We start from the raw sequence: 97702 nt of genomic DNA on the forward strand, positions 1-97702 counted from the left end.
AGGGGCGTGACGGGTGATTTTCAGACTGCCAACGACGCCCAGCGCCCCACCCACAGGGTCGGCAGTCTGAAAATCACCCAGCCCCCGGAGCACCCACCCCCGGAGCCGCCCCCGGCCCCCCACCCTCCCGAGAGCCCCCCTCCCGAAGACCACCCTCCCGAGAGCCCTCCCCCACAGAAGACCCCCGCAAGGCCCGCTCCAAATCCCGCAGAGCCTGCCCCACCAACCGCGTCCCCGCCCTCACCACATCCCGCTGCACCCCCGCCGGCGCCCCCGCCAGCCCCTCCTCCAACCACACCTGGGCGTCCCGCACCGCCCCGAACTCCACCGTCCGCCCCGTCAGCATCGCCCCCGCCGCGAGCGCCGTCGCCAGCCGCAGCTCCTCCGCGTACGCCCCCGCCCCCGGCACCGGCTCCGCGTCCCCCGCCGGCAGGTGGGCCTCCAGCAGCACCGCCGCCCGCCCGAGGGCCCCGACCGCCGCCCGGGCCCGGTCGATCTGGCGCCGGCTCACCCCGGCCAGCCCGGATTCGTGCCGCCCGGGTTCGGCGTCGGCCCGCTGCATCGCCTGGAACAGTTCGGAGCGCGCCTCCCGGGAGTCCAGCAGCGCGCTGCGCACCACCCGTCCGCGCGGCGCTGCCGGCTCCTCGTAGCAGGCGATCACCGCCGCCGCGTACCGTCCGGCGGCCGCCAGCCATTCGGCGAGCCGTTCGCCGAGCCGGGCGGTCTGCCAGGTCGGGAAGAGCGCGTACGTGACGAGTGCGATCGATCCGCCGAGCAGGGTGAGCCCGACCCGTTCGAAGGCCGTCACCAGCGGGTTGCCCTCCTGCAGTCCGAGCAGGAACACCACGTACGTGGAGATCCCGACCGTGGTGAGCGCGTACCCGGTGCGGAACGCCAGGTACGACCCGCCGATGCAGATCACCGCCAGCGCGGCCAGCACCCATTGCCCGGGGTGGGCGAGTTGCACCACGAGCGTCGAGACGGCGACTCCGACCACTGTTCCGGCCAGCCGGGCGACGCCCCGGCTGTAGGTCTGGGCGAAGTCCGGCCGCATCACCATCGCGGCGGTCATCGGCGCCCAGTACCCGTGGTGGAATCCGGCGAGCCGGGCCAGCAGGTAGGCGACGGTGACCACGCCGGCGAGCCGGACGGCGTGCTGGAAGATCGCCGAGCGCGGGTGCAGCTGCCGCCGCACGGCCCGTGCGGCGACCGGCAGCATCCGGGCGATGGTGGGCTTGCGCAGCGCCCCGCCGGCCCCGACGACGGGGGTGGTGATGGTGTCCTCGTCGTTGCGGTCCAGGGTGTCCGCGGCCTTCCGCAGCAGCCCGCCGAGCCGCCGGGCGGAGCGCCGGGCCGCGCCCTGGAGCCGCGGCCCGTCGTCGGAGCCGACCAGGGTGAGCGAGGGCGCGGAGCGGGGGAGCCGGACGGGGTCGCCGGTGCGGATCGCCCGGGCGAGGGCGTCCATGACCTCGGCGGCGGCGGCCAGCACTTCCCGGGCCCGGTCCCGGCCCGGTCCTTCTTCGGGGGCGCCGACCTTGGGGTCGGCGAGTGCGGCGAGGGTGGGCCGGATGCGCTCGGCGATGCCGCGCAGTCCGCGCAGCTCGGGCGGCCGGTGGCGGTCCTGCCAGGGGGTGAGGGCGGCGGCGTGGCGGGCCGTCATGAACGGCTCGGGGTCGACGTGCGCGGTCGGGTCCTGTCGCAACCGGCGGGCGTAGTCGGCGAGTTCGGCGTAGGTATCCGCGAGGGCCTCCCGTTGGGCGGTCCAGCTGCCGATCGGCCAGACGGTGATGACGGTGGCCTGGGCGACTCCGCCCAGGGCGGCGACGAGCCCGTGGCCGAGCGCGGTGACCGTGCTGACCGGGAGTTGCACGACGATCAGCATCACCGAGACGGTGTTGGTGGCGACCACTCCGGCGGTGGGCCCGATCGCCCAGGCCAGTCCGGCGCCGAAGGCCCACACCGCGAGCAGCACCGGGAAGAGCCCGGGGACGCCGGCGGCCAGGTAGCCGAGGAAGGTGCTGATGCCGAGTCCGGCCCCGGCGGCGACGGCGAGGCTGGCCCGGGGCCGGAAGCTGCGCTGGAAGGTGGCCGAGCCGGCGATGAACGCGCCCATCGCGGCCGAGGTGGCGAGCGCGACCCCGCCGAGCGCGAGGGTGGGGAAGAGCACCAGCGCCACCGCGACGGCCCCGCGCACCGCCCGCTTGGGGTCGGTGAGCGCCCGGTCCAGGGTGAGTCCGGTCCGCGCGGTGTCACGAAGTGCGGCGAACCAGGACATAGCGACATCCTAGGCCGGATACCTCCGCCGGATCCGGCTCAGCCGCGCCGCCGCCCACAGCAGTGCCCCGGTCGGCAGGAACACCGCGTCCGCCGCGATCATCGCGAGCGAGAAGACCGGCAGCCCGAGCACGACCGCGATCCCCGCGTGCTCCAGCATCATGACGGCCAGCAGGCCGTTCTTGACCCGCCGGTTGAGCAGCGTGAACGGGAACGCCACCTGGAGGATCACGGTGCCGTAGGAGATCAGGAAGACCGGCAGCAGCGCCGAGCCGACCAGCGCGGACAGTCCCGGCCAGGGCGTGAAGTAGTCCAGGTGCAGCGGGTAGTACAGCGCGGTGCCGTCCTGCCAGCGCGAGCCCTGCACCTTGTACCAGCCGGCCGTGGCGTAGATCAGCACCACTTCGACGGCGATCACCAGCATCGCGCAGTTGTGCACCATGTTCGCCAGCGCGTCGAGGACCGCCCGCGGCTCGCCGTCCGGCCGCAGCCGGCCGAGCGTCCACCAGAGCCCGGCCGCCGTCCAGATCGCCCAGAACAACGGGGACCAGCCGAGGTACGGGAAGGCCCGGTCGGTCCAGGTCAGGGTGTCCCCGGCGAAGCCGCCGAACTGACAGGCCGCCAGGACGGCTCCGAGCACCGCCCAGAGCACCACTCCGGTCCGCCCGGGTCCTCGGCGCCGGGCGTCCAGCGACCAGACCTCGGCGCAGCGGGTGAAGACCAGGTAGACCGCCATCAGGTGGACGACGTTGTCGCCGCCGTCGCCGAGGAAGACGTCGCGGTTCTGCAGGGACAGCACGGTGACCAGGAACAGCACCGTGCTCGCCCTGGTCCGCCAGCCCAGCAGTACGGCCAGGGCGGCCAGCACGGCCAGGTGGTAGACCAGCTCGGACCAGAGCCGGCCGCCGAACCAGGGCAGCACGGTGAACGCCCCGTTGTCGGCCAGCAGCCGTTCGGCCAGCTCCGCCGACCAGGGGGAGAGGTCGCCGTACAGCACCCGCCGGTGCGGCCACTCGCGCAGCAGGTAGGCCAGCCAGACCAGTCCGAAGCCGATCCGCACCACCGCCGCCTGGTGGCGGCCGAGCGCCCGTCCGGTGAACGCCTCGGCGGCCCGGCCGAGCGGGGCCCGCGGCCCGCGTGCCGCCCCCGCCGCCCCGGACTCCACCGGCCGCGCGGCCCCGGTCTGCCGGGGCACCCCGCCGTCCGGCCCCGCCCCGTCCGGTGCCGCCCCGTCGGGTGCCGCGGTCCGCACCGTCGCCTCGTTCATCCGAGCAGCCCCCGGTAGTCCTCGTCCGTCACCGGCCACCAGGGCAGCTCCCGCACCCGGGGCGCCGCCGGAGCGGGCTCGCCGCTCCAGGACGGCGGCGGGACGGTGGCCGCGGTCGACCGGAACTGGATCTCCACGACCCGCCCGCCGTCCGCCTCCCGGCCGATCCGCTGCAGGGCGATCCGCTTGAGGTACTGCTCGGCGAGCCTGCCGCGCGGGGAGGCCGGGGTCTCGTCCTGCGGGTTGTGCGAGCCGTCGTAGAAGTCCCAGGCCCGGCGCAGCAGGTTCTGCTCGACGTGGCTGGGCGCCGGGTTGCCCCGTATCGCGGCGACGTCCTGGGCGGTCAGCCCGATCCAGTCGTGGGTGCGGGTGGACCCGTCGGGCGCGGCGGTGCGGATCCGGGCGTCCACGCTCACGTTCTGCTGGAGCGGGTTGGGCGCGAACAGCTTCCAGTTCTGCTCGAACTCCGGGTACACCACGCCGTCGAGTTCGTCCCGGTACTGCCGGGACACCGAGTTGGCGGGCGCGACGTGCAGGAACACCGCGGCGAGGAACAGCCCGGTGCCGCCGGCCAGCACCGACCCGGCGAAGCCGAGGACCAGCTGCGCGGGCCTGGACCAGGTCCTCCCGGCAGCCGGCCGGTCCGTCGTCTCGGTCATGGCCTCCCCCGACCGGTCGGCGGGCGCCACCGGCCCGGTGCCGGCGCGCTCGCGCGCGCCCATCCTGCCGCACGGCACGGGCGGCGGGTGCCGGGCCGTCAGAGGACGAAGGCCTCCTGGCCGGTGCTGCTCACCATCGGACGGCCCGCACCCTGCCAGGCGTGCATCCCGCCGTCCACGTTCACCGCGTCCCGGCCCTGCTGGACCAGGTACTGGACGACCTGCGCGGAGCGGCCGCCGACCCGGCAGAGCACGTACAGCTTCTCCTTCGGCAGCTCGCCGAGGCGGGCGATCACCTCGCCGATCGGGATGTGCAGGGCGCCGTCGACGTGGCCGGCGTCCCACTCGTCCTGCTCGCGCACGTCCAGCAGGGCGGCGTCGGCGGGCACGGCGGCGGCGTCGGCGGAGGGGATCTGCGGGAACATCGTGTGGCTCTCCTGGGATTCGCGGGGATGCGTGTCATTGTCGCCCACCGGCGCCGTGCCCCGGCCGCCGGAGGCCGGGCCGTCCGCCGGGGCCGGGCCGCCGAGCAGCCGTTCCAGCTCGGCCCGGCGCTCGGCGGCCTTGGCCAGCAGTTCCTCGGCGAGCTGTTCCAGCAGCCGGTCCGGGTCCTGCGGGGCCAGGGCGAGCAGCTGGCCCATCGGGGTCTGCTCCAGCCGGACCTGCTCGGTGGCGGTCTCGGTGATCTTGGCGGTCAGCCAGTCCAGCCGGCGGCGCAGCCAGTCCGCGCGGTCGGGCGCGTCGACGGCGGGCGCGGCCTGCGGCGCGGTGGACCACTCGGCGGCCAGGGCCCCCAGGGCGGTCGCGTCCCCGTACGCGTAGGCCTCGTTGACCCGGGCCAGGAAGGCGGCCCGGCGCTGCTGCTCGGCCGGGTCGGTGGTCAGGTCGGGGTGGGCGCGGCGGACCAGCTCGCGGTAGATCCGCTGGGCGTCCTTGCCGGGCCGCACCCGCTCGGGTGCGGCGGGCGGCGGGGCCGCCTCCCCGTCCTGGCCGGCCTGCTCGCGCACCGAGTCGAAGAGCGCGTCCAGGTCCGGCAGGTCCTCGACCTGCTGCCGTGCCTCGGCGGCCCGGCGCAGGTCCTCCGGCCGGCCGGTGCGGGCCGCGACGGCCTCGGCGACCAGCGCGTCCAGTTCGTCCAGCCGGGCGTACAGCGGGCCGAGCAGCTGGTGGTGGATCAGCGCGAAGTTGTCGATCTCGACCCGCAGCGTCTGGACGTCCACGTCCATGCTGAGCCAGGCGAGCTCGGCGGCGGCGACCCGCTCCTCCAGTGCCTGCTGCTCCGGGTCCGTCCAGCGGGCGGGGCTCTGCGCGCTCACTTGTCGCCTCTGTCTCGTCCGGCCGGATGCGTCCTGCGGACCACCCGTACGGGCGGTCCGGCCTGCCACCCTACCGCCGTGGTCGCGGGCCCCGTCCGGGTGAACCGGGGGCACGAACCGGCGTGCGGCACACGACACGCAACCGATCCTGAGGAATCTCCCCGTTTCGGTGTCGAGCCCGGCCCGGTCCGTGCTTCGCTGGTATCCGCACAGCGTGCCTTCCTCCGGAGCGACGGCCGCCCCCGGGCGCGGCGGCCAGGCGGGAGCAGAGCGAATCCATGGTGGCCGAGTCCAACTCCACACCGCGGCCGGCGGGCGACGGAACCGCGCCGGGCGACCACCCGACGGGTGTGGCCGCCCTGGTCCGGCTCGTCCCCGTCCTGGTCGACCGGTCCGGCCGGATCGCCCAGTGGGGCCGGGCCGCCGAGGAACTCTTCGGCCACCGCGCCGAGGTCGCCCACGACCGCCCGGCCTCCGGCCTGCTGCCCGCCCTGGAACCCCGGGCGCGCGAACGCTGCTCCGTCCGCCGCCCCTGCGACGCGTTCGACACCCTCACCGAGCGGACCGCCGACGGCCGCCCCTGGGCCGGCCGGCTGACCGTCACCGACCGCGAGGAGCACCAGCGCGACGTGCTCTGGTGGGCCTACCCGCTGCCCGGCCCGGCCGGCGGACTGCTGGCGGTGGCCGCCGACGCCCGCCCGCTGCGCTCCACCGGGCCGCGGCTCGCACTCGGCGAGCGGCTGCTCCCCTTCGCCGCCGCGCCCGGCGCCCGGGGCGGCTTCCACACGCTGACCGCGGCGCTCACCCCGGCCGGTCGGCCGGTGCCCGAGCCACTGGCCCGGCTGCTGCCCGCCGGCCACCGCGCGGCGCTGCTGGCCGCGCTGGACCGGGGCGGACTGCCCGCCCTGCGGCTGGACCCGGCCACCGTGCTGCCGGTGCTGCCCGCCGACGCGCAGACCGGTACGGCGCACGCGGCCGCCGGCCTCGGCCGCCGCTACCCGACGCCCCAGCAGCGCGCCGCCCGGGTCGGCCCGCCGCCGCAGCCCGAACAGGGCGCGCCCGGCCGCCGGCCGCCCGGCCCGCTGCCCGTCCAGCGCGAGGCCGCCGAACGCCCCGCCGCCCCGGCCGCCTTCCCCGCCGCCGTCCGGCCGGTGGCCGCCGTCGCGGGCGCCGCGGCGGGCGGCGGCCCGCCCGTCCCTCCCCCCGCCTCCGGCCGGGAGGCACCCCCGCCCACCGCAGGAGCCCCCGCCATCGAGCACACCGCCGTCGAACCCCCCGCCAACGGCCATCCGTTGCCGCGCACCGACCAGGCCCCGCCCGCCACCGTCCCGGTCCCCGCGCCCGCGGCCGGGGAGGGCCCGCCCGCCGGACGGCTCGGCCCCTTCCTCACCAACGGGCAGGCCGGCGAACAGCTGGCCCTGCTGAACGAGGTCGGCGGCAAGGTCGGCACCACGCTGGACCTCGGCTTCACCGCCCACGAGCTGTGCCAGGTGCTGGTCCCCCGGATCGCCGACTTCGCCTGCGTGGACCTGGTGGACGGGCTGATCTCGGACTCCGAGCTGCCCGCCGCCCGCCCGGACGACGACACCATGCTGCGCCGGGTCGCCCTGGTCTACAACGAGACCGGCGGTGCCTGGGACCACGTGCTCTCCGAGGGCTCGCTGGTCAGCATGCCCCGCCGCACCCCGCCCGGGATGGCCCTGCAGCTGAACCAGCCGGTGCTGGTCCCGGTGGTCAGCCCGGACGTGGCGGTCGACTACGCGATCGCGCTCGGCGGCGCCCGGCTGGCCCCGGTGGTCACCGGCCGCTCGATGCTGGTCGTCCCGCTCTCCGCCCGCGGCACCGTGCTCGGCATCCTCAAGCTGCTGCGGCTGCCGGACCGCGCCCCCTTCGACGAGGGCGACGCCGCGACCTTCAAGGAGCTGGCCGCCCGCGCCGCGCTGTCGCTGGACAACGCCCGGCTGCACCGCGCCGAGGCGCGGGTCGCCACCACCCTGCAGCGCTCGATGATCCCGACCCGCCCGCCGCAGATCCCCGGCGTGCAGATCGCCCACCGCTACCTGCCCGGCGACCCCAAGGCCGAGGTCGGCGGCGACTGGTTCGACGCGATCCAGCTGCCCGGCAGCCGGGTCGCCCTGGTGGTCGGCGACGTGATGGGCCACGGCCTGCACTCGGCGGCCGCGATGGGCCGCTTCCGCACCGCCATGCAGACCCTCGCCGCCCTGGACCTGCCGCCCGGCCAGTTGCTGCGCCACCTGGACAACCTGGCCCACAAGCTCGGCGACGACCACCTCGCGACCTGCCTGTACGCGGTCTACGACCCGATCAACCGGACCTGCGAGCTGGCCAGCGCCGGCCACGTCCCGCCGGTCCTGGTGCACCCGGACGGCAGCGGCGAGCTGCTGGAGATCCCGGCCGGCGCGCCGATCGGCGTCGGCGGGGTGCCGTTCGTCGCCAAGACCATCGACGTCTCGGACGGCTCGATGCTGGTGCTCTGCACCGACGGCCTGGTCGAGGTCCGGGGCGGGGACATAGGGGCCGGCCTGGCCGCGCTCTGCGGCAACCTGATCGACCCCCGGCAGAGCCCCGAGCAGGCCTGCGACGAGGTGCTGCGACGGCTGCACTCGGACGACCGCAAGGACGACGTCGCCCTGCTGGTGGCCCGCTTCGACGGGGTCGCCCCGTCCGAGGTGGCGACCTGGGACCTCACCGTGGACCACCGCGAGGTCGGCCGGGCCCGCTCGCTGGTGCGCGAGCAGCTGGCCGGCTGGCACCTGGAGGCGCTCAGCGACACCACCGAACTGCTGGTCAGCGAACTGGTGACGAACGCCGTCCGGGTCGCCCGGGACACCGTGAAGCTCCAGCTGATCCGGGTGGACAAACTGCTCGTCGAGGTCAGCGACGACAACCACAACCTGCCCTCGCTGGAGCCGGCCGAGCAGCTCGGCGAGACCGGTCGCGGCCTCACCCTGGTCACCAAGCTCGCCGAACGCTGGGGCACCGCCCGCAAGGCGGTGGGCAAGGTCGTCTGGTTCGAGCTCCCGCTCCCGCACGCCTGACGGCCGCGCCGACGGCCGCCGGACGCCGAACGGCCGCGTACGGGCACCCGTACGCGGCCGGTGGAACGTCGTCGGCACCCGTCAGGGGATGACGGCGCCCGCCGAGCGGCGCCGCCGGGCCTCCACCGCGACCTCCCGCGAGGCGGCCGCGGCCACCGAGGCGGCGGCGCCGACCCCGGCCAGCACCCTCGGCCAGAAGTCCCCGAAGACCTCGACCGAGACGGCGATCAGCAGCGCGGTGACCACCGCGACCATGTGCTCCAGGCCGGCCAGGTTCGGCAGCACCACCGCCTCGCCGATCATCACCGCCACCACCAGGCCGCCGGTGAACCAGGCCCGGCAGCGGAACGCGATGCAGATCGCCAGCGCCACCACCGCGGCCGAGGGCCCGGTGTCCCGCACGTAGGCGACCCACTTCGGGAAGCCGAACAGGTGGTGCGGCCCGATCGCCACGCCGACCCGGGCGAACAGCGTGCCCGCCAGGGTGCAGGTGTAGGCGACCACCAGGGTCATCCGCCGGCCGAGCACGATCTCGGCGATCGCGAAGACCACGAAGACCTGGGCCAGCGCCCCCCAGACCGGAAGGTCCAGCGCCGGCACGTACAGCGAGAGCGGGGTCCGCAGCAGCGAGACGTCCAGCGGCAGCGCCGCCCGCACCACCCCGATGTTGTTGACGAAACGCTCTCCGCCCGGCAGGTGCTGGACGATGCTGAACAGCAGGATCAGAAACGTCGCGACCGTGGCCAGCGGAACGGCGGCGAACTTCTTTCGCACCACCGCGTCCCGGACCGTCGCGAACAACGTTCCCCACTCGGCGACAGCGGCCGATCCGGCGATTGCCAGCGGCCCCTTTCGCACGCCCCCCGCGTGGGTCCTGTGAATCACAACTTTCTCCGAATCCCCGAACTCTCGACTACTCCAACATTAGAAGCCTCTTAACAAAGCCACATCGGCACGGATGTGGAGCGGGGTCATCCTCTGGGGGGAGGCAATCCCCCCATCGGCCCCCCATTTCGACCGACCGGCCCCCTCCGCCCCCCGACGGAGGGCTACCCCTTCCCGTCCCGGGCCGCGACCGGGACCCGGGGCGCCACCACGGCGGCCCGGGCGTGCCGGCGGCGGAACAGGGCGGGCAGGCTCGGCGCGACGATGAAACCCTCGGCGCGCGCGCTCGCGATGCCGATCCGCGGAATCTCGCTGCTCTTCTCGAAGAGCAGGTAGCGCGGTTCCCAGATCGGCCGGTACTTGGCATTGGCGCGGTACAGCGACTCGATCTGCCACCAGCGCGAGAAGAATCCCAGGACCGAACGCCACAGCCGCAGCACCGGGCCGGCGCCGAGGCGCGAACCGCGTTCGAAGACCGAGCGGAACATCGCGAAGTTCAGCGAGACCCGCTTCAGCCCGACCTCCTCGGCGCGCTGCAGCAGCTCGATGACCATGAACTCCATCAGGCCGTTCTCGGTGTCCCGGGCCCGGCGCATCAGGTCCAGCGAGAGCCCGTCCGGGCCCCACGGCACGAAGCTGAGCAGCGCCTTGAGCTCGCCGTCGCCGTCGTGGCACTCCAGCATCACGCAGCGGCCGTCGCCCGGGTCCCCGAGCCGGCCGAGGGCCATCGAGAAGCCGCGCTCGGTTGCCCCGTCGCGCCACTCGTCGGCCTTGGCCACCAGCTCGGCCATCTCCTCCTCCGAGATGTCCTCGTGGCGGCGGATCCGCACCGTGTACCCGGCCCGCTTGACCCGGTTGTAGGCCTGCCGGACCACCCGCATCGCGCGGCCGTCCAGCGAGAACTCGTCCAGCTCGACGATCGCCTCGTCGCCCAGCTCCAGCGCGTCCAGCCCGTGCCGGGCGTAGATCACCCCGGCCTCCTCGGAGGCGCCCATCACGGCCGGCGCCCAGGCGTGCTCACGGGCCTCGGACAGCCAGGCGTCGATCGCGCCCGGCCAGGCCTCCGGGTCGCCGATCGGGTCGCCCGAGGCGAGCGAGACGCCGCCGATCACCCGGTAGGTGACCGCCGCCTTGCCGCTGGGGGAGAAGATCACCGCCTTGTCCCGGCGCAGCGCGAAGTAGCCGAGCGAGTCCCGCTCGCCCTGCTTGTCCAGCAGGCCGCGCAGCTGCGCCTCGTCCTCGGCGGTGAGCAGTTCCTTGCCGCGCGGGCTGCGGAAGGCCACGTACAGCACCAGCAGGAAGAGCACCGCGCCCATCGCGTTGATCGCGGCGTTCACCCAGGTCGGCGCGGCGATCACCGAGCGCAGGTGCTCGGACGGGGTGATCGTGATCATCCGGCCGACCGAGTAGCGGAACAGGTCCCAGAAGCCGGCGCCGGAAAGCTCGTTGGTCAGCCAGACCAGCAGCGCGCCCACCCCGCCGCCGAACGCCAGCCCGGCGACGAAGGTGGCCGCCGCGGTCTTCGGGTTGGAGCTGTCGCCCTTGGACGTGAACTCCTTGCGCCCGATCAGCAGCGCCAGCACGAACAGGCAGGTCAGGACGGTGGAGATGTAGTTGAGCGGGTGGGAGTCGAAGCGCTCGTCCGGCACCAGCATGGCCGCCAGGTACAGCAGCGCGAACATCCCGCCGAGCGCCGTGTTGAAGATCCACGCGGCCCGCTTGCGCCGCCGCATCGCGATCGCGAGGAACACCGACAGCACCGCGCTGGCCAAGCCCGCGGTCATCAGGTACGGGGTGAAGTACTCGCCCTCGTTGTGCTCGTAGACCTGGTCGCGGAAGGGCACCAGGAGCACCGTCGCCACGTTCAGCAGCGCGATCAGCCGCAGGTACCAGACGGAGGCCGCGGCGGCCCTCGGACGCCAGCGGTCCAGCACGTCGCCGGGCCGGGGTCCGTGGGACGTGGCGGACGGCTCCGACTTCACAGTGGACGACACAGCTCAATTCCAAACGATCAGATGATGGGGCGCATCCGCAAAAGGCCCGGCGCCGGGCGCCCGCTCGGGCCCGACGGACTGACCGGCGACCTCACCCGGCCGACCGCCCGATTGGAGGATGCGGCCGGAAAAGGGTCAGCCAACTCCATGTTTCCCCACCGAACCTGAGAATTGCGTGAACCGGGTAGCGGATTCCCACCCCCGCCGAACGGCGGGGGTGATCAGCCCCCGGCGTTCGGCACCCCACTCGCACAACCCCTACTCTCGGAACGACCCACGCGGACCGCCCCGACCCGGCCGCCCGAACCGAGGAGGCACCATCACCACCACCCGCGTGCTGATCGTCGACGACGAGATCCTGGTCCGCTCCGGCCTGGGCCTGATCGTCGGCTCCGCCGACGACCTGGAGGTGGTCGGCGACTGCTCCGGCGGACAGGCCGAGGAACACGTCCAGCGGCTTCGCCCGCACGTGGTACTGCTCGACATCCGGATGCCCGACCTCGACGGCATCTCGGTGCTGCGCCGCCTGCGCGCCCTGCCCGAACCGCCCGCCGTGGCGATGCTCACCACCTTCGACACCGACGAGTACATCGGCACCGCGCTGCGGGCCGGCGCGGCCGGGTTCCTGCTCAAGGACACCGCCCCCGAGCAGCTGGTGCACGCCGTCCGGGTGCTCGCGGCCGGCGGCAACATCCTCTCCCCGACCGTCACCCGCACCGTGATCGGCGGCTACGTGGACGGCGGCGGCCCGGACGCCGAGGCCACCGCGCTCGCCCGCACCCTCACCGGCCGCGAGCTCGACGTGCTCGCGCTGCTCGGCGAGGGCCTGTCCAACGCCGAGATCGCCGACCGGCTCTTCCTCGGCACCGGCACGGTCAAGGACCACATCAGCGCGATCCTCGGCAAGCTCGGCGCCGCCAACCGGGTCCAGGCCGCCGTCCTGGCCCACCGGGCCGGGCTGGTCCGGCCCAAGCCCGGCGACGGGGCATGACGACCGCCGACCAACTGCCGTCCAGACGGCTGCCGGCCTGGTGCACCGCCCCCTGGCTGATGCTGCTGCTGCCCGTCCTCTACTCCCTGCTGGACGCCGCCCTGGTGGCCCGGGAGGCCGCCTGGTGGCAGGTGGCGCTGTCCACGCTGGCCGCCGTCGCCCTGTTCTGGCGACGGCGCTTCCCGGTGACCGTGCTGCTGCTCACCATGCCGGGCAGCTTCGTGGACGAGATCTGGCTGGCCCCGATCACGGCCGTCTACTCGGTGGCCGCCGAGCGCCCCCGCCCCCGGATCGTGATCCCCTGCGGCGTCCTGTTCGCCCTGGTCGAGTTCTTCCACTGGCCGCTGCCCGAGGGCGTCCTCGACCTCAGCCGCGCCACCGCGCTGGACGCCATCCAGGCCGTGATGCTGGCGGCCGGCCCGGCCGCCACCGGTCTGCTCGCCCGCACCCGGCGGGAGCTGGCCGCCCGCCTGGACGAGCTGACCCGCGGCCAGGAGCGGGAGAGCCGGCTGCTGGCCGAGCGGGTGCTGATCAGCGAGCGCGGCCGGCTGGCCCGGGAGATGCACGACGTGGTATCGCACCAGGTCAGCCTGATCAGCATCCAGGCCGGAGCGCTCCAGGTGAGCAGCCCCGACCCGGCGGCCGTGACCGCCGCCCGCACCATCCGCGAGCTGTCCGTGCGGACCCTGGACGAGCTGCGCCAGATGGTCGGGGTGCTGCGCGGCACCGGCGGTCTGCCGGACGCCCCGCTCGCCCCGCAGCCCCGGCTGGCCGACCTGCCCCGGCTGATCGAGGAGAGCGGCCTGACCGCCGACTCCGAGCTGGTCCCCGGCGACCGCCCGTGGCCGGAGGCGGTCGAACGGGCCGCCTACCGCACCGTCCAGGAGGCGCTCACCAACATCACCAAGTACGCCCCGGAGGCGGCGGTGCACGTGCGGGTCCGGGCGAAGGGCCGCCGGCTGCGGGTCGAGGTCCGCAACGACGCGCCTCCGGTGCACCCCACCGAGACGCTGCCGGGCGGCGGCCACGGGCTCGTCGGCCTGCGCGAGCGCGCCCAGCTGCTGGGCGGCACCCTCACCGCCGGGCCGACCCCGGACGGCGGCTTCGAGGTCCGCGCCGAACTCCCGGCCAGCCGCGGCTGATCCGCCCCGGCCCGGCGAAGGCACCGGTGCCGGCGGCCGTCGGGCGGGGAGCGGACGACAAAAAAGCCCCGCAGATCCGTAGATCTGCGGGGCTTCGCTGTGCGCGAGGGGGGAGTTGAACCCCCACGCCCTTTCGGGCACTGGAACCTGAATCCAGCGCGTCTGCCTATTCCGCCACCCGCGCATGGGTGTTGTCCTCGTTGCCGACCGATCTTCCGGGGTGCTCGGTACCATCGGTACTTCGCACTTCCTTGGACCGGCCTCCCTTTCGGGCGGCCCTTCCGACATGGAAAACATTAGCACGACCTGGGGGGCTGCTCCGAATCCGTTGTCCGGGGACCCCGGTGACACCCGAACCAATGCCCGACGAACGCCCGTACGACTTCCGGAAGGGCGATCCGGCGGGCGCACCTGGCGTGCCGTACCCGAAATGCGTCACCCTGTGTGTCCGAGCCCACCCCCGGGCACCACACGGTCCGGGAACCGTACGGAAGGGCCCGGCGTGGATACGATCAGTACGGAAGTACCGCAAGTAGGAGGCGCGACCGGGTCCCGGGCGGGATCCGGCCGGCAGGCAGGCGAACGAACCCTGGAAGGGGGTGCCCCATGGGAGTGCTGAAGAAGTTCGAGCAGCGGCTCGAGGGTCTCGTCAACGGCACCTTCGCCAAGGTGTTCAAGTCCGAGGTCCAGCCCGTGGAGATCGCCGGAGCGCTGCAGCGCGAGTGCGACAACAACGCGAGCATCTGGAACCGCGACCGCACCGTCGTGCCGAACGACTTCATCGTCGAGCTGAGCCCGCACGACCACGAGCGGCTCAGCCCCTACTCCGGGCAGCTCGGCACCGAGCTGGCCGGCATGGTCCGCGAGTACGCGGAGGCCCAGCGGTACACGTTCATGGGTCCGCTCCAGGTGAACCTGGAGAAGGCCGACGACCTGGACACCGGGCTGTACCGGGTGCGCAGCCGCACCCTCGCGGCCGAGGAGCCCCCGCAGCAGCAGTACGCGCCGCCGCAGCCGGGCTACGACCGTCCGCCGGCCGCTCCCGCCCCCGGCGCACCGTGGCAGCAGCCCGGCGCCGGCCAGTACAGCGCGCCCCCGCCGCCGGCCGCGCCCCCCGCGATGCCCCCCGGCCCGCCCGCGCCCGCCGGCGGCAACGTCCGGGCCTTCCCCGGCGCCGGCCACGGCGGCGCCGGGATGCGCCGCTGGGTCGAGGTGAACGGCGCCCGGCACCAGATCACCGGCTCGGCCTGCGTGCTCGGCCGGTCGACCGAGGCGGACGTGCGGATCGACGACCCCGGGGTCTCCCGCAAGCACGCCGAGATCCGGCCCGGCACGCCCTCGATGGTGCTCGACCTGGGGTCCACCAACGGCATCGTGGTGGACGGACAGCACACCCAGCGCGCTACGCTCCGCGACGGCTCTCGAATCGTCGTGGGCTCCACCACCATCGTCTACCGGCAGGTCGAAGGGTAGTGTCCGAATTGTTCGCGCGCCTCGCTCACCGACTGGCGGGACGGCCATGTCAGAACTGACCCTCACGGTCATGCGGCTGGGCTTCCTGGCCGTGCTGTGGCTGTTCGTCATCGTCGCGATCCAGGTGATCCGCAGCGACCTGTTCGGCACCAAGGTGAACCCGCGGTCCTCCCGTCGCGGCACGAACGCCACGGCCGCCGGCGGCGCCGCCACCGCGACCGCCGCCACCGCCGCGCGCGCCGCGGCACCGGCCCAGGCCGGCCCCGCGGCGGGCCAGACCCAGGGCGGCGGGGGGCGCCGTCGCGGCGGCCCGACCCAGCTCGTCGTGGTGCAGGGCTCGCTGGCCGGCACCACGGTGGCGCTCCAGGGCCAGACCATCACGCTCGGCCGCGCGCACGACTCCACCATCGTGCTGGACGACGACTACGCGTCCTCCCGGCATGCCAGGATCTATCCGGATCAGACTGGGCAGTGGACGGTCGAGGATCTAGGCTCCACCAACGGCACCTATCTGGACCGGCAGCGCCTGACCGCGCCCACCCCGCTCCAGCCGGGCATGCCGATCCGTATCGGCAGGACCGTCATCGAACTGCGGAAGTAGTTGGCGCATGAGGGACAGCATCCCGTCCATGACCCAGAGGGGGGCACAGGTCGCATGACCCTGGTGCTGCGCTTCGCCGCCGGCTCCCACAAGGGACTGATCCGGGAGGGGAACGAGGACTCCGGCTACGCCGGGCCGCGGCTGCTGGCCGTGGCCGACGGCATGGGCGGTGCCGCGGCCGGCGAGGTCGCGTCCTCCGAGGTGCTCGGCTCGATCGTCCGGCTGGACGAGGACGTGCCGGGCGCCGACCTGCTGACCCTGCTGGGCGACGCCGTCCAGGGCGCCAACGACCGGCTCCGGCTGATGGTCGAGGAGGACCCGCAGCTGGAGGGCATGGGTTGCACCCTGACCGCCATGCTGTGGACGGGTCAGCGGATGGGCCTGGTGCACGTCGGCGACTCCCGCGCCTACCTGCTGCGCGACGGCTCCCTGGTGCAGATCACCCAGGACCACACCTGGGTGCAGCGCCTGGTCGACGAGGGCCGGATCACGCCCGAGGAGGCCGAGACCCACCCGCAGCGCTCGCTGCTGATGCGGGCCCTGGACGGCCGCGGCCAGGTCGAGCCCGACCTGTCGATCCGCGAGGTCCGGGCCGGCGACCGCTACCTGATCTGCTCCGACGGCCTCTCCGGCCCGGTCAGCCACCAGACCCTCCAGGACACCCTCGGCAGCTACTACGCGCCCGAGCAGACCGTGCAGGAGCTGATCCAGCTCGCGCTGCGCGGCGGCGGTCCGGACAACATCACCTGCATCGTGGCGGACGTCATCGACGTCGGCGCCACGGACACCATGAGCGGCCAGTTCAACGACGTCCCGGTGGTGGTCGGCGCGGTCGCCGACGCCCCGCCGTCCTCGGCCGCCGCCGACCGCTCGATCGCGGACACCCCGGCCGGCCGCGCCGCCGGCCTCGGCCGCGGCCCGCAGGGCGCCTTCGGCCCGGCCGAGGGCTACCAGGAGGGCTACGGCGCCGCGCACGGCGGCTTCGGCCCCGCCGAGGGGTACGAGGGCGAGTACGGCTCCGGCGAGCCCTCGGTGTACGGCACCGAGGACTTCGACGAGGAGCGGCCCGCGAAGCGCAAGCGCAAGGGCCTGACCGTCTCGCTGGCCGTCCTGGTCACGCTCGGCCTGCTCGGCGGCGCCGGCTGGTTCGGCTACCGGTGGACCCAGGACCAGTACTACGTCGGCACCCAGGACGACCACGTCGCGATCTACCAGGGCATCAACCAGAACCTGGCCGGTCTGAGCCTGTCCTCGGTGCACTCCTCGTACAGCAAGATCCAGCTGAAGTGGCTGCCCGAGGACCAGCAGGTCCACGTGAAGAAGACCATCTCGGTCGGCAGCATGAAGGACGCCCAGTCCACGGTCAACGAGCTCGACGGCTGGGTCCAGCTCTGCCAGCGGGCGGCGAGGGCGACCGCCCCGGCCGCCCCGCCGGCCACCCAGGCGGTGCAGGCCGCGTACCTGGCCACCACGCCCACCCCGACCGAGAAGAACCGCGGCCCGGCCGCGGCGACACCGACCACCTCGCCCTCGGGCACGCCGACGCCGACCGCTCCGGGGGCACCCGCCCCGGCGCCGAACACCACCCCTCCGGTGGCCGGCGCGCAGGGCGACCAGGCTCCGCTGACGGACGAGGAACTCAGCCGGGCCAACTCCTGCCCGAAGCAGTGACGTCCGTGATCCGACATAGGTCCGCCCCGAGCGGGCTTGCCGGCCGTCAGGGAGCGGTCACCACGTGAGCAGCTACGACCTGAGCGAAGAAACCACCCGGTCCGGCCGGCGCCGGGCGGCTGAACGTGCCGTCCCCCGCCGCCGGGGCAACACCACGATCTCCCCGCAGGAGACGCCCAACCGGCGCAACACCGAGCTGGCCCTGCTGGTCTTCGCGGTGCTGGTGCCGGTCCTCGCGTACGCCAACGTCGGCCTCGCGATGGACGGCAAGCTGCCCACCGGCATGCTCGGCTACGGGCTCGGCATGGGCGCCCTGGCGGTGGTCGCGCACCTGCTGGTGCGCCGCTTCGCGCCGTACGCGGACCCGCTGATGCTGCCGATCGCCACCCTGCTGAACGGGCTCGGGGTGGTGATGATCTGGCGGCTCGACAAGGCGGGCAAGCTGCTCAGGGGCAACTACCCGGCGGCCGAGAACCAGCTGATGTGGTCGGCCCTCGGGATCGCCGGCTTCATCGGGGTGATGGTGCTGCTGAAGGACCACCGGGTGCTGCAGCGCTACACCTACATCTCGATGGTGGTGGCCCTGGTGCTGCTCGCCGCGCCGGCCTTCTTCCCGTCCCGGGCGGAGGACTTCGGCGCCAAGATCTGGATCCGGATGGGCAGCTTCTCCATCCAGCCGGGCGAGTTCGCCAAGATCGTCCTGACGGTGTTCTTCGCCGGCTACCTGATGGTCAAGCGGGACGCCCTGGCGCTGGCCAGCCGCCGGTTCATGGGCCTGTACCTGCCGCGCGGCCGCGACCTCGGCCCGATCGTCGTGATCTGGCTGCTCAGCCTGCTGATCCTGATCTTCGAGAACGACCTGGGCACGTCCTTCCTGTTCTTCGGCCTGTTCGTGGTGATGCTCTACGTCGCCACCGAGCGGACCAGCTGGATCCTGTTCGGCCTGCTGATGTCGGTCGGCGGCGCCGTCGCGGTCGCCTCGACCGCCAGCCACGTGAAGGTCCGCATCGACGCCTGGCTCGACCCGATGGCCGCCTTCAGCGCGAACCCGCCGAAGGGCGCCACCGAGCAGATCGGCCAGTCGCTGATGGCGCTCGGCTCGGGCGGGGTCACCGGCTCCGGCCTCGGCCAGGGCCGCTCCTGGCTGATCGCCTTCGCGGCCAAGAGCGACTTCATCCTGGGCTCCTTCGGCGAGGAGCTCGGACTGACCGGCCTGATGGCGATCTTCCTGCTGTACGCGCTGCTGGTGCAGCGCGGCCTGCGCACCGCGCTCGCCGCCCGCGACCCGTTCGGCAAGCTGTTCGCCGTCGGCCTCTCCTCGGCGATGGCGATCCAGGTGTTCGTCGTGGCCGGCGGTGTCACCGGGCTGATCCCGCTCACCGGTATGACCATGCCGTTCCTCGCCCAGGGCGGTTCGTCCGTGGTCGCCAACTGGGCGCTGGTCGCGATCCTGCTGAAGATCAGCGACAGCGCCCGCCGGCCCGGGGCCGAACCGGCCCCGGCCGCCACCGAGGGCCAGGGAGGACCCGCCCGATGAACAAGCCGATCCGCCGGGTCTCGATCTTCTGCCTCGTCCTGATCCTGGCCCTGATGGTGCGCACCAACTGGGTGCAGGGCGTCCAGGCCGAGTCCTGGGCCACCAACAAGAACAACAAGCGCCAGCTGTACGACCGCTACGCCCACCCGCGCGGCAACATCATCGTCAGCGGCCAGCCGGTCACGAAGTCGGACTTCGTCGACGGCCTGCGCTACAAGTACAAGCGCTCCTGGGTCGACGGCCCGATGTACGCCCCGGTGACCGGCTACTCCTCCCAGGCCTACGGCTCCAACCAGCTGGAGAACCTGGAGGACGGCATCCTCTCCGGGACGGACGACCGGCTGTTCTTCCGCAACACCCTGGACATGCTGACCGGCGAGCAGAAGCGCGGCGGCGACGTCGTCACCACCATCAACGCCAAGGTCCAGAAGGCGGCCTTCGACGCCATGGGCAACAAGAAGGGCGCGGTGGTCGCACTCGACCCGAAGACCGGCGCGATCCTCGGGCTGGTCTCCACCCCGTCCTACGACCCCGGCACCTTCGCCGGCGGCGAGGCCGCCGACACCAAGGCGTGGACGGACCTCAACGCGGACCCGAACAAGCCGATGCTCAACCGGGCGCTGAAGGAGACCTATCCGCCCGGCTCGACCTTCAAGCTGGTCACCGCGACCGCGGCGTTCGAGAACGGCCGCTACCAGAGCATCGACGACGCCACGGACACGCCCGAGCCGTACATCCTGCCGAACACCACCACCCAGCTGAAGAACGAGAGCCCGAACGAGCGCTGCGAGAACGCGACCGTCAAGTCCGGGATGGACCAGTCCTGCAACACGGTCTTCGCCAAGATGGGCGCGGACCTGGGCAAGGAGCGGATGCGCGCGCAGGCCGAGAAGTTCGGATTCAACAGCACGATCGACACCCCGGTCCGGTCCGAGAAGAGCGTCTTCCCGGACAGCCCGAGCCTGGACGGCACCGCCCAGGACTCGATCGGCCAGCACGACACCCGCGCCACCCCGCTCCAGATGGCCATGGTCTCCGCCGCCATCGCCAACAACGGCAGCCTGATGCAGCCGTACCTGGTCGACCAGGAGCGCTCGGCCACCCTGACCACCGTCTCCAAGCACACCGAGAAGCAGTTCTCCCAGGCGATGAGCCCGGCCACCGCGCAGAAGATGCAGGACCTGATGGTCTCGGTGGTCGAGAACGGCACCGGCACCAACGCCAAGATCCCCGGCCTCCAGGTCGGCGGCAAGACCGGCACCGCGCAGCACGGCGAGGACAACGCGGGGCTGCCCTTCGCCTGGTTCACCTCCTGGGCCAAGACCGCGGACGGCCAGTCGGTCGCGGTCGCGGTGGTGGTCGAGGACGGTTCCCAGAACCGCGACGGCATCAGCGGCGGCCGGCTCGCGGCCCCGATCGCCAAGGCGGTGATGCAGGCCGCTCTCGGCAAGTAGGAGCGTGGATCCGAGGTGAGGGGAACGTCACGATCGCCGGCCCCGTCCGGATACCGGTCTGATATCGGCCGACGGCTGACTCCGGTCCGGTGCGGTGCGACCGGTAGCGTATCCGCCAGCAGCGGGTGTGCCCGTTGCCGCCCGCGAGGCACCGCACGGCTCGGCCGGAGAACCGGTCGCGGACCGCGCGGCGTCACCCAGAGCGTGCGGGGACACCTACGTCACAACCTCACCGGCGGGTGAGGGAGAGGGTCTGAACTATGGAAGAGCCTCGTCGCCTCGGCGGCAGGTACGAGCTCGGCGGCGTCCTAGGACGCGGCGGCATGGCCGAGGTGTACCTCGCCCATGACACCCGACTCGGCCGCTCCGTCGCAGTGAAGACGCTCCGGGCCGACATGGCCCGGGATCCGTCGTTCCAGGCCCGCTTCCGCCGCGAGGCGCAGTCGGCCGCGTCCCTGAACCATCCCGCGATCGTCGCCGTGTACGACACCGGCGAGGACTACATCGACGGCATCTCCATCCCGTACATCGTGATGGAGTACGTCGAGGGGTCCACGCTGCGCGAGCTGCTGCACTCCGGCCGCCGGCTGCTGCCCGAGCGCGCCCTGGAGATGACCATCGGCATCCTCCAGGCCCTGGAGTACTCGCACCGGGCCGGCATCGTGCACCGCGACATCAAGCCGGCCAACGTGATGCTGACCCGGCAGGGCAACGTCAAGGTCATGGACTTCGGCATCGCCCGTGCGATGGGTGACGCCGGTATGACCATGACGCAGACCTCGGCCGTCATCGGCACCGCCCAGTACCTCTCCCCCGAGCAGGCCAAGGGCGAGCAGGTCGACGCCCGCTCCGACCTCTACTCCACCGGCTGCCTGCTCTACGAGCTGCTGACCGTGCGCCCGCCGTTCGTCGGCGACTCGCCGGTCGCGGTGGCCTACCAGCACGTCCGGGAGGAGCCGCAGCCGCCGTCCGTCTTCGACCCCGAGGTGCGCCCCGAGGTCGACGCGATCGTGCTGAAGGCGCTCGCCAAGGACCGCGACTACCGCTACCAGACCGCCGACGAGATGCGCGACGACATCGAGCGCTTCCTCGACGGCCTGCCGGTGGCCGCCGCCCAGCAGGCCGCGTACGGCATGGGCGCGGCCGGGTACGGCTACGACCAGAACGGCTACCCGCAGCAGCACGACCCGTACGGGCAGACCAACGTGCTGCCGCAGCAGCCCGGCGGCGGCCCGACCACCGTCCTGCCGCAGGCCTCCGGGCAGCCCGGCTACGGGCAGCAGGGCGGCTACCAGGACGACGGCTACGGCCAGAACTACGCCGGCGCCGCGGGCGGCGGCAACGACGGCTACGACGACGGCTACGGCCGCGGCGGCGGCCGGCGGGGCGAGGACCCGCCGAAGAAGAGCAACACCTCCTGGGTCGTGCTGGCGGTGGCCGCCGTGCTGGTCCTGGTCGGCACCTTCTTCGTCGCCCAGGCGATGTTCGGCGACAAGGGCACCAAGGAGCCCGCGAAGGTCACCGCCCCGAACCTGGTCGGCAAGACCCTGGCCGAGGCCAAGACGGCCGCCGCCGGGACCGGCCCCAAGCTCGTGGTGACCGAGGGCGACAAGATCGCCTGCCCGGACGCCAACGTCAAGAAGGACCAGGTCTGCACCCAGACCCCGACGCCGGGCACCCAGGTCGCGGAGACGTCCACCATCACGGTGCAGGTCTCCTCGGGCCCGGCCAAGGCGCAGGTCCCCGGCGTGGTCGGCAAGCCCAAGGACCAGGCCGTCAAGGCGCTCGCCGACCTCGGCTTCACCAACGTCACCACCGAGTACAAGGACGACGACAACGCCGCGCAGGACACCGTCACCGCCCAGGACCCGGCGGCCAACGCGGCCGTCGACCCGAGCGCCGCGATCAAGCTGACCGTGTCGCAGGGCAAGGCCAAGGTGAACGTGCCGAACGTGGTCGGCGCCCAGAAGGAGGACGCGGTGGCCACCCTCCAGGGCCTCGGCTTCCAGGTGGACGCCTCGAAGACCGCGCCGGCCCCCGACCCGAGCAAGGTCAACACCGTCTCCTTCCAGTCGGTCCCGGCCAACACCAAGGCCCCGGCCAACACCAAGATCGCGCTGACCGTCTTCAAGGCGCAGGACAAGCCGCAGGTCCCGCCGCTGCAGAACGTCAAGCTGAGCGACGTCGGGCCCCAGCTGCAGAAGCTCGGCCTGACCTACATCGTGGTCAGCGGCCCTTCGGACCCGAACGCGACGGTGCAGCAGACCAACCCGCCGGCCGGCACCGCGGTCGACCCGAACACCCAGATCCAGCTGTACACCAAGGCGGCCGAGCCGCCCAAAGGGGGCGACCCCACCACCGCACCCCCCAAAGGGGACCACTAAGCCTCCGATATTCCCCTGGTTCGGCTGAACCGGGGGACCAGCAGCACGGAGCACGCCCGAGGGCCCGCCGCAACGCTTGCGGCGGGCCCTCGGGCGTTCCGTACCCGGCCCCGGAAGGGTCCTCGGAAGGTCCCGAGGAGGCCTGTGAGGGGCCTCAGGGGCGCCGCAGCTCCGGCGGCGGGGTGCGCTTGGCGTCCATGTCGTCGACCCGCACCAGGCTGCCCCAGACGGCCATCCGGTAGCGCGAGGTGTACACCGGCGTGCAGGTGGTCAGGGTGATGTAGCGGCCGGGCCCGGCGTAGCCGGAGCGGGCCGGGACGGGCGCCACGATGCCGGTGTCGTACTTGGACGTCTCCGCCAGGGTGCTGTCGACCTTGTAGACGTACCACTTGTCCTGGGTCTCGACCACGACCGCGTCGCCCTGGTGGACGGCGTCCAGGTCGTGGAACTTGGCGCCGTGGCCGTCCCGGTGGGCGGCCAGCGCGAAGTTGCCCTCCTGGTCCCAGGGCATCGCGGCCTTGTACGGCTGCTCGTACACGCCCGCCACGCCGTCGTCCAGGACCTCGGTGGAGGTGCCCAGCCGGATCAGCACCTGGAAGTCCCTGCCCATCGCCGGGACGTGCAGGAAGCCGACGTCGTCCCCGACCGCGAACTGCTTCGGCGCGGCCGTGGGCGCGGCGCCGGGGGCACCGGACGCGCCGGGGGCCGGGGCACCGCCGGGGGCGGCCGGGGGGCCGGGGTTCGGGCCCGCGGCCCAGCTGCCGCGCAGCCGGTCCGCGGCCGCCGAGGCCGAGCGGTCCGCCTGCACGTTGGTCCACCACAGCGAGTAGGCCACGAACAGGCCGAGCACCAGGCCCAGGGTGATCAACAGCTCGCCGAAGACGCCGAGCGCGGCCAGCGCCCGGATCCGGCCCCGCCCCGCCCGCGGCTCGGGCGGGGGGAAGGCCTCCTGCGCCGGTTCGGCCGACTGCGCGGTCTCGTCCTGCATCTGCGGTGTTCCCCCTCCGGGCCGGGCGGCCGGGCGGCTACCCGCCCGTGATCGCGGCCGGCTTGCCCTGGGCACGCGGCCGTTCCTCGATCATCTTGCCAAAGACGATGAGACGGAACTTGGAGGTGAACTCCGGGGTGCACGTCGTCAGCGTGATGTAGCGGCCGGGACCGGTGTACCCGGCGCCGTTCGGCACCGGCTTGATGACGCTCACGTTGTTCGGGGAGGTCTCCGGGATGCCCCCGGTGACCTCGTAGGTGTAGTACCCGGCGGCGGTCTCCACCACGATCTTGTCGCCCTTGCCGAGCTGGTTGATGTACCGGAACGGCTCGCCGTGGGTGTTGCGGTGGGCCGCCAGCGCGAAGTTGCCCGCCTTGTCGCCCGGCATGCCGGTGCCGCTGTAGTGGCCGACCAGGCCGTTGTCGAGCACCCCCGACTTGGAGGTGCCCTCGGCGATCGGGAACTTCAGCCCCAGCTTGGGCAGGTAGATGATGGCGAAGCCCTTGCCGGGCTCGAACACCTCGGGCTTGTTCGGGTCCGGGGCCGGTTGGCCCGGCTGGACGGGCGGGGCGACCGCGTTGAACTGCTGCTCCAGCTTGTTGCGGGCCCCGTCGGCGGCCTCGTCGGCCTGCACGTTGGTCCACCAGAGCTGGTACGCCACGAAGAGCAGCATCACCACGCCGAGCGTTATGCACAGCTCGCCGACGCCCCGGGCGGCCACCACGAGCAGGGACTCCTTGGGACGCACCCGCCCGGCGGCACGGCCGCCCGCCCGGCGCCGGCCGTTGCCGGAGCGCAGCGAGGTGCGGCCCTGGGCGGCGCGGCGGCGCTCGGCCCGGCCGCCGGTGGGGGCCGGTTCGGCGGCCGGCGCGCCGAGGTCCGGGGGCAGCCGCAGCTGGAGGGTCTGGTCGGGCAGCCAGGGGTACTCGGGCCCGTCCACCAGGGGCTCCTGGGCCTGCTCGTAGACGCCCCAGGCGTCCTCGGGCACGGTCTGTCCCGGGTGCTGCCCGTGGGGCGCACCGCCGGTGCCGTCCTCCTGGCCCGGGTACCCGGGCCCGCCGTACTGCTGCACGGTGCCGTACGGGTCCGCCTCCGGCTGGAAGCGCCGCTCCGGACGCAGCGCGGTCACGCCGGTCAGCCCCGGCCGATCACCGGGGCGAGCCCGGCCGACCGGTCGACCGCCTGCGGGAAGCCGCACTCCGCGAGCCAGTTGGCGAGCATCCGGTGCCCGCCCTCGGTGAGCACCGACTCGGGGTGGAACTGCACGCCCTCGACGGGCAGTTCACGGTGCCTCAGGCCCATGATCACGCCGCTCCCGGTGCGCGCGGTGACAACCAGCTCGGCCGGCACGGTGGCCGGCTCGACCGCGAGCGAGTGGTAGCGGGTCGCGGTCAGCGGCGAGGGCAGGCCCTCGAAGACCCCGCCGTCCTCGTGCTCGACCGGCGAGGTCTTGCCGTGCAGCAGCTCGGGCGCCCGGCCGACCACCGCGCCGTACGCGGCCGCGATCGACTGGAGGCCCAGGCAGACGCCGAACACCGGCAGCCCGATCCGCGCGCAGTGGTGCACCATCTCGATGCAGACCCCGGCCTCCTCGGGGGCGCCGGGCCCGGGGGAGAGCAGCACTCCGTCGAAGCCCTCCTCACCGGAGCGGCGGACGGCGTGCTCGACGGTCACCTCGTCGTTGCGCACCACCTCGCAGGTGGCGCCGAGCTGGTACAGGTACTGGACCAGGTTGAAGACGAAGCTGTCGTAGTTGTCCACCACCAGGATGCGGGGCGGGGTCGTCCGGGTCGTCATGCGCGCGTGGTCTCCGTGGGGTGCGGTGCGGGAAGGGAGTGCCGGGCCCGCCGGCTCAGCCGGTCGCGGCGCCGTCGCCGCCGTCCACTGTGACGTCGCCGAAGGGGAGCAGCGGTTCCGCCCACGGGAAGACGTAGGTGAAGAGGAGGTAGACGATCCCCAGGACGAGGAGCAGCGAAATGACGGCCCGGACCAGGGTGTTCCCCGGGAGGTGACGCCAGATCCAGCCGTACATGGTGCTCCCTCGACGTAGCGGACTGGGTTAAAGAGTAGACCCGCCGTGCACGGCCGCGGGGCCGGTCCGCTACTGCTGCCCGCCCGCCGACCGCAGCTCGGTGGTGCCGGAGTAGCCGGGCAGGTTCAGCTCGCCGCTCTCCTGGACCTTCCAGCCCAGCCCGTACGCCTGGACGTACTGGAGGTACTTGCGGATCGTCGGGTCCGCGTCGACGGCCGAATGCAGGGCGTCGGTCCGGCCCACCGCCTTGACCACGTACGGCGGGGAGTAGACCCGGCCCTGGAGGAGCAGGGTGTTGCCGACGCAGCGGACGGCGCTGGTGGAGATCAAGCGCTGGTCCATCACCTGCACGCCCTCGGCGCCGCCCCGCCACATCGCGTTGACCACGGCCTGGATGTCCTGCTGGTGGATGACCAGGTCGTTGACGCGGGGCTCGGGCACCCCCGGGATGCGCGCGGTGGCGTTCGGCGGGGCGTCGTTGAGGGTGACGGTCAGGCCGCCGCCCTGGAGCGGCTCCAGCGCGGCGTCGGAGCGCAGGCCGTCCAGCTGCGCGGTGTCGGCGGGGTCGTGGCCCTGCTGCTCGGTGAGCTGCTGGGCGCGGGCCTGGAGGTCGGCGAGCTGGGACTGCGCCTGCTGGTTCTGCGCGCTGCGCTGGCGGACCACGTCGCCGAGGCTGAGCAGCGAGTTGTCGGTCCGCAGGTCGGTGCCGCGGGCGGTCTGCGCGCTGATGTAGAAGAGCAGACCGGCGAGCGCGAAGACGGCGCAGGTCAGGGCACGTCCGACAATTCGGGTGCCGGAACGGCGGGTAGGGGCCGACTCAGGGGGAATCGACAAATTAGTCACCGTACCCTTATCTCCTCAAGACCCGCCGAGCCACTACGCTAACGGACGCCGGTGGCATGTGGCGGAGCGGTCCCCAGGACGTTCTCCACGGCCGACCGCAGCCGATTCCACCCGCTGCACCCTGCGCGGTCTCACAGCGCATCGACAGGAGAGCTCCTCGTGCCGAAGTCTCGACTCCGCAAGAAGTCCGACTACACCCCGCCGACGACGGCCGCGGTGAAGATCAGTTCGGGCCGCAGTTGGGTCGCCCCACTGATGCTGGCGCTGTTCCTGATCGGCCTGGTGTGGATCGTCACCTACTACGTGACCAGCGGCACCTACCCGGTCGAGAGCTGGCGGAACTGGAACATCCTGGTCGGCTTCGGCTTCATCGCCGCAGGGTTCGGCGTCTCCACCCAGTGGAAGTGACGGCCCGCCCGTCCTGAGGCTCTGATTCGAGCCGTTTCCCGCCGCTCCGGATCGCTCGTCCCGGGGCGGCGGTCAGGCGTGCCCGGAACCGGTCGGGAATCCGGTCGTTTGTCCCCACGATCGGACTGGCGTGCTTATCCACATGGTTATCCACACTGGGGAAAAGTCTCCCCAGCCTGTGGATAACTTTCCCGGGCGGGGCCGTGCACAGCTGTGCACAACTCCCCGGAAACGAGAAAACCGCACAGCAGGACACGCGTAGAACAGCAGTCCGCAACCGGGTGGCCGCACAGCCTGTGCACAACCCCGCACCCGCTGTGGACAAACGTCCGGGCGGTCAGGCCCCGTAGAGGGCCATCCCGGTCAGCAGCATCCCCGCCTCGACCGCCACCGCGCCCGCCACCGCCAGCGCCTGGACCGGGCCGCGGCGCTCGCGCGGGGCGTACATCAGGCCGGCCGCGGTCAGCGCGCCGAGCACCAGCCCGCCGACGTGCGCCCGCCAGTCGATGCCCGGGCGGGAGAAGGTGACGACCAGGTTGAAGACCAGGAACGCCATCGCCGGGCCGAGCGGGCCCCTGTTCCGCAGCTGGAGCACGATCGTGGCGCCGATCAGCCCGAAGACCGCCCCGGAGGCGCCCACCGAGTTCATCCAGTCGCCGGCCACCAGGAAGGCGAAGGTGCTGCCGCCCAGCCCGGAGACCAGGTACAGGGCCAGGAAGCGCAGCCGGCCGAGCGCCTCCTCCAGCGTCGGGCCGAGCCAGAACAGCACCAGCATGTTCATCCCGACGTGCCACCACTCCAGGTGCAGGAAGGTGGCGGTCAGCAGCCGGTACCACTGGTCCGGACCGTCGGCGATGCCCGCGGGGCCGCCGAGGATGTCCCGCCCCGCGCTGAACAGCGACCAGGTCTGGCCCAGCCGCGGGGTGAGCACGTAGGCCGCCAGCACCCAGACCACGACGTTGAGGCCGATCAGCACCCGGGTGACCAGCCCGCCGTCGGCGGCCAGGGCGCCGCCGAACCGGGTGGTCGCCCGACGCGTCCCGGCGTGGCCGTCGCCGACGCACTCCGGGCACTGGAAGCCCACCGAGGCGGTCACCATGCACTGCGGGCAGATCGGCCGCTCGCAGCGGGCGCAGGAGACCCCGGTGGGGGTCCGCGGGTGCCGGTAGCAGCCGGGCGGACCGGTCTCCGGGGACCGATCGGCCGACGGCCGCGGCTCGTCCGGGAGCATCAGCGGAGTCCCCTTCCCGTACACGACCTCCGAAACCGCCAGCCTACTGCCGCGTGCCCGCTCCCGGACCGGCTCCCCCACAACCGCCCGCCCGCCGCACGGGACCGGGTACCGCCCGCCCCTCCGCCCTCACCCGTCGCCGCCCGTCGCCGCCCTGCGCCGCCCTGCGCCCGCCCGCCACCCCGCGGGGCCCGCGAACGGCCCACCCCGACCTGCCGTCGGACAAATCAGGATGCATGATCAGCATTCAGGTGGATATGTGCATATAGGACGCCACCCAGGAGGAGAGAGACTCGTGAGCTTTTCGGATTCGGCCCGAGAGACGGCCACCAGGACCCGGGACACCGCCGCACACTTCGCGGACGGCGCCAAGCAGCGCCTCGGCCCCGCCTTGGACGCCTTGGGCCCGAAGGCCGCGCTGGCCGCCCACAACCTCCGCATCCAGTACGACAGGCATCTCGCCCCGCAATTCGGCCATGCCTTCGCCAGCCTGCCGCCGGAGGCCCAGCAGAACGTCCTGAAGGCCCTCCACCGGGCCCAGGAGGCCGCTCTGGCGGCCCGCCTGTCCGCCGCCCGGGCCGCGGACCAGGCCCGCACCAACGTGGCCCCCAGGGTCGCCCAGGCGGTCGAGGAGGCCCGCGCCACCGTCGGCCCGGTCGCCCACGAGGCCCAGACCCGCGGCGCCGCCGCGCTGACCGCCCTCCAGGGCAACGTCAGCTCGGCCGAGATCAGCGAGCTGGCCGCCCGGAACGCCAGGAAGAAGGACTGCAACCGCCTGGCCACCGGCCTGGCCGTGGCCGGTCTGCTGGCGATCGGCGGCGGCATCGTGGCCTGGCAGTGGTGGCGCCGGCACAGCAACCCGGAGTGGCTGGTCGAGCCCCCGGCACCGCAGGAGCCCCGGCCCACCGGCGCGCACGCCGCGTCCGCGCCGGTGAACGGCTCCGGCCCGGACGCCGGCGCCGAGAGCACGGACGGGGCCCCGGTCGGCGAGAACGACGGCCCCGCCGCCGAGGACGGCCCCGGGCCGCGCTGACCGTGCGGAGACCGCCCGGAAACGCCGATCGGCCGTCGACCAGGATCCTGGTCGACGGCCGATCGGCTACTGCCCTGAATTGTGGAGCATAGGAGACTCGAACTAAGTTTTTGCACACTTGTGACCTGCGACGATGCGCCAGACACGGACAAACGAGGGCAATCGGCGTGACGCTCGATGCCACTCGGTACCGCTCGACGGCGTCCGATGCTGACTTGTCAGCATGCCTGAGAGCACAGAACCGCCCCCGAGAGCGTCCTCTCGGGGGCGGCCCGGCCGCTACGGTCCGTCATCTGGACGGGCGGGCCAGCCTCGCGCAGACCCTCCCGTAGCAGCCGTTCAACCTGTCCGACCAACCCACGCCGGTCGAACAGAAGTTCGACTACCTGCCTGGTGTCAGTCGGTACCCCAGACCTCGGGGTCCGCGCCGTATCCGGCGGCGATGAGGGCTTGACGGGTACGGGCTAGGTCGGCGGGCGTTTCGTAGCGCTCAGGTGCCGTGAGGTCGAGCCGGGCCACTCCGCACACGGTGCTTATGAACGATATGTACGTTCGGGGCAGGCTGAGGGCGGCCACCGTGACCTCGTCCATGTCCTCGGTGACCTGAAACGGCGCACCGGTGGTGCGTAGGGAGGTCACGTCCGCCCACGCCTGGACCAGCTTGTGGATGTAGTCCGAGGAGAAGTCGGAGTTGGCCTCGGCCACCCGTTCCGCGATGTGGGCTGCGTACGCGGGGAAGGATTCCGCGAGCCACGCAGCCCCCCGAGACAGGACCCGCGCGCTCACTGGGCGGCCCCCTGCGCGGTTCGGTAGCCGTGGAAGTCGGCGGCCTGCACCTTGCGGCGGATCCACTCGTCGGCTGCGGTCGGGGTGGGCAGCCACCCGGAGGCCTCGGTGTTGGTCAGCAGGTCCCGGACGACCCACTGCTCGGGATAGCCGGCCGGACGCTCCACCCGCTCGGCAACGTAGCGGGCACCGACACGCTGCCGACAGGTCATGCGGTCCCCGTACGCGACCCGCACAAAGACGCTGCTGTTGTCCTTCAGGAGGAGAGGCACGTCGGTGGTCTCGTCCCCACGCATCCAGCGTTCCAGGTCGTCAGTCCGGCCAGCGCCGAACATGCGTCGCATCGCTCTCCGTTGGACATCGTCGATCGGCAGCGCGCTTACCGCCGTCCAAACCCGTTCGAGGGCATGGAGGGCCGGGAGTGCCACGGGTTCAAGGTGCCCGTCCACCGACACAGTGAGGTGGTCGGTAAGGGTCATCAGGTGATCTTCCTCGGTCTTGGGTCACGGGCACCGGATCGGTGCCGGGGGCAGGCGCAGTCGGGCCAGAAGTCCCAGCGCGGCGGTTCGTCCGGCGGGCCGATCTCGGGGGGAGTCACTGTCACCGGGGTGAAGCTGTGGCGCCGGCCGTCGGCAGAGACCTTGTACGTGCTCAAGCGCAGACCGGGGTGACGCCCGGCCTGCTGAAGGTCTTCGGCGGGCCGGGTCATCTCAGCCCCTTGAGCCGACGGCGGCGGCGGGCCTCGCCGATCTGCCAGATGACCAGCGCTCGGCGGCCGGCCCGGTCCAGGTCCGCCGCGTGCGCCACGAGGAGGTCCGGTGCCGGGCGGCCGGGACGTCGGGATCGAGTGACGAACATCACTTAGACACCCCCGAAGCCGGGGGAGCGCAACCGCCGCGGCACGCGACGACCGCCCAGACGAGGCCGTCGCGCCGAATGTGCCCGGCCGAACCGAAGGGAACGTCGGTCGCGCCGCAATCGATGCAGGCGCGTTCGTGGAGCTGGGCGTACGTGGGGGCCCTGCGTCCACGAGGCAATGCCGGTGAACTCATGGAACCAGCGTGCCGAGCGCGGCGCCCGGCGGGCAGGGCGTGCGCGAGGCATGTCCGAGCACTTCGCTTCACACCCCGTGTGAAGCGAAGTGCTCTACCGTATCTGACACCGCATCAGCAGGAGGTCCCTAGTGGAGCCGAATCCGCTGCTCGACGCCCTCATCGACGAGGCCGAGATGTCGCACGCGGGCCTGGCCGCCCGCGTCAATGCCGCCACCGGAGCCAGCTACGACCACACCGCGGTCGCCCGGTGGATCCGTGGCCAGAAACCCCGAGGCGCGGTTCCCAATGCGATCTGCACGATCCTCGGGGAGCGGCTCGGCCGACCTTTCACGCTCGACGGCATCGGGATGGGTCGCCCCGGCTCGTCGTCGAACGAGCTTGCCGGGTACCTCGATCGGGCGACAGCTCTGTGGCGGTCGGACCGACAATCTCGCCCCGAGGTGCAAACCGTCCCGGCGGTCACCGGCACGGCCGCCGTTGTCCCGGTCTGGGAGTGGGAGAATCCGCCGGACGACCGCGACGTGTCCCGTGCAGGCACCGTCCACGTCGGCGTCACGGACGTGCAGATGCTGCGGGTAGCCCGTACCCGGTACGAGCAGATGTATCGGGGCGCCGGCGGGGTCGCGACCAAGGGGCGGGTCGTCGGCTTCCTCACCGAGCACACCGCCCCACTCGTCCGCGGTTCCTACACCGACGCCGTCGGTCGGGACCTCCTGCGGGCGGCCGGGGGCCTCGCCGCTGTCGCCGGTATCTGCTCGTACGACGCCGACGCCCAGGGCCTCGCGCAGCGCTACTTCCACCAGGCACTCCGGCTCGCCAAGGCATCCGGCGACCGGGCGTTCGGCGGGTACGTGATAGCGCTCCTCGTCAACCAAGCGGTCTATCTGAAGGACTACCGGCAGGCTGTAGCCTTCGCCGAGGCCGGGATCCGGAGCGCGGGACCGTACGCCAGCCCAGCCCTCGCCACCGACCTGCACGCGATGCAGGCGAAGGCCTTCGCGCGGATGGGCGACGCCGCTTCGGCCCACGGGGCGATGGCCCACGCCGAAACCGCGGCTGGCCGCATCCGACGCGAGGAGGAGCCGCCGGAGACCGGCTACGTTCAACCGGGCCTGGTCGAGGCCCAGTTGGCAGAAACCTTGATCAGCCTCGGAGATTGGGAGCCAGCACGGCAGTATGCCGAGGAAGCTGTACAGACCCAGGCCCATGCGCGAGGCCGCGTGCACCGACTTGCCACCCTCACGACTGTGGACCTCGGCCGAGGAGAGGTCGAGCAGGCCGCAGCCCACGCAGTGGGTGCCCTGGACCTGGCCGCGGGGATGGAATCCCGGCGCCTGAACGATCGCTTCGTGGCCCTCCGGCGGAAGCTGGCGGGCCACGCCACAGCCGCGACACGTGATGCCGTCGACCGGATCGACGACGCGCTCGCCGTCCCCCTGTGACGGGCCTGGGATACTGGCCGCCATCGGTGGCCAGCAGGTAGGGAGTTCGACGTGTCGGTGTGGCGGAATCTGGGCGAGCACACGGTCTATGAGAACCCTTGGCTGCGGGTCAACTTGGCGGACGTCGAACTGCCCGACGGACGTCACCTCGACCACTACATCCTGCGGCAGCGGCCCGTTGCTCTGGCCACCGCGGTGAACGAGAAGAACGAAGCGCTGCTGCTCTGGCGGCACCGTTTCATCACCGACACGTGGGGATGGGAGCTGGCCGCCGGCGTCGTCGAGGACGGCGAAGACCTCGAGGCGGCGGCCGCCCGGGAGATGCTCGAAGAGACCGGGTGGCGCCCGGGCCCGCTCCGGCACCTCCTCACGGTGGAACCGAGCAACGGCCTCGCCGACGGCAAGCACCACGTCTACTGGTCCGACCAGGCCGAGTACGTCGGACACCCCGAAGACGACTTCGAATCGGATCGCCGGGAGTGGGTTCCACTATCCTCCGTGCCCGACCTCGTGGCCAAGGGCGAAGTCCGCTCGGCCAACGCGGTGGCGGCGCTGCTGATGCTGTGGCAGGTGCGGGAGGCAAGGGTCACGACTCAGGCACAGCCGTACGCGACCAACCAGTAGCCCGATAGCGTCACCCCCACACCACACCAGTCCCAGGGGGGATCATGCGCACCCGTACCACCGCCGCAGCCGTCGTCGTCGCGCTGCTCGCCATCGGCTCGGCCGCCTGCTCCAGCTCGGCCAGCAGCTCGAAGGGGGCGGCCGCCGCCCCGCAGACCTCGGCGGCCGCCGTTCCAGCTGCGCCCGAGGCTCCGGCGCCGGCCGGGACGACGGCGCCCGCGGCCGCCGGTGCGAGGCCGAGCGGGCCGCCGGCCAAGCCGGATGCCGCGACCACCGCGGCCTACATCGCGGCGCTGACGGCCATCGACCCGGAGATCGTCAGCGACAAGGCGGACCGGGCGGTCAGCCGGGGCCGCGACCAGTGCACCTCCGTAGCCGAGTGGCCGAAGGACCAGCCGAAGTTGGTCGACCTCGCCAACAAGAGGTTCACCAGCGCGCAGCACCCGAACGGCTTCGGGCCCGAGAAGTCCGCGAAGATCCTCGAGGTCGTCCGCAAGCACATCTGCCCGACGTACTGAGCGAGAACGCACAATGCGCCCCCGCCCGGCCGGAGCCGGAGCGGGGGCGCTGTGGTGTCAGGGTTTCTGCTGGAGTTCCCGAACGGCGACCTCGACGCGGTCGACGGCGTCTCTGAGAGACGAGCCGGAGTTGGGGTGTAGTTCGTGCTCGATGGCGGCGATTCTGACCATCACCCCGGGGCGGGCGGGCACGCCCGGGCGGGCTTCGGTGCCCTGCCAGTCGTCGGACCAGGCGTCGAGAACGGTATGGATCCGTCGGACCGCCCGCCAGATCAGGCCGAGTACGGCGGCGATGGCGCCGAGGGCGGCGGCCCAGGCCGCGAGGGCGTCGACCTGGACGACGCCGGTGTCGGCGAGGTCGGTCACTCGCGCACCGCCCGGGCCAGCGCGTCGGCGTCCGGGTCGGGCGTCTTCCGCAGCCACGAGGGGAGCCAGCTGTCCACCAGCGGCAGCGCCATCACGCGGGTGACGGCGCCGGCCACCGCCAGGATGGTGCCGAGGCCGGGCAGGGTGCTGGGGACGCCGGCGGTCTGGACGAGCAGGGGCAGGCCGGCTGCGACGCCGAGGACGAGAGCGAACACGGTGCGCGTGGTGCGTCGTGCGGAGTCGGTCATGATCTTCTCCTAGTCGGTGACGGTGAACTCGTGGGCGGCGCCCAGGCGTTCGAGGGTGCTGCGCCCGGGGATGCCGTCGGCGGCGCCGCCGTTGTAGCCGCAGCGGCGCTGCCAGGCCGAGTACGCGGTCACGCTGCGGGTGCCGAACGAGCCGTCCACCCACGCTCGGTCCAGCAGGCCTTCGTCCGCCAGCGCGCCCTCGACGACCTGGACTTCGTTGCCGTAGGTCTGGTGGCCTTGTTCGGCGCCGGGATCGGTCCGGGCTGCGGCGATGATGTGCGCGAGCGAGACCGTGCGGCCGCCGGGCAGGTAGCCGAGCAGTTCCCTGAGGCTGTGGGGACCGGGCACGCCGTCCGCGTCGCCGCCGGCGTAGTTCAGGGAGCGCTGCCACGCGGCGTAGGCGTTGGTGTCCGCATCCGTCCAGTCGGGGCCGGGGCCGACGCTGTAGTACCCCCCGAAGCCGCGACGGACCAGGGCTTCGCCGACTGCGGTCACGTGCGGGCCCTGGGCGCCGTAGCCGTACGGCAGGCCGTTGATGCTGCTCTGGTAGCGGGCCGGGGTCGGGTCCGGCGCGGGGGCGGGCTGCGGCGCCGGGTCGGCGCCGGCCTGGCCGAAGTCGGGCCACGACCCGGGGTCGGTGTGGTCGTTCTCCGGGGTGTGCGCGTGCGCGTACCAGCCGCCGGTGGTCTCCCACGTCCGCTCGTCCCGGCGGGCGGTGAAGTCGACCGGGCGGCCCATCGGCCAGACGTCGGGCACGCCCCAGGAGGAGATCCAGGCGTGGAGCCGGTCCCAGCCCGCGCACGGGGTGTCGACCAGCCGCGGGTAGACGATGCCGTCGCGGCGGCAGTAGGGGAAGAACACGGCCTCGATCTGGATGACGACCCGGCCGGCGCGGTTGGTGCGGGTGCCGCCGGGTCCGTCGGCCACGCTCTTGGAGCGGGATGTGGCCGGGTACAGCTGGGCGATTCGGCCGGTGAACGGGTCCCAGATCAGGTGCGGCGCGCTGGCCCGGCCGCTGCCGGTGAAGTAGCTCACGAGGTCGTCGAAGTCGCACCAGTCCTGTGGTGCGGCGGCGGTCGCGTTGCGGTCCCAGGTGATGTGGGCGATGGCCTTCGGCGGGTACTGCTGGTCGGTCGGTGCGTGGTCGCCGAGGTCGTGGACCTCGGCTCCGGGCATCCACAGTTCGGGCATGCTGCGGTTCCTCCAGGGCATGGGAAAGCCCCCGGGCGGTGGCGCCGGGGGCTGGCGGGTCGAGGTTGGGTCTCAGGCGGTGCGCTGCGCGCGGAGCCACGACGATGCGGCGATCGTGGTCCCGGTGCCGTGGGCGGCGTACTGCGCCCACTTGAGCTGGAGCGTTCCGGCCGCCACGGTGACGATGTGGCCGGTCAAGCGGCACGAGGTCAGGGAGTTCGGGCCGCCGATGCCGTACGTCCCGGCGGCGACGGGCTGGCCGGGGATGGTGCTGTGGCTGGCGTAGGCGGCCTGGCCGCCCAGGGCCGGCGCGCCGATCGACCAGCGCATCGCGGTGCCGAGCGGCACCGACCAGTCGAGTTGTAGGCCGCCCTGGTTGTACTCCCCGGCGTAGTACAGGCAGCCGTCGAGGAGGTACGTGGCGCCGGCCTCCAGCACGAGGGACAGGTGGGGGTCGGCGGTCAGGCTCGTGGTGTTGGCGCGCGCGGTGTCGAGCGACTTGATAACGGTGATCGGCGGGATCGCGGCCAGCTGCGCCCCGAGGATGCGCTGGCCGGCGGCCCAGGGCGGGTAGCCCACGGGGTCCTCCTAGAGAGAGATGATGGCGGGTTGCCACAGCCGCACGGGCGCCGCAGCGGGCAGCGTCTTGACGACGCCGTTGACGGAGCGGGTGACGACGGCGCTCTGGTCGGGCCCGAGCGTGGTGAAGTCGTCCCAGCTGGCGGTGACGGGCAGCGGGGTGGTGCTCGTGCTGGACAGGATGCTGCGGGTGCCGATCTGGCCGGCGGCGGTGAGCGCGGTGTCGGTCGTCTCGGCCTGCCAGACCGAGGGCTCCGGGGCGCCGTCCAGCCAGGCCCGGGCGCGCAGCGTGCTGCCGGCGGTCTGGAAGCGGAGCGCGAACCGGCGGCCCGCCGCGTGGGTGAGGCCGGTGGTGTACTGCTGGAGCAGCGTCTCTGCCCCGGCCACCCGCTTGCGGATGGTCAGGATGACCTCCTGGGCCGTCCCGAGTTCCAGCCGGGCCAGATAGCTGTTGGAGCCGTCCTGGTAGCGGGCGACGAGGGCGACGAACTGGCCGCCGCCGACCGCGAGTTTGTCGGTGGCGACGGTGGCACGCAGGTCGACGTCCGCGGACGGTGCGGGCAGCAGGGTGTACCGGCTGACGTTGACGCTGGGCATGGCGACGAGGCCGCGGCCGGACTGGACGGAGTAGTCGGCGGCCGACCCGCCCGAGGTGGTCCAGGCCTGGCCGGAGGTGGCGGTGCCCCAGCCCCCGGCGGCGGTCCGGCCGAAGTGGTCCCCTCGAGCACCGACGACGTCGAGGAAGCGGACCTGTTCACCGGCGATGCCGACGTCGAACGGCAGGTCCGCCGGGTCGGTGGTCCAGGTCGGCCCGCTCGTGGTGGTGAGGGACAGGACCGTAGCCGTTGCGTCGGCAGGGGCGGCCAGCTGGCTGCCGGCGGTGTCGGCCCGGCCGAGGACGGGATCCTCCAGGACCGCCACCGACCAGGGCCCGGCCGGCTGGCAGCTGAACACCATGTCCCAGTCGAACTGACCGATGCTCTCGGCGTAGCCCTCGGCGAGCAGCGCAACCGCAGTAGGGCCGTCCTCGGGCGGCATACCGATGATGTCGATCCGGTCGCGCAGGTCCAGACCGAGGACGGTCGGGATCAGGTGAGGCGCAGCCGCGAGGTCGACCCGGACGCTCGGATACCGCGGGCCGTCCCACGTGCCCAGGTGCAGCCTCCAACCCGCGAGGTCGACGAGCTGCTCGTCCCGCCACAGGCTGAGCGTCACCCCCTCGTCGTACCGGCCGACGCCGACGGGCGGGGGCTGCGTCGACATACTGCTCGTCGTGTCGACCGCCCGGGCACTGGACCCGCCGGCCCTGGTGATGGTGATGTCGTTGCGCACGCCCTGGTCGTCGTCCGCGGGCTCCAGCGGCGGCGCGACGTCGCCGCCCGCGTAGTCGAGGACGAGCCGGGCCGACTGGTTGAAGGCGAGGTGACCGGCCCGGTACCACAGCGCGAGGTCGTCGATCCGCTCGGCCAGGATGCCGTGATCGGAGTCGGCGGCCTCCTGGAGCAGCGCGAGCAGCGCGCCCGGACGCTGCGACCCCAGGGGGACCTCGGAGTCGACGTCCCCCTGGATGACGACCGGCACGCCCTCCTCACTGCACAGCCGCCCGATCCGCTCGGACGGCCGGTTGCCCAGCCACCCATTGTCGGCACGGTTGTAGACGTCGGCGACGTGGTCGAACACGGCCAGGTGCCCCATGCCCATGCCGTTGAGGCCTTCGCCGAGCAGTGTGTCGATCTCGGTCGGGACACCGACCGACCCGGCGTACGAGCCGGCACCACTACCGTTCTCGTCCGAGCTGACGGCGTACCACGTGATGGACCAGTCCACCTGCCCGCCGTTCTGAGTGGCGCGGATGATCATCTGGCGCCACTCCGGCCCGGCGAACAGGTGATTGCCTGCCAAGTAGTCCATGACCGTGACCCCGTTGGCGTCGAGGCCGTAGATGTGCACCGCGGTGCCGTCGAGCGCGCCGGCGTCGAGCACCCACGTGCGCACCGTACCGGTGGACGTCCAGGTGAGAAGCCTGGACGTCGCCGACGGCGCCGCCGTGCACCGGTACACGAAGTTGATCTGCCACATCGTCGGCGCCACCGCGGGAGCGGGGACGGCGCCGCGCAGCTGCGCACCGGTGCGCAGCGTGGGCAGCGGCGAGGACCCGGTGAGATCGCTGTCGGCGCCGAAGTCGACTGCGCTGGTCTCCAGCGGGCCGACACCGTAGACGGGGCTGTAGGCCTGGCTCGCACCGCGCTCGTCCTCCATCGGCCAGTAGGCGAGCGGGCGACCGGTGGGGATGTAGCGGCGCAGCGTGCTCTGAAGCGGAGCTGCGCCCTGCCCGAGGCGACGCATGATGCCAGCGGCCTGGATGGGGATGTAGGTGTCATGGCCGCTCACGTCCCGGCGCGGCAGCCAGCTGGCCACCTCACCGGTGAACCTCGTGACGAGGTTGGACAGGGCGGCGGGGGCGACGACGCTCCAGGTCCGGCCCACCCCGTCGGCGAACACCGTGGTGCCCGGGGTCTGGGCGGTGAAGTCGGGGGCGGCGACGACGGTCCCGTCGATGCCGTTGCGGACCTCGGCGCGCAGGACGTGAGCGGGCAGCGCGAAGACGGAGGCGACGGCCGGGTTGTCGCCCAGGACCAGGGGCGCCGTGCCCGGGTAGATGGTGGTCGTGCCAGCCGCGGTGACGGGGCCGCCGAGCTGCACCCAGGGCCCGGCCATAGTGGCAGCGGTGTAGAAGCGCGCCGTGCAGCCGCCCGCCCCGTTGTCGACGTCGAGGACTGCACGGACGGCCAGGCGGCCGGTGGGCGTCGACTCGATGGGCCAGTCCGAACTCAGCGCCCGGATCTTGGAGTTCGTGCCGTCCTCGCTCCAGTCCAGGAACAGGTACCCGTTGCCGGAGTGGAGGCGCCAGCTGCGCCCGGTGGCGCCTCCCTCGTAGCGGCCGGCGATCTCGTAGAAGGTGTTGTCGGTGGGGATGTGCCACAGCTGGTCGAGGTCGACACGGACGTCCAGGTCGGTGACGTGAAGCGCGGCTGTGTCGGGGGTGCTGGCGCGGCCGCCGAGGGCCCCGGTGATGTCGAGGTAGGTGGTCGGCCCGGGTACGCGGACGCGCAGCGGGGTGTTGCGGCCGATCCGCCCGTACAGGGGGCTCGCCGCGTTGCGGGGGCTGTACTTCCCGTTCGGGTTGCTGAGGGTCATGGAGCACTTGGCCGGGTCGACACGCGAGGCCTCGTCGTGGCGGCCGCGCTCGATGTGGATGCGGTCGTCGAGGCGGACATCAGCGGTGATGTCGGTCCAGACCCCGTCCAGGCGCAGCTCGACGTGGACGTCGAGCGGGGTGTGCGGGAAGGCCATGCGGCCGCCCCCTTTCTACGTGAAGGCGGTCTGGGCGCTGCCCTGCCCGGTGACCCGGACCATCTCGCGCAGCAGGCGTTGGAGCTTGGAGTCGGCGCCGGTGGCGTCGAGGGTGATGCGCACCTCGACGGGGCCGCCGCCGGTGGCGCGGGACAGCGGTGTGACGGTGGCGCCGCCGGGCAGGGACAGCAGCTCGGGCCCGGCCTCGCCGACGAGGACGGTGCCGGCGCCGGTGATCTGGCCGCCCTTGGCGAGCATGGGGATGTGCGGCATCGAGAAACCCTTGCCGCCGAAGTAGGGAATCCAGTCGGGCGCGGTGAACGACAGCCGGCCGACGGTGGAGTTCCAGAAGCGGCCGATGGCGTTGAAGGCGGCCCGGAACGGCGACATGATGATCTCGCCGAGGCCGGAGAAGCCGCTGGCGATCCGGCTCGGCAGGCCGGCCACGAAATCGAACGCGGCGGAGGCGCCGGAGCGCATGGAGTCCCAGCTGCGCGAGATCCAGGACACGGCCGAGGTGATCGGCGAGACCAGGATCCCGACGATCAACGGCCAGTTGTTGGCGACCCAGTTGTAGACCCCGGAGATCGCACCCCACACCACGGCCCAGCAGCTCGTGACGATGTCGCGGAACTGCTCGCTGTTCTGCCAGAGCAGGACGACGGCGGCGACCAGGGCGACGACGGCGATGATGATCAGCCCGATCGGGTTGGCGGACAGGGCGGCGTTCCATGCCCACTGCGCGCCGGTCGCGACCGTCTGGATGCCGGTCCAGATGCTCTGCGCGGCGGCCCAGGCCATGGTGGCGCCCTGGACGAGGAGGATCGCCCCGGCAACCGCACCGAGGGTGATCGCAAGCGGCTGGACCCAACTCGCGTGCTCCTGACCGAACTTGACCAGCTCTCCGCCGACCTCGGCCAGCTTGAGCTGTGCGTCCCTCTTGAACTTCTCCAGGGCGGCCGCCGGGTTGTCACCGACCGTCTTGGCCATCTGGTCGGCGGCCCCCGCGACTTCACCCAGTGCGGTCTTCGCCGTGGACGGGTCGAGAGCGTAGAGCGCTTTCTGGACATCTTCAGATTTCGTACCAAAAAGGGCCAAAGCCGTGTTGTTGCGCTCGACCGGGTCTTTCATCGCGCGCAACCGGTCGAGCACCTGGTCGAGGGCCGAGGCCGCGCCCGGGCCGCCCTTCACGAAGGCGGACTGCATCTGCTTGGCGTTCAGGCCGAGCACCTTGAAGGCGTCCGCGCTGGCCTGGGAACCGCTCTGCGCGATGAGCGTGAACTCTTTGAGGCTGTCGGCCACCACGTCGGCATCGCGGGCACCGGCCTTGAGTCCCTGTGCCAGCAGGCCAGTTGCCGTTGCTCCGTCCAAGCCGAGCTGGCGGAACTGCGTCGAGTACTCGGTCAGGGTGTCGGTGAAGTCTCCCGCCTTGTCGACGCCGCTCTGGAAACCCTTGGTGATGATGTCGAAGGCCTCGTCGGCGTCGCGGGCCAGGCCGGTCTTGATGAGCTGGCCAGCGGCCGAGGTCGACGAGGCGACGTCCACGTCGAACACCTTGGCCAGCGCCATGGCCTTGGTGGTGATGCGCTCCAGTCCGGCACCGGCGGCGTCGCCGCCGATCTGCTGGACGACGCCGCGGATCGCGTCGTTGACCTCGGCCGTCGACTCGCCCCAGGCCTCCTTGTAGACGTTGGCGCTCACCTTGGACAGTTCGGCGGCGCGCTCGGCCCCGACGCCGAGCTGGGCGGCGAGTTTGTCCGAGGCGGCCCCCATGTCGAGCGAGTCGACGACGCCCTTGCCGAGTGCCCCGGCGATGCCGGCGGAGATGCCGGTCGCCGCCGTCGACACCTTCTCCTTCATCTGGCCCAGCACGCTCGAGGCTTTGTCCTTGGCGATGAGGTTGAACACGAGCGAGGTGTCGGAGGCCATGTCACCCCCTCGTGGTCGTCACCGTGTACGGGCGTCGTCGAGCTGCTTCGCGTAGGCGTCCAGCCAGGCGTGGACCTGCTCGGTCTCCTCGACCGTCATCAGCTGCCACTCCCACGGGCGGATCCCGAGGAGGTGTGCCGCGTTGCCGATCTGCGCTATCCGGCGATCGGCGGCAGGACTTTTCCCTCGGGCTCCTCGTAGGCCTCGGCGATCTCGGCGTCCAACTGCGCGAGGACGGCGTCCCGCACGTCGGGCGCCGCGGTCTCGGCGGCCTGCTCACGGATCAGCTCCAGCTCGGCCTTGCTGTGCTCCAGCGTCAACTCGTCCCACGCGAAGTCCACGTCGTCGTAGCGCAGCGGCGGGTTCTCGCGCTTCAGGAAGACGAACAGCAGCGCGCGCCGGCACGAGCTGTTGCCCCTGATGACGGCCTGGGTGAACGCGGAGAAGTCCTTGCCGGTGAGTCGCTCCAGTCGCTCCCGCTCGGCGCTCATGAGCTTGGTCGGCTGGTACTTGAAGCGCTTCGGCTCGTCGGACCCATCGGGGTGGTAGACGAGGTACACGGTGTCTCCTATCGGGCCCGGTCGGCGATGCGGCGGGCCATGCTCTCCATGGCGTCGGCGACGCTCTGGCGGTAGGTGTCGGAGCCGGGCTGCATGGCGCGGTCGAACCAGTTGACCTTGCCGTGCTGGACGCGCCAGATGCCGCGGCCGAACGTCTGGGTGCGCCAGCCGGCCGATCTCTGGGTGCGTTTCGGCGCGTTGGCGAATCCCCTGATTCCGGCGATCTTGCGCGATTTGACGCGGGCCCCGCTCCAGCGGCCGCCCAGCTTGACCTCGGGGCGGATGCGCTTGGCGATGGCGCTGCGCAGCGCGGGGGCGGCGGTGGTGGTGGCGGACATCGACATGATGCCGCTCTTGGCCTGCTCCGCCGCCGGTTTGAGCGCGTTCCGCATGTTCGTGGCCAGCTCCTTGCGCAGAGCCTTGCCGTCCTCCTCGGCGCGCAGCGCGGCGGTGAGGGCGTCGAAGCCTTCGAAGGTGACCGAGAGGTCCACGGGGTTCTGGGCCATCAGCTGGTGGCGCGCAGGACTTCGCCCGAGGTCGGGTAGCTGACGCCCACGCTGGCCTCGTCGCCGACGGACCCGGCGATCGGCTGCCACTCCTTGATCAGCACGCTGCCGCTGTACTTGGGGTTGTTGATGCTGACGGGGGCCTGGGTGGGCCGGACCTCGAACGGCACGACCTGTCCGAGCAGTGGCCACATGATCGAATCGAGCTTTCCGGCGGCGTAGTCCTGGAGCAGCTCGAGGCCGAGCGTCCCGCTCTTGAGGCCGCCGATGCTGACCTTCCAGCCGTTGGAGATGTACGTGGTGACGTCCTTCTCCTCGCACTCGACCGCCAACTCGGCTTTCCGGGCGTGCTCGTTGAGGATGTTCCCGGCGATGTTGAGGTACTCGCCGGTGAGGACCATGGTGGGCATGGTGCGCTCCTTCTACTGGATGCCGAGGGCGGCGACGAACGTGAACGAGGGGCCGGTCCCGGCGACGGTCCAGGCGATGCGCCACCACGTGTCGGTGACCGGGGCGGGGACGGCGAGGGCCTGGCCGCCGAGGCCGGTCGCGGCGGTGAAGACGGCCCGGGTGGTCGGGTCGGTGAACGCGGCGCTGTCGTCGCTCTCGATGCGGACGGTCAGCGCCGGGGTGGTCCCGGCGGCGGACAGGACGTGGAGCGTGGCGTAGAGGCGGCGACCGTCCGGGACGGGGCCGAGCTGGAGGGCGGTGCCGGCGCCGCTGCTGGAGCGCGCGGTGCCGGGCGGGTGGGCGATCTGCCCGCGGGCCATCGCGCCGGTGCCCGACCCGCCGGCGGTCCAGGGGGCGAGGTCGCCGACGGTGCCGCCGAGCGTGTAGTCGGTGCGCAGCGCTTGGGTGAGGTAGGCGAGGGAGCCGACGGTGGCGAGGTGCGGGGCGACGGTCCACGGGACGATGGCGCCGAACTGGGCCCACGTGGCGTCGTCGACAAGGTCGTCCGCGCCCGCTTCCCAGAAGCCCTCCGCGGTGACCTTGCTGGTTCCGAGGCCGCCCTGGACCCGCTTCCAGCCGCCGCCGCCGTACGTGGTGCGGTCCTTCTCCTCGACCTCCGCCGACAGCTCGACCTTGTTCGAGACACCGGTCAGGTCCGCGCCGCCGGTGAACAGCCTTACCTCAGTGAGGACTTGGGCAGCCATGGTCACGCCCTCCCGTCGCCGATGACGCGGATGATGATCTCCGCGCCGACGTACTGGACGCCGGCGTGCTCGTACCAGCGGTAGCCCTGGACGCGCTCGACGCGTAGATCGTGGGCGAGGCCGCCGAGGGCGGGCTGGCCGGGGGCGCCGCGGGACGCCTCGATGGCGGCCTTGAGGCTGGCCGGGCCGGAGCCGGAGAGCAGGGCGTCGAGGACGGCCTGGGCGGAGCGGTCGTCGCCGCGGCCGACGAGGGCCCGGCAGGTGATCTCCAGCTCGTCGAGCGCGCGGCCCATGGCCTTGTCGTACTCGACGCTGACTTCGCCGACGAAGAAGTGCGGTTCGTTCACGCTGTCGGGGGTGTAGCCGGTGCAGGTCAGTTGTCCGGCCGCGGGCGGCAGGACGACGGCGCCGGCAGCGGCGGCGATGGCGGTGCGAACGGCGGCGATCTGCACGGGGTGCCTCCTCGGGGTCAGGCCAGGCCGGGCAGGATGAACGGCTGGATGAGGGCCTGGACGTCGGGGTCGACGCGGGACAGGCGCATGACGCCCCACTCGGCCGACCCGGCGACCCCGTCCGGGGAGTCCTTGCGGCGGAACAACCTGTTGGCCTGGATGAGACAGGCCTGCCGCACCTCGGCCGGGACGGCGGGCCATCCCCACCGGGCGGTGATCCGGATCCGCTGCCGGCCGCCCGGCCATCCGGTCCCGCCCAGGCGCAGCAGCGAGGTGACGGGCTGGCCCTGGTCGAGGGCGTCGGTCGGCTCGGCCTCGACGTCGCCGAGGGGCGACCAGGCTCCGGGGGCGCCGGTCTCGACGACGAGGCCGTCGAGGGTGCCGATGTCCGCGGTGAGCAGGTGCGCGCCGTCGGCGTCCACCAGGGTGTGGCGGCGGGGGTTGACGATGCGCGCGGTGGCGGTGTCGTCGAGCCAGAAGCGGCGGCCGGTGAGGCGGTCGATGCCGCGGCTGGCGGCGTCGATCGCGTCGGTCAGCTGCTCGTCCCGGTCCGTGTCGGTGATCTTGAGCGTGTTCTTGAGCTTGCTCAGGGTGGTGTACGTGGGATCGGACACGGGTCACAGCGCCACGACGCGCGGGACGTACGCCACCGCGCTGGCGGCGGCGATCGTCGCGGGGGCGGTGCCGGTGAGGGCGGCGCCGCTGGAGCGGGTGAGCGGGACGTCACCGGCGACGTAGCCGGAGATGGCACCGACGAGGGTGGCCGCGCCGAGCAGGCTCGGGGGCGCGGTGGCCTTGACCATGATCGCGGCGTGGTAGATGCCGGTGCGGGTGATCTGCACCGGGGTCTGGAGCGCCAGCGTGCGGGCAGTGTTGGCGGCCCACGCGGCGGTGAGCTGGTCGGCGGACTGGCCGAGCAGCGCGGGGGTCGCGGAGTCGTCGTAGAGGGCGGTCCAGTAGTTGGTGGGAGTGTCGGCCGCCGTGCTGCCGGACTTCCAGGTGAGCGAGGTGACGGTGTCACCGGCCTGGAGGTAGAGCGCGGTGGACAGCATCACCTGGGAGGTGAGGACGGCGAAGTCGGAGGTGACGGCGAACCGCGGCAGGTTCGATCGGGGCTGCGGGCCAGCGTTGAGCAGGCTCTCGGGGTTGCGGACCGGGTAGCGGCCGGAGACGAGCGGCATGTCACTTCCCTCCGGTCTTGCGGGCGGTGGCCGGGCGCAGCGCGTCGCGCAGGCGGCGGGCCTCGGCGTGCGCGGCGACGGCCAGGACGTCGCGGCCGGCGTCCTGGTGGTCCTTGGCCTCGTCGGTCAGCTCGGCGGCGCGGTCGGTGATGGCGGTGGTGACGCGCTTCAGCTCGGCGGCGATGTCGTCGGTGCGGGCGGAGCCGCGGGCCTTCGCGCCGGCCAGCTCGTTGCGGTAGCCGGCCAGCTCGGCCAGCAGGTCGTGCGACATGGAGGGTCCTCCGGTGCTCGGGGTGGGGGCCGGGGCGGGCGCGGGGGCTGCGCCCGCCCCGGGGCGAGGGGGTCAGAAGCCGGGCTGCGGGATCACGCCGGTGCCGGAGATGACCGAGACGGACTCGGGCCGCCGGTCGGCCATGAACGCGAAGTACGCCCAGAGCTGGAAGCGGACCTGGAGCGTGCCGGACAGCACTTCCTGGAGGACCCGGGTGCGGGTGGTGCCCTCCCACAGGTAGAGGTCGGAGGTGCGGGCGGTGATGATCCGGGTCTCGTTGCTGCCGGCGCCGAGGTTGGAGGGGATGTTGCCGTCGAGCAGGTTCGGCAGGACCACGCGGCCGACGGGGCCTTCGGCGACGGCGCCGGTCTGGAGCGCGGCCATGTTGAAGGCGGGGGCCTGGTCGATCTGCACCAGCGGGCGCCCGTTGGTGTCGAGCTGGGAGATCATCCAGTACCAGACGGCCGGGGTCATGAAGTGCGCCAGCGCGGGCAGCTTGCGCTTGGTGGCGATCTGGGAGGCGGACTGGGCGAAGGCCGGCCACATCTCGGGCAGCGTCGGGGAGGCGTCGGTGTAGGTGATGCTGTTGATCCCCGAGGTGTTCAGGATCCCCTTGGCCTGCCCCGCCAGCCCGCTGCCGTTGACGACCTGGATGTCCAGCTTGGAGTTGTAGTCGGCCAGCAGGTCGGCGAACAGCACCTCGTCGAAGCTGATCGGGGACTGGTCGAGCAGCTGCATCGCCACGTCCTGCTGACCCGCGATGGTGCGCACGGGGGCGGTGACGCTGGTGTCCGTGAGGTCCTGGCTGGTGACGGCGGCGCCGTCGGCGGTCTGGACGCCGGTCGCGGCGCCGGTGGAGACCTTGGGAAGGCTGATGCTGTCGGTGCCGCCGGGCAGCGGCATGTTGCGTACCGCGTTGGCAATGGTCCGGCCGGCCCGCGGCAGGTCGACGTACTGGTCGATCATCCACAGGGGCGGCACGAAGTACCCGCCCTGCCCGTCGGTCCTGTTGGGCGCGACGCGGCGCTCGAACGCGTTCTCGGCGGCGCGGTCGTCGATGCCGTCCTCGATGCCGAGCAGGGCCCGGTGGGCGGCGGCGTCGCGCCGGGCGAGGCGCTTGGGAAGCTCGACCTCGAGTTCCTGGGCGTGGCGCTTGAGGCGGTCGCGGGCGGCACTGTGGCCGCCGTCGCCGTCGCCGCGGCCCAGCTCGGCGCGGGCGAGGTCGAGGAAGTAGGAGTGCCGGCCCTCGCGGAAGTAGGTGACGGGCTCGGAGGTGACCTGGGCGCTGGCGGTCGGGCGGCCGGTGCCGAGGGTGGCGCGCAGCTCGGCGGCGGCCGCGGCGCGCTTCTCCTCCTCCTCGAGGTCGGCCAGCTGGCCGCGGGCGGTGTCGATGTCGGCGTCGACCGCGCGGATGGCGTCGCGCTTCTCGGCGAAGGTGCGCTGTTCGTCGGCGGTGAGGTCGCGGCCGGCGGCGGTGGGCGCCGCGAGTACGGCGTCGAGGTCCGTCTTCAGCTGGGAGCGCTGCTCCAGCAGGGCCTCGATGCGCCGGCGCAGGTGGTCACGCATGGGTGTGTCCTCTCGGGTCACGGTGAAAGGGGGAAGGTGCTGCGTCCGGCGCGGGTGGTGGTCCAGGTGGTGGCCCGGAAGGGACTCCGGCGTGGACTCCGGCGCGTGCGGGAGGGCAGTGGTCTACAGGGCGAGGGCCTCGGCCTGGGCGCGGTAGAGCGCGAGGGGGCCGCCGGTGCTGGCGGGCGCCGGGGCGGGGGCGAAGCGGGCGCCGAGCCGCTCGTACAGGGCCCGGGCGTCGTCCTCGGCGAGGCGGTCAAGCGCGGGCAGGTCCAGGCCCCGCAGCGACACGGAAGTCGCCGGGTTGGCACCGAAGTTGACAACCGAGACATCGCCGCGGTGAAGGTCGACCTCGAGGATGTCGCGCTGGGACCAGTCGGGGGACCACATCTGGCGGGTGACGCGGAACGCGAAGCTCATTTCGTCGACGTCGCCGTCCTCGAGGGCCGCGAGCATGTCGCGGACGTCGCCACGGGCCGGGTTGACGTCGGCGGACATGTGCAGCCCGGTCGAGTCCTCGGACAGGCGCAGCGTGCCGGCCTTGGTGTAGGCCATGGCCAGGCCGCCGTGGTTGAGCAGCAGTTGGACTTGCGGCGTCTCGGACAGGGTCTTGCGGAAGGCACCGGCGCGGACGACCTCGGCGTACTGGCCGGCCCAGTCCCACATCTGGAACGGCTCGTCCACGACGGAGGCGTAGCCCTCGACGGTGGCCGGGCCGTCGCCGGTCGGGGCGGAGCGGACTTCCAGGTCGACGCGGTAGGCGCGGCGCTCGATGCCGGCGGGCCGCGCGCGGTCGGTGATGTCGGGCATGGTCAGCCCTCCTCGGGTGCGGGCGCCGGCGGCGGCGCGGGGGTCGGTCCGTTCGGCTGGTCGCCCCAGGCGACGGGGCCGGAGTCCTCCAGGACCCGGACCTCGTTGACGGTGGCCCAGCGGTTGCGCAGCGCGATTTCGTGCGCGCGGAAGCGGGTCAGCAGGTCGGTGCGGACCAGGGCGTCGCGGTTGAAGCGGACGTACTGGGGCTGCGGCAGCAGCGCGGACAGCAGCTTCTCCATGCGCACCAGCCACGGGTTGATGGCGTAGGTGAGCAGGTCGAGTGAGCGCTGTTCGACGTTGGCGTAGGTGAGGGATCCGCCGGTCTCGTAGCCGAAGACGTCGGCGTAGCCGGGCCCGTAGATGCGGCAGCACTCGGCCGAGCTGTAGCCCATGGTCTCGAGGAACTGCGACTCGTTGGCCGGGACGCTGATCTGTTCGTACTTCCAGCCCTTGCCGAAGACGACCGGTTCGCGGGTGCCGCGCAGCGCGGCGAGGAACCGGGCCTTGACGGTGGCGGCCTGCTGCTGGTCCAGGTTGCTCTCGGTGTTGGTCAGCAGGGCCGAGGGGTGGCCGCCGTCCTCGAACCAGGCGGCGCCGAAGCGGGCGGCGGCCAGGCCGGTGCCGATGGTGAGGGCGTGCATGCCGATCGGGGACAGGCCCATCAAGTGGCCGGGCGTCGGGAACACCCGCTTGTGCCAGATCGACCCGGCGGACGTCCGGCGGCCGTTGATCCACCAGTCGTACGTGCCGTCGTCCAGGCGCACCGGGCGGACGTCGTCGGGGTGGTGGAGGACGACCTGGGTGGGCGTGCCGGTCGGCGAGCGGGCCAGCACGGTGCCGATCTGGTTGCCGCGGGTCATCCACGAGTACATGGCCTGCCACAGCCAGTCGGCGGTGCCGTGTCCGTCGCCGCCGAGGTCGAGCAGATACCCGGGGGTCGGGATCGTCTTCGGGCCCTCGGAAGTGCAGCGGTAGCAGTCGAGCGGCATCGTCTCGATGGCCGAGCAGGTGAGGTTGATGCACGCCCAGATGGCGACTTGCTGGAGGGAGGCCTCGGCGCGGGTGAGGTCGACGGCGGCGTAGCTGGTCGACCCGATCTCGGCCGGGCCGGGGATCGGCCGGTCGGAGAACACGGCGGCGCGCTGCTCGGCGGCGGGGCGGCGGCCGAAGAGGAGACTCACCGGGGCTCACCTCCTCCCGGGTCGCGGCGGGGCGGGTACCGGTCGGCGATCCGGTCGCCGAGCAGCAGCAGGCCGCCGCAGATGAGGCCCGCGGGCGGGTAGATCATCCAGGCGCCGACGGAGATCAGCAGGACGGCCAGCAGGCCGGGCAGGTTGGGGAGCAGCCACGCGGCTGCGCGGCCGGCCGCATCGGCCAGCAGCAGGAGGAGGGGCTTCACCAGACGTTCGCCACCGGGTCGTAGGGGTCGGCGAGCGCGGGGAGCCGGGCCAGCAGGGCCCAGCGCGCCAGCGTCACGGCGACCAGCGGAGAGATGTCGGTCTGGGCGTTGCGGCGGTGCCAGGCCCAGGCGTCGCCCAGCGGGCGGGTGCGGGCGCCGTTCACCGCGGCGGTGAGCGGCGTCTGGTCGGTGTGGACGACCGTGCCTTGTCGGATCGCGTCGGCCAGCTGTCCGCATGCGGCGACGACGTCGCCGGTGCGCGGGATCAGCAGGTCGCCGCGCTCGGGGTGCTCCGGGTCCTCGGACACGCGGATGCCCTCGTCGGCGAGCGCGTCGACCAGCGAGCCGACCGGGCCCTTCGCGTCGAGGGTGACGACGACCGGGCGCCACAGTGCGGCCAGGCGGCCGAGCGCGTCGGCGACCCAGTCCGTCCCGGCGCGCCGGTCGACGACCTCGAGGTGGATCCGGCCGTCCGGACGGCGGGAGGCCGCGGCGATCGACGCCCAGTCGCGCAGCGGCGAGACGTCGACCGCGAGCGCGACGTCCGGCACCGGCCGCGACGTCTCGTCGGCGGCCGCCGTCCACTGCGTCTTCGGGACGTTCGGGTCCTCGGGCGGTGTGTGCTTGCGGGTGCGGTTGAGGTACGCGCGGTCGAACTCGGCGGGGTCCAACTTCTCCAGCTCGGAGCGGACGACGTCCTCGGTGACCGTGTGGCCGAGGGCGGGCATGCAGCTGTACCACGTGGCCGGGTCGGCGCGGTCGAGGTGGTCCGGGGCGAACCACTCGAAGTAGCAGACGGACGGCCATTCCCCGGACGCCCAGGCGCGCTCCACCAGTTCGCGCCCGGCCTGCCGCTTCTTGTTCAGGAACACCGACCGCTCGGTGCCGCCGGCCGACGCCCACCACAGCTGGGCCATCGGCCGGGTCAGCATCGCGGGGCTGAACGCCTGCTCGAGGCGGTCGTCCTCGTGCGCGAACGCCTCGTCGATCACCCCGAGGTCGAGCGGCGGTCCGTGGCCGGCTTTCTCGGTGTTCGCCGTGATGCCCAGCTTGGACCGGGTCTTGGTCCAGATGATCGCCTCGTTGCCGTTCGCCTTGCGGCTCGTGAACTTGCCGCGCAGCTTCGGGGCGGCCTCCATGGCGGTGAGGAACTCGTCTTCCCACCGGGTGCGCGCCATGCCGCGGGTCTGCGCGGCGTAGACCACGTTCTGTCGCGGCCAGGCCATGATCCGGTGGAGCATGACGGTCAGGATCTGGTCGGTCTTGCCCTGCTGGCGCGGGACCGACAGGCCGACCTCGCGGTAGGCGAACCGCCCGGTGTGCGGGTTGATCTCCAAGCCGACGTCGAGGGTGTAGCGCTGCCACGGCATCGGCGGGTGGCCGATGGCCTCCATGGCCCGTGCCGCCTTCCCGCCGAGCGTCGGCCAGTCGAGGCGGCGCGGCGGCCCCCAGTACGGCGGGCAGCGCAGCGCGTACAGCTCCATGCACTGCTCGGCCAGCTCACTCGGGGGTGCCCAGGTCTCCGAGGTCGTCATCTTCTTCAGCGACCCCCCGCCCGTCCATCAGCTGCCGCAGCGTCGAGCGCAGTTCACGGTTGAGCGCGGGCAGCAGGCGCCCGTCCTCGCCGCCGCCGGCGTCCATCTCGGTGGCCAGCTGGATGGCCATTGCGGCCAACGAGGCCTCGACGCCGAGCAGGTCGCCGAGGGCCTCGATGTCGTCGCGCACGGCGGCCTCGACGGGCCCGGTGGAGCGCTCCATGCCGCCCCCTTCCATGATCATCCGGCCTGGGATCCTGCCGGGGGGAGAAAAAGAAAAGCTGGGCGCGAGGCCAGCCGGGAGCCCGGACCAAAGAAACGGAGAGGGGACGAACGATCGGTCGTCACACTCGGTCATGGCTCGAGTGAGGCAGGTCCCGCGTACCAGTCGACCGAGGTCCGAAGGGTCACGGCGGTGAGCGGCCGGTCGCCCTTCTCGTTGTTGCACTTGCGCCCGCAGGTCGGGCACCCGTCGACCCCGTGGATCGGAGCGAGGTTGGTCGGGTCCATCCGGGCGCCGCCCTTCGACACCGGGACGATGTGGTCGGCGGTGTCCGATCCGCCGTGCCCGCACACGATGCACACGTCCGACTCGCGCAGGACTTGAGCGCGCATCCGGCGGTACGCCCGGTTCCCCAGCTCGGAGCGGCCTGCCACGCTACCGGCCGGAGGCGGCCCGGGGCGGGACCGAGGGAATCAGGTCGTCGAGGTACAGGCGCGCGAACGAGGCGCAGCCGTCCAAGGGGTCGGCGAACAGCACGCTGCGCACGGTGCCGCCGGTGGCCGGAGCGTCGTCGGCTGGCGCGTGGACGACGTCGATGTGCGTGGTCGCGGTGAGCGGCTCCCCGTTGTCCCGGGCGATCACGCGGCCGGCGGTGTCGCGCACCTGAAGGGTGAGCCGGATCGCGTCGGTGGTCAGGCACATGTCGGTGATCAGCTCGGCCGGCAGGCCGAGCGAGCGAAGCGCGGCGGCGACGTCGGCGCGGGTGATCTCGGTGGGCACGGCCGTCGGTGCGCTGGGCGCAGCGGGGCGGTCCGGGTCGGGCATGGGCGCCATCCTCGGTGAGGCCTCGGCACGGTGGCCGGGAACGGCGAAGGGCCCCGCGGCGGTTGCCGTCGGGGCCCTTCGTGATCGTCTGCGTCACCCGGATTCGGACACACGGGTGGTGGCAAGATCGTTGCACCATGCTGCGCCGCTGGTCAAGCGGGATCGCTGTGGCCACCGCTGCGGGGCTTCCAGCGCTCGACCAGGGCCAGCGCGGCCTCGGCATCGAACTCGGGATAACGCTCGGACCCGCCAATCCGGGACAGGCACCCCTTCCGGACCCAGCCCCGGACAGTCGGGGCCGGGACGCCGAGGCGCTCGAGGTCCGCCCTCGTCAACCGACCGGTGGGCGGTACGCGGTCGCGGGGCCCGGTCATAGTCCGGCGAGCCTGGCGAACGGGTCGCCGTCCGGGGGAGGCGTGGTCGCGTCGAACTCGCCCCAGAGCAACTGCCGGGCGGCAGCGAAGTCCTCGTCCGTGGGGGTGCTGCTGGCCTCGTCACCCTGTGCCTGGGCGAGCAGGGCGTCCGCCCGGGCCCGGTCGAGGCCGAGGCAGGCCGCGTGATTGCGGAGCCGCTCCAGTTCGAGGGTCCGGTGGAGGGCGGTACGGATGGCGGCGTCGTACTCGGTCGGCATCATGCGGTCACCTTGGCACGGTCGGCGGGCTCGGTGCGGCACAGTTGCGTGATCCGGGTGGGGTCGAGGCCGGCAGCGTCGGCGACGAGCTGGCGCGGCACGCCGCCGGCGCGCAGCCGTCGGATGAGGCGGTCGCGGGTGCTGGCTGCTGCGGCGGCGCGCTGGAGTTGGGTGAGCGCACTCACCCCCAGCGCCGTGTCGTCGTCCGGGACCGGTATCCAGTCCGCCAACACCTTGTCCGCCTGTTCCAGGTGGAAGTCGGCGTCGTCGGCCGGGCGCTGGGCGAGCGGCATCCAGCCGATAGTGACGAGGTCGGGCCCGGGCTGCGGGGTGAGGGGGCTCACCATCTGGCGGCGGCCGCTGGTGAGGGTGCTCACCTCCCCTCGGGCGTAGGCGGTGTGGGTGGGCACGCGGCGGTGACTGGGCCGGTCAGCCAGCTGCACGGTCAGCACGGTGGCGCCGTCCGGGGCGGTCTCGACGCCCCAGACGGTCGCGGTGCCGGTGAGGACCCAGGCGCCGGCCAGGCCGTGCAGCTCGGCGCTGTAGACGGTGCCGATGGTCCATGCGGTGGTGGGGGTGAGAGTGCTCACGGGGGTCTCCGGGTGAGGTGAGCGCGCTCACCGGGGTGGGGTGAGCGCGGTACGGGTCAGGCGGCCGGGCGGTCGGCGGCGGCGCGGGCGCGCTCGAGATGGCGGCGCAGCTGGAGCCACTGGAGCTGGCCCCACTCGGTGCCGCACCGGGCGCAGCGGACGATGGTGCCGCCGTACGGCATTTCCAGGCGGCCGCCGCACGCCTCGGGGCGACCGGGGTCCGCGGGGTGCTCGCCAATGGCGGTGGGTCGGTCGGTCGGGGCTACGTGGCGGGTGGCGGCGCGGTGGAGTTGGGCGACCTCGCGCGCGCAGTCCCCGGCGGCCGGCCAGTCGAGCCGGATGTAGGCGAGGTGGTCGCGCAGGCCGAGGGCGGCGCGGCGGACGCGTCCGGCGAGGTCGCCCCACGGTGAGGGCTGGACGAGGCCGGTGTCCTGGTGAAGGGCCTCGCGCCAGCTCTCCAGCCCGCTCACGATGCCACCGGGGCCGATGAGGTCCAGGACGTCCTCGGCCACCGGCAGCGGGGCATCCGGGCCGGAGGGGACGGTGCCGAGGCGGTCGCGGGTCTGGGACGAGGGGCGCAGGTAGGCGCCGAGCGCGGTGTAGAGGTGCGGCATGTCGGCGAGGTGGCGCCCAAGGCGGTCGGCACACGGGGTACAGAGCCGGCCGGGGGTGTCGCGGGTGGCGCAGTGCTGGCAGGCCGTCATGGTGGTGCTCCTGGTGGTGCGGGCCATCCGGCCGGGACCGGGCGGCGGGTCGGGCGGGGTCAGAGCGCGGAGGGTCGGCGCAGCGCGGGGGCGATCCGGTCCAGCTCGGTACCGAGGTCGAGGGCGGTCGCCTCCATGGCCAGGAAGAGCCGGGCGAGCGCGGCGGCCTCGGCCGTGCCGATAGCGATCTGGTCGACGGTCAGCTCGGCGGGGTTGGGTGTGGCCTGGAGGTGCTCGACGACGGCCCGCAGGACGGCCGTCGCCGCAGTTGCGCGCCGGTGCTGGCGGCGGGCCTGGGCGACGGCGCCGTCCTGGGCGGCGCGGACACGGCGCAGCTCGGCGACGGCGCCGGCGTACTTCGCGGCGACGGTGTCGAGCGCGGCCTGGAGGACGACGGCCTCGTCCTGGGCGCGGCGCAGCCGGTCGGCCGTGCGCTGGGCGGCGGCCTGGGTACCGCCGGCGGACCGGCGTGCTTGGGCGAGGTCGGCCCGGTCGTGCTCCCAGAGCCGCAGCAGGACACCCGCTTCGTCCGGGCCGAGGCGGTCGGCGGCCCGGCGGACGAGGTGGTCGAGCCTGTCCAGCTCGGTGGCGGTGAGCGGCAGGGGCGTAGGGCGGCGGGTCGTCTTCACCGGGCGCTCCCGGCGGGCTCGACCTCGTCGGCGGACATCGACAGCGGCATGCGGATCGGGTCGTCGTCCAGAAGCACACCGAGGCCGCCGCACCTGCCGGTGTCCACGCTGTCGACGGTGCCGAGCGCACCGGCGAGGACATCGGGGGCCTCGGGGGCCCAGTCGGCGGAGGCGAGGTCGATGCGGGTGCGGATGCGGTCGCCGACGGTGTAGTTGGCCGGGGTGTCCATGGTTCTCCTCGGTCTGGGACGGGGGCAGGTCAGGCTGCGGTGGTGTGGTCTTCGCGGGCGCGGCGGCGGGCGGCGCGCTGCTCGCGAAACTCGCGGCCGACGGTGGTGTCCGGCACGGGCGCCCAGCTGCGGGCGGTGTCCGGCACGCACATGCCGCACGGCAGCGCGGTGGACGGGTGGACGGAGCAGACCCAGGTCCGGGCGGCGGCCGGGGCAGGCTGGGCCGGCGGCGCGGCCGGGGCGGGCCCGGGGCGCAGCTCGGGAGCGGGGACGGTACGGTGCTGCGCCCGGCGGGCGGCCGCGAGGTCCCGCGCATCTTGGACGCGGGCGGTGCAGGATCGACAGTCGTCCTCGCGGGCCAGGTCCCAGCCGGATTCGCAGGTCGGCCGGGCGCAGCCGCGGCGGGTCAGGCCGCGCTCGACCAGCCAGCCGTACGGGCGCCGGACGTCGGCCGGCTCGGCCGAGGCGTAGCGGCGGCGCAGCCGGGCGGCAACCCGGGCGACGTCCCCGGCCTCCTCGATCGCGGCGCCGACCGCGCGGGCGGCGGCCCGCTGCTCCCAGCGGCTCATCCGGGCCACCAGCGCAGAGATTTCGGCGAGGACCCGGTAGGCCTGTTCGGTGATCAGCAGCGGGGGCAGGGGGTTCGGCTTCTCCGGCGCAGCCGAAGCGGCGCCCGGCCGGACGGCGCCGTCGCGGGTGCTCGCGGGCGCGCCGGTGTCGCGCGGTACGGAGGTATCGCCTACGGCGGCACCGCAACCCTCAACGGCGCGCGGCATGTTCAAAAGATCATGTTCAAGGGATCTTGTTCGTCCGGTTGATCCGTTAGGGGTACTCGTGGCCGATCCGTGAGGGGTGGTGACGGCCGATTCGTGAGGGGTGGCGGGCAGGTCGGCGGGGTCGAACAGCGAGGTCTGGCCGTCGATCTCGCCTTGGTGGGCGGGCTCGGCCGGGGTCGGCCGGGTCGCCTTCACGCGGCGGGGCTCCGGGATGTCGAGGGTGAGCTGGGTGGCGACGCCGGGAAGCGGAACGGGGTGGACGGCGTAGCGGGCGGCGCGGCCGCGGGCGTCGGTGCGGGTGATCCACCCGGCGGCGAGCAGCTCGGCGACGGCCGTACGGGCCCGGGCCGGGCTGATGCCGGCCAGCCGGGCTATGAGGTCCATGCTCGTCGGCTCGTCCAGGTGGGAGCGCACGCTGAGCACGCAGTAGGCCAGGAAGTCGCAGCCAGCCAGGACGTTGCGGGCGTACGCGCTGACGCACACCCACAGGACGGTGTCGTCGTCCTCGGGCGGCAGGGCGAGGACCCGGGCGGAGGTGCCGCCGGGGCGGCGGACGGCGCGGACGATGCCGGCGGCCTCGGCGGCGCGCAGGCCTGCGCCGACGGTGTCCGGGTGCAGCCCCAGGCCGGCAGCGAGCGTGCGGTCGGCCGCCCAGCAGTAGCCGTCCGCGCCCCGGGCGTAGTCCCCGACGGCGGTGGCGGCGCGCAGGTGGTCCCCGGTGAGCACCGGGAGCCAGCCCGCAGGGAAGCGGGTCCAGAACGGCACGCGGCCCGGCCGCTGCCCGGGGTCGGTGGCGGGCGCGGCGGCGGCGACGGCGGGCCGCTGCATCAGGGGGCTCCAGTCGGTCGGTGGTGGTGCCCGAGGGACGCGGGACGGTGCGCGCCGCGCCCCTCGGGCCGTACACAGGGGAGGCCGGACTACGGGCGGCGGTAGCCCTCGGCGTCGAGCGCGGCAGCCAGGTCGGCGACCTCGGTGGGGTCCGCGCCGGCGCGGGCGAGGACGGTACGCAGCGCGGCCTGCCGGTCCTCGACCGGCGCGTCGTCCCACAGCTCCCCCTGCCGCGGATCCCGGCGGGACGGGCGGCCGTCCCGGTCCAGGTAATAGGTCGAGGCCGGCGTCTCGCCCTTGGGCAGCTTGGCCACGGTGGACATCGCGATCGACAGCGGACCGCCCTCGACGTGCCCCTTCGGGGGCTCGACCACGACGAGGAGCGCGAGGCTCCCCTTCCGGCCGTGCTTGGCCACGGCGGTGAGCAGCTGGTGGAACTCGGCGGACGCGGCAGAGTGCACCCGCCCGCCCATGTGCTCGACCAACATCTCGGCGAACGGCATGGGGTCGGGGTCGGCGGTGACGACGCCGGTGTTGAGGTCGACGTGGGCGGTGGAGGTGCTCATGGGCTGTCCTTGGTGCGGAGAGGGCAGATGGTGAGGTGGGCGGGCCCCGTGGTCCGGACGAGCCGGATCACGGCGGCCACGCCGGCGGCGGCGTCCCGGTGGCCGCACGGGCACACGTAGTCGGCGTACGGGGCCCGGGTCTTGGTCCCGAACACGACGTGCAGCCCGACGAGCCGGGGCGCGCGCGGCGGCACCGGGCGGGGGGTCACGGCAACGGATCCGGCTCCGGGACGGGGGCGCCCGGATTCCGTCGGGGCTTCTGCGCAGCGGCGCGGGCCTCGCGCCGCTCGCAGTGCAGCTGCTCGGCCCACGCGGCGATCCAGGACAGGGCCGCGATGATGCAGAGCGCGAGGAGAAGTCGGGTGCTCACCGGGCACCGCCCTCGGCGGCCGGGCGCAGTTCGGCGAGCGCGATGCCCACCGTGGCGCAGCCGCCCGCGCAGTACCAGCGGCCGCACATGGCGGATCCGACGACCCGGATGTAGATCCAGCCGGCGCCGCCGACACGGCGGTCGGTGCCGTCGGCACCGCAGCCCTCGGTGGAGCAGCGGGCGGACAGCGGCCGTGCGGCGATCACGGGACGCTCGCCGGTGAGGCCCTGGTTCCACTCGTGCGCGGACCGGGGCGCCCGGGCGGCGGCCTGCTCGCGCCGCGAGGCGTTGTAGGCGGCGCGACACCCGCACGGGTCGTTCTTGGGAACGGGAGTCAGGCGGCGGCGGTGCTGGTTGTAGCCCGTGAGCGTGCCGTGCTCGATCGGGCCGAGGGCGCGGGCGCTCATCAGAGCTCACCCGCCGTCAGCCGCACCGGCACCGCGGTGACGCAGTACTCGGTGTCCTGCCCGTCCGCCGCCAGGTACTCCTCGGCCGGGTCGTCCTCGTTGACCGGGGCCCAGACCATCCGGGCGCCGGGCCGGGCCACGTCGTCGTCCAGCAGGCACCGGCCCCGGGCCACATCCCGGGAGGCGTACAGGCCGAGGGACTGGGCATCCCACGACGCCCGGTAGACGACCAGCGGGGCCGTGCGCAGCAGGCCGGCGTCCTTGAGGGCCTGGACGATCGCGGCCGGCCTCGAGTCCGGACGACCGAGCATCGCCTGGACCACCAGCTCGGCGGCGTGCGTGAAGTGCTGCTCCGTCACGACGCCACCGCCGTCGGCGCCATGCGCTCGGACACGGTCACCTCGACGATCACGTTGTCGACCGTGCACTCGCCGGTCGCGGACCGGCTGCGCCCCGAGGAGCTGGTCTTCCACTGCAAGTCGACGCCGAGGTGCCGGGCCCAGGACTCGATGGCGCCATCGACCTCGTACGCGGTGACGATGACCCGCGGCTGAAGCTCCCAGCGGTACCGCTGCACCGACGTCGATGACGGCGGCGGGGTGAGCTGCTGGGCCAGGCGCAGCGCGATGGCGTGCGCCGCCGTGATCGGGTCGTCCGACGGCACCCGGGCCGCCGACCGCAGCTCGGTGACCTCCGTGCGCAGCTGCTCCAGCTCGGCGTCGGCGTCGGCGAGCTGGCGGTCCATCGTCACGATCTCGGCCACCAGATGGCGCAGCATCGGGCCCATCTGGTTGATCAGCCGGCGGGCGGCGCGGCGGGTCGCAGTACGCCACCACTCGGAAGCCGGGACCAGGACGTCGAGGTCCAAGGCGTGGATGGAGGCGAGCACCTCGGTCGGCAGCGCGGGCACGTCCACGTCTGCGGGGACGGCGGCGTCGAGTGTGATCTCAGCCGCGGTCGGGTCGGTAGACGACGACACGGTCGCCTGAGCCGGTGCGTTGCTACGCTGATACATGCGTTCCTGCTTCCGTCGTAGAGGCGGGTGGGCAGGGTCGGGGCCGTCCAGGTGTGAGAGCCGGGGGACGGCCCGACCCATGTCGGGGGGGTCAGTCGGCGATCCGCCGGGCCCTGACGTACTGGCGAACTTCGCCGTCGTTGTCGCCAGCCAGCAGACGAGAGACCCTGACCACGTGGAGTCGGGGGTCCGCGTGGAGAGCGGCGAGCGCTGCGGCAGCGAACTCGGGGGATCCGGCGATTCGGACCGTGCCAGCCGCGGGGGTGCTACCCGGGGAGATCGGGTCGGCCATGGTGAGGTCAGGCCGCGCGACGGGCGCCGAGGGGGACCAGCGCGGCCGGACCGGTCCCGGCAGTGGCCGGGATCGTGTGCGGCTGGACGGTGTGGAGCTTGCGGATCTCCACCACGTTCTCTGCCGAGAACCGCACCTCGCGTCCGTACTTCTCGTGCGGGAGCCGCTTGATGTGTCGCCTCAGCCAGCTCTCGTTGATGTCCAGCAGCGCCGCGAGACCGGAGTAGTCGAGGAAGGGGGACATCGTCGTTCTCCTTGGTGCCGTTCGATGCGGCTCAATGCCGTTCGCGTTCGCGAACACGAACATACATGCTCGCGTTCGCGAACGCGAGCAGCTTGGGCACCTTAAGGGAAGATCAAGTTCCGCGATTGGCCAGTTCTTGACGTCCGGAGGTAAGGACGCCCCCCGGAGCGCACTGTTAGCCTCGTTCGCGAACGCGAGCACCCAGGCGTAAGACCGCCCGCTCGCGAGTACCGGCCGGGCCGCCGCTTGGACGGGAAGCATGCGAAGGGGATGGTCATGTCTGACCGAAAGAGCGCAGCAGCGCTCACCGCGTTGGTACGCGAGGCGCTCGACCAACCCAAGATGTCTCTACGCCGGCTCGCCGAGGCATCGGTGGACCCCGAAACAGGGGACCGAATTAGCCAGACATGGCTCCACGACCTGGTTCACGACCAGGTGCGCCGCGCCCCGGAACCCAAGTTCCTGCGCGCACTGGCCGTCGCGACCGATCTGCCCCTGGTAACCGTGCAGCAAGCCGCAGCCGCACAGTTCCTGGGCTACACCGCTACCGAACTCTCCGACCTGCCCGAGGACGCGCGAGTGATCGTCGGGCATCTCGCTGGCATGGACCCATCAGAACTTCCGCAGGTCAGGGCTGTGATCGAGGCACTTTTGGCCAAGAGCACTGAAAGTTCAGGTAAGCGGGATGTTTAGTTCCGGATTGAACGAAACCGCGCCCCTAACCGGTAGTCCAGCCCACTAATCGGGTGTACGTTCGATCCGGCCTCGCGAGGAGGACGGCCGTGCGCACACTGCCCGGCCGGGACTAGGGGGTTATGTGTGAACACTGTCGTCACCCACGAGGCAACGCTGGACGACGGCGCGCCCCTCGTCCTGGTGGCCCGTACCACCGTGCTGATCATCGTGGGCGACCCCAGAGTCGTTCTGGCTGACCGCCTCGAGGACATCGCCTCGACGGCGGGGAAGCTGATGGCTGACCGAGACCTCGCGCCAGCCGCCATCATCGACATCCTCGCGCCGTACATGGACCAGCTCATCGCCGGTGCCGATGCCTCCTCGACCATCGGCCACGCCGCAGCCTGATCCCGCCGCAACCGCGCCCCCGCTCATCCGAGCAGGGGCGCGGCGCTGTTCCTGGGCTACGCCGCGGTGAGCACGGCTGCCCGCTCCAGCTCGACGGCCTGGCGGACGGCGTCCGGCACCACCGGGGAGAGCGCGGCGTCCATGCTGTACGCCACGGCGGCGACCAGGTCGTCGTCGAGTACGGCCATGAGGTGGCCGTACTCGTCGATGGTGGTCTGGATACTCTCGTGGCCCAACCGGGCCGAGATAGCCGGAAGCGGGACGTTCCGGGCGATCAGCCACGCGGCGTGGGTGTGCCGGCAGTCGTGGATCCGCGGTTCCTTGTACATGCCCTCCGCGCGTGCAGCCTCCAGGGCCGGGAGCCAGCGCAGCCGACGGAACGTGGCAGGCAGCCAGGCCCCGCCCTCCACCGCGGTGAACAGCAGGTCCTTCTGTCGCTTTCCGCGGCAGGCCCGGGCCACGATGGACGCGAGGTAGGGCGTCAGGACGAGCGTGCGACGGCTCCTGACGCTCTTCGGAGGGCCGGTGAACCGTTTCCCCTCCTCGTCCTCCTTCCAGGTCCGTGAGACGCGCAGAACGGGGCGCCCGCCGACGTGGTCGAAGTCGCGGACCTGGAGCGCGCTGACCTCACCCCACCGAAGCCCCGTGCCGAGCAGCACCTGGACGAGGTCGATGGCGTCGGCCGCGAGATGCCGCAGGATCAGGCCGGCCTCCCAGTGCTCCAAGTACGTCTTCTCCTCGCTGTCGCCGTCGTCCCGGCGCGGCAGCTTGGTGTCCGAGCACGGGTTGTACCGGCGCAGCGGGTTCTGCCCCTTGGTCGCGCTCCCGAGAATCGCGCTCAAGAGGCCGTGGTGGTCCCGGACCGTCTTGGCGGAGTACGGCCGGCGCTTGCGGTCCGGCGGGTCGTGCGGTGCCCGGGTGCCGGCGGCGAGCGCGTTGATCCACGCCTTGACGTCGTCCTCAGATATCGCGTCCGGCCCGTCGACGATCACCTTGTCGCGGAACCAGGGGACCATGCCTTCGGTGATCAACCTGCGGTACTTCCGCTTCGTGCCGCCCTCGACTCCGGTGAGCAAGGTCACATAGGTCAGAGAGTAGGTCTCGAACATGTGCGCCGGGTCGATCTCGGGCGCGGGGGCCTCTTCCTCCTGGACGAATCCCTTGCCCTTCACCCAGCCGGGAGGCCAGCGGTCGCCGTAGCCGTTGACCAAGTCCTTGAAGGATTTGGCGGCGCCCTCGTCCTCGAAGCGCTCGCTTTCCTGACTGCCTGCCGCCTTGCCGCCGTCACGCCAGTAGACCTCATGCACCGGCCCAGAGCGTTTGCGTTCGCGAATGCGAATGGATGCCATGGGGCGAACATACGCCTGTCATGCTGACAAATCTGCTGACTAATCCGGGAACGCCAAAGGGCCGCCGACCCGTTATCGCAGGTCAGCGGCCCTTTGGGCGCTGTGGAGCATAGGAGACTCGAACTCCTGACATCTGCCTTGCAAAGGCAGCGCTCTACCAACTGAGCTAATGCCCCTCGACGGCACCGCGCGCGTGCCAACGGGCACTAGCGTACCGGTTTCCGGCGCGATTCCCAGCGCCGTCCCCCTGGAACGGTGCTGTTCCATGGGGTCGGCCGGTCCGGTTAGTCGACCGGGCCGGCCGGCCCGGGAGGCGCCGACGGGCGCCTCCGGAGTTCGTCGATCGTCAGATCGCCGGGGGCTCAGCGACCGGCCGGAACCGGGTCGGTGGCCTCGGTCCACAGGTCCTGCTCGGCGCGGTCCGCCTGGACCTGACGGTAGACAAAGAAGCCGCCGAGGGCGACCAGGGCGACCAGGAGAAGCTTCTTCACCGCGGGACCTCGTCCTTCTTGCGTTGATGGACTCAAGAGCCGGATCCGGCCTGACTGACCGGGCCGACGAGTCCAGTTGTGTTTCGAGCGCGAACGGGCTGCCGAGTGCCAGACTGCCCTTGCGGCCGATGATACACACCGGTGTCCCAATCGTGACCAGCCACCGGTACGGCCAACCCGGCGGTCCGGTCCCGGGATTGACGCCGCACCTCCTGGCGGGCGGTCCGGCCGCCCCCGGACCGTCCGCCGCGCCCACGGGTCAGGCCCCGCCCCCCGGGCCCCGCACCGCCCCGGCCGCGGGGCCGTTCGCCGGGCGGTCCGGCACCACCACCACGGCCGTGCCGCCCGCCAGGTCCACCCTGGTCCGCGGCGGCGCCCCCTCGCCCTCCTCGTCCCGCAGCATCAGCGTGCTGCCGCGTTCGTCCAGCTCGTGCTGCTTTCCCGCGGCGAACTGCGCGTGCAGCTGCTCGAACCCGGTAGCCGAGATCTGCCCCTCCCGACCGGTCCCCCGCCAGGGCACCCAGCGGGCGCGGCCCGCCCTCAGTGCCAGCTGGTCGAGCACCGCCAGCACCGCCAGGGCGCAGACCAGTCCGGGGATGCTCATCGCCCACAACACCGCCATGCCGTCACCAACCCTCCACCGTGTTTCCCCGGGGAACCGTCGGGACGGGCGCACGGTTCCCGGTCCGGCGGCGGGAAAAGCGGCGGGAAGAGCGGCGGGAAACGCCGAAGGGCCCGGAGTGGATCACTCCGGGCCCTTCGGGGAGGTGGGCCTAACAGGACTTGAACCTGTGGCCTCTTCCTTATCAGGGAAGCGCTCTAACCGTCTGAGCTATAGGCCCTCACCGAACAGAGATCGTACCGGATCCCGGCCGCTCCACGGCCCCGCCCGATCTCGAAAGAGTCGAAGGGCCCGGAGTGGATCACTCCGGGCCCTTCGCGGTTGTGGGCCTAACAGGACTTGAACCTGTGGCCTCTTCCTTATCAGGGAAGCGCTCTAACCGTCTGAGCTATAGGCCCTTGCCGCACTGAAAGATTAGCGGACCGACGGCCGATCTCCCAAATCCGGCTCGGCCGGGGCCGCGGCGGCACCCCTCGCGACCAGCCCCGGCGCACCGGCGGAGGGCCGCAGCAGCCACTCCTCGCGGGTCGGCGGCAGGCCCGCCGAGCCCTCCTCGGTGCTGCGGACGGCGAGGACCTGGTTGATCCCGATCCGGTTCTGCTCGAAGGCGAGCGCGGAGGCCGCCATGTACAGCCGCCAGACCCGGGCCCGGCCGCGGCCGACCAGCCGGACCGCCTCCGTCCAGTGCGCCTCCAGGTTGGCCACCCACTCGCGCAGGGTCAGCCCGTAGTGCTCGCGCAGCGACTCGACGTCCCGGACCTCGAAGCCGGCCTCCTCCAGCCGCGCCACGGTGGAACCGACGGGGGAGAGCTCGCCGTCAGGGAAGACAAAGCGGTCGATGAAGGGGCTGGGGCGGTGCTGTTCACCGGGGAGGTCGGGGCGGCGGGCGATCTGGTGGTTGAGCAGCCGGCCGCCGGGCACCAGCAGCCGGTACAGGCCCTCGGCGTAGACCCGGTACTGCTCGGCGCCGACGTGCTCGGCCATCCCGACGCTGGAGATCGCGTCGAAGGGCCCGTCGGCGATCTCCCGGTAGTCCTGCAGCCGGACCTCGACCCGGTCGGACAGGCCGGCCTCCTCGACCCGGGCGCGGGCCAGCGCGACCTGCTCCCGGGAGATGGAGACGCCGACCGCGGTGACCCCGTAGTGCTTCGCCGCGTGCAGCAGCAGTGAGCCCCAGCCGCAGCCGACGTCCAGCAGGCGCATCCCCGGGCGCAGGCCGAGCTTGCGGCAGATCAGGTCGAGCTTGGCCTCCTGGGCGGCCTCCAGGCTCTTCGCCTCCGGCGTCCAGTAGGCGCACGAGTAGACCATCGAGGAGCCCAGCACGATCCGGTAGAAGTCGTTCCCGACGTCGTAGTGGTGGCTGATGGCCGCGCGGTCCCGGCTGCGGCTGTGCAGGCGTCCCGCGGCCCTGCGGACCTCCTCGCGGGGCGGCTCGGGTTCCAGGCCGACCGCGCCGGCCCGCAGCACGGCGGCGAGCACCCGGCGGCCCCTGGCGCCGACCACGTCCCGCGGGCCGAAGGCCAGGGTGCGGATCTCCGGCCGCTCGGCGAAGCGGGCGACGGCGGAGAGCGTCTCGTACAGGTCGGTGCCGGGGGCGAGCTCGAGGTCCCCCGCGACGTAGGCCCGGGCCAGGCCCAGTTCGTCCGGCCGCCAGATCAGCCGGCGCAGCGCCCGACGGTTGCGCAGGACCACGGTGGGCGCGCCCGGAGGCCCCGCGACGCTGCCGTCCCAGGCCTGGACCCGCAGCGGTACCGGGACCCCCAACAGCCCTTCCAGGGCCTCCACCAGTTGACCTGCGAGCTTCGCCACCGCGCGCCTCCGTCCAGTCGTCCTGCGGAACCTCAGCCGACCCGGTCGGGCGGATCGGGGGCGGCCTGCGGCACTCCCGGGATTCGGGACGGGTGGCACCCAGCTAATCCCACTGCGGCCGCCCGCTTTCCGGGCGGCGCGCCGCGGGCGGCCGGCTGTCACCCGAAATGCCGACGGGCCCCACCGGCTGCAACAGCCGGTGGGGCCCGTACATTCCGTCCCCGGACGGGAAACTGAGCGTGCGTCAGGATCCGGCCGGAATCAGTCCTCCTCGGCCAGGGTGAGCTCCACGCCGCCGGTGAAGCCGGCCGCCGCGTTGTAGATGAACGCGGAGAGCGTGGACAGGGCCGTCAGCAGGACGACGTCGACCACGGCGATCAGCGTGGTGAAGGTCATCACCTTGCCGAAGCCGACGTAGTCCATCAGGTTGAGGCCGCCGCTGCTGTCCGAGCCGGTGACGTCCTTGAGGGTCTTGGTCAGCGAGTCGAAGACGCCGAGCGAGTCCAGCGTCATCCACAGCACGGCCGCGGCCACGATGATGATGATGCCGACGGCCAGCGACAGCAGGAAGCTGACCTTCATCACGGACCACGGGTCGACCTTGGTCACCCGCAGCCGGGCCTTGCGCGTCCGGCCGAGCGCGGAGCCGCCGGCCGCGGGGGCCGGGGCGGGGGCCGCGCCGGGGCGGCGCGCCGCCCCGCCGGTGGGGGTGCCACCGGGCGGGGTGTGCCCCGGGACCCGGGTGCCCCGGGCCGGGGTCGGCTGCCCCTTGGCGTAGGTGGTCGGCTGCGAGAAGCCGCCCGATCCGGCGGCCTGGCCGCCGCTCGCCGACGCGGCCTGCTGCCCGCCGTAGGTCGCACCGCTCTGGCCCGCTCCACCGGCCGGCGGCATCAGCGAGGTGGACGCGGCCGAGTGATCGGTCGGCGGCTGCGGAACGCCGTACGAACCCCCGCCCTGCGCGCCCGGACGGCCGCCGGAGGTTCCTCCCGCAGCACCCGTGGCTCCACTCACCTGGTCCTCCCGCACTTCCCACCAGGACGGCGGTGCCGCCCTGCTTCGTCAATCGTCATCCAGCGCCCGGCGGGATTGCCCGGAACTGGTCGGCGGCCGGTGCCGCCGCGCCCGTTGATGGGACGCGGCGGCACCGGTCTGCGGTTCGGTTCAGGCCTCGACGTCTCCGTCGACCGCCGTCACCGCACCCTCGGCCGTCTCGGTGGACTCGGTGGACTCGGTGGACTCGGTACCCGCCACCTCGTCCTCCGCCGTCTCCTCGTCCTCGGCCTCCGCGTTGCGGGCCATGCCCACGACCGCGTCGCGCTTTCCGAGGTTGATCAGTTGGACGCCCATGGTGTCACGTCCGGTTTCACGAACCTCGGAAACCCTCGTGCGGATCACCCCACCCGAGAGGGTGATCGCCATGATCTCGTCGGATTCGTCGACCACGAGCGCGCCGACCAGCGAGCCCCGGCCCTCGACGATCTTCGCCGCCTTGGTGCCGTAGCCGCCGCGCCCCTGGACACGGTACTCGTCCACACCGGTGCGCTTGGCGTACCCGCCGTCAGTGGCGGTGAAGACATAGGTACCCGGACGGACGACGTTCATCGACAGCAGTTCGTCGTCCTCCCGGAACGCCATGCCCTTGACGCCGGAGGTGGCGCGGCCGGTGGGGCGCAGGGCGTCGTCGGTCGCGGTGAAGCGGATCGACTGGGCCTTCTTGGAGACCAGCAGCAGGTCGTCCTCGGCGGAGACCAGCTCGGCGCCGATCAGCTCGTCGTCCTGGCCCTCCTCGTCCTGGCGCAGGTTGATCGCGATCAGGCCGCCGGAGCGCGGCGAGTCGTAGTCCTTGAGCGCGGACTTCTTCACCAGGCCGGCCCGGGTGGCGAGGACCAGGTACGGCTTGTCCTCGTAGGTGCGGACGGCCATCACCTGGGCGATGTGCTCGTCCGGCTGGAAGGCCAGCAGGTTGGCCACGTGCTGGCCGCGGGCGTCGCGCCCGGCGTCCGGCAGCTCGTAGCCCTTGGCCCGGTAGACCCGGCCCTTGTTGGTGAAGAACAGGATCCAGTTGTGGGTCGTCGTCACGAAGAAGTGGTCGACGATGTCGTCCTGCTTCAGCTGGGCACCGCGCACGCCCTTGCCGCCGCGCTTCTGCGAGCGGTAGAGGTCGGAGCGGGTCCGCTTGACGTAGCCGCCACGGGTGATGGTGACGACGATGTCCTCCTCGGCGATGAGGTCCTCGATGGAGAGGTCGCCGTCGGAGGGGATGAGGGTGGAGCGCCGCTCGTCGCCGTACTTCTCGACGATCGCGGTGAGCTCCTCGGAGATGATCTCCCGCTGACGGGTCGGCGAGGCCAGGATCGCGTTGTACTCGTCGATCTTGCGCTGGAGCTCGTCGTGCTCGTCCATGATCCGCTGGCGCTCCAGGGCGGCCAGCCGGCGCAGCTGCATCTCCAGGATGGCGTTGGCCTGGAGCTCGTCGATGTCGAGCAGGCCCATCAGGCCGGTGCGGGCGGCGTCGGCGCTGGCCGAGGCCCGGATCAGCGCGATGACCTCGTCGATCAGGTCCAGGGCCTTGAGCAGCGCGCGCAGGATGTGGGCGCGCTCCTCGGCCTTGCGCAGCCGGAAGGTGGTGCGCCGGACGATGACCTCGACCTGGTGGTTGACCCAGTGCCGGATGAAGGCGTCCAGCGACAGGGTGCGCGGCACGCCGTCGACCAGGGCCAGCATGTTGGCGCCGAAGTTGGTCTGCAGCTCGGTGTGCTTGTAGAGGTTGTTCAGCACCACCTTGGCGACGGCGTCGCGCTTGAGCACGACGACCAGGCGCTGGCCGGTGCGCGAGGAGGACTCGTCGCGGACGTCGGCGATGCCGGCGATCTTGCCGTCCTTCACCAGGTCGGCGATCTTCAGCGCGAGGTTGTCCGGATTGACCTGGAACGGCAGCTCGGTGATCACCAGGCACTGGCGGCCCTGGATCTCCTCGACCTCGACCACTGCGCGCATGGTGACCGAGCCGCGGCCGGTGCGGTAGTAGTCGTCGATGCCGCGGCGGCCGACGATCAGCGCGCCGGTGGGGAAGTCCGGGCCCTTGATCCGCTCGACCAGGGCGTCCAGCAGCTCCTCGGCGGAGGCCTCCGGGTTCTCCAGGTACCAGAGCGCGCCGGAGGCGACCTCGCGCAGGTTGTGCGGCGGGATGTTGGTGGCCATGCCGACCGCGATGCCGGTGGCACCGTTGACCAGCAGGTTGGGGATGCGCGCGGGCAGGACGGTGGGCTCCTGCGAGCGGCCGTCGTAGTTGGCCGCGAAGTCGACGGTCTCCTCGTCGATGTCGCGCATCATCTCCATGGCGAGCGGCATCATCTTGCACTCGGTGTAGCGCATGGCCGCCGCCGGGTCGTTGCCCGGGGAGCCGAAGTTGCCGTTGCCGTCCACCAGCGGCATCCGCATCGACCACGGCTGGGCCAGGCGGACCACGGTGTCGTAGATCGAGGTGTCACCGTGCGGGTGGTAGTTGCCCATGACGTCGCCGACGACGCGGGCGCACTTGTAGTAGCCCTTCTCGGGGCGGTAGCCGCCGTCGTACATCGCGTAGAGCACGCGGCGGTGCACCGGCTTGAGGCCGTCGCGGACCTCGGGCAGCGCACGACTGACGATCACGCTCATCGCGTAGTCGAGGTACGAGCGCTGCATCTCGGTCTCGAGCTCGACCGGCTCGATCCGCATCGTCACCTGGGCGGTGGCCTCGGCGGCTTCGGGAGTCTCGGGCTGTTCGCCTTCGGGACGGTTGTCGTCGACCACTGGTGGTCAGTTTCCTTTCACGCGGACTGGAACGTGCGGGGCCTGCGGTGCAGGCGTCACACGTCCAGGAAGCGGACGTCCTTGGCGTTGCGCTGGATGAAGGAGCGGCGGGCCTCGACGTCCTCGCCCATCAGCACGGAGAACAGCTCGTCGGCGCGGGCGGCGTCCTCCAGGGTGACCTGGAGCAGCAGCCGGTGCTCGACGTCCATGGTGGTGACCCGGAGCTCCTCGGCGTTCATCTCGCCGAGACCCTTGAAGCGCTGGATCGCGTCGTCCTTGGGCAGCCGGCGCCCGGCCGCCACCCCGGAGGCGATCACGGCGTCGCGCTCGCGGTCGGAGTAGGCGTACTCGAAGTCGTCCTTGCCCCACTTGATCTTGTACAGCGGGGGCATCGCGAGGTAGACGTACCCGGACTCGACCAGCGGCCGCATGAAGCGGAACAGCAGGGTCAGCAGCAGGGTGCGGATGTGCTGTCCGTCGACGTCGGCGTCGGCCATCAGCACGATCTTGTGGTACCGCAGCTTGGACTCGTCGTAGTCCTCCTGGATGCCGCAGCCGAACGCCGAGATCAGCGCCTGGACCTCGGTGTTCTGGAGGACCTTGTCGATCCGGGCCTTCTCGACGTTCAGGATCTTGCCGCGGATCGGCAGGATGGCCTGGGTGCGCGGGTCGCGGCCCTGCTTGGCCGAGCCGCCGGCGGAGTCACCCTCGACGATGAAGATCTCGCACTCGGACGGGTCCTTCGACTGGCAGTCGGAGAGCTTGCCCGGCAGCGAGGCGGACTCCAGCAGGCCCTTGCGGCGCGTCAGGTCGCGGGCCTTGCGGGCGGCGACGCGCGCGGTGGCGGCCTGGATGGACTTGCGGATGATGTCCGCGGCCTCGTTGGGGTTGCGGTCCAGCCAGTCGTTGAGGTGCTCGTGGACGACCTTCTGGACGAAGGTCTTGGCCTCGGTGTTGCCGAGCTTGTCCTTGGTCTGGCCCTCGAACTGCGGCTCGCCGAGCTTGACCGAGATGATCGCGGTCAGGCCCTCGCGGATGTCCTCGCCGGAGAGGTTGTCGTCCTTCTCCCGGAGCAGCTTCTTGTCCCGCGCGTAGCGGTTGACCAGGCCGGTCAGCGCCGCGCGGAAGCCCTCCTCGTGGGTGCCGCCGCCGTGGGTGTGGATGGTGTTGGCGAAGCTGTAGACCCCCTCGGTGTAGGAGGAGTTCCACTGCATCGCGATCTCCACCGAGATCGCCTTGTCCTTGTCCTCCGCCTCGAAGTCGATCACCGAGGGGTGGACGACCTCGCCCTTGCGGGAGTTGAGGTGGGCGACGAAGTCGGCGATGCCGCCGTCGTACTTGTACGTGACGGTGAGCGGCTTGCCGTCCTCGTCCGCGTGCTCGGGGCGCTCGTCGGTCAGCGAGATCGACAGGCCCTTGTTGAGGAAGGCCATCTCCTGGAAGCGCCGGGAGAGCGTCTCGAAGGAGTAGACGGTGGTCTCGAAGATGTCGGGGTCGGCCCAGAAGGTCACCGTGGTGCCGGTGCGGTCGGTCTCCGCGCCCTTGGCGAGGGGGGCGGCCGGGGCACCCATCTTGTAGTCCTGGGTCCAGATGTGGCCGTCCTTGTGGATCTCCACCGAGAGCCGGGTGGACAGTGCGTTCACCACGGACACGCCGACGCCGTGCAGACCGCCGGAGACGGCGTACCCGCCGCCGCCGAACTTGCCGCCCGCGTGCAGGACGGTGAGCACGACCTCGACGGCGGGCTTGTCCTGACCGGGGACGATGTCCACCGGGATGCCGCGGCCGTTGTCGACGCAGCGGATGGCGCCGTCGGCCATGATCGTGACGTCGATGGTGTCGGCGTACCCGGCCATCGCCTCGTCGACGGAGTTGTCCACGACCTCCTGCACCAGGTGGTGCAGGCCGCGCTCGCCCGTCGAACCGATGTACATGCCGGGGCGCTTGCGGACGGCGTCGAGGCCTTCCAGCACCTGGATGTTGCTACCGGTGTAGGAAGCCTGGTCGGACTGGTCTGGGGTCTGGCTGGGGTTGCCGGAATCGGCCACGAAGCGCCCTCTCTGGCACAGCACGGGCCGCACGCCCACCCCGTGCGGGCGGGCGTGCGACCACAGCGTTTCGACTCGGTTGCCACTAGCAACAGTGTTTGGCTCTCAGTCTACCGGTACGACTGACATAGATGGGCGTTTGGCAGCCCTTGAGGGCAGATACGCCGCCCTGAATCCCCTCTGCACATGTCCCGATACTCGACCGGGGGGCCCAGGGCGCCTGGAAGGGCTGTCAGGGGTTCCGGAAGATCGTCGTCCGATCCGTGCCCCCGGCGGCCGCCCGGTCCCCCGGTCAGCCCCAGGTGTCGCCCGGCCCCTTGCTCCCCGGCGCACGCAGCCGGCCGTAGCCGCGGGCGGGCGCCGCCGGGCCGAGCACCTTGATCGTCCGGACCGTCCCGTGCCCCAGCTCGTGGTTCAGACGGGCCACCAACTGCCTTGCCAGCCAGCGCAGTTGGGTGGCCCATGCGGTGGAGTCGCACTGCACGGTGAGCACCGCGGCGGCCTCGTCGTAGGAGGAGGGATGACAGTGCGCGGCGATGTCCGGGCCGACGATCTGCGGCCAGCGGCCCATCACCCCGCCGACGGCGGCCGAGGACTCCCAGCCGCGCTCGGTCAGCAGCCGGTTGAGCGCCGCACCCAACGGGACGGGGTCGCGGCCGTCCGAGCGGGCACCGCTGCGCAGGCCGTACCGCTTCGCCTCGCGCTTCTCGCGGACCTGCTCACCGCGCTGGCGGGCCTGGGCACGGGCCGCCCGCAGCGCGGAGCGGGCGAGGTCGGCACCGGTCGGCGCGGGAGCGCCGGGCTCGGCGGCGTCGGACCGGGGTGCTCCGGGCTTGGGTGCTCCGGGCTTGGATGCTCCGGACCTGGGGGAGTGCTCCGCCGGCTCGCTCACGGCGATCTCCTTTCCCCAGCCTGTGGACAACGGTCGCGGTCGCGCGCCCGCCGAGCCGTCCAGCCTACGGGAGCGGCCGGACCCCTCGGACCGGAGCGGGGGTGGGCGGTGCGCGGAAGTGGTCGCGGTGCGGTGGCGGCGGTGCGGTGGTCCGGGTGCGGCGGCACCGGTGAAAGGGGACACCCGCGGGCGGGGGCACCGCCGGCGCCGGTGAAGGGGGTACTCGGGCGGAAGCCGCCGCCGGAAGAGCGCTCGGTCAGGCGTCGATCCGGCGCACCGCGCCGTCGGAGACCGCGAACCGGGCGCCGGCCAGCGCCTTCGGCACGTCCTCGGCGACCGCCGCGGTCACCAGCACCTGCTCCCCGTCGGCCACCAGCTCGGCCAGCCGGTCCCGGCGGGCGGCGTCCAGCTCGGCGAACACGTCGTCCAGGATCAGCACCGGCTCGCCGCCGTCGGCGCGCAGCAGCTCGTACGAGGCCAGCCGCAGCGCCAGCGCGAACGACCAGGACTCGCCGTGGCTGGCGTAGCCCTTGGCGGGCAGCGGGCCGAGCCTGAGCAGCAGCTCGTCGCGGTGCGGGCCGACCAGGGTGACGCCGCGATCGACCTCCTGCTTGCGGGCCGCCTGCAGCGCGTTCAGCAGCTGCTCCTCGGCCTGCTCGCGACTGGTCGGCAGTTCGCCCTCGAAGGAGCTGCGGTACTCCAGGGCGGTGTCGCCGCCGCCCGGGGCGAGCTGCCCGTACGCGGCCGCCACCAGCGGCTGCAGGGCGGCCACCAGCTGGATCCGGAAGGCCGTCAACTCGGCGCCGGCGCGGGCGAGATGGCCGTCCCAGACCTCCAGGGTGGACAGGTCGGCGCCCTTGCCGCCGCCGGCCCGGCGGGCCATCGCGGCGGTCTTCAGCAGGGCGTTGCGCTGCTTGAGCACCCGCTCGTAGTCCTGCCGCACCCCGGCCAGCCGGGGTGCCCGGGCGGTCAGCAGCTCGTCCAGGAAGCGCCGCCGCTCACCCGGGTCCCCCTTGACCAGGCTGAGGTCCTCGGGGGCGAACAGCACGGTGCGCAGCAGGCCCAGCACGTCGCGCGGGCGGACGTTGTCGGAGCGGTTGATCCGGGCCCGGTTGGCCTTGCCCGGGGTGAGCTCCAGCTCGATCAGGGTGGAGCGGCCGCGGTCCACCACCGAGGTGCGGACCACCGCCCGCTCGGCGCCCAGCCGGATCAGCGGGGCGTCGGTGGCGACCCGGTGGCTGCCCAGGGTGGCGACGTAGCCGATCGCCTCGACCAGGTTGGTCTTGCCCTGGCCGTTCGGTCCGACGAAGGCGGTCACGCCCGGGTCGAGGGGAACCTCGGCCCGGGCGTACGACCGGAAGTCGGCGAGCGACAGATGCGCGACGTGCATGGCTGTGGACTGCGCCCGCCTTCTTGTGGAGGACCTGCTGGTTACTTGGACTCGACCGCGTGGCCGCCGAACTGGTTGCGCAGCGCGGCGATCATCTTCATCTGCGGCGAGTCCTCCTGACGGGAGGCGAAGCGGGCGAACAGCGAGGCGGTGATGGCCGGCAGCGGCACGGCGTGGTCGATCGCGGCCTCGACGGTCCAGCGGCCCTCGCCGGAGTCGGCGGCCCAGCCGCGCAGCTTGTCCAGGTGCTCGTCCTCGTCCAGGGCGCGGACGGACAGGTCCAGCAGCCAGGAGCGGATGACGGTGCCCTCCTGCCAGCTGCGGAAGACCTCGCGCACGTCGGTGACCTCGGGGGCGGCCTCCAGCAGCTCCCAGCCCTCGGCGAAGGCCTGCATCATCGCGTACTCGATGCCGTTGTGGACCATCTTGGCGAAGTGGCCGGCGCCCACGGCACCCGCGTGCACCGAGCCGAACTCGCCCTCGGGCTTGAGGGCGTCGAAGACTGGCTGGGCCTTGGCGACGTGCTCGGCGTCGCCGCCGTACATCAGCGCGTAGCCGTTCTCCAGGCCCCAGACGCCGCCGGAGACGCCGCAGTCCACGAAGCCGATGCCCTTGGCGGCCAGCGCCTCGGCGTGCTTGATGTCGTCGGTCCAGCGGGAGTTGCCGCCGTCGACCACCACGTCACCGGGGGAGAGCAGCTCGGCGAGCTCGTCGACGGTGGCCTGGGTGGCGGCGCCGGCCGGGACCATGACCCAGACCACGCGCGGGCCCTGGAGCTTGGTGACGAGCTCCTGGAGGCTGTCGACGTCGGAGATGTCCGGGTTGCGGTCGTACCCGATGACGGTGTGGCCGGCGCGGCGGATCCGCTCGCGCATGTTGCCGCCCATCTTGCCGAGACCGATGAGGCCGAGCTCCATGACCAAGTCCTTACCTGTGGTGACGTGCCTGCCGGCGGCGCCGTTGCCGCACTCCTTGAGCCTACGCGCTGGAGCGGACCCGGCCGTCTGCGGTCGGGCCGGGCGGGGGAGACGTCCACAGGCTGTGCACAGCGGGTGTGCACAGCCTGTGGACGGTAGGACGCGGCGGGATCAGCCGGAGAGGCGGACCGGCATGATCAGGTACTGGTAGGCCTTGTCCTCCTCGGCGTCCACCGAGACCTTGCCGCTGAGCAGCGCGGGCTTGGTCGGGGTGGTGAAGCTGAGCTGGGCGAAGGGGGAGTCGATGGCCTTGAGGCCCTCCTCCAGGTAGCCCGGGTTGAAGGCGATCGAGATGGCGTCGCCCTCCAGGGAGGCCTCGATCCGCTCGGTGGCCTGGGCGTCGTCGCCCGAACCGGCCTCCAGGGTCAGCACGCCCTCCTCGAAGTTGAGGCGGACCGGGGTGTTGCGCTCGGCGACCAGCGAGACGCGCTTGAGCGCCTCCAGGAAGGGCTGGGTCTGGATCGCGGCGATCGCGTTGAACTCGGTCGGGAACAGGCTGCGGAACTTGGGGAACTCGCCCTCCAGCAGCCGGGTGGTGGTCCGGCGGCCGGCGCCCTCGAAACCGATCAGGCCCTCGCCCGCGCCGCCCGAGGAGAGCGCGATGGAGACGTTGTCGCCGCTGCCCAGGGACTTGGCGATGTCCTGGAGGGTCTTGGCGGGGACCAGCGCGACGGCGGAGATGTCCGACTGCTCGGGCTTCCACAGCAGCTCGCGGACGGCGAAGCGGTAGCGGTCGGTGGCGGCCAGGGTGATCCGGTCGCCCTCGATCTCGACCCGGACACCGGTGAGCACCGGGAGGGTGTCGTCCCGGCCGGCGGCGACCGCGGCCTGGCTGACGGCCGAGGCGAAGACGTCGCCGGAGACGGTGCCGGTGGCGGTCGGCATCTGGGGGAGCGCCGGGTACTCGTCCACCGGGAGGGTGGGGAGGGTGAAGCGGGAGCTGCCGCAGACCACGCTGACGCGCTGGCCGTCGGTGGAGATCTCCACCGGCCGGTTGGGGAGGTTGCGGGAGATGTCGTTCAGCAGCCGGCCGGAGACCAGGACGGTGCCGGCCTCCTCGACGTCCGCCTCCAGCTCGACCCGGGCCGAGACCTCGTAGTCGAAGCCGGACAGCGCCAGACTGCCCTCCTGCGCGGTCAGCAGCAGGCCGGCCAGCACCGGCACCGGCGGCCGTGCCGGGAGGCTGCGGGCAGCCCAGGCCACCGCCTCCGCGAGGACGTCACGCTCCACCCGGAACTTCACCGGTAACCGCCTCCTGGATCGAGCGCTCCCGCTCGCACTCTGGTTCGTCTGATCTTGATCGTCGGTTCGGCTGTCCGCCGAGCTCGGTCACTCCGCTTCCAGTCGCAAGGACAGTCTGACGTACTCCGCCGACAGACGGGGCAGACGGGCGGAAGCAACCCGAACGGTTGTCGGAGACCGGTTGTCCACAGATTCGGGGCCCACCCACTTTGAAAGCAAGTCCGGGGTCTAAATGTGTAGTGGTAGTAGTAGGGCCTGTGGAAACCGTGGATAACCCCGTTTCCCCAGGTCAGAGCCCGAATTTTGTCCACAGCGGCTGTGGACGGCGGCTGTGGACGGGCAGGCCTCGCTGTGGACAGCCGAGCGTTACCCACAGGCCACGCTGGGTATCCACAGGTTATCCCCAGGGCTGTCCCCAGATCCGGGCCCGGTTATCCACGGGCGCCGGTCAACTTTTCGTGACGCCTTTCACACCAGGGTATGAACGGTAGCCCACGGTTGTCGAACTGTGGACGCCGCTGTGGACAACCTGGGGATAACCGCCCTTCCCCTGGGGACAACCGGTGGATAACCCGGACGGCCCAGTGGCGGCCCGTCAACTGTCCACAGCCTGTGGATAACCGTTGTGCACAAGTCCACAGGCACTTGACCTGCGCGGAAGAGCGTAGCGGTGACGGGCCTGTGGACGAATTCTGGATAACTCCGCACTCCCCACCCTGTGGACGGTGGAGAAGGGGCCGGTCCTGTGGACAACGGCCTTGCGCGCCCTCGGTTTTCGAATCACCGGTCAGTTGTTCGGCGCGGGCTGTGGACTGGCGGAACGTCCGTCGACGGCATCCCTGCCCAGCCGGCGCGCTCCGCACACCTGTGGACGTGCGAAAGGGCGTCAGGATTCGCTCCTGACGCCCTGGGGCCGTGCCTCGTCGTGCCGTGCCGGGTGTTCGTGCGGTGCCGAGCCGCGTGCCGTGCAGCGCCGGGTGCCGTGCAGCGCCGCGTGGCACCCGGCACCGCACGACGAGGCGTCGGCTAGCTCTTGATGCGGTTGGTGAGTTCGGTGACCTGGTTGTAGATCGAGCGCCGCTCGGCCATCAGCGAGCGGATCTTGCGGTCCGCGTGCATCACCGTGGTGTGGTCGCGGCCGCCGAACTGCGCACCGATCTTCGGCAGCGAGAGGTCGGTGAGCTCGCGGCAGAGGTACATCGCGATCTGCCGGGCCGTCACCAGCACGCGGCTGCGCGAGGATCCGCAGAGGTCGTCCACCCCCAGGCCGAAGTACGCGGCGGTCTGCTGCATGATGACCTGCGCGGTGATCTCCGGGCCGGCGTCCTCGTCCCCGCCGGGGATCAGGTCCTTGAGGACGATCCCGGCCAACTCCAGGTCCACCGGGGCCCGGTTGAGGTTGGCGAAGGCGGTGACCCGGATCAGGGCGCCCTCCAGCTCCCGGATGTTGCGGGTGATCCGGGAGGCGATGAACTCCAACACGTCGGCGGGAGCGTTGAGTTGTTCCTGGATCGCCTTCTTGCGCAGGATCGCGATCCGGGTCTCCAGCTCCGGCGGGGTGACGTCGGTGATCAGACCCCACTCGAAGCGGTTGCGCAGCCGGTCCTCCAGCGTGGTCAGCAGCTTGGGCGGCCGGTCCGAGGAGAGGACGATCTGCTTGTTCGCGTTGTGCAGTGTGTTGAAGGTGTGGAAGAACTCCTCCTGCGTGGACTCCTTGCTCGCGAGGAACTGGATGTCGTCCACGAGCAGGATGTCCATGTCCCGGTAGCGGCGGCGGAAGGTGTCCGCCTTGCCGTCCCGGATCGAGTTGATGAACTCGTTGGTGAACTCCTCCGAGGACACGTAGCGCACCCGGGTGCCCGGGAAGAGGCTGCGCGAGTAGTGCCCGATGGCGTGCAGCAGGTGGGTCTTGCCCAGCCCGGACTCGCCGTAGATGAAGAGCGGGTTGTACGCCTTGGCCGGGGCCTCGGCGACCGCCACCGCCGCCGCGTGCGCGAAGCGGTTGCTGGCGCCGATCACGAAGGTGTCGAACAGGTACTTGGGGTTCAGCCGGGCGGCCGGCTCGTCCTTGCGGGAGCCGCCGGCCGGGGGAGCGCCGGGCGGGGCGGGCACCCCGGGGACGCCGGGACGCTCGGCGGAGCGCTCCGGGGAGGCCTTCTCCGCGGGACGGCCGCCGGTGGGGCGGGAACCGCCGGCCCGGCGGCCGGCGCCGGCCCGCGGCTGCTCGTTCGGGCCGGGGCCGTAGGCACCGCCGAAGAGGTCGCCCTGGGTGGTCGCGGGCGGGCCGGGGACGGGCCGCGGCGCCTGGCGGGGCGCGGGCTCCTCCGGGTCGCGGTAGGCGGGCGGCTGCTCCTGGTAGCCCTGCCAGCCCTGGCCGCCGCCGGGGCCGCCGTACGGGGCCTGGCGCGGGTCGTAGCCGCCGGTGTCGTAGCGGGGCCGCTCGTAGTCCTGCTCGTACGGCTGCCCCTGCCCCTGCTCGTAGGGGTGGCCCTGCTCGTACGGCTGGCCGTGTTCGTACGACTGCGGGTAGTCCTGGCCGCCGTAGTCGGGGGCGTCCTCCTCGGCCGGGCCCGGGTAGGGCTCGGCGGGGGACTGGGGGGCGGGTGCGGGGGTGGTCGGCACCGCGTTGGCGTCGACCATCACGGCGATCCGGACCGGGCGGCTGAGCTCACGGCTGAGGGCCTCGGTCAGCTGCGGCAGCAGCCGGCCCTCCAGCACCTGCTTGGCCCGCTCGTTCGGGGTCGCCAGCAGGGCGGTGTCGTGCATCATCCACATCGGCTGGGTGCGCTGCACCCACTGTTTGTCCATCTCCCCGACATCGGGGTCGTTGACCAGCCGCTCGACGACCCTGGCCCAGACCGGGACGAGGTCGCTGTTGACATCAGCCACTGGTGCACGCTTTCCAAGAACAAACCAGACAAGTTCTGCAACGGTAGTCAGCGAACAGGGCGGGATCAAGTCGTTGTCCACAGGCTGTGGGTAAGACGGGCGATCGCGGGCTGGTTTGACCCCCGTGCCCCGTCCCGCGTACCGTAACCAGGTCGAGTTGTCGATGGCCGCTGCCGCATGTCCGCGGGTCCACCCGCTCCATAAGGCGCGCAGCACGGGCGCCGTGGATTGCCTCAGACCCCAGCCGAACTGGGGCGATGGGCCGGATTTCCGAATCAGGGGAGATCACGCGGACGCACGGTGACGGCCAAGCGATTCCCCGTCATCCTACGATTCACCTCAGGAGCCCCCGAGTGAGCAAGCGCACCTTCCAGCCGAACAACCGTCGTCGCGCGAAGACCCACGGCTTCCGGCTGCGTATGCGTACCCGCGCCGGCCGTGCCATCCTGGCCGCCCGCCGTGGCAAGGGCCGCACCAGCCTGTCCGCCTGATCCGCGCCAGAGTCTGTTGTGCTGCCCTCCGAGAATCGGCTGCGGCGGCGCCAGGACTTCGCGACCGCGGTGAAACGCGGTCGTCGGGCCGGCCGGCCCCTTCTGGTCGTCCATCTCAGCAGAGACGGTGACCCGCAGGGGCAGACCGACCGGACCAGCGACTCCCGCCCGCACGTCGCCGAGGGGACTCCTTCGGCGCGTGCGGGTTTCGTCGTGAGCAAGGCCGTTGGCCCGGCGGTCGTCCGCAATCTGGTCAAGCGCCGGTTGCGTCACCTCGTTCGTGATCGTCTGTCCAGGCTGCCCGCCGGTAGCCTGATAGTGGTGCGTGCGCTGCCCCAGGCCGCGACCGCCTCGTACCAGGACCTCGAACGTGACCTGGACGCGGCACTCAAGCGGTTGCTGAGGACGGAGCCCGCCGCCACGGCGCCGACGGGAGCAGGTCGATGAAGTACCTGCTGATGGGTCTGATCAGGGTCTACCAGTGGACCATCAGCCCACTGCTCGGTCCGGTCTGCCGTTATTACCCCTCCTGCTCGCACTACGGCTACGAGGCCGTGAAGGTGCACGGGGCGGTGAAAGGCGGCGGGCTGACCGTGTGGCGCATCCTGCGCTGCAATCCGTGGACGCCCGGCGGGGTCGATCATGTCCCGCCGCGCAAGCATCCGGTGTGGCACCGGCGGTTGCGGGACCGGCTGAAGAGCCGGTCCGCCACCGGAGACCCGGTGACCGCCACCCCCGCCGGTCCGGACCCCGAGGGCCCGGCGACCATTGGTCCCGTGCGGCCAATCCACCTGTCCAAGGAGCCTGACCGGTGACCTTCTCCTTCCTGAATCCCCTGTACACAGCGGTGTCCTGGATCATCGTCCAGTTCCACTCGCTGTACAGCCACATCTTCGACCCGGACGGTGGCTGGGCCTGGGGTCTCGCCATCGCCTCGATGGTGGTCGTCATCCGGATCTGCCTGATCCCGCTCTTCGTGAAGCAGATCAAGGCGACCCGGGCCATGCAGGCGATCCAGCCGAAGATGAAGGCCATCCAGGAGCGCTACAAGAACGACCGGCAGCGCCAGTCCGAAGAGATGATGAAGCTGTACAAGGAGGCGGGTACCAACCCGTTCTCCAGCTGCCTTCCCATCATCGTGCAGGCGCCGTTCTTCACCGCTCTCTACGGCGTGCTCGCCAAGGTCGCCAAGGGCCAGGACATCGGTGTCATCCACGGTGACCTGCTGGTGAGCGCCGGCAAGGCGCACATCTTCGGCGCCCCGCTCTCCGCGACCTTCGTCGGCAGCCCCGAGACCAGCGTCAAGATCGTCACCGCCGTGATGATCATCCTGATGTCGCTGTCGCAGTTCGTCACCCAGCGCCAGCTGATGACCAAGAACGTCGACCTCACGGTGAAGACGCCGTTCATGCAGCAGCAGAAGATGCTGATGTACGTCTTCCCGATCATGTTCGCCGTGATGGGCATCAACTTCCCGGTCGGTGTCCTGGTCTACTGGCTGACCACCAACGTCTGGTCGATGGGCCAGCAGCTGATCGTCATCCACAACAACCCGACCCCGGGCAGCATGGCCTTCCAGGAGCGCCAGGAGCGCCTGAAGAAGGCCGGCCGACTGCGTCCGGACGGTACGGAGATCAAGGGCGCGCTCTGGGGCATGCTGCCCCCGTCCAAGGCGGCCGTGAGCGAGGCGGCCAGCGCCGCCGCGGTGGTCGAGGAGTCGGTGCAGGCGCGCCGCCAGCAGCCCCGTCGGCAGAGCAAGGCCCAGCGCCAGCAGGGCGGCGTCGGACAGCCGACCGTGGAGCCGGGCAAGGACGCCGCGGCCGAGGAGCCCACCGACGCGGCTCCGGCCGACACCGCCCCGGCGGACTCCCCGGCCGATGCCGGTGGCAAGCCGGCGGCCGCCAAGCAGAGCACGGCCAAGCCGGCCGGTACCAAGCAGGGCACCCGGCAGCAGCCGAAGCGCGGTGGCGGCCAGCGGCCGAAGAAGAAGTCCTGACCGGCCCCAAGCCCGTTGTGACAGCCGCGAAGAGCTTCGTTCCCGGCCCGGCAGACGGGCCCATCTCCGAAGGAGTCCATCAGTGACGGAAGGCACCACCTCCGCCGTCGAGGCCGAGACCGCCGCCAGTTCCGACGAGAGCGTCATCTCCCGTCTGGAGCAGGAGGGCGACATCGCGGCGGACTACCTGGAGGGTCTGCTCGACATCGCCGACCTCGACGGTGACATCGACATGGACGTCGAGGGCGACCGCGCCCTGGTCTCCATCGTCAGTGACGGCAACGACCGCGCGCTGCAGCGCCTGGTCGGCCAGGACGGCGAGGTGCTGGAGGCCCTCCAGGAGCTGACCCGGTTGGCTGTCCACCGGGAGACCGGCGAGCGCAGCCGCCTCATGCTGGACATTGCCGGCTTCCGGGCCCGCAAGCGCGAGGAGCTGGCGGTGCTCGGGGCCAAGGCCGCGGAGCAGGCCAAGAGCAGTGGCGAGCAGGTCAAGCTGCGGCCGATGACTCCCTTCGAGCGCAAGGTCGTCCACGACGCGGTCGCCGCGGCCGGCCTGCGCAGCGAGTCCGAGGGCGAAGAGCCCCAGCGGTTCGTGGTCGTGCTGCCGGTCTGAGGCCGACAGGCCGACGACCGGCCGCCGTGGCGGCCGGAGAGCTTCACCGGACGTGACCCCGTCCGCCTCGTGCGGGCGGGGTCGTCGTCCCTTCTGGGATGTTTCACGTGAAACAGTGCGTTGAGCGGGTCGGTGGATCCGGGGATCGGAGAGGTCGAGATGGACACGGAGAACGCGGCTGCCGGCCGGCCGGGGGCGGACGTGGACCCGGCCGCTGAGGGGCGGGCCACCGAGCTGGACCAGCTGTCCGAGGCGCCGGCCGTCGCCCGGGAGGTCTTCGGGGAACGCTACGACGCCGCGGTCCGCTACACGGAGCTGCTGGCCACCGCGGGCGTGCAGCGCGGGCTGATCGGGCCCCGCGAGGTGCCCCGGCTCTGGGACCGCCACGTGCTGAACTGCGCGGTGCTGGCCGAGCTGCTGCCCGCCGGCACCACCCTGTGCGACGTCGGCTCCGGGGCCGGCCTGCCGGGCATCCCGGTGGCGCTGGCCCGTCCGGACGTCTCGGTGACGCTGCTGGAGCCGCTGCTGCGCCGGACCACCTTCCTGGAGGAGGTCGTCCGGGAGCTGGGCCTGGACAACGTCACGGTGCTGCGCGGTCGCGCGGAGGAGATGGTCGGCAAGCTCGCGGTGGACGTGGTGACCGCCCGGGCGGTGGCGCCGCTGGACCGGCTGGCCGGCTGGGGCATGCCGCTGCTGCGCCCGCACGGACAGATGCTGGCGCTCAAGGGCGACAGCGCGGAGCAGGAGCTGGCCGAATCGCGGGCCGGTCTGGCCAGGCTGGGTGCGGTCGAGTGGAGCGTCATCGCGGTCGGCGAGGGCACCCTGGAGACCTCGACCCGGGTGATCCAGGTGAAGGCGGGGGAGAGCCCCGGCGGGGTGAAGGCGGCCACCCGGCGCGCCAAGGCGGCCCGGGCGGGTCGCACCGCGAGCGTCCGGAACGGCGAGCGCGGCCGGGGCGGGCGGCGCCGCAGCCGCTGATCCGGCGCGACGCCGAAGACGTACCGAACACGGGCGGACGGGCCTCCTGCGAGGGAGGATCGTCCGCCCGTCGTCGTTCAGGTGGCGGACGGGCCGTTGTTCCCCCCGGCGTTCGGCCGGGTGGTGCCCCCGGGACACCGGAGTGTCGCAACGTCAGATTTCCGGCATAGCGGGCATGGTGTTTCACGTGAAACGTCGCTCCTTGCTCTCGGGCATCCTCCGCCGTGACCGGGCGGCGACTGTTGCCGCTCCGGTTTCACGTGAAACACTGACCCTCATGCAGGACTCGGAGACCGTCGACCAGATCGATGACACGCCCATCGCACGGGCTGCCCAGGCTGCGGTTCAGGCGATCGGCCGAGCGGGCGAGGGACTGCCCCGGCCCGCCGCCACCCGGGTGATCGTGGTCGCCAACCAGAAGGGTGGGGTGGGCAAGACCACCACCACCGTGAACATGGCCGCCTCGCTCGCCATGCACGGCCTGCGCGTCCTGGTCGTCGACCTCGACCCGCAAGGCAACGCCTCCACGGCGCTCGGCATCGACCACCACGCCGAGGTGCCGTCCATCTACGACGTCCTGGTGGAGGGCAAGCCGCTGGCCGACGTGGTGCAGCCGGTGCACGACGTCGAGGGGCTGTTCTGCGTCCCCGCCACCATCGACCTGGCCGGCGCCGAGATCGAGCTGGTCTCCCTGGTGGCCCGGGAGAGCCGGCTCCAGCGGGCCATCGCCGCCTACGAGCAGCCGCTCGACTACATCCTGATCGACTGTCCGCCCTCGCTGGGTCTGCTGACGGTCAACGCCCTGGTCGCCGGCCAGGAGGTGATGATCCCGATCCAGTGCGAGTACTACGCCCTGGAGGGCCTCGGCCAGCTGCTGCGCAACGTCGAGCTGGTGCGCGCGCACCTCAATCCCGCACTGCACGTGTCGACCATCCTGCTCACCATGTACGACGCCCGGACCAGGCTGGCCGCCCAGGTCGCCGAGGAGGTCCGGACCCACTTCCACCAAGAGGTGCTGAGCACGGCGATCCCGCGCTCGGTGCGCATCTCGGAGGCGCCCAGCTACGGGCAGACGGTGCTCACCTACGACCCGGGCTCGACCGGGGCGCTCTCCTACCTGGAGGCCGCCCGCGAGCTCGCGCTGCGTGCGGTGGGCCAGGGCGGCTCGCTGGTGGGTCAGCAGCGGGACGGCCAGCAGGGGCACGGCGCCCCGGTGGCACAGCACGGCACGACGGAGGGTCATCAGTGAGTGCTCGCAGGGTTGGTCTGGGACGAGGGCTGGAGGCGTTGATCCGCCCCGCCGCGCCGGTGGACGGCGGGGCGGAGGCGAAGCCCGCGGCAGCCGCGCCCGCACCGGCCTCGGTGACGCCGCTGCCGAGCGGCCGCGGCACGGTGGCGGCCCGGGCGGCCGCGGAGAAGCGGGCCGAGCAGGCGCAGCCGGCCGGTGCGTACTTCGCCGAGCTGCCGCTGGACGCGATCACCCCGAACCCGCGCCAGCCGCGTGAGGTCTTCGACGAGGACAAGCTGGCCGAGCTGGTCACCTCCATCAAGGAGGTCGGGCTGCTCCAGCCGATCGTGGTGCGCCAGGTCGGTGCGGACAGCTTCGAGCTGATCATGGGCGAGCGCCGCTGGCGTGCTTCCCGGGAGGCCGGGCTGGAGCGGATCCCGGCGATCGTCCGGGCCACCGAGGACGACAAGCTGCTGCTGGACGCCCTCCTGGAGAACCTGCACCGCGCCGAGCTGAACCCGGTGGAGGAGGCGGCCGCCTACGACCAGCTGCTGCGGGACTTCGCCTGCACCCACGAGGAGCTGGCCGACCGGATCGGCCGCTCCCGCACGCACGTCTCCAACACCCTGCGGCTGATGAAGCTCCCGCCGTCCGTCCAGACCCGCCTGGTGGCCGGGACGCTGATGGCTGGACACGCCCGGGCGCTGCTCGGCCTTTCGGGGCCCGAGCAGCAGGAGCGGCTGGCGGCGCGGGTCATCGCCGAGGGCCTCACGGTGCGCAACGTCGAGGAGATCGTCGTGCTGATGCGCTCGGAGGAACCGGAGGAGCCCAAGCGCCAGGCGCCGAAGGCGGGCAAGCTGAACTCCCCGGCCTTCAACGACCTGGCGAGCCGGCTGTCCGACCGCTTCGACACCCGGGTCAAGGTCGAGGTGTCGCAGCGCGGCGGGAAGCTGGGCAAGGGCAAGGTGGTGCTGGAGTTCGGCTCGGTGGAGGACCTGAACCGGATCCTGGACAGCATGGCCCCGGGTGAGGACGGTCTGCGGCTGTCGCAGGGCTGAGCCGGACCGGCCGGCCGAGGGCAACGACCCGATGGGTGCGTGTTCCACGTGAGCGCTGTTTCACGTGAAACATGCACCCTTCGGCGTTCGTGGGGGAATGCTCGACCGTGAGAGGGAGGAGGTGCGGCCATGGGACGGCGGATCGCTCCGCTGACGCTGGACAACCTCGGGGACCTGCCGAACGGCTGTCGCTCCTGCGTGTTCTGGGAGCTGGACCCGGTCAGCGCGAAGGAGGCGGTGGAAGCGGGCAAGCCGGAGCTGGAGAAGGAGGGGTGGATCTCCACGGTGCTGCTGGAGTGGGGCTCCTGCGGGCGGATCGTCTACGTGGACGACCGGCCCGCCGGGTTCGTGCTCTACGCACCGCCCGCCTACGTCCCCCGCTCGCAGTCCTTCCCGACCAGCCCGGTGTCGGCGGACGCCGTTCAGCTGATGGTCAGCCGGGTGCTGCCGGGCTACCAGCGCCAGGGCCTCGGCCGCGTGCTGGTGCAGACGGTGGCCAAGGACCTGATCGGGCGAGGGGTGCGGGCGATCGAGGCCTTCGGCTCGTCCGGGCGGGTGCCGACCAGCTGCGTGCTGCCGGCCGACCATCTGCTCGCGGTCGGCTTCAAGACCGTCCGCCCGCACCAGCGCTACCCGCGGCTGCGTCTGGAGGCGCGGACGACGCTCTCCTGGCGGGGCGATGTGGAGGGGGCGCTGGAGCGGCTGTTGGGCGGTGGGCGCAAGGAGCCCGCGCTGCGGCCGTTCTAGCGGGCGCCTCCGGAGGGCGCCTCCGTAGGGCGTCGCCGCGGGTGTCGCGAGGGGTGTTTGGAGGGCCCGGAAACGACGGCGGCGGGGCTCCCCACCGAGGGGAGCCCCGCCGCCGTGCGGTCGACGACCGGAAGACCTAGATGAACTCGGCCAGCTCGCGCAGCAGCGCGGCCTTCGGGCGGGCACCGGTGATGGACTTCACCGGCTCGCCGTCCTTGTAGACGATCAGGGTCGGGATCGAGATGACGCCGTACTTGGCGGCGGTCGCCTGGTTGGCGTCCACGTCCAGCTTGGCGATGGTCAGCTTCTCGCCGTGCTCGGCCGCGATGTCGTCCAGGACCGGGGCGACCTGGCGGCACGGGCCGCACCAGGTGGCCCAGAAGTCGACCAGTACGGGCTTCTCGCTCTTCAGGACGTCCTGCTCGAACGTCGCGTCGGTGACGGTGGTGGTGGCGCCGGCCACGGGAACTCCTCGGGTTCGGACGGAGGGGGCTGCTGCCAGGAGAACAACGGGTGGGCCCGTTCTGTTTCTGCCCGGCCGGGGCGGGGGTGTTTCACGTGGAACACCCCCGTGGGGCGGAGGGTGGGGCTCAGACCGCGACGGCGGCCTTGGCCTCCAGGTCGTCCAGCGCGGCCAGGTAGCGTTCGGCGTCCAGGGCGGAGGAGCAGCCGGTGCCGGCGGCGGTGATGGCCTGGCGGTAGGTGTGGTCTACGACGTCGCCGGCGCCGAAGACGCCCGGGATGTTGGTCCGGGTCGAGGGGGCCTCGACCTTGAGGTAGCCCTCGGCGTCCAGGTCCAGCTGGCCCTTGAAGAGCTCGGTGCGCGGGTCGTGGCCGATCGCGATGAACAGACCGGTGACGGCCAGCTCGCGGGTCTCGCCGGTGGTGGTGTCGCGCAGGGTGACGCCGCTCAGCTTCGGGTCGCCGTGGATGGCCTCGACCGCGCTGTCCCACTCGAAGCGGATCTTCGGGTCGGCGAAGGCGCGCTCCTGCATCGCCTTGGAGGCGCGCAGGGTGTCGCGGCGGTGGATGATCGTGACGCTGCGGGCGAAGCGGGAGAGGAAGGTCGCCTCCTCCAGGGCGGTGTCGCCGCCGCCGACCACCGCGATGTCCTGGTCGCGGAAGAAGAAGCCGTCGCAGGTGGCGCACCAGGAGACGCCACGGCCGGAGAGCTTGTCCTCGTTCGGCAGACCGAGCTTGCGGTGCTGGGAGCCGGTGGTGACGATCACGGCGCGCGCCTTGTGCACGTTGCCCTCGGAGTCGGTGACGGTCTTGATGTCACCGGTGAGGTCGACCGCGACGATGTCGTCGGGGATCAGCTCGGCGCCGAAGCGCTCGGCCTGGGCCCGCATGTTGTCCATCAGCTCGGGGCCCATGATGCCGTCCCGGAAGCCCGGGAAGTTCTCGACCTCGGTGGTGTTCATGAGCGCGCCACCGGCGGTCACGGCCCCCTCGAAGACCAGCGGCTTGAGGGAGGCACGGGCCGTGTAGAGCGCGGCCGTGTACCCGGCCGGGCCGGAACCGATGATGATCACGTTACGGACGTCGCTCACTGCTTCTCCTGGTTCGCATCGCGACCCGCGTTTGCTGCGGGGAGGGCGGTCCTGCTCCGCCGCCCGGGACAACGACTGACCAGTGTCTCGCATTCCCAGGCGGATCAGTACCAGGCGCCCGAAGTCCGGAAGCGGCGTGCCGCCGTCGTCGTGGATCGCATGGGAACGGCCGGTCAGCGGCTGGGAACGGCCTGGTGCAGGACGACCGGGCCGCAGTCGGGGGAGCGCAGGTAGACGTCGACGGAACCGGGGCGGCCGGGCAGGGAGTAGACCAGGACGTCGACCGGGGCGCCGTGGTAGCTGCCCCGGTCGGTGGCCAGCGGGGTGCCGGAGGCGGGTGCCGGGCAGCCCGGGCCGCTGGGGGAGGCGGGGGAGGGCGAGTCGGGCTCCGGGCGGCCGCCGTCGGCGGGCGGGGCCCCCTCGGACTGGGCGGGCCCGGTGGCCAGCAGTCCCGGGACGTTCTTCGAGCGGGCCAGCAACTGTTGCACCTGGGCGTCGAGTTCGCCGTCGCGGTACTCGGTGCCGGCGCCCGCCGTGTGCGGGGCGCGGACATCGTGGCCGTCGGTGGTGGCGGCCGGGGCACTGCCCGCGGTGGCCGCCACCGTGCCGGACCCGTCGTCGGGGTGGAGCAGCAGTGCCCCGCCGAGCCCGAGGGCGGCCAGGACGGCGGCCGTGCCGAGCAGCAGGGCGAACCGCCGCCGGCGGGCGCGGCCGGGCCCGCCGGCCGAGCCGGACCGGCCGGCGGGTCGGTCGCCGGACGGGGCAGCCGGCCGGGAGGCCGTGGAGGAGGGCGTGACGGGCACCGTGGCGGCACGCGCGGGCCGGGCCGGGCCCTGGGCCCGGTGGTCGGCCGCGGGGGCCTCCTGAGCCGGTTCGACGGCCTCGCGGCCGCTCCCGGCGGCTGCGGCTGCGGCCTCGGCCAGCGCCGCGTCCAGCCGGGCGGCGACGTCGGCCGGCATCGGCGGGGTCTCGACGTCGCCGAGCAGCGACTGGACCTCGGCGAGGGCGTCGACGGTCTCCCGGCACTCGGCGCAGCCGTCCAGGTGCCGGCGCAGCGCCCCGATGGTGTCCGGGGACTCGATCAGTCCTTCGGCGAGGTCGGCCAGCCGCTCGATCGGGGGGTGGTCCTCGGCGGGGTCGGGGAAGGAGGGGTGGGCGTTCATCGGGTGCTCGCGTCTCCTTCCAGGACCGTCCGGCCGGTGCTCGGGCCCGCCCCTGTGACGGTGCCGGGCGGCTTCGGGTTCCCCCGGGTGTCGCGGCGAGGTGGGGCCGAGCCGCGGGCGGGCGGTGTTTCACGTGAAACATCGGGCTCGCGCAGGTGCCGGACCAGGGGGAGGAGCCGGGCCCGGCCGCGCGCGCAGCGGCTCTTCACGGTGCCCACCGGAACGCCCAGCAGTTCGGCCGCCTCGGCCACCGGGTACCCCTGCATGTCGACCAGCACCAGTGCGGCCCGCTGCTCGGCGGGCAGCTCGGCGAGCGCCGCGGTCAGCTCGCGGTGCAGCTCGGCCCGGACCACCGGGAAGTCGGCCGGCTCGGCGCTGCCGACCAGGGTGTCCAGCCGCTGGGGGTCCTCGTCGAGCGGGGTGGTGCGGCGGGTGGCGCCGCGCCGGGCGCGGTCCAGGCAGGCGTTGACCACGATCCGGTGCAGCCAGGTGGTGACCGCCGAGCGGCCCTGGAAGCCGGCGGCGGCGCGGAAGGCGGAGACCAGGGCGTCCTGGAGGGCGTCGGCGGCCTCCTCGCGGTCGCCCAGGGTGCGCAGGGCGACCGCCCAGAGCCGGTCGCGGTGGCGGTCCACCAGCAGACCGAAGGCCGCCGGGTCGCCGGCGACGTGCCGGGCGAGCAGCGTCGCGTCGTCCGTCGGGTGCGCTTCGTCCGCCACCGTCACCCCTCCCTCCCGGCCGCCGGTCCGTGCCGCGTCCGCGGTCGTCGGATCAGCCGGAGACCTTCACCTCGGCGACGTGGCCGCGGAACCTGCCGTCGGTATCCTTCGTCAGACCGGTCAGCCAGATCAAGAGGTACCGCGTGGTGACCGGGGAGTCGAGGGTGTACTCGACGTTGCTCCCGGTCTTCTTCCCGACGACGGTGAAGGCGTCCGGCTTGGCCTGCAGCGGGTTGGCGCCGGCGGCCGGGGTGGGCAGCCGCAGCTCCGCGGACTGCTCGCCGCCGGAGAACTGGACGTTCACCGAGGAGACCGGCTGCGGCGAGCCGAGGTCGATCAGCAGGCCGGTGCCCGACTTCAGCGCGGGCGGCTTGGCGCCGAACTGGTCGACGTACCAGCCGGTGGTCCACGAGGTGCTCAGGTCGCCGTCGATGGCCTTCCCGATGCTCTCGGTGCCCTCGGGTCCGTCGCCCAGGGGGTTGTAGGACTGCGCGTCCTTGATGGCGAGCGTCACCGGGTTGTGGGTGCTGGCCTGCGGGCTCGGCGCGGTGCTGCTGGTCGAGGGGGTGGTGGACGCGGTGGCCGACCCGGTGTGCCGCAGGCTGTCGACGAACTGCCAGGAGGCGACGCCGATCGCCCCCAGCGCGACCGTCCACGCGGTGGCCTTGACCACCCGGCGCAGCCGCCGCCTGGCGCGCCGGGAGGAGGCCGGGCGGGAGGAGGCCGGCAGCGGGGCGACGGTGGTGTCGGCGACCCGGGTCGGGTTGGGCGCGGTGGGCAGCGCGTGGGTGTTGTGCCGGGGCGGGGCCGGGAAGGCGGGCAGCTCCGGTTCGGGCTGGCGGATCCGGGGCATCTGCGCGATCGCCCGGACCAGCTCCTCCGGCGTGGTGATCGGCCGGGCGTGGTGCGGCGGCTGGTCGAACAGGGCCCGCGCGGCGAGCTCGGACAGGCCCTTGTGGACCCCGGCGCGGACCTGGTCCGGCGCGGCGTTCTGGAGGCCCTTGGGCAGGCCCTGGAGGTCGTAGCGGTCCTCCGGGTACGGCCAGCGGTGGGTGAGCGCGGCGAACAGCAGTGCGCCGATCGCGCGGGTGTCCGCCCGCTGGGCGTCCTCGGCGTCCTCGGCGGGCAGCCCGCGCAGGGCGGCGTCCACCGCGATGCCGTTGATCCGGTACTGGCCGCTGTCGGTGCGCAGCACGCAGCGCGGGGTGAGCCGCAGGTGGGCCTGGCCGCGCCGGTGGGCGGCCGCGACGGCGTCGGCGACCTGGCGGACCATCTGGTACGCCTCGTGCGGCTCCATCGGACCGTTGGCGAGCAGCCTGGCCAGGTCGGAGGAGTGCGGCAGCCACTCCCGGACGACGTAGACCAGCTCGCCCTCGTGGACGGCGTCGAGGACCTGGACGAAGCGCGGGTCGCCGAGCAGCGCGGCGGACTTGGCGGCCGCCACCACCTTGCGGGCCCGCTGGTGGCCGGAGGCCATCAGGTGGACGCCGACGGCCCGGCGCAGCTTCTCGTCGACGGCGCGCCAGCTGCTGAAGGTCTCGGTCTGGGAGATGCACTCCTCCAGCCGGTACCGGTGGCCGATCATGTCGCCGCTGCGGCGCTGCGGGGCGGGGAGGGTGCGCGGGAGGGTGGCGGTGTCGCGCGGGTCGACCGTGGGCTGCGGGTCGGTGGGGCGGCGCGCTGGGCGGGCGGGTTCGTCGGCGGGCTTCTTCCGGGGGGAGCCGGCGGCCAGTTCGGCGCGGAGCTCCTGCACGGAGAGCGGTGCGGTGATCTCCGAGGTCTCCTCGCCGGCGGGGGTGCCCGGTCCTGCGGCCGGTGCGTCGTGCCCGCCCTCGCCCTCGTCCCCGTCCCCGCCCTCGCCCTCGTCCCCGTCCCCGTCCTCGTCCTTGTCCTCGTCCTCGTCCGCGTCGGTGCGCCCGGGGGCGGCGGCAGCGGTGGTGGCGCCCCCGCGGGCGTCCGCGGAGGTGCTCCCGCCGGCGTCCTGCGAGCCCGTGAGCTCGTCGATCGCCGCGGCCAGTGCGGCCTCGTCCGTCGCCGCGTCAGCTGCTGACGTGTCGACGACGGCCTTGGTGCCATCAGCCACCGTGGTCCTGCCTCCCCTTGTGTAGCCCCGGCCTGAGAGATTCGCTGGAGCCCGGGGGTCGGCGGCCCTGTGCTCCAGGACAATTGTGCCCACTCTTCTCCACCGGGTACGACCGCTGAGACGTCCGCTCGGTTGCACGCGGGTGGAGAGATGTGGTGCAGATTCGACACCGGGTCGCCATCCGACGGTCGGGCGGACCCGAACCAACCGGTGCCCCAGCACTCGGCCGGACGAGCGGAGGAGCGTCTCGCTCCGGTTGACGCCCGGTCAGGGCGCCCGCTCGTCCGGCCGGTGGTCGGACGGTCAGCGGCCCAGCCGGCCGCGGACCATGCCCAGCATGGCGTTCAGTTCCTCGATCCGCAGGCGCTTCGCGATGAGCACGAAGACCGCCAGCTGGAGGCCGCCGGCCACGACCAGGGCCGCCACGCTGCCCGGCCAGCCGCCGAGCACCTGCTGGACCCCCAGGCTGGCACCGAGGCCGACCAGGGCGGCCGGGACGCAGGCGGCGGCCAGCCGGCTGTACGTCCTGCCGATCCGCTTGGTGTCCAGCCCGCCGATCCGCTTCTTCAGCTTCGGCATCGCGACCGTCACCCCGACGGCGTAGGCGAGGCCGTAGCCGAAGGCGAGGCCGACCACCGTCCACTCGGCGGGCAGCACCAGCCAGCACAGCAGGGCGAAGCCGGCCTGGCAGGCCGCGACCCAGACGGTGTTGGAGAACGGCGTGCGGGTGTCCTCGTAGGCGTAGAAGCCGCGCAGCATCACGTACTGGGCGGAGTACGGGATCAGGCCCAGGGCGAACGCGGAGAGCATCAGACCGACGTTGGTGGCGTCGTTCAGGACGGTGTCGTTGCCGCCGACCGCGTAGATCGCCCGGCCGATCACCGGGCCCAGCGACAGGAACAGGAAGGCCGCCGGGACGACCGCCACCGCGGTGGTGCGCAGACCGTAGGAGATGTCGTCGCGCACGGCGCCGGCGTCCTCGTCGGCCGCCGCCCGGGAGAGCCGGGGGAGCACCGCGCTCATGATCGAGACGGTGATCACGGCCTGCGGGAGCTGCCAGATCAGCAGCGCGTTGGAGAACGCGGCCAGGCCGACGCCGCCGTGTCCGGCCGCCGCCGCGGCGTCGCCCGCCTTGGTGGACAGCTGGGTGATCACCAGGTAGCCGGCCTGGTTGGCGAGCACGAAGAAGAACGTCCACTTGGCCAGTCGGGCGGCCTTGCCCAGGCCGTGACCGCGCCAGTCGAACCGGGGCCGGAAGCGGAACTCGGCGGCCCGCAGGTACGGGATCATCGCCAGCGACTGGACGACCAGACCGATCAGGGTGCCGAGGCCGAGCAGCCGCACGCCCTCGGGGGAGATGCCCTCCGGGGTGACGTGGGTGGTGCCGAACCCGCCGTAGACCCAGATGTAGGCGGAGAAGGTGAAGATCACCACGATGTTGTTCAGGACCGGGGTCCACATCATCGCGCCGAAGCGGCCGCGGGCGTTGAGGATCTGGCCCATCACCACGTGGATGCCCATGAAGAAGATGCTCGGCAGGCAGAAGCGGGCCATCGCCACCGTGGTGTCGGCGCGCTCCGGGTTGGCCATCATCGGGTGGGCGATCAGCTGCACCAGCACGGGCGCCCCGAGCACCGCCAGGAAGACCACGCCGCCGAGCCCGACCATCACCAGGGTGAGCAGCCGGCTGGCGTACGCGGTGCCGCCGTCCTCGTCGTTCTTCATGCTGCGCACCAGCTGCGGCACGAAGACCGCGTTCAGCGCGCCGCCGCCGATCAGGATGTACAGCAGCGTCGGCAGGGTGTTCGCCGCGTTGTAGGAGTCACCCATCACGCCGACACCGATGGCCGCGGTGATCACCATGGTCCGGACGAAGCCGGTGCCGCGGGAGACCAGCGTGCCGGCCGCCATGATCGCGCTGGAGTTCAGCAGGCTGGCGACCTTGCCGCCACCGGCCGCCTGGGCGGGTTCGGCGGCGGGCGCCTGCTGGGCGGCCTGCTCCTCGGCGACGACGTCGGACAGCGGTTCGACGGCCGGGGGCACCGCGACGGCGGCCACCTGCCTGGTGGCCTCCTCCTCGGAGAGCGGCGGGTCGAACTCGATCGGCGGCACGAAGTGCTGCTGCCCGCCCGGAGCGCCGCCGTGCTGCGGCTGTCCCGGGTAGCCGCCCGCCGGCGGGTACGGGGCGGGGCCGACCGGAGGGGCGGTCGGCTGGACCGGCTGCGGGGCCGGGGCGGGCTGCGGGACCGGCGGCTGGGCCGCGGCCTGCGCCGGGCGGCCGCCGAACAGGGCGTCCACCCCGACGTACTCGGTGGTCTCGGTGTCCCAGGCGGAGTGCGCCGGGCCCGGCTCCCACTGCTGCCGGGGCTGCTCGACGCCGCCCCAGTGGCCACCGGCGGCCTGCGTCGGGGCCGGCTGCTGCGGCCAGGCGCCCTGCACCGGGGTGTCCCAGCCGGGCTGCACCGGCGGCACCGGGGCCGCGAACTGCTGCTGGGCCTGGTACGGGGTCGGCGGCACCGGCGTCGGGTAGCCGCCGCCCTGCGGCGGCAGCTGCGGCGGCACGTCGTACGCGGCGGCCGGCTGCTGGGGCGCGACGGGCCGCCCGGCCTGCAGACCGTACGGGTCCTGGCCGTCCTGCGGGTGCCCGTACGCGTCCGCCGCGTACGGGTCCTGGGCGTAGGTGTCGGCCACGTACCAGTCGCCGGACGGCGACTCGGCGCCCGGCCGGCTCTCACCGCGGCCCGACGGCCGCTCCTCGCTGCGCCCGGTCATGTCACCTCTTCGCTGTCGTGGGGGGAGGCCGGCCCGGCGGTGCGGGGGGTCGGCGGTATCAAGGACCAACCTTCTCATCACCGGCGGCCCGATCCCGGCCATCCGGGCTGCTGCCGCGCGGTGTCTGCGCGGGACCGTCACCCCGGGTGCCGTCCGTCCCGCCGGCCCGGTCCGGTTCCGCGGCCCCGGCGCGATCCGCGGTGGAGTCCCGCGCCGTGCCCTCCGAGGCGCCCTGCGCCGTGTCCTGCGCCGTGTCCTCCGAGGCGCCCTGCGCCGTGTCCTCGGCCGTGTCCCGCGCTCCGGTGCCGTCCGCCGCCGGGGCGTCCCCGACCGGCTGGTCGCCGTCCTCGTGCGGCTGCCCGCCGCGCCGCTTGCGCTGGCGCACGAAGCGCAGCGCGGCCAGCAGCAGCAGGACGCCGGCGCCCGCGAAGATGTACAGCACCCCGTTGGTCACCGAGGTGACCTCGACCTTGAACTGCTGGGGGTCGCCGTACGGCCGGGAGTCGGGGCCGGTGGTCCACAGCTGGGCGGTCATCGCGACCGTCCCGTTGTTGTGCGCCTCGGCGTTGAAGCGCAGGGTCACGCTCTGCGAGGCCGGGAGGACCAGCTCCTCCTCCTTGCTCACCCGCAGCCTGTTCGGCTGGGCCGAGGTGAGCACCAGCTTCAGGTTGGTGACCGTCTGGGTCAGGTCGTTGCGGACGCTGACCTGGAGCAGACCGGTGTTGCCGGCCAGGGTGACGACGTTCTTCTTCGGCACCTGGACGGCGCTGGTCAGCTCCTTCAGGTACTTCGTGACGCCGGCGCGGTAGGTGCTCCCGGCCGGCGGCTGGCTGCGCCACTCGGTGGACAGCGAGCGGACCATCGCGGCGCTGAACGGGCCGCGCACCCGCTGCGGCAGGGTGAGCACCCGCATCAGGGTGTCCAGGTCGTGCTGGATGTCGTCGGTGCGGCTCAGGTCGGCCGCGGGCAGCTCCGAGGCGCGGGCCTGGGTCGGGTAGTCGGTGGGCGCCGGGACGGCGGTGTTCGCCTTCGGGTCGGCCGCGGACTGGGCCACCGCGTCCAGCTTGACCGAGGAGATCCACTTGCCGTCCGCCGTCTGCAGGGCGCTCGCCAGCGCCTTGGCGCCGGCGACGCTCAGCTCGCGCGGGGGCAGGACCAGCAGTCCGCGCTGGTTCTGCGGCTGCTCGTGGGTGATCGCGAAGGTCTCGGCGAGGAAGCGCTGGGTGGCGTCGGTCTGCGCCTGCGGGCTGCTCAGGTCCTTGTCGAAGAGCGAGGAGACGGTCTCGTCGGCCACCACGGCGCTCTGCCCGCCGCCGATCGGGCGGACGGCGGTCGGGGTGTAGTTGAGCGAGTCCGCCTCGGGCATGCTCGCGCCGTTGACCAGCACCAGCCCGCTGCCCGACTGCTGGGCGAGGGAGGCGATCTGCTGGTCGAGGTAGCCCTGGAACGGCCAGGCGACGTCCGACCGGGTGTCCACGGCGAGCCGGCCCTCGACGGTCAGCCGGCCGGCGGTGGCCGCCTTGCTCAGCGCGGTGGTCATCCCGGTCAGGTCGGAGCCGTTGTGGGCGATCGAGGCGAGGTCCGGGTCGGCGTACGGCAGCGAGACCACCTGGGTGCCCGGCTTGGCGACGGCGGCCCGCAGCTTGTCCAGCCAGGCGACGGCGGCGGCCGAGGGCTGCATCTGGACGGTGTTGTCGTCCTTGACGGACTTGCCCGACCCCTCGGTGCCCGGCTTCTGCACCCGGTAGGTCTTGGTCATCGCGAGCGCGGCGTCCAGCAGGTCCGGGTCGATCACCCAGGTCAGGCCGTTCAGCTTGGCGCCAGTGTCGACCAGCTCGTACAGCCGGCCGCCCGGGGCGAACTCGGTGGCCAGGCTGTCGTCGCGCAGCACCGAGACGGGCTGGTCGTTGCTGTCGGTGGTGGTCTGGGCGGCCACCACCGGCGCGTGCACCAGCGGCCAGACCGTGGCGACCTTCGTCGGCTGCGCCTCGGCGCCGCCCGGGTTGTACGGCAGGAAGGTCCGGGCGATGCCCAGGGGGCGGTCGCGCGGGTTGTCGGCGGTCCCGCCCCAGGCGTCCACCGCGAGCTCGTACGCGCCGCTCGCGGACAGTCCGAGGTCGCTCACCGCGACGCTCAGCGTGTACGGCTGGCTCTGCCCCGGGTTCAGCTCCGGCAGGGCGTACTGGGGGGTGTCCAGCTCCGTGCCGTCCTTGCTGTCCGGCGTGGAGCGGTCGGCCACGTTGGCCAGGTCGCTGCGCCGGTCCAGCGGCTTGTTGGAGTACGGCTTGCGGACGGCCGCGTGGGCGCCCTTGACCGCCGACTTGCCGGCGTTGGTGACGTGTCCGGTGATCGTCACGATGCCGTTCGGGGTGGCCACCTGCGGGCTGAGCGTGTCGATGGTCATCACCACCGGGTACTCGGCCGTGATGGTGGAGTCCGCGGCCGGCCGGACGTTGCCGCCGGCGGGCAGCGCGCCGGCCGGGGTGGCCGTGAAGAGGGTCAGGGCGGCCGCGCAGGCGGCGGCCAGGCGCGCGCCCGCCCGGCGCGTCCGGCGGGCCGGATGACGCCCCTCGGCGGGGCGCTCGGCCCCTCCAGGCTGTCGGTGCGTCCCCAGGCCCGAGTGCCGTGCCGGCTCACTCACTCGCTTCGCCCTCGCCGTTCTCGATCGTTCGCTGCTGATGCTGTCGTCCGGCGCGGTCCGCCCGACGGTCTTCGCTTGACTCTCTTGGATCGCTCCGCCCGACGCCGTCGCCGCACCGCTGCCGCGGGGGTTCCCGCGGACGGCGGCGGCGCGCGGCACCGCATCCCCCGTCCGGTGCCCGAGACTCGTCCACCGGCATGGTAACGATGCAGCCCGCGGCGCAGTGTTGCGGGCTGTGGGGTGAGACGCCCAGAACGCGCGGGCGGTTGACCTGTCGGGGCACGTACCCTTGTGAGCCGTGTCCACTGCCAATGAGCCCACCGCGCACACCGACCCCTCCAGCACCGCCGTCCAGGTCGTACCAGGCCTGAGCGAGGCCCAGACCCTCGGCCTCCAAGAGCTGCTGCGGGTGTCGCCGGTCGCCGACGAGATCGCCCGCCGGTTCCAGGCGGCCGGTCACCGGCTGGCGCTGGTCGGCGGGTCCGTCCGGGACGCGCTGCTCGGCCGGCTCGGCAACGACCTGGACTTCACCACCGACGCCCGCCCGCAGCAGGTGCTCAAGCTGGTCAAGGGCTGGGCGGACGCGGTCTGGGACGTCGGCATCGCCTTCGGCACGGTCGGCGCCCGCAAGGACACCCCCGAGGGTTCCTTCCTGATCGAGATCACCACCTACCGCTCCGAGGCGTACGACCGCACCTCGCGCAAGCCCGAGGTCAGCTACGGCGACACCATCGGGGAGGACCTGGTCCGCCGGGACTTCACCGTCAACGCGATGGCCGTCGACCTGCCCGGCCGCGGCTTCGTCGACCCGCACCACGGTCTGGAGGACCTGGAGGCCCGGGTGCTGCGCACCCCCGCCACCCCCGAGGAGTCCTTCTCCGACGACCCGCTGCGGATGATGCGGGCCGCCCGCTTCGCCGCCCAGCTGGACTTCGACCCGGCGCCCGAGGTGGTCGCCGCGATGACCGCGATGGCCGAGCGGCTCACCATCGTCTCCGCCGAGCGGATCCAGGCCGAGCTGAACAAGCTGCTGCTGGCCAAGCACCCGGTGAAGGGCCTGCGGCTGCTGGTCGACACCGGCCTGGCCGGGTACGTGCTGCCCGAGCTCCCCGCGCTGCAGCTGGAGCGGGACGAGCACCACCGGCACAAGGACGTCTACGAGCACTCGCTGACCGTCCTGGAGCAGGCCGTCGACCTGGAGCAGGACGGTCCGGACCTCACCCTGCGGCTCGCCGCGCTGCTGCACGACATCGGCAAGCCGCGCACCCGCCGCTTCGAGTCGGACGGCCGGGTCTCCTTCCACCACCACGAGGTGGTCGGCGCCAAGATGACCCGCAAGCGGATGCGGGAGCTCAAGTACTCCAAGGAGCTCATCGAGGACGTCTCGCGCCTGGTCGAGCTGCACCTGCGCTTCCACGGCTACGGCGGCGGCGAGTGGACCGACTCGGCGGTGCGCCGCTACGTCACCGACGCCGGGCCGCTGCTGGAGCGCCTGCACAAGCTGACCCGCTCCGACTGCACCACCCGCAACAAGAAGAAGGCGGCCGCGCTCTCCCGCACCTACGACGGTCTGGAGACCCGGATCGACGAGCTGAAGGCGCGGGAGGAGCTGGACGCCGTCCGCCCGGCGCTGGACGGCAACCAGATCATGGAGCTGCTCGGCCTCAAGCCCGGCCCGCAGGTCGGCAAGGCGTACAAGCACATGCTCGAACTCCGGCTGGAGCACGGCCCGATGGAGCACGACGAGGCGGTCGGGGCACTGCGGGCCTGGTGGGCCGAGCAGCAGGGCTGAGTCCGGATCCGGATCTCCGGACGCGGCGCCGGACACGGTGCCGGACACGACGGGAGGGGTGGGGCCCCCCCCCGGCCCGGGGCCCCCCCCCCCCGCCCCCGCCGTCATTAGAGGGGTCTGGGACAGCACGTCGAGGCCGGCCGGGGGGGTGGGGGGGTTGGGGGTGTTAGCCAACTCCCCCGTCAG

At 72.5% G+C, this 97702-nt stretch carries 95 protein-coding genes and 4 tRNA genes; 26 read left to right on the forward strand and 73 right to left on the reverse strand.

Going from position 1 to position 97702, the window contains the following annotated elements; all coding sequences use genetic code 11:
* Positions 1-73: 73 nt before the first annotated feature.
* The 4 genes from ACGFSC_RS00005 to ACGFSC_RS00020 form a co-directional block, all read right to left on the reverse strand.
* Positions 74-2275 (reverse strand): FUSC family protein, encoded by a 2202-nt coding sequence (locus ACGFSC_RS00005; RefSeq protein ID WP_359912179.1) that lies wholly within the window; start codon positions 2273-2275, stop codon positions 74-76.
* A gap of 9 nt (positions 2276-2284) precedes the next feature.
* A complete protein-coding gene (locus ACGFSC_RS00010; protein ID WP_359912181.1) occupies positions 2285-3541 on the reverse strand; it encodes an HTTM domain-containing protein in 1257 nt (418 codons plus the stop codon).
* Positions 3538-4200, reverse strand: a complete 663-nt coding sequence (locus tag ACGFSC_RS00015) for a DUF5819 family protein (protein WP_359912184.1) — start codon at positions 4198-4200, stop codon at positions 3538-3540. The genes ACGFSC_RS00010 and ACGFSC_RS00015 overlap by 4 nt, the downstream gene beginning before the upstream one ends.
* Before the next feature lie 98 nt (positions 4201-4298).
* Complete coding sequence (locus ACGFSC_RS00020) at positions 4299-5516, reverse strand: rhodanese-like domain-containing protein (protein WP_359912187.1); 1218 nt, start codon at positions 5514-5516, stop codon at positions 4299-4301.
* Between the two features lie 278 nt (positions 5517-5794).
* On the opposite strand from ACGFSC_RS00020, the gene ACGFSC_RS00025 reads away from it, so the two are divergent.
* Positions 5795-8575 carry a SpoIIE family protein phosphatase gene (locus ACGFSC_RS00025; RefSeq protein WP_359912190.1) on the forward strand — a complete coding sequence of 927 codons (2781 nt, stop codon included), beginning with the start codon at positions 5795-5797 and terminating at the stop codon, positions 8573-8575.
* An 81-nt stretch (positions 8576-8656) separates the two neighbouring features.
* Here ACGFSC_RS00025 and ACGFSC_RS00030 read toward each other — a convergent pair whose 3' ends face one another.
* Positions 8657-9349, reverse strand: a complete 693-nt coding sequence (locus ACGFSC_RS00030) for a hypothetical protein (protein ID WP_359912193.1) — start codon at positions 9347-9349, stop codon at positions 8657-8659.
* Positions 9350-9624: 275 nt separating this feature from the next.
* Positions 9625-11454 (reverse strand): phosphatidylglycerol lysyltransferase domain-containing protein, encoded by a 1830-nt coding sequence (locus ACGFSC_RS00035; RefSeq protein ID WP_380357471.1) that lies wholly within the window; start codon positions 11452-11454, stop codon positions 9625-9627.
* Positions 11455-11794: 340 nt separating this feature from the next.
* On the opposite strand from ACGFSC_RS00035, the gene ACGFSC_RS00040 reads away from it, so the two are divergent.
* Positions 11795-12445, forward strand: coding sequence for a response regulator transcription factor (locus tag ACGFSC_RS00040; protein ID WP_359912234.1), 651 nt, complete (start codon positions 11795-11797; stop codon positions 12443-12445).
* Positions 12442-13587: a histidine kinase gene (locus ACGFSC_RS00045; protein ID WP_359912196.1), complete on the forward strand. Its 1146-nt coding sequence runs from the start codon at positions 12442-12444 to the stop codon at positions 13585-13587. The genes ACGFSC_RS00040 and ACGFSC_RS00045 overlap by 4 nt, the downstream gene beginning before the upstream one ends.
* A 100-nt stretch (positions 13588-13687) precedes the next feature.
* Here the strand turns inward: ACGFSC_RS00045 and ACGFSC_RS00050 are convergent.
* Positions 13688-13771, reverse strand: a tRNA-Leu gene (locus ACGFSC_RS00050).
* A 422-nt stretch (positions 13772-14193) separates the two neighbouring features.
* On the opposite strand from ACGFSC_RS00050, the gene ACGFSC_RS00055 reads away from it, so the two are divergent.
* From ACGFSC_RS00055 to pknB, 6 genes are all read left to right on the forward strand, one after another.
* On the forward strand, positions 14194-15060 hold the full coding sequence (locus tag ACGFSC_RS00055) for a DUF3662 and FHA domain-containing protein (RefSeq protein WP_359912199.1): 867 nt from the start codon (positions 14194-14196) through the stop codon (positions 15058-15060).
* 46 nt (positions 15061-15106) lie between these two features.
* Positions 15107-15661, forward strand: coding sequence for an FHA domain-containing protein (locus ACGFSC_RS00060; protein ID WP_359912202.1), 555 nt, complete (start codon positions 15107-15109; stop codon positions 15659-15661).
* 54 nt (positions 15662-15715) lie between these two features.
* Complete coding sequence (locus tag ACGFSC_RS00065) at positions 15716-17332, forward strand: protein phosphatase 2C domain-containing protein (protein WP_359912205.1); 1617 nt, start codon at positions 15716-15718, stop codon at positions 17330-17332.
* Positions 17333-17489: 157 nt separating this feature from the next.
* Positions 17490-18869, forward strand: a complete 1380-nt coding sequence (locus ACGFSC_RS00070) for an FtsW/RodA/SpoVE family cell cycle protein (RefSeq protein ID WP_359912237.1) — start codon at positions 17490-17492, stop codon at positions 18867-18869.
* Complete coding sequence (locus ACGFSC_RS00075; protein ID WP_359912208.1) at positions 18866-20323, forward strand: penicillin-binding protein 2; 1458 nt, start codon at positions 18866-18868, stop codon at positions 20321-20323. Before ACGFSC_RS00070 ends, ACGFSC_RS00075 begins: the two co-directional genes overlap by 4 nt.
* A gap of 260 nt (positions 20324-20583) precedes the next feature.
* Entirely contained in the window at positions 20584-22707 is a 2124-nt protein-coding gene (gene pknB, locus ACGFSC_RS00080) for a Stk1 family PASTA domain-containing Ser/Thr kinase (protein ID WP_359912211.1), read from the forward strand.
* A 154-nt stretch (positions 22708-22861) separates the two neighbouring features.
* Here the strand turns inward: pknB and ACGFSC_RS00085 are convergent, their stop codons facing one another.
* From ACGFSC_RS00085 to ACGFSC_RS00105, 5 genes are all read right to left on the reverse strand, one after another.
* On the reverse strand, positions 22862-23695 hold the full coding sequence (locus ACGFSC_RS00085) for a class E sortase (protein WP_359912214.1): 834 nt from the start codon (positions 23693-23695) through the stop codon (positions 22862-22864).
* Positions 23696-23732: 37 nt separating this feature from the next.
* The gene (locus ACGFSC_RS00090; RefSeq protein ID WP_359912216.1) at positions 23733-24824 is read right to left on the reverse strand and encodes a class E sortase; all 1092 of its coding nucleotides are present in this window, start codon (positions 24822-24824) and stop codon (positions 23733-23735) included.
* Between the two features lie 5 nt (positions 24825-24829).
* Entirely contained in the window at positions 24830-25492 is a 663-nt protein-coding gene (locus ACGFSC_RS00095; RefSeq protein ID WP_359912219.1) for an aminodeoxychorismate/anthranilate synthase component II, read from the reverse strand.
* 55 nt (positions 25493-25547) lie between these two features.
* Positions 25548-25727 carry a hypothetical protein gene (locus ACGFSC_RS00100; protein WP_049656795.1) on the reverse strand — a complete coding sequence of 60 codons (180 nt, stop codon included), beginning with the start codon at positions 25725-25727 and terminating at the stop codon, positions 25548-25550.
* A 69-nt stretch (positions 25728-25796) separates the two neighbouring features.
* A complete protein-coding gene (locus tag ACGFSC_RS00105; protein ID WP_392862022.1) occupies positions 25797-26561 on the reverse strand; it encodes a DUF881 domain-containing protein in 765 nt (254 codons plus the stop codon).
* Between the two features lie 168 nt (positions 26562-26729).
* Between ACGFSC_RS00105 and crgA the strand changes: the two genes are divergently transcribed.
* Positions 26730-26978, forward strand: a complete 249-nt coding sequence (crgA, locus tag ACGFSC_RS00110; RefSeq protein ID WP_224283164.1) for a cell division protein CrgA — start codon at positions 26730-26732, stop codon at positions 26976-26978.
* Between the two features lie 337 nt (positions 26979-27315).
* Here the strand turns inward: crgA and ACGFSC_RS00115 are convergent, their stop codons facing one another.
* Positions 27316-28209, reverse strand: coding sequence for a rhomboid family intramembrane serine protease (locus ACGFSC_RS00115; protein WP_359912225.1), 894 nt, complete (start codon positions 28207-28209; stop codon positions 27316-27318).
* A gap of 295 nt (positions 28210-28504) precedes the next feature.
* Here ACGFSC_RS00115 and ACGFSC_RS00120 point away from each other — a divergent pair, with 295 nt between their 5' ends.
* Positions 28505-29242, forward strand: a complete 738-nt coding sequence (locus tag ACGFSC_RS00120; protein ID WP_359912228.1) for a DUF5324 family protein — start codon at positions 28505-28507, stop codon at positions 29240-29242.
* A 396-nt stretch (positions 29243-29638) separates the two neighbouring features.
* Here ACGFSC_RS00120 and ACGFSC_RS00125 read toward each other — a convergent pair whose 3' ends face one another.
* From ACGFSC_RS00125 to ACGFSC_RS00135, 3 genes are all read right to left on the reverse strand, one after another.
* A complete protein-coding gene (locus ACGFSC_RS00125) occupies positions 29639-29947 on the reverse strand; it encodes a hypothetical protein (RefSeq protein ID WP_359906861.1) in 309 nt (102 codons plus the stop codon).
* A 77-nt stretch (positions 29948-30024) separates the two neighbouring features.
* On the reverse strand, positions 30025-30507 hold the full coding sequence (locus ACGFSC_RS00130) for a hypothetical protein (RefSeq protein ID WP_359906863.1): 483 nt from the start codon (positions 30505-30507) through the stop codon (positions 30025-30027).
* Between the two features lie 226 nt (positions 30508-30733).
* On the reverse strand, positions 30734-30886 hold the full coding sequence (locus ACGFSC_RS00135) for a hypothetical protein (RefSeq protein ID WP_359906866.1): 153 nt from the start codon (positions 30884-30886) through the stop codon (positions 30734-30736).
* Between the two features lie 325 nt (positions 30887-31211).
* On the opposite strand from ACGFSC_RS00135, the gene ACGFSC_RS00140 reads away from it, so the two are divergent.
* Genes ACGFSC_RS00140 through ACGFSC_RS00150 form a run of 3 tightly spaced genes read left to right on the forward strand, consistent with a single transcriptional unit; the run spans position 31212 to position 33667 of the window.
* Positions 31212-32525, forward strand: a complete 1314-nt coding sequence (locus ACGFSC_RS00140; RefSeq protein ID WP_359906869.1) for a transcriptional regulator — start codon at positions 31212-31214, stop codon at positions 32523-32525.
* A gap of 51 nt (positions 32526-32576) precedes the next feature.
* Entirely contained in the window at positions 32577-33149 is a 573-nt protein-coding gene (locus ACGFSC_RS00145; RefSeq protein ID WP_359906871.1) for an NUDIX hydrolase, read from the forward strand.
* A 44-nt stretch (positions 33150-33193) separates the two neighbouring features.
* Positions 33194-33667: a hypothetical protein gene (locus ACGFSC_RS00150; protein ID WP_359906874.1), complete on the forward strand. Its 474-nt coding sequence runs from the start codon at positions 33194-33196 to the stop codon at positions 33665-33667.
* 57 nt (positions 33668-33724) lie between these two features.
* Here ACGFSC_RS00150 and ACGFSC_RS00155 read toward each other — a convergent pair whose 3' ends face one another.
* The 35 genes from ACGFSC_RS00155 to ACGFSC_RS00325 all read right to left on the reverse strand — a co-directional run bounded on the left by ACGFSC_RS00155 (position 33725) and on the right by ACGFSC_RS00325 (position 59101).
* Entirely contained in the window at positions 33725-34033 is a 309-nt protein-coding gene (locus tag ACGFSC_RS00155) for a hypothetical protein (protein ID WP_359906877.1), read from the reverse strand.
* Positions 34030-34281, reverse strand: a complete 252-nt coding sequence (locus tag ACGFSC_RS00160) for a hypothetical protein (RefSeq protein WP_359906879.1) — start codon at positions 34279-34281, stop codon at positions 34030-34032. Before ACGFSC_RS00160 ends, ACGFSC_RS00155 begins: the two co-directional genes overlap by 4 nt.
* A 9-nt stretch (positions 34282-34290) precedes the next feature.
* On the reverse strand, positions 34291-35472 hold the full coding sequence (locus tag ACGFSC_RS00165) for a peptidoglycan-binding protein (protein ID WP_359906882.1): 1182 nt from the start codon (positions 35470-35472) through the stop codon (positions 34291-34293).
* Between the two features lie 72 nt (positions 35473-35544).
* Positions 35545-36051 (reverse strand): hypothetical protein, encoded by a 507-nt coding sequence (locus ACGFSC_RS00170; protein ID WP_359906885.1) that lies wholly within the window; start codon positions 36049-36051, stop codon positions 35545-35547.
* Positions 36052-36060: 9 nt separating this feature from the next.
* Complete coding sequence (locus ACGFSC_RS00175) at positions 36061-39405, reverse strand: hypothetical protein (protein ID WP_359906888.1); 3345 nt, start codon at positions 39403-39405, stop codon at positions 36061-36063.
* Positions 39406-39420: 15 nt separating this feature from the next.
* Positions 39421-41334, reverse strand: coding sequence for a phage tail tape measure protein (locus tag ACGFSC_RS00180; RefSeq protein WP_359906891.1), 1914 nt, complete (start codon positions 41332-41334; stop codon positions 39421-39423).
* A gap of 155 nt (positions 41335-41489) precedes the next feature.
* The gene (locus ACGFSC_RS00185) at positions 41490-41894 is read right to left on the reverse strand and encodes a hypothetical protein (RefSeq protein ID WP_359906894.1); all 405 of its coding nucleotides are present in this window, start codon (positions 41892-41894) and stop codon (positions 41490-41492) included.
* A gap of 8 nt (positions 41895-41902) precedes the next feature.
* Entirely contained in the window at positions 41903-42400 is a 498-nt protein-coding gene (locus tag ACGFSC_RS00190) for a hypothetical protein (RefSeq protein ID WP_359906897.1), read from the reverse strand.
* A complete protein-coding gene (locus ACGFSC_RS00195; RefSeq protein ID WP_359906899.1) occupies positions 42400-42810 on the reverse strand; it encodes a hypothetical protein in 411 nt (136 codons plus the stop codon). The genes ACGFSC_RS00190 and ACGFSC_RS00195 overlap by 1 nt, the downstream gene beginning before the upstream one ends.
* A 12-nt stretch (positions 42811-42822) precedes the next feature.
* A complete protein-coding gene (locus tag ACGFSC_RS00200; RefSeq protein ID WP_359906902.1) occupies positions 42823-43554 on the reverse strand; it encodes a hypothetical protein in 732 nt (243 codons plus the stop codon).
* A 2-nt stretch (positions 43555-43556) separates the two neighbouring features.
* A complete protein-coding gene (locus tag ACGFSC_RS00205; protein WP_359906905.1) occupies positions 43557-44006 on the reverse strand; it encodes a hypothetical protein in 450 nt (149 codons plus the stop codon).
* Between the two features lie 17 nt (positions 44007-44023).
* Positions 44024-44620, reverse strand: a complete 597-nt coding sequence (locus ACGFSC_RS00210) for a head-tail connector protein (protein ID WP_359906908.1) — start codon at positions 44618-44620, stop codon at positions 44024-44026.
* Between the two features lie 3 nt (positions 44621-44623).
* Positions 44624-45187 (reverse strand): hypothetical protein, encoded by a 564-nt coding sequence (locus ACGFSC_RS00215; protein WP_359906910.1) that lies wholly within the window; start codon positions 45185-45187, stop codon positions 44624-44626.
* Position 45188: 1 nt separating this feature from the next.
* Positions 45189-45458 carry a hypothetical protein gene (locus ACGFSC_RS00220; protein WP_359906912.1) on the reverse strand — a complete coding sequence of 90 codons (270 nt, stop codon included), beginning with the start codon at positions 45456-45458 and terminating at the stop codon, positions 45189-45191.
* 72 nt (positions 45459-45530) lie between these two features.
* Positions 45531-47024: a phage major capsid protein gene (locus ACGFSC_RS00225; RefSeq protein WP_359906914.1), complete on the reverse strand. Its 1494-nt coding sequence runs from the start codon at positions 47022-47024 to the stop codon at positions 45531-45533.
* A 123-nt stretch (positions 47025-47147) separates the two neighbouring features.
* On the reverse strand, positions 47148-47834 hold the full coding sequence (locus ACGFSC_RS00230) for an HK97 family phage prohead protease (protein WP_359906916.1): 687 nt from the start codon (positions 47832-47834) through the stop codon (positions 47148-47150).
* Positions 47835-47836: 2 nt separating this feature from the next.
* Complete coding sequence (locus ACGFSC_RS00235; protein WP_359906919.1) at positions 47837-49018, reverse strand: phage portal protein; 1182 nt, start codon at positions 49016-49018, stop codon at positions 47837-47839.
* Positions 49015-49236, reverse strand: a complete 222-nt coding sequence (locus ACGFSC_RS00240) for a hypothetical protein (protein WP_359906921.1) — start codon at positions 49234-49236, stop codon at positions 49015-49017. The genes ACGFSC_RS00235 and ACGFSC_RS00240 overlap by 4 nt, the downstream gene beginning before the upstream one ends.
* Positions 49233-50771, reverse strand: a complete 1539-nt coding sequence (locus ACGFSC_RS00245; RefSeq protein ID WP_359906924.1) for a terminase — start codon at positions 50769-50771, stop codon at positions 49233-49235. Before ACGFSC_RS00245 ends, ACGFSC_RS00240 begins: the two co-directional genes overlap by 4 nt.
* Positions 50737-51015 (reverse strand): hypothetical protein, encoded by a 279-nt coding sequence (locus tag ACGFSC_RS00250; RefSeq protein ID WP_359906927.1) that lies wholly within the window; start codon positions 51013-51015, stop codon positions 50737-50739. Before ACGFSC_RS00250 ends, ACGFSC_RS00245 begins: the two co-directional genes overlap by 35 nt.
* A gap of 110 nt (positions 51016-51125) precedes the next feature.
* Positions 51126-51386 carry an HNH endonuclease gene (locus ACGFSC_RS00255; protein ID WP_359906930.1) on the reverse strand — a complete coding sequence of 87 codons (261 nt, stop codon included), beginning with the start codon at positions 51384-51386 and terminating at the stop codon, positions 51126-51128.
* A gap of 43 nt (positions 51387-51429) precedes the next feature.
* On the reverse strand, positions 51430-51819 hold the full coding sequence (locus ACGFSC_RS00260; RefSeq protein ID WP_359906933.1) for a hypothetical protein: 390 nt from the start codon (positions 51817-51819) through the stop codon (positions 51430-51432).
* A 370-nt stretch (positions 51820-52189) separates the two neighbouring features.
* Positions 52190-52453, reverse strand: coding sequence for a hypothetical protein (locus ACGFSC_RS00265; RefSeq protein ID WP_359906935.1), 264 nt, complete (start codon positions 52451-52453; stop codon positions 52190-52192).
* On the reverse strand, positions 52450-53040 hold the full coding sequence (locus ACGFSC_RS00270) for a hypothetical protein (RefSeq protein ID WP_359906938.1): 591 nt from the start codon (positions 53038-53040) through the stop codon (positions 52450-52452). The genes ACGFSC_RS00265 and ACGFSC_RS00270 overlap by 4 nt, the downstream gene beginning before the upstream one ends.
* Before the next feature lie 56 nt (positions 53041-53096).
* Entirely contained in the window at positions 53097-53744 is a 648-nt protein-coding gene (locus ACGFSC_RS00275) for a hypothetical protein (protein ID WP_359906941.1), read from the reverse strand.
* A 59-nt stretch (positions 53745-53803) separates the two neighbouring features.
* Positions 53804-54373: a hypothetical protein gene (locus tag ACGFSC_RS00280; RefSeq protein ID WP_359906944.1), complete on the reverse strand. Its 570-nt coding sequence runs from the start codon at positions 54371-54373 to the stop codon at positions 53804-53806.
* Positions 54370-54603, reverse strand: coding sequence for a hypothetical protein (locus ACGFSC_RS00285; RefSeq protein WP_359906946.1), 234 nt, complete (start codon positions 54601-54603; stop codon positions 54370-54372). The genes ACGFSC_RS00280 and ACGFSC_RS00285 overlap by 4 nt, the downstream gene beginning before the upstream one ends.
* Before the next feature lie 29 nt (positions 54604-54632).
* Positions 54633-56207 carry a hypothetical protein gene (locus tag ACGFSC_RS00290; protein WP_359906948.1) on the reverse strand — a complete coding sequence of 525 codons (1575 nt, stop codon included), beginning with the start codon at positions 56205-56207 and terminating at the stop codon, positions 54633-54635.
* Between the two features lie 89 nt (positions 56208-56296).
* A complete protein-coding gene (locus tag ACGFSC_RS00295; RefSeq protein WP_359906951.1) occupies positions 56297-56773 on the reverse strand; it encodes a hypothetical protein in 477 nt (158 codons plus the stop codon).
* Entirely contained in the window at positions 56770-56982 is a 213-nt protein-coding gene (locus tag ACGFSC_RS00300) for a hypothetical protein (RefSeq protein WP_359906954.1), read from the reverse strand. The genes ACGFSC_RS00295 and ACGFSC_RS00300 overlap by 4 nt, the downstream gene beginning before the upstream one ends.
* Positions 56979-57143: a hypothetical protein gene (locus ACGFSC_RS00305; protein ID WP_359906957.1), complete on the reverse strand. Its 165-nt coding sequence runs from the start codon at positions 57141-57143 to the stop codon at positions 56979-56981. Before ACGFSC_RS00305 ends, ACGFSC_RS00300 begins: the two co-directional genes overlap by 4 nt.
* Positions 57140-57550: a hypothetical protein gene (locus tag ACGFSC_RS00310; RefSeq protein WP_359906960.1), complete on the reverse strand. Its 411-nt coding sequence runs from the start codon at positions 57548-57550 to the stop codon at positions 57140-57142. Before ACGFSC_RS00310 ends, ACGFSC_RS00305 begins: the two co-directional genes overlap by 4 nt.
* The gene (locus tag ACGFSC_RS00315) at positions 57550-57909 is read right to left on the reverse strand and encodes a hypothetical protein (protein ID WP_359906962.1); all 360 of its coding nucleotides are present in this window, start codon (positions 57907-57909) and stop codon (positions 57550-57552) included. Before ACGFSC_RS00315 ends, ACGFSC_RS00310 begins: the two co-directional genes overlap by 1 nt.
* On the reverse strand, positions 57906-58529 hold the full coding sequence (locus ACGFSC_RS00320; protein ID WP_359906965.1) for a hypothetical protein: 624 nt from the start codon (positions 58527-58529) through the stop codon (positions 57906-57908). The genes ACGFSC_RS00315 and ACGFSC_RS00320 overlap by 4 nt, the downstream gene beginning before the upstream one ends.
* A 335-nt stretch (positions 58530-58864) precedes the next feature.
* Positions 58865-59101: a DNA-binding protein gene (locus tag ACGFSC_RS00325; RefSeq protein WP_359906967.1), complete on the reverse strand. Its 237-nt coding sequence runs from the start codon at positions 59099-59101 to the stop codon at positions 58865-58867.
* A gap of 276 nt (positions 59102-59377) precedes the next feature.
* Between ACGFSC_RS00325 and ACGFSC_RS00330 the strand changes: the two genes are divergently transcribed.
* A complete protein-coding gene (locus tag ACGFSC_RS00330) occupies positions 59378-59794 on the forward strand; it encodes a hypothetical protein (RefSeq protein ID WP_359906970.1) in 417 nt (138 codons plus the stop codon).
* A gap of 126 nt (positions 59795-59920) precedes the next feature.
* Positions 59921-60184, forward strand: a complete 264-nt coding sequence (locus tag ACGFSC_RS00335) for a hypothetical protein (RefSeq protein ID WP_359906973.1) — start codon at positions 59921-59923, stop codon at positions 60182-60184.
* Positions 60185-60240: 56 nt separating this feature from the next.
* Here ACGFSC_RS00335 and ACGFSC_RS00340 read toward each other — a convergent pair whose 3' ends face one another.
* From ACGFSC_RS00340 to dnaA, 15 genes are all read right to left on the reverse strand, one after another.
* Positions 60241-61491: a site-specific integrase gene (locus tag ACGFSC_RS00340; RefSeq protein WP_359906976.1), complete on the reverse strand. Its 1251-nt coding sequence runs from the start codon at positions 61489-61491 to the stop codon at positions 60241-60243.
* 145 nt (positions 61492-61636) lie between these two features.
* Positions 61637-61709: transfer RNA gene (locus ACGFSC_RS00345), tRNA-Ala, on the reverse strand.
* Between the two features lie 186 nt (positions 61710-61895).
* Positions 61896-62024, reverse strand: a complete 129-nt coding sequence (locus tag ACGFSC_RS00350; protein WP_014137031.1) for a DLW-39 family protein — start codon at positions 62022-62024, stop codon at positions 61896-61898.
* 259 nt (positions 62025-62283) lie between these two features.
* On the reverse strand, positions 62284-62628 hold the full coding sequence (locus tag ACGFSC_RS00355) for a DUF6191 domain-containing protein (protein ID WP_359906979.1): 345 nt from the start codon (positions 62626-62628) through the stop codon (positions 62284-62286).
* Between the two features lie 164 nt (positions 62629-62792).
* Positions 62793-62866, reverse strand: a tRNA-Ile gene (locus ACGFSC_RS00360).
* A 104-nt stretch (positions 62867-62970) separates the two neighbouring features.
* Positions 62971-63044: transfer RNA gene (locus ACGFSC_RS00365), tRNA-Ile, on the reverse strand.
* Between the two features lie 16 nt (positions 63045-63060).
* Complete coding sequence (locus ACGFSC_RS00370) at positions 63061-64455, reverse strand: cyclopropane-fatty-acyl-phospholipid synthase family protein (RefSeq protein ID WP_359906982.1); 1395 nt, start codon at positions 64453-64455, stop codon at positions 63061-63063.
* A 261-nt stretch (positions 64456-64716) separates the two neighbouring features.
* Positions 64717-65466 (reverse strand): DUF3566 domain-containing protein, encoded by a 750-nt coding sequence (locus ACGFSC_RS00375; RefSeq protein ID WP_359906984.1) that lies wholly within the window; start codon positions 65464-65466, stop codon positions 64717-64719.
* A gap of 150 nt (positions 65467-65616) precedes the next feature.
* Positions 65617-68172: a DNA gyrase subunit A gene (gene gyrA, locus ACGFSC_RS00380; RefSeq protein WP_392862377.1), complete on the reverse strand. Its 2556-nt coding sequence runs from the start codon at positions 68170-68172 to the stop codon at positions 65617-65619.
* Between the two features lie 131 nt (positions 68173-68303).
* On the reverse strand, positions 68304-70319 hold the full coding sequence (gene gyrB / locus ACGFSC_RS00385) for a DNA topoisomerase (ATP-hydrolyzing) subunit B (protein ID WP_359906989.1): 2016 nt from the start codon (positions 70317-70319) through the stop codon (positions 68304-68306).
* 268 nt (positions 70320-70587) lie between these two features.
* A complete protein-coding gene (locus ACGFSC_RS00390; protein WP_359907018.1) occupies positions 70588-71052 on the reverse strand; it encodes a DciA family protein in 465 nt (154 codons plus the stop codon).
* A 391-nt stretch (positions 71053-71443) separates the two neighbouring features.
* Positions 71444-72577 carry a DNA replication/repair protein RecF gene (gene recF / locus ACGFSC_RS00395; RefSeq protein ID WP_359906992.1) on the reverse strand — a complete coding sequence of 378 codons (1134 nt, stop codon included), beginning with the start codon at positions 72575-72577 and terminating at the stop codon, positions 71444-71446.
* Positions 72578-72618: 41 nt separating this feature from the next.
* A complete protein-coding gene (gene gnd, locus ACGFSC_RS00400) occupies positions 72619-73494 on the reverse strand; it encodes a phosphogluconate dehydrogenase (NAD(+)-dependent, decarboxylating) (RefSeq protein ID WP_359906995.1) in 876 nt (291 codons plus the stop codon).
* Positions 73495-73665: 171 nt separating this feature from the next.
* Complete coding sequence (dnaN, locus tag ACGFSC_RS00405) at positions 73666-74796, reverse strand: DNA polymerase III subunit beta (protein ID WP_074001900.1); 1131 nt, start codon at positions 74794-74796, stop codon at positions 73666-73668.
* A 1026-nt stretch (positions 74797-75822) separates the two neighbouring features.
* The gene (gene dnaA / locus ACGFSC_RS00410) at positions 75823-77685 is read right to left on the reverse strand and encodes a chromosomal replication initiator protein DnaA (RefSeq protein WP_359906998.1); all 1863 of its coding nucleotides are present in this window, start codon (positions 77683-77685) and stop codon (positions 75823-75825) included.
* Positions 77686-78038: 353 nt separating this feature from the next.
* Here dnaA and rpmH point away from each other — a divergent pair, with 353 nt between their 5' ends.
* The 9 genes from rpmH to ACGFSC_RS00455 all read left to right on the forward strand — a co-directional run bounded on the left by rpmH (position 78039) and on the right by ACGFSC_RS00455 (position 84796).
* The gene (gene rpmH, locus ACGFSC_RS00415) at positions 78039-78176 is read left to right on the forward strand and encodes a 50S ribosomal protein L34 (RefSeq protein ID WP_030392420.1); all 138 of its coding nucleotides are present in this window, start codon (positions 78039-78041) and stop codon (positions 78174-78176) included.
* Positions 78177-78194: 18 nt separating this feature from the next.
* Complete coding sequence (gene rnpA, locus ACGFSC_RS00420; RefSeq protein ID WP_049655849.1) at positions 78195-78623, forward strand: ribonuclease P protein component; 429 nt, start codon at positions 78195-78197, stop codon at positions 78621-78623.
* A complete protein-coding gene (yidD, locus tag ACGFSC_RS00425) occupies positions 78620-78991 on the forward strand; it encodes a membrane protein insertion efficiency factor YidD (protein ID WP_359907003.1) in 372 nt (123 codons plus the stop codon). The genes rnpA and yidD overlap by 4 nt, the downstream gene beginning before the upstream one ends.
* On the forward strand, positions 78988-80172 hold the full coding sequence (yidC, locus tag ACGFSC_RS00430) for a membrane protein insertase YidC (protein WP_359907006.1): 1185 nt from the start codon (positions 78988-78990) through the stop codon (positions 80170-80172). Before yidD ends, yidC begins: the two co-directional genes overlap by 4 nt.
* A gap of 82 nt (positions 80173-80254) precedes the next feature.
* The gene (locus ACGFSC_RS00435; protein ID WP_380358967.1) at positions 80255-80785 is read left to right on the forward strand and encodes a protein jag; all 531 of its coding nucleotides are present in this window, start codon (positions 80255-80257) and stop codon (positions 80783-80785) included.
* Positions 80786-80944: 159 nt separating this feature from the next.
* Positions 80945-81763, forward strand: coding sequence for a 16S rRNA (guanine(527)-N(7))-methyltransferase RsmG (gene rsmG / locus ACGFSC_RS00440; protein ID WP_359907009.1), 819 nt, complete (start codon positions 80945-80947; stop codon positions 81761-81763).
* A gap of 304 nt (positions 81764-82067) precedes the next feature.
* Positions 82068-83012 carry a ParA family protein gene (locus ACGFSC_RS00445; RefSeq protein ID WP_359907026.1) on the forward strand — a complete coding sequence of 315 codons (945 nt, stop codon included), beginning with the start codon at positions 82068-82070 and terminating at the stop codon, positions 83010-83012.
* Positions 83009-84049, forward strand: coding sequence for a ParB/RepB/Spo0J family partition protein (locus ACGFSC_RS00450; protein WP_359907012.1), 1041 nt, complete (start codon positions 83009-83011; stop codon positions 84047-84049). Before ACGFSC_RS00445 ends, ACGFSC_RS00450 begins: the two co-directional genes overlap by 4 nt.
* Before the next feature lie 129 nt (positions 84050-84178).
* Positions 84179-84796, forward strand: a complete 618-nt coding sequence (locus tag ACGFSC_RS00455) for a GNAT family N-acetyltransferase (RefSeq protein WP_359907015.1) — start codon at positions 84179-84181, stop codon at positions 84794-84796.
* 136 nt (positions 84797-84932) lie between these two features.
* Here ACGFSC_RS00455 and trxA read toward each other — a convergent pair whose 3' ends face one another.
* The 7 genes from trxA to ACGFSC_RS00490 form a co-directional block, all read right to left on the reverse strand.
* Entirely contained in the window at positions 84933-85259 is a 327-nt protein-coding gene (gene trxA, locus ACGFSC_RS00460) for a thioredoxin (protein ID WP_359909516.1), read from the reverse strand.
* Between the two features lie 127 nt (positions 85260-85386).
* Positions 85387-86349 carry a thioredoxin-disulfide reductase gene (gene trxB / locus ACGFSC_RS00465; RefSeq protein ID WP_359909513.1) on the reverse strand — a complete coding sequence of 321 codons (963 nt, stop codon included), beginning with the start codon at positions 86347-86349 and terminating at the stop codon, positions 85387-85389.
* Positions 86350-86522: 173 nt separating this feature from the next.
* Positions 86523-87512, reverse strand: coding sequence for a hypothetical protein (locus tag ACGFSC_RS00470; RefSeq protein ID WP_359909510.1), 990 nt, complete (start codon positions 87510-87512; stop codon positions 86523-86525).
* Positions 87509-88228: an RNA polymerase sigma factor SigM gene (gene sigM / locus ACGFSC_RS00475; RefSeq protein ID WP_359909507.1), complete on the reverse strand. Its 720-nt coding sequence runs from the start codon at positions 88226-88228 to the stop codon at positions 87509-87511. Before sigM ends, ACGFSC_RS00470 begins: the two co-directional genes overlap by 4 nt.
* 52 nt (positions 88229-88280) lie before the next feature.
* Positions 88281-90311, reverse strand: a complete 2031-nt coding sequence (locus ACGFSC_RS00480) for a protein kinase family protein (protein WP_359909504.1) — start codon at positions 90309-90311, stop codon at positions 88281-88283.
* A 303-nt stretch (positions 90312-90614) separates the two neighbouring features.
* Positions 90615-93083 (reverse strand): murein biosynthesis integral membrane protein MurJ, encoded by a 2469-nt coding sequence (gene murJ, locus ACGFSC_RS00485; protein ID WP_359909501.1) that lies wholly within the window; start codon positions 93081-93083, stop codon positions 90615-90617.
* A gap of 58 nt (positions 93084-93141) precedes the next feature.
* On the reverse strand, positions 93142-95724 hold the full coding sequence (locus ACGFSC_RS00490) for a DUF6049 family protein (protein ID WP_359909498.1): 2583 nt from the start codon (positions 95722-95724) through the stop codon (positions 93142-93144).
* 367 nt (positions 95725-96091) lie between these two features.
* Between ACGFSC_RS00490 and ACGFSC_RS00495 the strand changes: the two genes are divergently transcribed.
* The gene (locus tag ACGFSC_RS00495; RefSeq protein ID WP_359909530.1) at positions 96092-97516 is read left to right on the forward strand and encodes a CCA tRNA nucleotidyltransferase; all 1425 of its coding nucleotides are present in this window, start codon (positions 96092-96094) and stop codon (positions 97514-97516) included.
* The last annotated feature ends 186 nt before the right edge of the window (positions 97517-97702 follow it).

Origin of the sequence: Kitasatospora sp. NPDC048715, assembly GCF_043198905.1 — a bacterium.
Lineage (GTDB): Bacteria > Actinomycetota > Actinomycetes > Streptomycetales > Streptomycetaceae > Kitasatospora > Kitasatospora lactacystinica.

Coding starts and splice junctions, on each gene's coding strand:
- ACGFSC_RS00005 (WP_359912179.1), bottom strand. CDS start 2,275: ATGTCCTGGTTCGCCGCACTTCGTGACACCGCGCGGACCGGACTCACC.
- ACGFSC_RS00010 (WP_359912181.1), bottom strand. CDS start 3,541: ATGAACGAGGCGACGGTGCGGACCGCGGCACCCGACGGGGCGGCACCG.
- ACGFSC_RS00015 (WP_359912184.1), bottom strand. CDS start 4,200: ATGACCGAGACGACGGACCGGCCGGCTGCCGGGAGGACCTGGTCCAGG.
- ACGFSC_RS00025 (WP_359912190.1), top strand. CDS start 5,795: ATGGTGGCCGAGTCCAACTCCACACCGCGGCCGGCGGGCGACGGAACC.
- ACGFSC_RS00045 (WP_359912196.1), top strand. CDS start 12,442: ATGACGACCGCCGACCAACTGCCGTCCAGACGGCTGCCGGCCTGGTGC.
- ACGFSC_RS00055 (WP_359912199.1), top strand. CDS start 14,194: ATGGGAGTGCTGAAGAAGTTCGAGCAGCGGCTCGAGGGTCTCGTCAAC.
- ACGFSC_RS00060 (WP_359912202.1), top strand. CDS start 15,107: ATGTCAGAACTGACCCTCACGGTCATGCGGCTGGGCTTCCTGGCCGTG.
- ACGFSC_RS00065 (WP_359912205.1), top strand. CDS start 15,716: ATGACCCTGGTGCTGCGCTTCGCCGCCGGCTCCCACAAGGGACTGATC.
- ACGFSC_RS00075 (WP_359912208.1), top strand. CDS start 18,866: ATGAACAAGCCGATCCGCCGGGTCTCGATCTTCTGCCTCGTCCTGATC.
- pknB (WP_359912211.1), top strand. CDS start 20,584: ATGGAAGAGCCTCGTCGCCTCGGCGGCAGGTACGAGCTCGGCGGCGTC.
- ACGFSC_RS00085 (WP_359912214.1), bottom strand. CDS start 23,695: ATGCAGGACGAGACCGCGCAGTCGGCCGAACCGGCGCAGGAGGCCTTC.
- ACGFSC_RS00095 (WP_359912219.1), bottom strand. CDS start 25,492: ATGACGACCCGGACGACCCCGCCCCGCATCCTGGTGGTGGACAACTAC.
- ACGFSC_RS00100 (WP_049656795.1), bottom strand. CDS start 25,727: ATGTACGGCTGGATCTGGCGTCACCTCCCGGGGAACACCCTGGTCCGG.
- ACGFSC_RS00115 (WP_359912225.1), bottom strand. CDS start 28,209: ATGCTCCCGGACGAGCCGCGGCCGTCGGCCGATCGGTCCCCGGAGACC.
- ACGFSC_RS00130 (WP_359906863.1), bottom strand. CDS start 30,507: ATGACCCTTACCGACCACCTCACTGTGTCGGTGGACGGGCACCTTGAA.
- ACGFSC_RS00135 (WP_359906866.1), bottom strand. CDS start 30,886: ATGTTCGTCACTCGATCCCGACGTCCCGGCCGCCCGGCACCGGACCTC.
- ACGFSC_RS00150 (WP_359906874.1), top strand. CDS start 33,194: ATGCGCACCCGTACCACCGCCGCAGCCGTCGTCGTCGCGCTGCTCGCC.
- ACGFSC_RS00160 (WP_359906879.1), bottom strand. CDS start 34,281: ATGACCGACTCCGCACGACGCACCACGCGCACCGTGTTCGCTCTCGTC.
- ACGFSC_RS00165 (WP_359906882.1), bottom strand. CDS start 35,472: ATGCCCGAACTGTGGATGCCCGGAGCCGAGGTCCACGACCTCGGCGAC.
- ACGFSC_RS00175 (WP_359906888.1), bottom strand. CDS start 39,405: ATGGCCTTCCCGCACACCCCGCTCGACGTCCACGTCGAGCTGCGCCTG.
- ACGFSC_RS00180 (WP_359906891.1), bottom strand. CDS start 41,334: ATGGCCTCCGACACCTCGCTCGTGTTCAACCTCATCGCCAAGGACAAA.
- ACGFSC_RS00190 (WP_359906897.1), bottom strand. CDS start 42,400: ATGGCCCAGAACCCCGTGGACCTCTCGGTCACCTTCGAAGGCTTCGAC.
- ACGFSC_RS00195 (WP_359906899.1), bottom strand. CDS start 42,810: ATGCCCACCATGGTCCTCACCGGCGAGTACCTCAACATCGCCGGGAAC.
- ACGFSC_RS00200 (WP_359906902.1), bottom strand. CDS start 43,554: ATGGCTGCCCAAGTCCTCACTGAGGTAAGGCTGTTCACCGGCGGCGCG.
- ACGFSC_RS00215 (WP_359906910.1), bottom strand. CDS start 45,187: ATGCCGCTCGTCTCCGGCCGCTACCCGGTCCGCAACCCCGAGAGCCTG.
- ACGFSC_RS00220 (WP_359906912.1), bottom strand. CDS start 45,458: ATGTCGCACGACCTGCTGGCCGAGCTGGCCGGCTACCGCAACGAGCTG.
- ACGFSC_RS00225 (WP_359906914.1), bottom strand. CDS start 47,024: ATGCGTGACCACCTGCGCCGGCGCATCGAGGCCCTGCTGGAGCAGCGC.
- ACGFSC_RS00230 (WP_359906916.1), bottom strand. CDS start 47,834: ATGCCCGACATCACCGACCGCGCGCGGCCCGCCGGCATCGAGCGCCGC.
- ACGFSC_RS00245 (WP_359906924.1), bottom strand. CDS start 50,771: ATGACGACCTCGGAGACCTGGGCACCCCCGAGTGAGCTGGCCGAGCAG.
- ACGFSC_RS00250 (WP_359906927.1), bottom strand. CDS start 51,015: ATGATCATGGAAGGGGGCGGCATGGAGCGCTCCACCGGGCCCGTCGAG.
- ACGFSC_RS00255 (WP_359906930.1), bottom strand. CDS start 51,386: ATGCGCGCTCAAGTCCTGCGCGAGTCGGACGTGTGCATCGTGTGCGGG.
- ACGFSC_RS00260 (WP_359906933.1), bottom strand. CDS start 51,819: ATGCCCGACCCGGACCGCCCCGCTGCGCCCAGCGCACCGACGGCCGTG.
- ACGFSC_RS00265 (WP_359906935.1), bottom strand. CDS start 52,453: ATGATGCCGACCGAGTACGACGCCGCCATCCGTACCGCCCTCCACCGG.
- ACGFSC_RS00275 (WP_359906941.1), bottom strand. CDS start 53,744: ATGACGGCCTGCCAGCACTGCGCCACCCGCGACACCCCCGGCCGGCTC.
- ACGFSC_RS00285 (WP_359906946.1), bottom strand. CDS start 54,603: ATGGACACCCCGGCCAACTACACCGTCGGCGACCGCATCCGCACCCGC.
- ACGFSC_RS00290 (WP_359906948.1), bottom strand. CDS start 56,207: ATGCAGCGGCCCGCCGTCGCCGCCGCCGCGCCCGCCACCGACCCCGGG.
- ACGFSC_RS00295 (WP_359906951.1), bottom strand. CDS start 56,773: ATGAGCACCTCCACCGCCCACGTCGACCTCAACACCGGCGTCGTCACC.
- ACGFSC_RS00310 (WP_359906960.1), bottom strand. CDS start 57,550: ATGAGCGCCCGCGCCCTCGGCCCGATCGAGCACGGCACGCTCACGGGC.
- ACGFSC_RS00325 (WP_359906967.1), bottom strand. CDS start 59,101: ATGTCCCCCTTCCTCGACTACTCCGGTCTCGCGGCGCTGCTGGACATC.
- ACGFSC_RS00330 (WP_359906970.1), top strand. CDS start 59,378: ATGTCTGACCGAAAGAGCGCAGCAGCGCTCACCGCGTTGGTACGCGAG.
- ACGFSC_RS00355 (WP_359906979.1), bottom strand. CDS start 62,628: ATGAGCATCCCCGGACTGGTCTGCGCCCTGGCGGTGCTGGCGGTGCTC.
- gyrA (WP_392862377.1), bottom strand. CDS start 68,172: ATGCGGATCGAGCCGGTCGAGCTCGAGACCGAGATGCAGCGCTCGTAC.
- recF (WP_359906992.1), bottom strand. CDS start 72,577: ATGCACGTCGCGCATCTGTCGCTCGCCGACTTCCGGTCGTACGCCCGG.
- gnd (WP_359906995.1), bottom strand. CDS start 73,494: ATGGAGCTCGGCCTCATCGGTCTCGGCAAGATGGGCGGCAACATGCGC.
- yidD (WP_359907003.1), top strand. CDS start 78,620: ATGAAGTACCTGCTGATGGGTCTGATCAGGGTCTACCAGTGGACCATC.
- rsmG (WP_359907009.1), top strand. CDS start 80,945: ATGGACACGGAGAACGCGGCTGCCGGCCGGCCGGGGGCGGACGTGGAC.
- ACGFSC_RS00455 (WP_359907015.1), top strand. CDS start 84,179: ATGGGACGGCGGATCGCTCCGCTGACGCTGGACAACCTCGGGGACCTG.
- ACGFSC_RS00470 (WP_359909510.1), bottom strand. CDS start 87,512: ATGAACGCCCACCCCTCCTTCCCCGACCCCGCCGAGGACCACCCCCCG.
- murJ (WP_359909501.1), bottom strand. CDS start 93,083: ATGACCGGGCGCAGCGAGGAGCGGCCGTCGGGCCGCGGTGAGAGCCGG.